This is a genomic window from Streptomyces sp. NPDC048269 (assembly GCF_040652395.1).
GTDB lineage: Bacteria > Actinomycetota > Actinomycetes > Streptomycetales > Streptomycetaceae > Streptomyces.
In genome coordinates this window covers 112,302-226,011 of sequence record NZ_JBEZLW010000001.1, presented here as the reverse complement: position 1 = coordinate 226,011, position 113,710 = coordinate 112,302, and the positions used below count along the sequence as shown (strand labels likewise).

The following is a 113,710-nucleotide window of genomic DNA, read 5'->3' as shown; positions in this document are numbered from 1 at the left end:
GAGCCCGGCCCGCTCTACGCGGCGCCGGCCGCGCCCTCGTACTCCCCCGACCCGCGCGTCTGGGCCCAGACCCCGCCGCCAGAGCCGGACGGGCCCTCCCGCCACCTGCCCTACGGCGACCGCGCCAGCACCACCCAGTTCGTCGGCGTGGACTCCCTCGTCACGCAGGCGGCGGACGAGCAGCCCGAGCCCGACGCCTTCGCGCACCTCTACCGGGACCAGGAGGCAGCACCCCGCACCCCCGCCGAGGACGCCCCCGTCGCCGTCCCGGCGCCGAGCAAGCCGGCCGGACGCGCCTCCAGCCTCCTGAAGTCCAGCGCGCTCATGGCCGCCGGCACGATCGTCTCCCGCATCACGGGCTTCCTGCGCACCCTGGTCATCGCCGGCGCCATCGGCGTCGGCACGTTCAACGACACGTACCAGATCGCCAACACCCTGCCCACGATGATCTACGTGCTGGTCGGCGGCGGCGCCCTCAACGCCGTCTTCATCCCGCAGCTGGTCCGGGCCATGAAGAACGACAGCGACGGGGGAGAGTCGTACGCCAACCGGCTGCTGACCCTCGTCGTGGTCCTGCTGGCCGCCATCACGACGATCTGCGTGCTGGCGGCACCGGTGTTCATCACGATGATGTCGCCGAAGATCGCCTCCGACCCGCAGCAGATGGACGTCGCGGTCGCCTTCGCCCGCTACTGCCTGCCCACCATGTTCTTCATGGGCGTCCACGTGGTCCTCGGCCAGATCCTCAACGCCCGCGGCCGCTTCGGCGCGATGATGTGGACCCCGGTCCTCAACAACATCGTCGTCATCGCCACCTTCGGCGCCTTCATCTGGGCGTTCGGCGGCTTCACCACCTCCGGCGTCAACGCCAGCACCGTCACCCCCGAGGGCGTGCGCCTGCTGGGCCTGGGCACCCTGCTGGGCCTCACCGTCCAGGCCCTGGCGATGCTGCCCTACCTGCGCGACGCCGGCTTCAGGCCGCGCCTGCGCTTCGACTGGAAGGGCCACGGACTCGGCAAGGCCGCCGGCCTGGCCAAGTGGACGTTCTTCTTCGTCCTCGCCAACCAGATCGGGCTCGTCGTCGTCACCCAGCTCGCCACCTGGGCCGGTTCCGTCGCCGAGAAGCAGGGCCACCCCGGCACGGGCATCACCGCCTACAACTACGCGCTGCTGCTGTGGCAGATGCCGCAGGCCATCATCACCGTCTCCGTCATGACGGCCGTCCTGCCCCGCATCTCCCGCTCCGCCCATGACGGAGACGCCGCCGCCGTCCGCGACGACATCTCCTACGGGCTGCGCACCTCGGCCGTCGCGATCGTGCCCTGCGCCTTCGCGTTCCTCGCCCTCGGCGTCCCGATGGCGACCCTGCTCTACGCCGGCTCCGGCGCCGGCGCCCAGAACATCGGCTACGTCCTGATGGCCTTCGGTCTCGGCCTGATCCCGTACTCGGTCCAGTACGTGGTCCTGCGCGGCTTCTACGCCTACGAGGACACCCGGACGCCCTTCTACAACACCGTCATCGTCGCCGCCGTCAACGCGGCGGTCTCCGCGGCCTCCTTCTTCGTCCTGCCCGCCCGGTGGGCCGTCGTCGGCATGGCCGCCGCCTACGGCCTCGGCTACACCGTCGGCGTCGGCGTCGCCTGGCGCCGCCTCAAGAGCCGCCTCGGCGGCGACCTCGACGGCGCCCACGTGATGCGCACCTACGCCCGCCTCACCGGCGCCTGCGTCCCGGCGGCCGCCGTGGCCGGCGCCGCCGCCTACGCGGTCACCCAGTGGCTGGGCAGCGGAGTCGCCGGCTCCGCCGCCGCCCTCGTGGCCGGCGGGATCGCCCTGGCAGCGGTGTTCCTCATCGCCGCCAAGCGGATGCGGATCGAAGAGCTCAACGCGATGGTCGGAATGGTCCGCGGACGTTTGGGGCGCTGATGCGCACAACCGTCGCCCCCCTTCGTGTGTCGTGCATAGCGTCGGACTGTGGGCACAATTGGCATGGCTTCGCAGACTGGCCTACAGCGTGCAACGGATGGGGAGGCGGGAACGACGGTGGCGGAACGTAGCACGGCCGCCGTCGACGTGGCCGACAACAGTGGCGACAAGCCGCTGGCCGCAGAGGCGGACAAGGCCACGGCCGACGGGGTGGACACCCAGAACGGACGAGCCGCGGACGGACCCATGACCGAAAAGGACGGCGAACGCACGACCGCGGCCCCCTCGGCCGCACCCGAACTCCACAGCGGCCACAAGCTCGCCAGACGCTACCGGCTCGAAGAGTGCGTCACCCGTGTGGACGGATTCAGCAGCTGGCGCGCGATGGACGAGAAGCTGCGCCGGGCCGTCGGCGTGCACCTGCTCCCCGCCGACCACCCGCGGGCCCGTTCCGTTCTGGCCGCCGCACGCTCCTCCGCCCTGCTCGGCGACCCCCGGTTCGTCCAGGTGCTGGACGCCGTCGAGGAGAACGACCTCGTCTACGTCGTCCACGAGTGGCTGCCCGACGCCACCGAACTCACCGCGCTCCTCGCCGCAGGCCCCCTGGAACCCCACGAGGCCTACCAGCTCGTCAGCCAGGTCTCCCAGGCCATGGCCGCGGCACACCGCGAAGGCCTGGCCCACCTGCGCCTGACGCCCAGCGCGATACTGCGCACCTCCACGGGCCAGTACCGCATCCGCGGCCTCGCCGTGAACGCCGCCCTGCGCGGAATCACCAGCGAGACCCCCCAGCGCGCCGACACCGAGGCCATCGGCGCACTCCTGTACGCCGCCCTCACCCAGCGCTGGCCCTACGAGGACGACGCCTACGGCCTCACCGGCCTCCCCAAGGGCGTCGGCCTGATCCCGCCCGACCAGGTCCGCGCCGGCGTCCACCGCGGTCTGGGCGAGCTCGCCATGCGCGCCCTCGCCAACGACGGGGCCACCGCCTCCCGTCAGGAGCCCGCCTGCACCACTCCTGAGGAGCTGGCCAAAGCCGTCGCCGCGATGCCCCGCATCCGGCCGCCGGAGCCCGCCTTCACCGCCCCGCCCGAGTACCAGCACACCACGTACCAGCAGGGCAGCTACGGCCGCCCCACGCCCCCCGGTACGCCCCCCGCCCAGTCCGTCACGGTCGTCGTCCCCCCGCCGCCCCCGCTGAACAGCCGCACGGGCCGGGCCCTGAAGTGGGGCGTCGCCACCCTGCTCATCGCCGCCCTCGGCCTCGGCAGCTGGCAGCTGGCCGACGCCCTCCTGGACCACGGCACCCAGGGCGACAACGGCAGCAGCAACAACCAGCCCAAGAACCAGGACGCCCCGAAGGAGCCGGAGCGCGTCCCGCTCACCATCAAGAAGGCCGAGGAGTACTACCCGGACGGCAAGCCCCAGAACATCGAGGACGTCGCGAACAGCTACGACAAGGACCCCGACTCCTACTGGCGGACCTACGCGTTCGACGACGGCCCCGACCTGGGGGCCTACAAGGAAGGCCTCGGCCTGGTCTTCGACCTGGGCTCGGAGCAGGACGTGAGCGGCGCCTCGATAGCGTTCAAGTTCGGCGGCGACCACACCACCGCGACGATCTACGCGGCACCCAGCATGTCCTCGTCGACTCCCGTCGGCAGCATGCAGAAGATCGCCACCGGGACCACCGCCGACAAGCAGCTCGACCTCGCCGCGCCCGCCCCGGTCAAGTCGCGCTACGTGGTCGTGTGGCTCACGGCCATGCCGAAGTCAGGTGCCTCCGACTACAGCAGAGCCGGCTACAAGCAGGGCATCTCGAACGTCTCGTTCTTCCGGAACTCATAGCAAAGGGGGCTGCGGGGGAAATCCCGCAGCCCCGCCGCAATCACACCGGTCAGTACGAGGCAGTCCGCGTGTGCAGGCTCGTGTTCGAGTACTGCGACCAGCCTTCGGCAAAGGAATTGAGCGGATCCTTGTCGTACACCATGGCCGTGTAGCAGGTGTAGCTGCCGAGAGAGTCGCTGTAGCTCAGGTTCGAGCAGTTGTAGGCCTTGCCATCGTTGTTGCGCGCGATCTGCGCCTTCCCCCAGGCGTTCTCCGAAAGCCGGATACGCGCCCATGCCGTGTGGCACTTGGTGCTGTATCGCAGCTCAACCTGCCCGGGCGTCCAGTTCGACGTACCGATGTACGCCGACTGCTTGGTCGTGGCATCCGCCGCACAACCCGCCGACGACGGGTCCTGCCCGTCCATGGAATACGAAGCGGCATACGCATTTCCCGGAATCGCTGCGGCCAGCAGCGGCGCCGCAATGAGAGCAGGAATGAACTTACCGAGCTTTCGCATCTTTCTCCCTACACCTGAATATCAATCGAAAAAGCAGCTCTGATCATAACAGAAGATGATCTTGGTCGTGAGTCCGCGGAGACCAGCCCGACGGGACCGAAATGCCCGGTTATTCTTATTTACTTTCGGAGAAAAACCCGCTTCAATACCTGCACGGCGCCAATCAGGAGGGGAATCATGAGGCCTGCGGCTGACGACCCCGCCTCGGCCCAGGACAGGGAACTTCTGGCGATGCACGCCGCCGGAGACCCCGACGCCTTCGGCGAACTCGTCCGCAGGCACAGGGACCGGTTGTGGGCCGTGGCCCTGCGCACCCTCGGCGACCGGGAGGAAGCCGCCGACGCGGTCCAGGACGCCCTCGTCTCCGCCTACCGCGCCGCCCACACCTTCCGCGGGGACTCCGCCGTCACCACCTGGCTGCACCGCATCACCGTCAACGCCTGCCTCGACCGGGCCCGCAAGGCCGCCTCCCGCAGGACCGCACTCCTCGACGACACGGACCGCCTGGAACGCCTCCTGGAGCCCCACGAGTCCGCCGAGGCCCCCGCGGAGCGCCAGGACCTCCACCGCCAGCTCCTGGCCGCCCTCAGCACCCTCCCGGCCGAACAACGGGCCGCGCTCGTCCTCGTCGACATGCAGGGGTACCCCGTCGCCGAGGCCGCCCGCATCCTCGACGTCCCCACCGGCACCGTGAAAAGCCGCTGCGCACGCGGCCGGGCGAAACTCCTCCCGATGCTCACTCATCTGCGCACGAATGCCGGGGATAACACCGCCGCCGAGCGGGGAAGGAACCGGACGCCGGGCAGGGCCGTCCCACCAGCGGCAGAACCCAGGCATCCAGACCCAGACGCAGTGAAGGGCGGAGGTGGACGACCGTGACCCCAGCAACTGGCGTGCCCGGCACGACCGGCACGGTCCGGCACCCGGACGTCTCGGAGATCTCCGACCTGACCGAAGGGATCCTCTCCCCGGCCCGCAGCGCCGAAGTCCGGCGCCACCTCGGCGACTGCGCCCTGTGCGCCGATGTCCGCGCCTCCCTCGAAGAGATCCGCGCCGTCCTGGGCACCCTTCCGGGACCGGCCCGGATGCCCGCCGACATCGCCGGCCGCATCGACGCGGCCCTCGCCGCCGAAGCCCTCCTCGACTCCACCACCCCCCACGCTTCCGAGCAGGACAGCCGGCCCGCGTCCGCTGTCAGCTCCCGCCCGACCGACCGCGATGTTTCACGTGAAACCCCCCTGGCTACCGCTCGCAGGCGCCCCCAGCCCGCCGGCCACCCGAACGGCCCAACCGGACCCGGGCGCCGCCGCGCCCGCCGCCGGATCGCCGTACTCACGGGCCTGGCCGGGGCCGCCGCCTGCGCACTCGGGCTCTTCCTGTTCACCGACCTCTCCGGCCCGTCCTCCCACGACGCCGCGGCCCGCCGGGAAACAGCGAGCACTGCCGCCCAACCCCCCGCCGACGGCGCCTACACCGCCCAGGGCCTGCGCAGCAGCGTCAAGCAGCTCCTCGACCCCGGGCAGAGCACCAAGGCAGTCCCCCAGGGGGAGCAGAACAACACCTACGGCCTGGAGAAGACCCCCGCCCCCGGCGTCGCCCCCAACGACCGCCAGACGGCCCCCGTCCCCGCCTGCGTCCAGAACGCCACGGGCCGCCCCGAGACCCCGATCGCCTCCGAACGCGGCAGCTACCAGGGCGCCCCCGTCCTCCTGCTCGTCCTTCCCCACCCGGGCGACCCCTCCCGCGTGGACGCCTACCTCGTCGACACCGGCTGCGAGAACTCCACACCGGCCACCCCCGGAAAGCTCCTGCTGACGAACACCTATCCCCGGTAGCCGACACGTAGGGCCCGCACCGGGACAGACGGGGAATGCATGCGCCGTAGGATCCGTTGGGTGGGGTGAGAGTCCACACCGGCCCCCGGTAGGCAGCACGCAGTCCGCAGAAACGAGGAAGAAACCCGTGAGCGACGTCCGAAACGTGATCATCATCGGCTCCGGGCCGGCCGGTTACACCGCCGCCCTGTACACCGCACGCGCTTCGCTCAAGCCCCTGGTATTCGAAGGTGCCGTCACCGCGGGCGGCGCCCTGATGAACACCACCGAGGTGGAGAACTTCCCGGGGTTCCAGGACGGCATCATGGGCCCCGACCTCATGGATAACATGCGTGGCCAGGCCGAGCGGTTCGGCGCCGAGCTGGTCCCGGACGACATCGTGTCCGTGGACCTCACCGGTGAGATCAAGACCGTCACCGACACCGCCGGCACCGTCCACCGCGCCAAGGCCGTCATCGTCACCACCGGCTCCCAGCACCGCAAGCTCGGCCTGCCCAACGAGGACGCCCTGTCCGGCCGCGGCGTCTCCTGGTGCGCCACCTGCGACGGGTTCTTCTTCAAGGACCACGACATCGCCGTCGTCGGCGGCGGTGACACCGCGATCGAGGAAGCCACCTTCCTCTCCCGGTTCGCCAAGTCCGTCACGATCGTCCACCGCCGCGACAGCCTGCGTGCGTCGAAGGCCATGCAGGACCGCGCCTTCGCCGACCCGAAGATCAAGTTCGCCTGGGACAGCGAGGTCGCCGAGATCCACGGCGAGCAGAAGCTCTCCGGTCTCACCCTGCGCAACACCAAGACCGGTGAGACCTCCGCGCTGCCCGTCACCGGCCTCTTCATCGCCGTCGGCCACGACCCGCGCACCGAGCTGTTCAAGGACCAGCTGGAGCTCGACGACGAGGGCTACCTCAAGGTCGACGCCCCCTCCACCCGGACCAACGTGACCGGCGTGTTCGGCGCCGGCGACGTCGTGGACCACACCTACCGTCAGGCCATCACCGCCGCGGGCACCGGCTGTTCCGCCGCCCTCGACGCCGAGCGCTTCCTCGCCGCCCTCGCGGACGCCGAGAAGGCCCACGCGACCGTCTGACCCTCGCACCATCCCCACCCCACACCCCGCAGGAAGAAGAAGGAGGCCGCTGTGGCCGGCACCCTCAAGAACGTGACCGACGCTGACTTCGACGCCGAGGTCCTCAGGAGCGACAAGCCCGTACTGGTGGACTTCTGGGCCGCCTGGTGCGGACCGTGCCGCCAGATCGCGCCGTCCCTCGAGGCCATCGCCGCCGAGTACGGCGACCAGATCGAGATCGTCAAGCTCAACATCGACGAGAACCCGGCCACGGCTGCCAAGTACGGCGTCATGTCCATCCCCACCCTGAACGTCTACCAGGGCGGCGAGGTCGCCAAGACCATCGTCGGTGCCAAGCCGAAGGCCGCCATCCTGCGCGACCTCTCGGACTTCGTCGAGGTCAAGACCGCCTGACGGCTACGGCCCCAGCGGTAGCTGGGGATGTTTCACGTGAAACGGGGCCGCCCTCGCATGGGGCGGCCCCGTTCCACGTACCGGGCTCACAGAGGACGCAGCGCCGGCTCCTTGCGCGCAGCCCCCAGCAGCCGGTCCAGCGCCAGCTCCACGTCTTCCTTCCACGACAGCGTCGACCGCAACTCCAGCCTCAACCGCGGATGCAGCGGGTGGGGACGCACCGTCTTGAAGCCCACCGACAGCAGATGGTCCGCCGGCAGAAGGCACGCGGGCCCCTCCCAACGCGCGTCCCCGAACGCCTCGATGGCCCGGAACCCCCGACGCAGCAGATCCTTCGCCACCGTCTGGACCATCACGCGCCCCAGACCCTGCCCCTGATAACCCGGCATGATCCATGCGGTGATCAGCTGCACGGCATCCGGCGAGACCGGACTGGTCGGAAACGCCGTGGCCCGCGGTACGTACGCCGGCGGCGCGTACAGAACGAACCCGACCGGGACCTCGTCCACGTAGACCACACGGCCGCACGATCCCCACTCCAGGAGGACGGCGGAGATCCAGGCCTCTTTCTCCAGCGCAGGCGTACCCGCCTTCACGGCGGCCTCACCGCTGACCGGATCCAGTTCCCAGAACACACAGGACCGGCAACGACGGGGCAGGTCCTGGAGGTTGTCCAGCGTGAGCGGTACCAGCCGACGACCCATGAACGCATCGTATCCACTGGCCCCCGCTCTTTCGACAGCGACAAACCACAGACCCGACGACACCTGGGTGACGACACCGGCCTCATCGGCATCCCCAGTTCGGCAAAGGGGCGGGCCGCGACGGTGAGAACCGCCACGACCCGCCCCTCGGCGGCCCCCGGGATCACTCCCCGGACAGCCCCTGCTCCAGAACCCGGCCCTCGCCCGGCGCCAGCGTCCCCAGAATCCGCTCCAGATCCTCCATCGACGCGAACTCGACGGTGATCTTGCCCTTCTTCTGGCCCAGATCCACCTTCACCCGCGTCTCGAACCGGTCCGACAGCCGCGTCGCCAGCTCACTGAGCGCCGGAGCCACCCGGGCACCCGCCCGTGGGCCCTTCGGCTTCACCGCACTCGCGGGATCCGACTCCATCAGCTTGACGATCTCCTCGACCGCCCGCACCGACAGCCCCTCGGCCACGATCCGGTGCGCCAGCCGGTCCTGCTGCTCGGTGTCCTCCACCGACAGCAGCGCCCGCGCATGCCCCGCCGACAGCACACCGGCCGCCACCCGACGCTGCACCGGAGCCGACAGGTTCAACAGCCGCAGCGTATTCGTCACCTGCGGACGCGAGCGGCCGATCCGGTCCGCCAGCTGGTCGTGCGTGCAGTTGAAGTCCTGCAGCAGCTGGTCGTACGCCGCAGCCTCCTCCAGCGGGTTCAGCTGAGCCCGGTGCAGGTTCTCCAGCAGCGCGTCCAGCAGCAGCTTGTCGTCGTCCGTCGCCCGGATGATCGCCGGAATGTTCTCCAGACCCGCCTCCCGGCAGGCCCGCCAGCGCCGTTCACCCATGATCAGCTCGTAGCGGCCGGGAGACGACTGCCGCACCACCACCGGCTGAAGCAGACCCACCTCCTGGATGGAGGTCACCAGCTCGGCCAGCGCGTCCTCATCGAACACCTCACGCGGCTGGCGCGGGTTCGGCGTGATCGCGTCCATCGGAAGCTCCGCGAACGTCGCTCCCGCCACCACATTGGCCTCAGGCAGCGCCGGCACCGGCTCTTCCACCGGCGCGACGAACGATGTTTCACGTGAAACATCGGCCTGCGCCAGCGAAGCCAGCTTCGCCGCCGCAATCCCACGCTCCGAGGTCAACACCGGCACCGCCGACGAAGACATCGCCCCGGCACCGAGCACCGGCGGCGTCTTCTCCTGCGGAGCAGCGGGAATCAGCGCACCGAGCCCCCGTCCCAGACCTCTACGTCGCTCACTCACTGGATCCCCTCCGCCACACTCTGCGTGCTGTTCATGCCCGCGCCCAGATGGGCCTGCTGGGCGTCGTACTGCATTCCGACCCCACGGAACGCGATCTCCCGCGCCGCCTCCAGATAGGAGAGGGAACCACTGGAACCCGGATCGTAGGTGAGCACAGTCTGCCCATAGCTCGGCGCCTCGGAAATACGCACCGACCGCGGAATGCTCGTCCGCAGCACCTCCTTGCCGAAGTGGCTGCGCACCTCCTCCGCCACCTGCGAGGCCAGCCGGGTCCTGCCGTCGTACATCGTCAGCAGGATCGTCGACACGTGCAGCGTCGGGTTCAGGTGCGCCCGCACCAGATCGACATTGCGCAGCAGCTGCCCCAGACCCTCCAGCGCGTAGTACTCGCACTGGATCGGGATCAGCACCTCCGCGCCCGCCACCAGGGCGTTCACCGTCAGCAGCCCCAGCGACGGCGGGCAGTCGATCAGAATGTAGTCGAGCGGCTGCTCGTACGCCTGGATCGCCCGCTGCAGCCTGCTCTCCCGAGCCACCAGCGACACCAGCTCGATCTCCGCCCCCGCCAGGTCGATCGTGGCCGGGGCACAGAAGAGCCCCTCCACGTCCACCACGGGCTGGACGACCTCCAGCAGGGGCCGGCTGTCCACCAGTACGTCATAGATCGACGGCACATCCGCATGGTGGTCGATGCCCAGCGCCGTCGAGGCATTGCCCTGGGGGTCGAGGTCGACCACCAGGACCCGCGCTCCGTGCAGCGCCAGCGACGCCGCCAGATTCACGGTCGTCGTGGTCTTGCCCACGCCGCCCTTCTGGTTGGCGACCACGATGACCCGGGTCTGCTCCGGCCGGGGCAAACCCTCACCGGCGCGCCCCAGCGCCTCCACGGCCAGCTGGGCGGCTCGGCCGATGGGGGTGTCGTTGTCTACAAGGGGCGCCGATGTTTCACGTGAAACATCCTCGCCCGCCGATTCAGAGCGGGGACCGGGGACCGGATCGGCCATCGGCCCCGCGAGGTTGGCGTCGGACCGCACGGTGTCACTCTCCTCGACATCAGGCTCGCGATGAACAGAGCCTGCCATGTCACCGGGGTCGCGAACCAGCGGGGCCCGTACTCCTGTGGATGAATCCACCGATGTGGACAACTCCGTCCCCCCTTCCTGCTTGCGGTGACGGGGAGACGTGGCCGCACGACCGCGGCTGATGATTCCGTGCAGCAGAGAGCGACGTTTCACGTGAAACACGATGCCCGGACGGAGTCAGCAGGCCGCTACGACACTCCGAAATCCATACCTATAGGGCCCAACGACCCTGAATCTCCACGGAAAAATCCCGACCGCCGACGTATCAGCGGCGCCTACGCGTACGGCTGGTCCGGGCCGCCTTAGCCCGCTTGGCCGCGAACCTCACCCCACCAGGGCTCTCTCCGACCTCGACCCGCACCACCGTCGACAGCGGGTCCACCACACCCTCGCCCACCTGCAGCACCGAGGTCTTCACCACACCGAGCTTCGTCAGCGCCGTCTTCGCCGACACCAGCTCCTCCTCGGCGGTATCGCCCTTGAGCGCCAGCATCTCCCCGTACGGACGCAGCAGGGGCACACCCCAGCCGGCCAGCCGGTCCAGCGGAGCCACCGCGCGAGCCGTCACCACATGCACCGGCGGAAGCTTGCCGAGAACCTCCTCGGCCCGCCCGCGCACCACCGTGACATGGTCCAGGCCCAGCAGCTCCACGACCTCCTGGAGGAAAGTCGTCCGCCGCAGCAACGGCTCCAGCAGCGTGATCTTCAGATCACGCCGCACCAGCGCCAGCGGGATACCGGGCAGACCAGCACCCGAACCCACGTCGCACACGGAGACGCCCTGGGGCACCACCTCCGACAGCACAGCGCAGTTCAGCAGGTGCCGCTCCCACAGCCGCGGCACCTCACGCGGCCCGATCAGGCCCCGCTTGACTCCCGCGTCGGCCAGCAGCTCCGCGTACCGCACAGCTTCCGGGAAAAACTCACCGAACACCGCGCGCGCCTCTTCAGGCGCCGGGGGAAGCTCAGCTGCCTCCGTCACGGGGACCGTCCCTTCCGTACCGCATGGTTCTGGAGAACCACGTCTTCAAGATGGCGCGTCGTTTCACATGCCAGGCTGACAAACTTCGGCCCCGCCTGCGACACAGACGGGGCCGAACACTCGCACGACCGGTCAGGCCGGGAGCACAACGACGAAGCGCTGCGGCTCCTCGCCCTCGGACTCGCTCTTCAGACCCGCGGCCGCCACGGCGTCGTGGACGACCTTCCGCTCGAACGGGGTCATCGGGGCCAGCTTCAGCGGCTCGCCGGACGCCTTCACGTCCGCCGCGGCCTGGGCGCCCAGCGCCGCCAGCTCCTCACGCTTCTTCGCGCGGAACCCGGCGATGTCCAGCATCAGCCGGCTGCGGTCCCCGGTCTCCCGGTGCACGGCGAGGCGGGTCAGCTCCTGCAGAGCCTCCAGAACCTCACCGTCGCGGCCCACGAGCTTCTGCAGGTCACGGCTGGCGGAGTCACTGACGATCGACACCGCGGCCCGGTCGGCCTCGACGTCCATGTCGATGTCGCCGTCCAGGTCGGCGATGTCCAGCAGCCCCTCAAGGTAGTCGGCCGCGATCTCACCCTCCTGCTCGAGGCGGGTCAGGGTGTCGCCACTCTCAGCGGCGGCGGTGGTGGTGCCTTCCGTCACGGGAGGGACTCCTTCTTACTTCTTGGAGGGCTTGCTGGGGGGCGTCTGACGCTTCGACTTCGACTGCCGCTTGGGCTGCTGCCGCTTCGTGGCGACACCGCCGCTCGCCGCATCCGCGTCAGCCGTGGCGTCAGCACTCTTGATCACGGAGCCGTCCGTCTGGGCGGCCATGCCCTGCTTGGTCAGCGCGGTGATGAACTTGCGCTCGTTGTCGTTGCGGTCCGGGCCCTTGGCCACGATCGCCGCGACGATCTTCTTCTTGCCCCGGCCCTTGACCTCACCGTGCGAGCTGACGTGCTTCAGCAGGCGGGACAGGTACTGGTCCTGGGCCTTGCTGCCCGGCGTCGGGTTCTGGTTGATCACGTACATCTGCTGACCCATGGTCCACAGGTTCGTGGTCAGCCAGTAGACGAGAACACCGACGGGGAAGTTGATGCCCATGACCGCGAAGATCACGGGGAAGATGTACATCAGCATCTTCTGCTGCTGCATGAACGGCGTCTTGACCGACAGGTCGACGTTCTTCTGCATCAGCTGACGCTGGGTGTAGAACTGCGACAGCGACATCAGGACGATCATGATGGCGGTGACAACACGCACATCAGTGATCGAGGCACCCAGAGAGGCGACCTTCTCGGCGCTGTCCGTAAACTTCGCCGCCAGCGGAGCCCCGAAGATGTGCGCCTGACGCGCGCTCTCCAGCAGCGACTGGTTGATGACGCCGATGGTCTTCCCGTTGGCGATGGCCGACAGCACGCTGTAGAGCGCGAAGAAGAACGGGGACTGCGCCAGAATCGGAAGGCACGAGGAGAGCGGGTTGGTACCCGTCTCCTTGTACAGCTTCATCATCTCTTCGGACTGGCGCTGCTTGTCGTTCTTGTAGCGCTCCTGGATCGCCTTCATCTTCGGCTGGAGCGCCTGCATGCCACGCGTCGCCTTGATCTGCTTCACGAAGAGCGGGATCAGGCAGATGCGGATCAAGACCACCAGGGACACGATCGACAGGCCCCAGGCCCATCCACTGTCCGGGCCGAAGATCGCGCCGTACAGCGAGTGGAACTGGACGATGACCCACGAGACGGGCGTGGTGATAAAGCTGAACAGATTGGCAATCGTGTCCACTAATCAGGCTCCTTGAGCATTGCGAGATCTACGCAACGCACTGCGCAGCTGCTCGTGCCAACGCGGGCGTTTACGGGGTGGGACATGGTCCACGCCACCGGGGGACCACGGATTGCACCGCAGGATCCGCCAGGCGGTCAGGACCGTCCCCTTGACCGCACCATGCCGGTCGATGGCCGTGTACCCGTAGTGCGAGCACGACGGGTAGTAGCGGCACACCGGCCCGAGCAGCGGACTGATCGTCCACTGGTACAGCTTGATCAAAGCGAGCAGCGGGTACTTCATCGAGCCACGCCTCCCAGAAGCCGCACCAGAGCGGCATCCAGGTCCCGGGCCAGCTCGTCGGGGCCGGCATCACCCGCTCCGGGCAACGCACGTACCACCACCAGGCTACCGGCGGGCAGCTGAGACAGCCGCTCCCGGACCAGATGGCGCAGACGGCGCTTTACCCGGTTACGTATGACGGCATTGCCGACAGCCTTGCTGACGACGAAACCCGCACGCGCCGAGGGATCGATCTCCCCCGACTCGTGCGGGTCCGTTGCACCGCTTGTACGTAGGTGGACGACGAGGAGCGGGCGACCAGCCCGACGCCCTCGACGTACCGCGCTCGCGAAGTCCTCGCGCCGCCTCAGCCGATTTTCGGGAGACAGCACGACGTCACGACCTGCGTGTTGTTACGCGGAAAGGGCGGCGCGGCCCTTGCCACGACGGTTCGCGAGGATCGCGCGACCGGCACGGGTACGCATCCGCAGGCGGAAGCCGTGGGTCTTGGCACGACGGCGGTTGTTCGGCTGGAAGGTGCGCTTGCTCACTCGGGGGCTCCAGAGAATGAATCGTTGTGGCGGGACATCGCCTGGCTGTCACCGTGCGCCCACGAGGAAACTCGCGTGTTCGCCCGAGTGGACACCGCTAAACGATCACTAACAGTGACCTTCGCCCATCGGTAGGCAGGCGGCAGCAGCCATCGACAACTCGACCTCGTTACGGTACGCGCGGCTACGCCATCCGGTCAAACCGAGGCGATGCTGCCCCACACTGTGCACAGGCTGTGGACAACGACTTGAACCGTACCCGCTGGCCTGACTACCGTTGCCTGACCCCGGATTTTTTGTCCCGACCGTCCCAAAGAACCACACATTCGTGGGACCCCCTGTGAGAGAGCGTGCTCTGTGGCTGACGTACCTGCCGATCTTGCCGCAGTGTGGCCAAGGGTGCTCGAAAAGCTCCTCGGGGAGGGACAGCCGGGGATCGAGCCCAAGGACAAGCAGTGGGTCGAGCGATGCCAGCCCCTGGCACTCGTCGCCGACACCGCACTGCTGGCCGTCCCCAACGAGTGGGGCAAGCGCGTCCTCGAAGGCCGCCTCGCCCCGCTGATCAGCGACGCCCTCAGCCGGGAATGCGGCCGCCCCATCCGGATCGCCATCACCGTGGACGACTCCGCCGGCGAGCCCGCGCCCCCCGCCCCGCCCGTCCAGCAGCGCGACGCGTACGAGCCGTACTCCGGCCAGCGCCCCGGCGGCGGCCCCGGCAACTCCTCCGACGACCAGCTCCCCACCGCCCGCCCCGCCTATCCGGACTACCAGCAGCAGCGCCCGGAGCCCGGCGCCTGGCCCCGGGGCGGCCAGCAGGACGACTACGGCTGGCAGCAGCCCCGCCTCGGCGGTTTCCCCGAGCGCGACCCGTACGCCTCCCCGCAGCCGGGCTACCTCCAGCAGTCCGAGCCCTCCGGCTACGACCAGGGCTCCTACGAGCAGCAGCAGTACGAGCAGTCCCCGTACGAGTCGCAGCAGCACCAGCAGCAGCACCAGCAGTCGCACCAGCCCCACCAGCCTCATCAGTACGAGCAGCAGAAGTACGAACAGCAGCAGTACGAGCAGCCCGCACCGCGACAGGCCCCGGGCCGGCCCTCCTCCGCCCCGGCCCCGTCCGGCGGTTCCACCTCGGGCCCGCTCGAACCGACCGCGAGGCTGAACCCCAAGTACCTCTTCGACACCTTCGTCATCGGCGCCTCCAACCGCTTCGCGCACGCCGCCGCGGTGGCCGTCGCCGAGGCACCCGCGAAGGCGTACAACCCCCTCTTCATCTATGGCGAGTCGGGTCTGGGCAAGACGCACCTGCTGCACGCCATCGGGCACTACGCGCGGAGTCTGTACCCCGGCACCCGCGTGCGGTACGTGAGCTCCGAGGAGTTCACCAACGAGTTCATCAACTCCATCCGCGACGGCAAGGGCGACGCGTTCCGCAAGCGCTACCGCGAGATGGACATCCTGCTCGTCGACGACATCCAGTTCCTCGCGAGCAAGGAGTCGACGCAGGAGGAGTTCTTCCACACCTTCAATACGCTCCACAACGCCAACAAACAGATCGTGCTCTCCTCCGACCGGCCGCCCAAGCAGCTCGTCACCCTGGAGGACCGGCTCCGCAACCGCTTCGAGTGGGGCCTGATCACCGACGTCCAGCCGCCCGAGCTGGAGACCCGCATCGCGATCCTGCGCAAGAAGGCGGTCCAGGAGCAGCTCAACGCCCCGCCGGAGGTACTGGAGTTCATCGCCTCCCGCATCTCGCGCAACATCCGCGAGCTGGAGGGGGCGCTGATCCGGGTCACGGCCTTCGCGAGCCTCAACCGGCAGCCGGTCGACCTGGGCCTCACCGAGGACGTCCTCAAGAACCTGATCCCGGGCGGCGAGGACAGCGCGCCGGAGATCACGGCCTCCGACATCATGGCGGCCACCGCCGACTACTTCGGGCTCACCGTGGACGACCTGTGCGGTTCCTCGCGCAGCCGGGTCCTGGTGACCGCACGGCAGATCGCCATGTACCTGTGCCGGGAGCTCACGGACCTCTCCCTGCCCAAGATCGGGGCGCAGTTCGGCGGCCGCGACCACACCACCGTCATGCACGCGGACCGCAAGATCCGCGCGCTGATGGCCGAACGCCGCTCCATCTACAACCAGGTCACGGAGCTCACCAACCGCATCAAGAACGCCTGAGCCGACTGCCCCGCACCGCCGGGGAGAGCCGCGCCAGGGCCCCCTTCAAACGCATCCAGAGGGCGCTCCCGGACCACACCGGGGGCGCCCTTCTTCGTTCGCGCGCCCCTGACCTGTTCGAATACGCCCCCGCTGGGCCAACTCATCCACAGATTCACGGAGTTTCTTCCGTCCACACCCTGGGGACGGGTTCCTTCGCCCACAATCTGTCCACAGGGGTGCCAGTTGAGGCTTCATCAGGCCAGGTCAGCCCCCTGTGGAATTGTGCGCAAGCTTCATCCACAGGCTGTGGACAGATCTTTCGTCCACAGCACTGTCCACCACGTTGTCCACCGCCCACCCACAGCTTCGCCGATCCTGTGCACAGGATCCGATGTCTTCTCCACACCGTTGTCCACTGTTCGGCAACGCGCCACCCCCTCTCACCGGCCCGAGTGAAAGCCGTCACACGGAGGTGGACGTTTGGGTTGTGGAGTACCGGGGGAAAGCTGGGGACACACCTGTGGAGTAGTCGGGCCCGCCTGGGGACGGCCTGTGCAGAAGTTTTCGTTCTCCACAGGGACACCGTGTTGTCCACCGGTGCCACCCACAGGGTGTGGGGATAAAAAACGCGGGCTGACCAGCGAGAACGGGGTTATCCACCGTTTCCACAGGCCCTACTACTACCCCCATAGAGAGTTAGCCCGGTTTCGGTTTTCAAGCAGGTCCTGTGCACAACTCGGTGGGCGGCCTTCCCTGACGCCTCGCTCCCGACTTGACCGCCGACCGCACCGACTGTCGGCGCCGTACGTCAGACTGGTCCCCGGCATCGGTCGAGGCATCGACGAGCCGACGACGAAGGCCGGCAAACGAGCGAGCAACAGCAGGAGGCGGTTCCGGTGAAGATCCGGGTGGAGCGCGACGTACTCGCGGAGGCGGTGGCCTGGGCTGCCCGTAGCCTCCCGGCCCGGCCGCCGGTGCCCGTTCTCGCGGGCCTGCTGCTGAAGGCCGAGGACGGCACGCTGAGCCTCTCCGGCTTCGACTACGAGGTCTCGGCCCGCGTCTCCGTCGAGGCGGACGTCGAGGAGGACGGCACCGTCCTGGTCTCCGGCCGGCTGCTCGCCGACATCTGCCGGGCCCTCCCCAACCGCCCGGTGGAGATTTCCACAGACGGTGTACGGGCGACCGTGGTTTGCGGCTCCTCGCGATTCACACTCCACACCCTGCCTGTGGAGGAATACCCGGCGCTCCCCCAGATGCCGACCGCGACCGGCACCGTGCCCGGCGAGGTCTTCGCCTCCGCCGCCGCCCAGGTCGCCATCGCCGCCGGCCGCGACGACACGCTGCCCGTGCTGACCGGCGTCCGCATCGAGATCGAGGGCGACCGCGTCACCCTGGCCTCCACCGACCGCTACCGCTTCGCGGTCCGCGAGTTCCTGTGGAAGCCGGAGAACCCCGACGCCTCTGCCGTGGCCCTGGTGCCCGCCAAGACCCTCCTCGACACCGCCAAGTCCCTGACCAGCGGTGACACCGTCACCCTGGCGCTGTCGGGCTCCGGTGCCGGTGAGGGCCTCATCGGCTTCGAGGGTGCCGGCCGCCGCACCACCACCCGCCTCCTCGAAGGCGACCTGCCGAAGTACCGCACGCTCTTCCCGACGGAGTTCAACTCCATCGCCGTGATCGAGACCGCCCCGTTCGTCGAGGCCGTCAAGCGCGTGGCCCTCGTCGCCGAACGGAACACCCCGGTCCGTCTGAGCTTCGAGCAGGGCGTGCTGATCCTGGAGGCCGGTTCCAGCGACGACGCACAGGCTGTGGAGCGCGTGGACGCCAAGCTGGAGGGCGACGACATCTCGATCGCCTTCAACCCGACCTTCCTGCTCGACGGACTGAGCGCGATCGACTCCCCCGCCGCGCAGCTCAGCTTCACCACGTCCACCAAGCCGGCGCTGCTCAGCGGCCGCCCGGCGGTCGACGCGGAGGCCGATGAGGCCTACAAGTACCTGATCATGCCGGTGCGCCTCTCGGGCTGATTCTTCGCAGGTCAGGCCCGGTCTCACGCACCGCGAGACCGGGCCTGTACACGTTTGGAGCGCCCGGGCGGGGGCTCCCCGCGCCCCGTGGAGCCGGGCAGCCGGGCGGCCCGGCCGGGCGTAGGCTCGGGGCCTGGGATGTCCTCCGGGAAGCAGGAGGCCCCCGGCAAAGACGGCCACAACGCTTAAGGAACCACCTGATGGAGCTTGGTCTCGTCGGTCTCGGCAAGATGGGCGGCAACATGCGCGAGCGCATCCGCCGCGCAGGCCACACCGTCATCGGATACGACCGCAACCCGGACCTCGCGGATGTCCACAGCCTGCGGGAACTTGTGGACAGCCTGCAGGCCCCCCGCGTGGTGTGGGTCATGGTCCCGGCCGGGGCGGCCACCCAGTCCACCGTCGACGAGCTCGCGGAGCTGCTCTCGATCGGCGACGTCGTCGTCGACGGCGGCAACTCCCGCTGGACGGACGACGAGAAGCACGCCGAGGAGCTTGCCGCCAAGGGCATCGGCTTCGTCGACTGCGGCGTCTCCGGCGGAGTCTGGGGCCTGGAGAACGGCTACGCGCTGATGTACGGCGGCGCGAAGGACCACGTGTCCCGGGTCCAGCCCATCTTCGACGCCCTCAAGCCCGAGGGCGAGTTCGGCGCCGTACACGCGGGCAAGGTCGGCGCCGGCCACTTTGCGAAGATGGTCCACAACGGCATCGAGTACGCCATGATGCAGGCCTACGCCGAGGGCTGGGAGCTGCTGGAGAAGGTGGACTCGGTCACCGACGTCCGCGAGGTCTTCCGCTCCTGGCAAGAGGGCACGGTCATCCGTTCCTGGCTGCTGGACCTGGCCGTGAACGCCCTCGACGAGGACGAGCACCTCGAGCGGCTGCGCGGCTTCGCGCAGGACTCGGGCGAGGGCCGCTGGACGGTGGAGGCGGCGATCGACAACGCCGTACCGCTGCCCGCGATCACCGCCTCGCTGTTCGCGCGGTTCGCGTCGCGCCAGGACGACTCCCCGCAGATGAAGATGATCGCCGCGCTGCGCAACCAGTTCGGCGGCCACGCGGTCGAGAAGGCGTAGTCGGCAGAAGAGCCGGCGTACACGACGTAGTCGAGAAGAGAACGGTGCGGTTGGCAGCAGCCGCACAGCACCACACAGAGCAGTGGAAAGCCGGGGGAGGTCGGCGCCGTATGCATGTTTCGCATCTCTCGCTGGCCGACTTCCGCTCGTACGCCCGGGCCGAGGTTCCCCTCGACCCGGGCGTCACGGCGTTCGTGGGCCCCAACGGCCAGGGGAAGACGAACCTCGTCGAGGCGATCGGCTACCTGTCGACGCTGGGCAGCCACAGGGTTTCCTCGGACGCCCCGCTCGTACGGATGGGCGCGGACCGGGCGATCATCCGCGCGGCCGTTACCCAGGGCGAGCGCCAGCAGCTGGTCGAGCTGGAGCTGAACCCGGGACGGGCGAACCGGGCCCGGATCAACCGGTCCTCGCAGGTCAGGCCGCGGGACGTGCTGGGGATAGTACGGACGGTGCTGTTCGCGCCGGAGGACCTGGCCCTGGTGAAGGGCGACCCGGGGGAGCGGCGACGGTTCCTGGACGAGCTCGTCACCGCGCGTTCCCCGCGGATGGCGGCGGTCCGCTCCGACTACGAGCGGGTGCTGAAGCAGCGCAACACCTTGCTGAAGTCGGCGGCGATGGCGCGCCGGCACGGCGGGCGTTCGATGGACCTTTCCACCCTCGACGTGTGGGACCAGCACCTCGCGCGCGCGGGCGCGGAGCTGCTGGCACAGCGGCTGGATCTGATCGCGACGCTGCTGCCGCTGGCGGACAAGGCGTACGAGCAGCTCGCGCCCGGCGGCGGCCCGCTGACGCTCTCGTACAAGTCGTCCGCGGGCGAGCCCGTGGACAGCGGGGCGGCGCGGAGCCGCGAGGCGATCTACGAGGTGCTGCTGGCGGCCCTGGCGGAGGTGCGCAAGGGGGAGATCGAGCGGGGTGTGACGCTGGTCGGTCCGCATCGCGACGATCTGCTGCTGCGGCTGGGGGAGCTGCCGGCGAAGGGGTACGCGAGCCACGGGGAGTCGTGGTCGTACGCGCTGGCCCTGCGGCTGGCCTCGTACGAGCTGCTGCGTTCGGAGGGTGCCGAGCCGGTGCTGATCCTGGACGACGTGTTCGCGGAGCTGGACGCGCGGCGCCGGGAGCGGCTGGCCGAGCTGGTGGCGCCGGGCGAGCAGGTGCTGGTGACGGCGGCGGTGGACGATGACGTTCCGGGTGTGCTGGTGGGGGCGCGGTTCGGGGTGTCCGGCGGTGAGGTGACCCGGCTGTGAGCGATCAGGGCAGCGACGCGGGCAGCGTCCAAGGCGGCGATCAGGGCGGCGGCCGCGGCCGGGGCGGCGGCCGTGGCAGCGATCAGGGCGGCAGCCGGGGCCAGGAGCCGCGCAAGGCGCCGGAGCCCTCTGGTGTGGATCTGGCGCGGCAGGCGCTGGCCGCCGCGCGGGAGCAGGCGCGGGCCCGGGGCAACGCGGCGGGCGGGAAGAAGCGTCACCAGGGACCGGGGCTGCGGTCGGGGGCCCGGGCGGACGGCCGGGACCCGATGCCGTTGATGGCGGCGCTGGACCGGTTGCGCACCGAGCGCGGTTGGGAGATGCCGATGGCGGTGGCGGGTGTGATGGAGCGCTGGCCGGAGATCGTCGGTCCGGAGATCGCGGCACACTGCGTACCGGAGCGGTACGAGGACCGTGAGCTGGTGGTGCGGTGCGATTCCTCGGCGTGGGCGGCGCAGCTGAAGCTGCTGGCCCCGCAGCTGGTGGCGCGGCTGAACGCGGACCTGGGGCAGGGCACGGTACGGCTGATCAAGGTGCAGGGGCCGGGCGGGCGGCCGAAGGGGTACGGGCCGTGGCGGGCGCCGGGGAGTACGGGTCCGGGGGACACCTACGGGTGAGGGCGGCGTCGGCGCGGGTGGTGTCCCTCACGGTAGTGGGAGGTTGACAGCCCGAAGCGCTGGATGCCCGTGTGAGCCTCTTTGAGCCCCTTCCCGGATATGGGGAGTCGGAAGGTGGAGGTTCAGGGCGGCACATGCGGACTCAGGTACCGGCAAACCCCCATTCATGTCGGCGGTACCGGTAGACTGAAGCCAATCCCGCCCGTTCGCGGGATTACGCAGACAACGCAGATCGACGCGGCCGCTCCTCCGGCGCACTCGCTGGTCCGGAGTACGGGCTGCGCTGTGCCAGAGAGGGCGCTTCGTGGCCGATTCCGGCGACTCCAACGAGAAGAATTACGACGCCAGTGCGATCCAGGTCCTCGAGGGCCTGGACGCGGTCCGCAAGCGGCCAGGCATGTACATCGGCTCGACCGGCGAGCGCGGCCTGCACCACCTGGTCCAGGAAGTCGTCGACAACTCCGTCGACGAGGCGATGGCCGGTCACGCGGACACGATCGACGTCACGATCCTCGCCGACGGCGGCGTCAGGGTCGTCGACAACGGTCGCGGTATCCCGGTCGACATCGTGCCGTCCGAGGGCAAGCCGGCCGTCGAGGTCGTGCTGACCGTCCTGCACGCGGGCGGCAAGTTCGGCGGTGGCGGCTACGCCGTCTCCGGCGGTCTGCACGGTGTGGGTGTCTCCGTCGTGAACGCCCTGTCGTCCAGGGTCGCGGTCGAGGTGCGGCGTGACGGCTACCGCTGGACCCAGGACTACAAGCTCGGTGTTCCGACGGCCGCGCTGGCCAAGAACGAGGAGACCGACGAGACCGGCACCACGGTCACGTTCTGGGCCGACGGCGACGTCTTCGAGACGACCGACTACTCCTTCGAGACGCTCTCGCGGCGCTTCCAGGAGATGGCCTTCCTCAACAAGGGCCTGACCCTGACGCTGACCGACGAGCGCGAGTCGGCGAAGGCCACGGTCGGCGCCGACGACCCGGACGCGGAGGCGGCCGAGCCCGCGGCGCGGACGGTCAAGTACCACTACGAGGGCGGCATCGTCGACTTCGTGAAGTACCTCAACTCGCGCAAGGGCGAGATGATCCACCCGACCGTCATCGACGTCGAGGCCGAGGACAAGGAGCGGATGCTCTCGGTCGAGATCGCGATGCAGTGGAACTCGCAGTACACGGAGGGTGTCTACTCCTTCGCGAACACGATCCACACGCACGAGGGCGGTACGCACGAGGAGGGCTTCCGTGCGGCTCTGACGGGTCTGGTCAACCGGTACGCGCGTGACAAGAAGCTGCTGCGCGAGAAGGACGACAACCTCGCGGGCGAGGACATCCGCGAGGGTCTGACGGCGATCATCTCGATCAAGCTGGGCGAGCCGCAGTTCGAGGGTCAGACGAAGACCAAGCTGGGCAACACGGAGGCGAAGACCTTCGTGCAGAAGGTCGTGCACGAGCACCTGAACGACTGGTTCGACCGGAATCCGGTCGAGGCCGCGGACATCGTCCGCAAGTCCATCCAGGCGGCCACGGCGCGTGTCGCGGCCCGCAAGGCCCGTGACCTGACGCGTCGCAAGGGCCTGCTGGAGAGCGCCTCGCTGCCGGGCAAGCTGTCCGACTGCCAGTCGAACGACCCGACGAAGTGCGAGATCTTCATCGTCGAGGGTGACTCCGCCGGCGGCAGCGCGAAGTCCGGGCGCAACCCGATGTACCAGGCCATCCTGCCGATCCGCGGCAAGATCCTGAACGTCGAGAAGGCCCGGATCGACAAGATCCTCCAGAACACCGAGGTCCAGGCGCTGATCAGCGCCTTCGGCACGGGTGTGCACGAGGACTTCGACATCGAGAAGCTCCGGTATCACAAGATCATCCTGATGGCGGACGCCGACGTCGACGGCCAGCACATCAACACCCTGCTGCTGACCTTCCTGTTCCGCTTCATGCGGCCGCTGGTCGAGGCCGGTCACGTGTACCTGTCCCGTCCGCCGCTGTACAAGATCAAGTGGGGCCGGGACGACTTCGAGTACGCGTACTCGGACCGTGAGCGCGACGCCCTGGTCGAGCTCGGCAAGCAGAACGGCAAGCGGATCAAGGAAGACTCGATCCAGCGCTTCAAGGGTCTGGGCGAGATGAACGCCGAGGAGCTGCGCGTCACCACCATGGACGTCGACCACCGCGTGCTCGGCCAGGTCACCCTGGACGACGCGGCGCAGGCCGACGACCTGTTCTCGGTGCTGATGGGTGAGGACGTCGAGGCCCGGCGCTCCTTCATCCAGCGCAACGCCAAGGACGTTCGGTTCCTCGACATCTGAGTCGGCTCAGCTGACTGCCTGAAAGGACTTCTGACCAGCAATGGCCGACGAAACCACCCCCACCGCCGAGAACCCCGCGGAGGAGCAGCCCGTGCTGCGGATCGAGCCCGTCGGGCTCGAGACGGAGATGCAGCGCTCCTACCTCGACTACGCGATGTCCGTCATCGTCTCGCGCGCGCTGCCCGACGTACGGGACGGCCTCAAGCCGGTCCACCGTCGTGTGCTGTACGCGATGTACGACGGCGGCTACCGGCCCGAGAAGGGCTTCTACAAGTGCGCCCGCGTCGTCGGTGACGTCATGGGTACGTACCACCCGCACGGCGACTCCTCGATCTACGACGCCCTGGTGCGCCTGGCGCAGCCGTGGTCGATGCGCATGCCGCTGGTGGACTCGAACGGCAACTTCGGCTCTCCGGGCAACGACCCGGCGGCCGCGATGCGCTACACCGAGTGCAAGCTGATGCCGCAGGCCATGGAGATGCTCCGGGACATCGACGAGGAGACCGTCGACTTCACGGACAACTACGACGGCCGCAACCAGGAGCCGACGGTCCTGCCGGCGCGTTTCCCGAACCTGCTGGTCAACGGCTCCGCGGGCATCGCGGTCGGCATGGCGACCAACATCCCGCCGCACAACCTCCGCGAGGTCGCGGCGGGCGCGCAGTGGGCGCTGGAGCACCCGGAGGCCTCGCACGAGGAGCTCCAGGAGGCGCTGATCGAGCGGATCAAGGGTCCTGACTTCCCGTCGGGCGCCCTGGTCGTGGGCCGCAAGGGCATCGAGGAGGCGTACCGGACCGGTCGCGGCTCCATCACGATGCGCGCGGTGGTCGCGGTCGAGGAGATCCAGAACCGCCAGTGCCTGGTGGTCACGGAGCTTCCGTACCAGACCAACCCCGACAACCTCGCGCAGAAGATCGCGGACCTGGTGAAGGACGGCAAGGTCGGCGGCATCGCCGACGTCCGTGACGAGACCTCGTCGCGGACCGGCCAGCGTCTGGTGATCGTCCTGAAGCGCGACGCCGTCGCCAAGGTCGTGCTGAACAACCTGTACAAGCACACCGACCTGCAGACGAACTTCGGCGCGAACATGCTGGCGCTGGTGGACGGCGTGCCGCGCACGCTGTCGATCGACGCGTTCATCCGGCACTGGGTGCAGCACCAGATCGAGGTCATCGTCCGGCGTACGCGCTTCCGCCTGCGCAAGGCGGAGGAGCGCGCGCACATCCTGCGCGGTCTGCTCAAGGCGCTGGACGCGATCGACGAGGTCATCGCGCTGATCCGGCGCAGCAACACGGTCGAGATCGCGCGCGAGGGCCTGATGGGCCTGCTGGAGATCGACGAGATCCAGGCGAACGCGATCCTGGAGATGCAGCTGCGGCGCCTGGCGGCACTGGAGCGGCAGAAGATCGTCGCCGAGCACGACGAGCTCCAGGCCAAGATCAACGAGTACAACGCGATCCTGGCCTCGGAGGAGCGTCAGCGGCAGATCGTCAGCGAGGAACTGGCGGCGATCGTCGAGAAGTTCGGCGACGACCGGCGGTCCAAGCTGGTGCCCTTCGACGGCGACATGTCCATGGAGGACCTGATCGCCGAAGAGGACATCGTCGTCACGATCACGCACGGCGGCTACGTCAAGCGCACCAAGACCGAGGACTACCGCTCGCAGAAGCGCGGCGGCAAGGGCGTACGCGGTACGAAGCTGAAGCAGGACGACCTGGTCGACCACTTCTTCGTCTCCACCACGCACCACTGGCTTCTGTTCTTCACGAACAAGGGCCGGGTCTACCGGTCCAAGGCGTACGAGCTCCCGGACGCCGGCCGGGACGCGCGCGGGCAGCACGTGGCGAACCTGCTGGCCTTCCAGCCGGACGAGAAGATCGCGCAGATCCTCGCCATCCGCGACTACGAGGCGGCGCCCTACCTGATCCTGGCCACCAAGGGCGGCCTGGTGAAGAAGACGGCGCTCAAGGACTACGACTCGCCCCGCTCGGGTGGCGTGATCGCCATCAACCTCCGGGAGACGGGCGCCGACGGCGCCGACGGCACTGCCGACGAGCTGATCGGCGCGGAGCTGGTGTCCGCCGAGGACGACCTGCTGCTGATCAGCAAGAAGGCGCAGTCGATCCGCTTCACGGCGACCGACGACGCGCTGCGCCCGATGGGCCGTGCGACCTCGGGTGTGAAGGGCATGAGTTTCCGCGAGGGTGACGAACTGCTCTCCATGAGCGTTGTCCGGCCGGGTACGTTCGTGTTCACCGCGACCGACGGCGGCTACGCCAAGCGGACTCCGGTCGACGAGTACCGCGTCCAGGGTCGTGGCGGTCTGGGTATCAAGGCCGCGAAGATCGTGGAGGACCGCGGGTCGCTCGTCGGGGCGCTCGTGGTGGACGAAACGGACGAGATTCTCGCCATCACGCTCAGCGGTGGTGTGATTCGTACGCGCGTCAACGAAGTCAGGGAGACCGGCCGTGACACCATGGGCGTCCAGCTGATCAACCTGGGCAAGCGCGATGCCGTGGTGGGCATCGCCCGTAACGCCGAGGCCGGTCAGGAAGCTGACGAGGTCGAGGCCGACGAGACCGAGACCGAGGCGGCCGACGGACCGGTCGCCGAGGCCGCCGAGGGCACGCAGCCTTCGGCTGGGGAGCACGAGGAGTAAGTCGTGAGTGGAGCCACGGGCGCCGGACCGGCCGAGACTGGAGCGAATGGTGCCCGTGGCCCCGCCACGGACTCCCAGGGGGGGACTGTGACGGACACCCGAGGACCGCAGCCGCAGACCGGTGCGGAAGCCGGTCAGGAGCGGCCCGCGCAGCCCTACCACCCGCCGCAGGCCTACTCGGCGCCCTCGGGCCCGGGGGCGCCCCGCGGTGGGGCGGGCGGCGCGCAGCGCAAGCCGCGTACGGGGGCCCGGATGACGCCCAGGACGCGCAAGGCGCGGCTGCGGGTGGCCAAGGCCGACCCGTGGTCGGTGATGAAGGTCAGCTTCCTGCTGTCGATCGCGCTGGGCATCTGCACGATCGTGGCGGCGGTGGTGCTGTGGATGGTCATGGACGCCATGGGTGTCTTCTCGACCGTCGGCGGCACGATCAGCGAGGCGACCGGCTCGAACGAGAGCAACGGTTTCGACCTCCAGTCGTTCCTGTCGCTGCCGCGCGTTCTGATCTTCACGTCGGTGATCGCGGTCATCGACGTGGTGCTGGCGACGGCTCTGGCGACGCTCGGCGCGTTCATCTACAACCTGTCGGCGGGCTTCGTCGGCGGTGTGGAGCTGACGCTCGCCGAGGACGAGTGACCTGCGCAGATGTTCGCAGGGATGTCCGCAGGGGCTTCGCCCCGGGCGATTTTGGCGCTCCCGGGTCTGTGCGCTAACCTTCAGGAGTCAGCGCGCAGCGCGGATGGGGCTATAGCTCAGTTGGTTAGAGCGCATCCCTGATAAGGATGAGGCCACAGGTTCAAATCCTGTTAGCCCCACAGTGTCGAAGACCCCCAGGCCCAAGGCCTGGGGGTCTTTGTCGTTGGGTCAGTTGGTGGACCGCCAGGTCACCGATCGGTATCGGTCGGTGTGTATTGTTGGGCGCCAGAAGTCCCCTACGTCAACGAAAGACGAGGTCGCGCGGTGAAGAAGCTGCTCCTGGTCGCACTGGCCGCCATCGGCGGGCTCCTCGTGTACCGCCAGATCCAGGCGGACCGCGCCGAGCAGGACCTGTGGACGGAGGCAACTGACTCCGTGCCCTCTGGTTCCGGTGTGTGAGACCGAAAGCTGATCTCATGAAGCCCCGGCTGCCGCTGCGGCCGGGGCTTTGTGCTGTTCTGTGACAAAAAGTTACGTTATGCAAAGATTTGGCTTGCGCTAGCAAAGTCGGGGTGGGCGTGATGGGTCGGGTACGGGCGGCGGTGCGGGCGGGAGCCACGGTGGGGGCGGCGGCCCTGGTCATGGCGGCGGGCGTGCCGGGTGCCGCCCGCGCGGCGGGGACGGCGCCGCCGCCGGCCCCCAGCTACCGCGCGGCGGACGGCGCGAAGGCGGTCGAGGGCAAACCCTCCACCGCGGACGCCCCGCTCCTGGAGGCCGGGAGCATCTACAAGGACACGCTCGCCCCCGGAGAACGCGTCTACCGGCTCGTCCTGGAGAAGGACGAGTCCAACGTGTACGTCTCCGCCGTGGTCCGGCCCGCACCGGGCGCCAAGGTCTCCTCCAGCGACGGCATCGAGGTCGAGATCATGACCACGGCCGGGCGCTCCTGCCCCGCCGGCACCGGACGTGCGAGCTTCGGCTACGACTCCGCCCCCATCGGCGCAGCCGGCGTCCGGTGGGGGGCCGAGGACGAGGACTGCGCGCCGGCCGGCGTCTACTACGCCAAGGTCACCCGTACCTCGGCCAAGGCCTCGGACCAGAGCCCCTGGCCGCTCGAACTCCGGGTCCAGCGGGAACCCGGCCGCGGCGCCGGCGTCCCCACCACCGCGCCCAGCACCTGGCCCTCGGGGGCCCCGTCCCTGCCCGGCAGCGAGGCGGTGGCCCGTACCGGTGGGACCGGCTTCAACGACGCCCGCGCGCTGGGCGCGGGGGTGTGGCGCGACGAGATGCGGCCCGGGCAGACCCGCTACTACCGGGTTCCGCTGGACTGGGGGCAGCAGCTGGGCCTCAGCGCCGAACTCGCCGCCGCCAAGATGACCAAGCCGTACGGATCCGCCTCGGGCGGGCTCACCGTCTCCCTCTACACCCCTTACCGGAGCCTCGTCTCCGACAAGGACACCTCGTACGACGGCAAGCAGGCCGGGATCACCCTGGAGAAGACCCCTCCCGTCGCCTACGAGAACCGCTTCTCCAGCGACCGGGCGGTTCAGCCCGTGAGCATCGCGGGCTGGTACTACGTCGCCGTGACCATGGGCGGGAAGGTCGCCGAGTTCACCGAGGACGCGACCCCCGTGCCGCTGACCCTGCGCACGGAGCTCAGCGGCACCCCCGCCAACGCACCCGCGTACAAGGAGGGTCTGGCCGCGGGCGGATTCGGGGTCGGGGCCGAGGACCGGGCCGCAGCCAGGGACGGGCTCACCGCCCCGGAGGCCGCCGACGCCGCGGAGAAGGGCTCCGTGATGCGGGTGGTGGCCGGCGCCGGATTCGGCACCGGGACGCTGCTGCTGCTCGTACTGGGCGGCTGGATCCTGCTGGCGCGCAGGGGCGGCGGCGCTACAGCTGGGTGAGGGCCCAGACGCCGACGGCGAAGCAGAGCAGCGCCGCGGCGAGGATGCCGGCCGTCACCTTCCCCGGCGGCGGGGCGATCCCGCCGGCGCGGGCGGGCGGCGCGGGCGAGGTGCGCGGCGCGGGCTGCGCGGGCGGCGGGAGGTGGAAACTCCCGGTCTGCGAGGGACCCCCGTACCCGGCGGACACGGCGACCGTCTGGACGGTGCCCCGGGGATCGGTGCGGGCGGCCTCGGCCACGGTGGCCTCCGCCACGGTGGCCGGGGTCGCGGTGGCCGGGGTCGCGGGGGCCGGGGTCGCGTACGGGGTCGCGTACGGGCCCGGGGTCGCGTACGGGTTCGGTGTAGGAGTCGGGCTGGGGCTCGGGGTCTGAGGCCCGTTCGGCGGCGGCACCATGGCGGCCGTGGGCCCGTCCGGGGTCACCGCCGCTGTCGTCTCCGGCCCCTGTGGGCCGAAACCGGCGGGGAGCGGGCCCAGTTGGTCGAACACCTCCACCGGATCCCCGCCCGGCGCGGCCGGCGGAAGGAGCTCCACGGCCTCGGCAAGGGCCTTGCGTGCCCCTGTGGCCGTCTTGAACCGGCTGTGGGGGTCCGGCTGCAGCAGACTGGCGATGACGTCCCAGAGGGGCGCGGGGACGCCTTCCGGGGCGCCGGGGGTGCCATGGGCGAGGAAGTGCTCCACCAGGCCCTGGGAGTCGGGCTTGCGCCCTTGGAGCAGGTACAGGGCCACCAGCCCGACGGCGAAGAGGTCGGCGGGGAAGTCGGGCTCGGCGCCCAGCAGTTGCTCGGGGGCGAAGTAACCCGGGGTGCCGACGACGTAGTTCGTCTCGGTCAGCCGGGGCTCGCCCTTGCGCATGGAGATGCCGAAGTCGGACAGGCGCAGGTGCGGCCGCCCGGTTCCGGTGGCCTCCATCAGGATGTTGGCCGGTTTGATGTCGCGGTGCACGACACCCTCCGCGTGCACCGCCGCCAGCCCCGACAGGAGCTGGTCGAGCAGGGTGCACACGAACCGGGGCGGGAGGGGACCGTAGTCCCCGATGACGTGGCCCAGGGAGCCGCCGCTGACCAGGTCCATCGTGAAGAGGACCTGGTCGTCGTCGGCCGCCCAGCTCGCGGGGGCCAGCACGTGCGGGTGATCGATCCGCAGAGCCTGCTCCCGTACGAACCTCAGGAGCGTGTGGGCGTCGCTCTGCAGGAGGACCTTCGCGGCCACGTAGCGGCGGCGCCGGTGGTCCCAGGCGCGCCACACGGCGCCCGCGCCACCGCGCCCGATCGGATCGATCAGTTCGTACCGACCGGCGAAAACCTCACCCATCGCTGTGCCCGTCCCCCGTCACCCGTAAGCCGTCGTCTCGCTCGTCAGTTCTGGTGGGCCTCGTAGTGGGCGACCGCGTCGGCGGTGCGGCCCGCGCCGTAGACCCGGAGGAACTCTGCCAGTTCCGGGTGGCTGGGGGCGAGGCTGTCCGCCGCGTCGATGATGTCGCCGGCCGCGGAGACCGAACGCAGCAGCGACTGGATCTCACGGACGACGCGCTTGACGGTGGGCGCGCCCGAACCGGTGGTGGTCTGACCGCTGTTGCTGAGGACGGAGCCCCCCTGGGTCTTCTTGATCTCGTCCATCCGGTCGGTGGCCTCCGCCGCACTGACGCTCCCGTCGGCCACCTGGCCGGCGAGATCCTGGAGCGCCTGGACACGCTGCACCACGGCAGGGTTCCCGATCTTGGCGCGCTGGCCGCTCATCAGCTGGGACAGCATGGGCGCCGACAGTCCGAGGACGGCAGCGAGGCGGGCCTGGTTCAAGCCGAGGTCATCTATGAGCCGGCGGAAGAGCGCTCCCAGCGGCTCCCCGTACCAACTGCGCTGAAGCTCTCTGGCTCTGGCCGTGGCCTCTTGCTGTACTGCGTCCACTCTTACTACTCCCCTTCGCTGGTGCGAACCTCGCGAGCATCTTACGGAGAGTGGTCGCAGGGCGGGAGTCCCTATCATTTTGCGAGATGAGGGGGTACACCCGGTACTCTGTTCTGCGGAACACCCGCTCCCCGCACAGGGAGAGGAGTGTGCCGACCCCTGGGGCCTTAGCTCAGTTGGTAGAGCGCTGCCTTTGCAAGGCAGATGTCAGGAGTTCGAATCTCCTAGGCTCCACAAGCGAGACCCTCCTTGAACTGCGGAAACGCGGTCAAGGAGGGTCTTTTTCGCGTCCGGGGAGCGCGGCGGGGGTGACCCCGGCCGGACGGGCCCAGGGGGCTTCTAGAGGTCGATCCAGTAGCGGCACTTGGGGCCGATCAGCGTCTCGCGGACGTCTTCCAGGACACCACCGCCGCGCTCGATCGTGCGCACCGATGCGCTGTTGTCCGGGTCGCAGGTCAGCAGGACCCGGTCCATGCCCATCACCCGCGCTTCGTGGAGCACCGATTCCAGCGCCCAGCCGGCCAGCCCGCGTCGCCGCTCCGAGGGGCGCACGCTGTAGCCGATGTGGCCGCCCGCGTCGAGGAGGAAGGCGTTCAGGTGGTGGCGCAGGTCGATGGCGCCGAGGTAGGTGTCGTCCTCGGCGATCCACCAGTACGTGGCGTGGACCCTGCCCTGCTCGACCGGCACCGTACGGTCCGCATACCCGTGCAGTCGCTCCACCCAGGCCGCGAAACCCCCGGGGCTCTCGACGTCGTCGTCGGAGCCGAGGCCCGCACCGTCCATGTGGGCGTCGAGGCCCCATTCCTCGCGGGCGGCCAGCCAGGAGGAGTGCAGGCGGGCGGTGGGCCGTATCAGCTCGGGCATGTTCCGGACGCTATCAGCCGGGCCGGAGCGGGCCGGGGTCAGCGGGCGCCCGGTGTTTCACGTGAAACATCACGGCGCAGCAGGGTCGCGGCCGCGGTGATCGCTGCCAGCAGGAGGGCGGCGCCGATGGCGAAGGCCAGGTGGTAGCCGCTGGTGAGGGCCTCGGCCGGGGTGCTGCCCGAGCTTGCCGAGGACTCCGTGCGTGAGGCGGCCAGAGTGGACAGCACGGCCACACCGAGGGCCATGCCGATCTGCTGGGTGGTGTTGAACAGCCCCGAGGCCAGTCCCGCGTCGCGGTCGTCGGCGCCGGACATGCCCAGAGTGGTGAGAGCCGGCAGGGCCAGGCCGAAGCCGGCGGCCAGCAGCATCACGGGCAGCAGGTCGGTGACGTAGTCGGCGTGCACGGGCAGCCGGGTCAGCAGCCCCAGGGCCAGGACGAGCAGGGCAAGACCGGCCAGCAGCACGTTCCGCTCCCCGAACCGGGCGTTCAGCCGGGCCGAGACGCCCAGGGAGACCGCGCCGATGACCAGGGCGGCGGGAAGCATCGCGAGGCCGGTCGCCGCGGCCCCGTAGCCCAGGACCTTCTGCAGGTAGAGGGCGACCAGGATCTGGAAGGAGAACAGCGCGGCCACCATCAGCATCTGCACCAGGTTGGCGCCGACGACGATGCGGGAGTGGAAGATCCGCAAGGGCACCAGCGGAGTACGGGCCTTCGCCTGGCGCAGGGTGAAGGCGGCGAGCAGGACCAGGGAGAGGGCCCCGAGGCCGAGGGTGTGCGCGGAGGTCCAGCCGTACCGCTCCACCTTGACCACGGCGTAAATGCCGGTCATCAGCCCGGCGGTGACCAGGACGGCGCCGAGTACGTCGGCACCCGCGCGCCGTCCCAGCCCCCGGTCGGAAGGGAGCGCGGGCAGGGCCAGCAGCAGGGCGGCGAGCCCGACGGGCAGGTTGATGAAGAAGATCCAGTGCCAGTCGAGGGCGTCGGTGAGGACCCCGCCGAGCACCTGGCCCAGGGAGGCGCCGGCCGCACCGGTGAAGGAGAACACGGCGATGGCTCTGGCGCGTTCACGGGGTTCGGTGAACAGGGTGATCAGGATGCCGAGGCCGACGGCGGAGGCCATCGCGCCGCCGACTCCCTGCAGGAAGCGCGCGGCTATCAGCACCGCGGGGGAGGCGGCGAAGCCGGCGAGCACCGAGGCGCCGGTGAAGACGGCGGTCCCGGCCAGGAACAGCCGTTTGCGGCCGATCAGGTCGCCGAGACGTCCGGCGAGGAGCAGCAGGCTGCCGAAGGCGATCAGGTACGCGTTGACGACCCAGCTGAGACCCGCGGGGGAGAAGCCCAGGTCGTGCTGGATGGCGGGCATCGCCACGGTGACGATGCTGCCGTCGAGGACCGTCATCAGCATCCCCGTGGAGAGCACCGTGAGCGCGGTCCACGGGGAGCGCAGTCCACGCGGGGCGCCATCGGTCTGAGCGGCAGGCGCGGTGGAAGCGGGAGGCGCCGTGGAAACAGCAGGCGCGGTGGAAGCGGTGGGCGCGGAGGAAGCGGTGGGCGCGGAGGCCCCGGACGGGGCGGAGGCGGACGTGGAAGCGGCAGGCATCGGTCTCTCCAGTCAGTGAGGGCGACTAGTGAGACCGTAACAGATAGTTTCGTTGCAGACTATTTTCTTCGGATCGAATTGTTACTGTGGATCCATGACTGCCATGGCCCCCACCCGGACCGCGCCCGACCTCTCCTTCCTCCTGGACCACACCAGCCACGTGCTGCGCACCCGCATGGCGGCCGCCCTCGGCGAGATCGGCCTCACCCCGCGCATGCACTGCGTCCTCGTCCACGCCCTGGAGGAGGAGCGCACCCAGATCCAGCTCGCCGAGATCGGCGACATGGACAAGACGACGATGGTCGTCACCGTGGACGCCCTGGAGCAGGCCGGACTGGCCGAGCGCCGCCCCTCCACCAAGGACCGCCGGGCCCGGATCATCGCCGTCACCGAGAAGGGGGCGGCCGTCGCCGTGGACAGCCAGCGGATCGTCGACCAGGTCCACGCGGACGCCGTGGCCTCCCTCACCGACACCGACCGCACCGCCCTGCTGCGCGCCCTCGGCGTCCTCGTCGAGGGCGACCTGGCGACCCCCTCCGACAGCCCCCGCCCGGCGCGCCGCGCCCGCCAGTGACCGGCGCACCCGCCGCGCCCGGGTACCCCGGACGGCCCCGTCACAGGGCCGTCGGGCGCCCGGTGGCCGACAGTGGGGAAGGCACCGCGCCCAAGGGGGACCACCACGCCGGAGGCGTACACACATGGGACTCTTCGACTTCCTGAAGTCCGACAAGAAGAAGGCACACGAGGCCGCCGAGAAGGCGAACGAGCAGGTCCAGCACCAGGCTTCCGCGTCGGCGGTACCTCCCACGAGCCAGGCGGCCGACGCGGCCTCGGCCACCCGCGCGGCCGCCGATCGCATGGCGGCCGCCGCGCCGCCCAAGCCCGCGGCCCCGACCCCGGCCTCGGCCGCGCACAAGGCCGTTCCCGTCGCCCCCAAGCCCGCCCCGATGCCGCCGCCCAAGCCCGCTTCGGCCGCCACCACGCCCGGCGCCCCGCACACCCCGACCCCCACGTCGGCCGCGCACAAGGCCGTTCCCGCGGCCCCCAAGCCGGCGCCCACGGCGGGGAAACAGCGCACCTACACCGTCAAGCCGGGCGACTCGCTCTCCGCGATCGCCCGCCGCGAGCTGGGCAACGAGGGACGCTGGCGCGAGCTCTACGCCATGAACAAGGGCGTCGTCGGCCCCAACCCCGACCTCATCCGCCCGGGCATGGTCCTGACCCTGCCCGGCTGACCTGCCGGACAGTCAGCCGAAGGGGCCCGGATCCACCAGGATCCGGGCCCCTTCGCCGTACCTCGCCAGCCGGGGTCAGAGCTGCGTGTCCCCCGCAGCCGGCCCCGAACCCGCCTCGCGCTCCTTCGCCGCCAGCTCGTCGTCGAAGCTCGCCGCCCCGGCGTCGGCCGCCGGCACCTCCGTGGCCGCCGGCGGCTCGACGAGCCAGTCCGGGTTCGACTGCTGGTCCCACCACTTCCACGCCGCGAACGCGGCGCCCGCCAGTACGGCGGTCAGCGCGACACCGCGCAGCACCCGCCCCCTGCGCGCCCGCCGCTCATGGCGCCGCACCAGGCGCTGCACTTCCTTGGACGACACCTGACCGCGCAGCGCGGCAAGTGCCGCCAGCGACGCCGCCGTCGACCGCGAGGCGGCCTCCTCGGCCACCGGAGTGGCGGCGGCGATCGCGCTCTCGATCCTCGGCTGGGTGTAGTCGGCCGCCTGCCGCGCCACCAAGCGCGTCTGCTTCACGGCCTTCGTTGCCGCCCGGTCGACGTTCGGCGGCACATGGGCGCGCGCCGACTTGATCCGGGGATGCACGTGGCAGTCGTACGTCGTACGCGCCTGTCGCGCGGCCTCGTTGGCCGCCTGCGACACCATCGGCGCCAGCCGCTCATTCGCCTCCTGTACGTAGTGCACGGCGGCATCCTTGGCGGTTCCTGCGTACGGCGCCACCACTTCCGCCGCGTGCCGCACACTCTCCCTGGCGTTCTCGGCTGCCAGGCGCACGCTGTCCTTGCGGGTCACGGGATCCTCCTCCTCGGTGGCGGACACAGTTCACCTTTCCACCCTTTGTCGGATCATGCCTGCCTTACCGTCGCCCGGCATGCGTGACAGGGCATACGGGTGGACGATTTCTGTGCCGCGCTGCGCTGCGTGCGACCATCTGGACCGACAGTGATGACTAAGGAAGGCAGACCACGTGGCCGAGAAGCTCTACGCCACCCTGAAGACCAACCGCGGCGACATCGTGATCGAGCTGCTGGAGAACTTCGCCCCGAAGACGGTCCGGAACTTCGTGGAGCTCGCCACGGGCGCCCGTGAGTGGACCCGCCCCACCGACGGCCAGAAGACCACGGACCCGCTCTACGACGGCACCGTCTTCCACCGTGTCATCAGCGGTTTCATGATCCAGGGCGGCGACCCGCTGGGCAACGGCACCGGGGGCCCGGGCTACCAGTTCGCCGACGAGTTCCACCCCGACCTGGCCTTCACCAAGCCCTACCTGCTGGCCATGGCCAACGCGGGCCCCGGCACCAACGGTTCGCAGTTCTTCATCACCGTCGCGCCCACCGCCTGGCTGACCCGCAAGCACACCATCTTCGGCGAGGTCACCGACCCGGCCAGCCAGAAGATCGTGGACGCCATCGCCTCCAGCACCACCAACCCGCGCACCGAGCGCCCGGTGGACGACGTGATCATCCAGTCGGTCGTCATCGAGAAGCGCTGACACCGGGAACCTTTGGGCCCCGCCCGTCCGTCCTGCATGCGTACGAAGTGTGGGGCCGTACCGGACCGGCGGGGCGTGCCCGCGCCTCGCCGCCGATCGAGGGAACCGATGGACACCGACCGTCTGCCCGGCTGCTACCGCCACCCGGACCGCGACACGGGGATCAGCTGCACCCGCTGCGAGCGCCCCATCTGCCCCGAGTGCATGATCAGCGCCTCGGTGGGCTTCCAGTGCCCCGAATGCGTCCGGGAGGGCTCCGGAACCGGCCACCGGACGACCGCGAACGCGCCGCGCAACATCGCCGGCGGGGTGGTCGCCGCCGATCCGCACCTGGTCACCAAGAGCCTGATCGGCATCAATGCCGCCGTGTTCCTCGCGGGTCTGGTGGCTCCGGCGGTCGTGGTCCAGCTGGAGCTGATCGGCCGGTACGTGGAATTCTTCGGATCCCCCGTCGAAGGGGTTTCCACCGGCCAGTACCACCGCCTGCTGACCTCGGTGTTCCTGCACGTCGAGTGGTGGCACATCATCGGCAACATGATCGGCCTGTGGGTGATCGGCGGCCCGCTGGAAGCGGCACTGGGCCGGTCCCGCTATCTCGCCGTCTACCTGCTGTCGGGCCTCGGCGGCAGCGCCCTCGTCTATCTGCTGACCGAGCCGAACACCCCGACCCTCGGCGCCTCGGGCGCGGTCTTCGGGCTGCTCGGCGCCACCGTGGTCCTCGCCCGCCGGCTGCGCTACGAGATGCGGCCGGTGATCATCATGGTCGTGCTGATGCTGGTGCTGACCTTCGTGCCGATCGGCGGCAGCCTCACCGTGTCCTGGCAGGCGCACGTGGGAGGGCTGGTCACCGGCGCCCTGGTGGGTCTGGGCCTGCTCCGGCCCGCTGCCGGCAGGAATCGCACACTCATCCAGTGGGGGACGTGCGTGGTCGTGTTCCTGCTGGTGGCAGCGGTGATCCTGATCCGGACCGCGGAACTCACCTGATCACACCGGCGTCAACTCTCCACAGAGTTATCCACAGATCTTCTGTCTTTTCCTCAGGTGTGGATGACGCTGTGGATAACTCATGGGGAGAGCTTCCCTCAGCGGGCGCTTGGTGCTACTTCCACTGCGTGGAGACGCCGAATCCCGCCGCGATGAATCCGAAACCGACCACAATGTTCCAATTGTGCAGCGCCTCGATCGGCAGCTGGGTCTCGGTCACGTAGAAGACCACGATCCACGCGAGTCCGATCAGGAAGAGTGCCAGCATCACCGGAGCGACCCAGCTGCGGTTCGTCAGCCTGATGGACTGCGGCGTCCGCGTGGGCGGAGGCGTGTAGTCGTCCTTCTTGCGGATACGTGACTTCGGCACGAGGGGCTCTCCTGTCGATGCGCTGGGGACCTTGCCTGCCCCGGGCGTCCGTTAGCGTAGTGGACCTGTGGCGTTGAAGGAGAAGGGTACGTTGAGCAATTCCGACGACTCCTCCGCGGGTCCCCGCCGCCGGGCCAGACCGGTCCGGCTGCTGACGGCCGCCGTCTTCGCCCTCGCCGGGCTGCTCTTCGTCACCAGTTTCAACACCTCCAAGGGTACGAACATCCGGACGGACGCCTCGCTCCTCAAGCTGTCGGACCTCATCGAGGAACGCAGTCAGAGCAATGGCGAGCTGGAGGAGAGCCTCGGGCCGGTACGCCGGCGGGTGGACGCCCTCGCCGAGCGCGACGACGGCAGCACCAAGGCCGAGGACGCCAAGCTGGCGGCTCTGCGCGCGGCGTCGGGCACCGAGGAGCTGTCCGGCAAGGGCCTGACGGTCACCCTCAACGACGCCCCGCCGAACGCCACCGCCCGCATCCCGAACGTTCCCGAGCCGCAGCCCAACGACCTGGTGATCCACCAGCAGGACCTCCAGGCGGTGGTGAACGCCCTCTGGCAGGGCGGAGCCCAGGGGATCCAGGTCATGGACCAGCGGCTGATCTCCACCAGCGCGGTCCGCTGCGTCGGCAACACCCTGATCCTCCAGGGCCGGGTGTACTCGCCGCCGTACAAGATCTCGGCGGTCGGCGACCCGGGCGCGCTGCGCAAGGCCCTCGCCGCCTCCCCGGCCCTGCAGAACTACCAGCTGTACGTGAACGCGTACGGACTCGGCTGGAAAGTGGACGAGCACAAGGCGCTGACACTTCCCGGCTACTCCGGCACAGTGGACCTCCACTATGCGAAGCCGCTGGCCCCTTCCTCGGAGACGAGTTCGCCCTGACGCCGTACTCCGCGTGGTGGTACGGACGTTCAGCGAGGTGTGCCTGACGGCGGGCACGGTCATCGTGCTGTTCGTGGCCTACGTCCTGCTGTGGACCGGGGTCAAGGCCGACCGGGCCATGGACGGCGAGATGGCCCGGCTGCGCGACCACTGGGCGGCGGCGCCGGCGGCCGCCCCCGCCCCCGCGCCCGCCCCGGCCACCGCTCCCGCGGACGCGCCGGCGCAGGAATCGTCCCGGCCCACGGCACCGGAGGGCTATCCGGCCGGCCGGGCCTTCGCCGAGATGTACGTCCCCCGCTTCGGCCCGGACTGGAACAAGCCCGTACTGGAGGGCACGGGCACCGAGCTGCTCAAGAAGGGCCTCGGCCACTACGCCGGCACAGCCCCGCTCGGCGCCACCGGCAACTTCTCGGTGGCGGGTCACAGGCGCACCTACGGAGACCCCTTCAAGGACTTCCCCGAACTGCGCCCGGGGGACGCCGTGATCCTCAAGGACGCCACGACCTGGTACACGTACACGGTGCGCGGCGGGCCGCTGCGCACGCTACCGACGGAGGTCGGGGTGGTCGACCCGGTGCCCCGGAAATCGCCGTTCACGACGCCCGGCCGGTATCTGACGCTGACGACCTGCGACCCCGAGTGGGGCCACAGCCACCGGCTGGTCGTGTGGGCGGAGCTGACCGGCACGCGCCTCGTGGGGCAGGGCAGGCCGGAGGGTTTGCGCAGCTGACCCACCCGGCCGGGCCGCTGCCTTTAGTCTGTTCGCGTACCGCCCCTGCGGTGCGTGGAGCGAGAGGGATGCGGACGGAATGTACGGCTGGATCTGGCGGCATCTGCCGGGCAACGCGTGGGTGCGCGCGCTGATCTCACTCGTACTGGTCCTCGCGGTGGTGTTCGTGCTGTTCCAGTACGTCTTCCCGTGGGCCGAGCCGCTCCTTCCGTTCAACGATGTAACGGTGGACGAGGGATCAGGAGCCACTCCGTGAGCGCGCGCATTCTGGTTGTAGACAACTACGACAGCTTTGTCTTCAACCTGGTCCAGTACCTCTACCAGCTCGGCGCCGAATGCGAGGTGCTGCGCAACGACGAGGTCGAACTCACGCACGCGCAGGACGGCTTCGACGGCGTGCTGCTCTCCCCCGGGCCGGGGACGCCCGAGGAGGCGGGGGTCTGCGTCGACATGGTCCGTCACTGTGCGCAGACGGGAGTCCCGGTCTTCGGTGTGTGTCTGGGCATGCAGTCGATGGCGGTGGCGTACGGAGGGGTCGTGGACCGGGCTCCGGAGCTGCTGCACGGCAAGACCTCGCCGGTGGTGCACGAGGGCTTGGGTGTCTTCGCCGGTCTGCCGTCGCCGTTCACCGCGACCCGCTACCACTCCCTCGCCGCCGAGCCGCAGACCCTGCCCGCGGAGCTGGAGGTCACGGCGCGCACCGAGGACGGGATCATCATGGGCCTGCGGCACCGGGAGCACGACGTGGAGGGTGTGCAGTTCCACCCCGAGTCGGTGCTGACGGAGTGGGGCCACCGGATGCTCGCGAACTGGCTGGTGCGGTGCGGTGACGCGGGTGCCGTGGAGCGCTCGGTGGGGCTGGCCCCGGTGGTGGGCAAGGCCGTCGCGTGACCTCGCTCGCGCCGTCCGCGCCCACAGGGGGCCGGGCTGCGCGGCGCAGGGCGGCTCAGGAGGCCGCCAAGCGGGCCGGCCGGCAGACCCGGAGGCGGGGCGGGCGGCGCCGTAGGCGGCCGGCTTCGGGTGGCCCGTTGGTGGTCGCGAGCCGGCTGGGCGGGGAACTGTTCATCACACTGGGCCTGGTGATGCTGCTGTTCGTCGCCTACCAGCTCTGGTACACGAACATCGTGGCGGAGCGGACGGCGAGCGGGGCCGCGGGCTCGCTCCAGCAGACGTGGCAGCGGGACCCGGACGCCGGCGCGGGCGGGGCCGGCGCGCCGGCGGTGTCGGCGTTCGAGCCGGGGCAGGGCTTCGCGATCCTGTACATCCCGAAGCTGGACGTGAAGGTGCCGGTGGCGGAGGGGATCAGCAAGCCGAAGGTGCTGGACCGGGGGATGGTCGGGCACTACGGCGAGGGTGCGCTGAAGACGGCGATGCCGGCGGACGCGCAGGGCAACTTTGCGGTGGCGGGCCACCGCAACACCCACGGGGAGCCGTTCCGCTACATCAACCGGCTGGTGCCGGGGGATCCCGTCGTGGTGGAGACGCGCGACGCTTACTACACCTACGAGATGACTTCGGCGCTGGCGCAGACGCCGCCGACGAACGTGTCGGTGCTGAAGCCGGTGCCGGAGGGGTCGGGATTCACCTCGGCGGGCCGGTACATCACGCTGACGACCTGCACCCCGGAGTTCACCAGCACGTACCGGATGATCGTATGGGGCAGGATGACCGGTGAACGCCCCCGCAGCCAGGGTCCTCCGCCCGCGCTGACCAGCCAGTAGCCGCCCTAAGGACGAATCAGCAGTGTCTCGTGCCCGACGCCGCCGCGCCGCGGCTCCGCCCGCCGGCAGCCGCAGTGTGCTCGCCGGGTTCCTGAGCCTGCTGGGTGAACTCCTGATCACGGCGGGCCTGGTGCTGGGCCTGTTCGTCGCGTACTCGCTGTGGTGGACGAACGTCCTCGCGGACCGGGAGGCGTCGGCGCGGGGCGACGAGATCCGCCAGCAGTGGCAGACGCAGGCCCCCCCATCGGCTGCCCCGGGCGCGCTGGACACCCAGGACGGCATCGGGTTCCTGCACGTACCGGCGATGAAGAACGGTGAGGTGCTGGTCAAGCCGGGCACGGACCCGGACGTCCTCGACGACGGGGTCGCGGGCTACTACACGCAGCCGGTGAAGTCGGCGCTGCCGTGGGACGACAAGGGGAACTTCTCGCTGGCCGCGCACCGGGACGGGCACGGCGCGAAGTTCCACAACATCGACAAGGTGAAGAACGGCGACTCGATCGTCTTCGAGACCAAGGACACCTGGTACGTGTACAAGGTTTTCGCCGAGCTGCGCCAGACGTCGAAGTACAACGTGGATGTGATCAACCCGCTCCCGAAGGAGTCGGGCAAAGCCACCCCGGGCCGCTACGTCACGCTGACCACGTGCACGCCGGTGTACACGTCGAAGTACCGGTACGTGGTGTGGGGCGAGCTGGTCCGCACGGAGAAGGTGGACGCGAAGCGGACGCTGCCGGCGGAGCTTCGCTAGGCCCCAGAAGGCCCCTGTGGACGGCTGTGACGCCCCCTGGGCGGCTATGGGCCAGGGCTTCGCGTGTGAAGGCGCACGTGGCCACGTAGAGGGCCACATCGGCCCGGTGGACGACCTTCGTCGCAGCGGGGGCTGTGGACAAAGTTATCCACAGGGCGTGCGCTGGACTTCGTACTCGGACATTGCTTGCGAGCTCGTCATCATGATCCGTCCCTCCCGGGCGGCGTCCGATGCCCCACCCCCGTCCGGGTCAACGAATTCGTACTGAAGACACGTACGTGAAAAGTCCGGCCCTTCTCCTGGGAGAAGGGCCGGACCTCGGTACCTCGGTGTCGCTTCTTCTAGCGGCGGCCGCCGCCGGTCAGGCCGCCGAAGATGCCGTTGCCGCCGTCCTGCTGGCCGCCCGGCGTCGTGTAGACGTTGACCACCTGGCCGGTGGTGGCCGGGGAGCCCGCGGCCGGGTCGGAGAGCATCACCACCGCGTTGTCGTCCGTCGGGCCGGAGATGACCCTGCCGAAGGTCAGGCCCCTGGAGGCCAGTTCCCCCTTTGCCTGGGCGACGGTCTTGCCGGCCAGGTTCGGGACCTGGGTCTGCTGCGCGGCCTTGGCGATCGTGATGTTGACCGTCTTGCCCACCTCGAGCTGCTCGCCCGGCTGGGACCCTTGATCGACGACCGTCCGCGGCGCGGCTCCGGGGAACTCGACCTCGGTGACGGAGCCGAGCTTGAGCTTGACGGCCTTGAGGGCCTTCTCCGCCTCGTCCTGCCTCTTGCCCTTGAGGTCCGGGACGATCGCCTTGGCCTGCTCCTTGGCGACGGTCAGCGTGACGACGCTGTTCTTCTCCGCCTCGCCGCCGGCCTTGGGGGTCTGGTCGAGGACGATCCCGGGGGTGCGCTCGGACTCCTGGACCTTGCGGTCGACCTGGAAGCCCTTGTCCTTCAGTGCCTTCTCGGCCTCTTCGTACTTGAGGTTGAGCACGTCGGGGACCGACACCTTGGGCGCGCCCGAGGAGACCGTCACGGTGACCGTGGAGTTCCTGTCGACCTTGGTGTCGGCCTCCGGGCTCTGCTTGCAGACGCTGCCCTTGGGCTGGTCGCAGGGTTCGTCGGCGCCCTTGACGACCTTGAGGCCGACGTTCTCGCCGCTCTTCTGCGCCTGCTCGAAGGTCGAACCGATGAGCTTGGGCACGGCGGGCCGGTTGTCGGCGCCGCCGCTGAAGAGGGAGCGGCCGATGAGGATCGCGCCGACCAGGACGAGGACGCCGGCCGCCACGAGCAGGATCGTGGAGACCCTGCTCTTCTTCTGGCGGCGGTGCGGTCCCTGGTCGTAGCCGCCGTGGCCCTGGTCGCCGTACCCGTAGCCGCCGTCGCCCGGGGGCATGGGCGGCATCATCGAGGTCTGGCCGGACTCGGCGGCGCGCAGTGCGGTGGTGGGCTGGTCGTAGCCCGGGTGTCCGTAGCCGTGGCCCTGGTCGGGGTAGCCGTAGCCGGCCGTGCCCATGGAGGCGGTGGCGGCGACGGGCTGGCCGTCGAGGCAGGCCTCGATGTCGGCGCGCATCTCGTCGGCGGACTGGTAGCGGTAGTCGGGGTCCTTGACCAGCGCCTTCAGGACGATCGCGTCCATTTCGGGCGTGATCTCGGGGTCGAAGTTCGACGGGGGCTGCGGTTCTTCCCGGACGTGCTGGTAGGCGACGGCGACGGGGGAGTCGCCGACGAACGGGGGCCGCACGCTGAGCAGCTCGTAGAGCAGGCAGCCGGCGGAGTAGAGGTCGGAGCGCGCGTCGACCTGTTCGCCCTTGGCCTGCTCCGGGGAGAGGTACTGGGCGGTGCCGATGACGGCGGCCGTCTGCGTCATGGTCATGCCGGAGTCGCCCATGGCGCGGGCGATGCCGAAGTCCATGACCTTGACCTGGCCGGTGCGGGTCAGCATCACGTTGGCGGGCTTGATGTCGCGGTGCACGATGCCGGCGCGGTGGGAGTACTCCAGGGCCTGGAGGATGCCGATGCACATCTCCAGGGTGCGTTCGGGCAGCAGCTTGCGCCCGGAGTGCAGCAGCTCGCGCAGGGTGGACCCGTCGACGTACTCCATCACGATGTACGGGATGGAGATGTTGTCGACGTAGTCCTCGCCGGTGTCGTAGACGGCGACGATCGCCGGGTGGTTCAGCGACGCGGCCGACTGGGCCTCGCGCCGGAACCGGGCCTGGAAGGACGGGTCGCGGGCGAGATCGGCGCGCAGGGTCTTGACGGCGACGGTACGGCCGAGCCGGGTGTCGTGGGCGAGGTAGACCTCGGCCATGCCACCGCGGCCGAGCACGTGGCTCAGCTCGTACCGGCCGCCGAGGCGACGCGGCTCTTCCATAACGTTGCAGCCCTCTCCGTCAGTCCCGACCGCACCTGTGTGTGGTCCGGCGGTGTGCTGTTCGCGCAAAGGCTACCGGCCGATCGTCTGTGATCGGTTCGTGGCCACAGGCTGATACTGGACCGGTACCGTACGCTCGGATCCGGCCGGGATCAGTGATGTGGATCACTCTGTTCCGGCGGTCCGTCATACCGGGGTCATCTCTGGATATCCCCGGATCATCCCTGGCTCTTCAGTACGGCTTCCATGACCGCCTTGGCGACCGGGGCGGCGAGGCCGCCACCGCTGATGTCCTCGCGGTCCGCGCTGCTGTCCTCGATGACGACGGCGACGGCGACGGGCGAGGTGCCGTCCGGGTTCTCGGCGTAGGAGATGAACCAGGCGTACGGGCGCTTCTTGTTGCCCTCACCGTGCTGGGCGGTGCCGGTCTTGCCGCCGACCTTCACGTCCTTGATCTTGGCCTTGTCGCCGGTGCCCTTCTCGACGACGTTGACCATCATCTCCTGGACCTTCTGCGCGTTGGCGGCGGAGAGGGGCCGGCTCATCTCCTGCGGCGAGTGCTTCTCGATGACGTCGAGGTTGGGCGCGGTGAGCTGGTCGACCATGTACGGCTTCATCAGCTTGCCGTCGTTGGCGATCGCGGCGGTGACCATGGCCATCTGGAGCGGCGTTGCGGCGGTGTTGAACTGGCCGATGGAGCTCAGGGCGTTGCCGTCCTTGCCCATCTTCTTGTCGTAGACGCTGGCGAAGGCGCGGACCGGGATGTCGATCTTGTCGTTGTTGAAGCCGAACTTCTCGGCGGTCTCCACCATCTTGTCGCGGGTGACCTTGTCGCCCATGTTCGCGAAGACGGAGTTGCAGGAAACGCGCAGGGCCTCGTTGAGGCTGGCCTTCTCGCAGCCCTTGGCGTGGTTCTCCATCACGGTCTTGGTGCCGGGCAGGAAGTACGGCTCCGGCGTGTCCGTCGGGTCGTTGATCTCCTTGACGACGCCGTTCTCGAGCGCGGCGGCGGCGGTGACGACCTTGAAGGTGGAGCCCGGCGGGTAGGTCTCGCGCAGGGCGCGGTTGACGAGGTTCTTGTCCTCGCTGTCCTTCAGTTCGACCCAGGCCTTCTCGTCGGTCTTGGAGTTGCCGGCGAAGCGGGAGGGGTCGTAGGAGGGGGTGGAGACCAGGGCGAGGATGGCACCGGTGCGCGGGTCGATGGCGGCGGCCGCGCCCTTGTTGTTGCCGAGGGCCTTGAAGGCGGCCTTCTGGGCGTCCGGGTTCAGGGTGGTGACGACGTTGCCGCCCTGCTTCTTCTCCCCGGTGAACATGCCGATGGTGCGGTCGAAGAAGAGCCGGTCGTCGTTGCCGGTGAGGATGCCGTCTTCGAGGGATTCGAGCTGGGTGGAGCCGAAGGCCTGGGAGGCGTACCCGGTGACGGGGGCCCAGAGGGCGCCGTCGGTGTAGGTCCGCTTGTACTTGTAGTCGCTGCCGTCGGTGACCGCCGAGCCGGTGATCGGCTCGCCCTTGACGATGATGTTGCCGCGTTCGGTGGCGTACTGGGCGATCTGGACCCGGCGGTTTTCCTTGCGGGTGCTGAGTTCCTCGGCCTGGACGTACTGCAGCCAGTTGGTCCGGATCAGCAGCGCGAGGACGAGCAGCCCGCAGAACAGCGAGATGCGGCGCAGGGGCTTGTTCATGACGGGCGGACCACCTGGGTCATCTCGGAGTCGGGGGACGGGGCGGGGGCCGGGGCAGGTCGGCGTGCGGTGTCGCTGATCCGGATGAGGATGGCGATGAGGATCCAGTTCGCGAGGACGGAGGAGCCGCCGGAGGCGAGGAAGGGCATCGTCATGCCGGTGAGGGGGATGAGGCCCATGACTCCGCCGGCGACGACGAAGATCTGGAGGGCGAAGGCGCCGGAGAGTCCGATGGCGAAGAGCTTGCCGAAGGGGTCGCGGGCGGCGAGGGCGGTGCGGACGCCGCGCTCGATGATGAGGCCGTAGAGCAGGAGGAAGGCCATGACGCCCGCGAGGCCGAGCTCTTCGCCGACGGTGGAGAAGATGAAGTCGGAGTTGGCGGCGAAGCCGATGAGGTCGGAGTTGCCCTGTCCCCAGCCGGTGCCGAGGACGCCGCCGGAGCCGAAGCTCATGATCGACTGGCCGACCTGTTCGCAGGCTCCGGACTTGGAGTAGCAGGCGAAGGGGTCGAGCCAGGCGTTGACGCGGGCCTTGACGTGGCTGGCGGTGGCGCCGACGACGGTGGCGCCGCCGACGGACATGAGCAGGCCGATGACGATCCAGCTGGTCCGCTCGGTGGCGACGTACAGCATGATCACGAACATGCCGAAGAAGAGCAGCGAGGTGCCGAGGTCGTTCTCGAAGACGAGGACGAGCAGGCTCATCGCCCAGATCATCAGGATCGGGCCGAGGTCGCGGCCGCGCGGCAGGTAGAGGCCCATGAAGCGGCGGCTGGCCAGTGCGAGGGCGTCGCGCTTCACCATGAGGTAGCCGGCGAAGAAGATCGCGATGACGATCTTCGCGAACTCGCCGGGCTGGATGGAGAAGCCGCCGACGCTGATCCAGATCTTGGCGCCGAAGACGTCGGCGCCGAGACCCGGGATGACGGGCAGGATCAGCAGGACCAGGGCGCCGGCCATGGAGATGTACGTGAAGCGCTGCAGGACGCGGTGGTCCTTGAGGATGAGCAGGACGGCGGCGAACAGGGCGATGGCGACCGCCGTGTACATCATCTGGCGGGGCGCGGAGGGGGTGAAGAGGCCGAAGGAGCGCTTGGCGAGGTTCTGCAGCCGCTCGGACTGGTCGAGGCGCCAGATCAGGACGAGGCCCAGCCCGTTGAGGAGCGTGGCCAGTGGCAGCAGCAGCGGGTCGGCGTACTTGGCGTACCGGCGTACGACGAGGTGGGCGATCCCGGCGAGGGCGCCGAGGCCGAGGCCGTAGAGCACCATGCCGGGGGGCAGCTCGCCGTGGATCGCCAGGCCTACGTTGGCGTAGGCGAAGATCGGGATGACCACGGCGAAGCCGAGCAGCAGGAGCTCGGTGTTCCGCCGGCTCGGCAGCTCGATGGCGCCGATGGTGGTCGTGTTGGTGACAACGCTCATGGTGTGGCAGGCCCCCTGTGCCCGCGGGTGTCTACTGCTTGCCGCAGAGGCTGACCACTTGCTGCTCCGCGGGAGTCAGAGTGGAGCCCGGTGTCTGGTTCTGCGCCTCGGCGTTGCGGCGTTCCTCGTCCTTCTTGCAGGCGGAGACCTGGACGCCGAGGTCGTCGAGCTTCTCGCGGGCGACGTCGAGCTTGCTTTCGCTGATGGTGGCGGCCTCGACGAGCTTCCGCTTGAAGGGCGGCAGGTACTTCAGTTCGATGTCGGAGCGGTCGGTCTCCACCTTGGAGAGCTCCAGCGGTCCGAGCTTCGGGCTGATGCCGCGGAAGAGGGCGACGTGGTCGCCCTTGACGCCGACGTAGAACTGGGTCTGGGTCCAGCGCCAGCCTGCGTAGAGGCCCCCGCCGACGACGCCGGCGGCGAGGAGCAGGATCAGGGTACGCGTGGTCCACTTGCGCCCTTTGCTGCGGCGCCGGCGGGGGTGGTCGTACGTGTCCTCGTAGCCGGGGTCCGCGTCGTAGGCGTCGGCTTCGCCGAAGCTGCCGTACGCGCCGCCCTGGCCCTGGTCGGCGTACCCGTAGCCGTTGGCCTCGCCGCTGCCGGGGGGGCCGAAGGCGCCGGCGGGCGGAGCGGCCTGGCGGCCGAGGTTCGAGGCACGGCCGGCCGGGGTCTGCATGGCGTTGCCGCCGTCGAAGAGCTGGTGCTGGTTCTCGGCGACCGCGCCGACGACGACCGGGGTGTCGCTGACCTGGGCGGCGAGGGTGTCGCCGCTGTCGGTGTCGAGGACGTCGGCGACGATGCAGGTGATGTTGTCGGGTCCGCCGCCGCGCAGGGCGAGCTGGATGAGGGACTGCACGGTCTCGCGGGGACCGTGGTAGTCGGCGAGGGTCTCTTCGAGGGTCTGGTGGGAGACCACGCCGGAGAGGCCGTCGGAGCAGATGAGGTAGCGGTCGCCGGCGCGGACCTCGCGGATGGAGAGGTCCGGTTCGACGATGTCGCCGCTGCCGAGCGCCCGCATGAGGAGGGAGCGCTGCGGGTGGGTGGTGGCTTCCTCTTCGGTGATGCGGCCCTCGTCGACGAGGCGCTGCACCCAGGTGTGGTCCTGTGTGATCTGGGTGAGGACGCCGTCGCGGAGCAGGTAGGCGCGGGAGTCGCCGACGTGGACGAGGCCGAGGCGCTGGCCGGTCCACAGCAGGGCGGTGAGCGTGGTGCCCATGCCTTCGAGCTGGGGGTCCTCCTCGACCATGACGCGCAGCTGGTCGTTGGCGCGCTGCACTGCCGTGGCGAGGGAGGTGAGGATGTCGGAGCCCGGGACGTCGTCGTCGAGCTGCACGAGGGTGGAGATCACCTCGGAGCTCGCGACCTCGCCGGCGGCCTGGCCTCCCATGCCGTCGGCGATCGCGAGGAGGCGCGGTCCGGCGTAGCCGGAGTCCTCGTTCCCCTCGCGGATCATGCCTTTGTGCGATCCGGCGGCGAATCGCAGGGACAGACTCATGCGCACCTCGCCGGTCGGCTCCGGGTACAACCGGTCTCGAGCCACACTGCCCACCCTCCGGTCGGGAGCGCGCACGTGTCCGTTTCCTCGGTGGGACGGATCTCCGCCGCGCGCTCGCTCCGCTCGCTCATTCTCGTACTACTTCCGCAGCTCGATGACGGTCTTGCCGATGCGGATCGGGGCGCCCGGCGGAATGGGCGTCGGGGTGGTCAGCCGGGTCCGGTCCAGATACGTGCCGTTGGTGGACCCGAGATCCTCGACGATCCACTGGCCGTCACGGTCTGGGTAGATCCTGGCATGGCGGCTGGACGCGTAGTCGTCGTCCAGCACGATCGTCGAGTCGTGGGCGCGGCCCAGCGTGATCGTCTGGCCTGCGAGGGCCACGGTGGTTCCCGTGAGGGTGCCCTCGGAGACGACGAGCTTGGTGGGCGCACCGCGGCGCTGGCGCTGCTGCGGTGGCGCGGTCTGGCGCCCCGGCTGCTGCGGGGTGTTGCCCGCGCCGCCGCGGCGGGAGCCGCGCTGCGTCACTCTCGTTCCGAAGAGGTCGCTGCGGATGACCTGGACGGCCACGATGACGAACAGCCACAGAACGGCTAGGAAACCCAGCCGCATGACCGTCAGGGTCAGCTCTGACATTGCCCCCGCTTCACCCTTCGGCTTGCCGGTAAATGATGGTGGTACTGCCCACGACGATCCGCGAGCCGTCGCGGAGCGTAGCGCGGGTTGTGTGCTGCCCGTCCACCACGATGCCGTTGGTGGACCCGAGATCCTGGATCGTCGAGGGCGTTCCGGTCCGGATCTCACAGTGCCGGCGCGAGACGCCGGGGTCGTCGATCCGCACGTCGGCTTCCGTGCTTCGGCCGAGTACGAGCGTGGGGCGCGAGATCTGGTGGCGGGTGCCGTTGATCTCGATCCAGTGGCGCCGTTGGGCACCGGAGGCCGGTACGGGTGCTGCCGCGCCTGATCCGCTCGGGGCGGGCCGCCGGGCGCCGGGTCCGCCGGGGGGCGGGGCGCTGGGCATGGGCGGGGCGGCGACCGGGGGGTAGCCGTATCCGCCCTGGCCGGCCGGACCGCCCTGCGGCAGGCCCTGGGAGGCCTGCGGCTGGGAGGTGCTGGAGGCGAGGGTGCGGCTGCGGACCCGGTAGAGCCCGGTGTCGAGGTCGTCGGCCTTCTCCAGGTGGACCTTGATGGGGCCCATGAAGCTGTAGCGCTGCTGCTTGGCGTAGTCGCGGACGAGGCCCGCGAGCTCGTCGCCGAGCTGCCCGGAGTAGGGGCTCAGGCGGTCGTAGTCACCGGCGCTGAGTTCGACGATGAAGTCGTTGGGGACGACGGTCCGCTCGCGGTTCCAGATGGTGGCGTTGTTGTCGCACTCCCTCTGGAGGGCTCCGGCGATCTCCACCGGCTGGACCTCGGACTTGAACACCTTGGCGAAGGTGCCGTTCACCAGACCTTCGAGTCGCTGCTCGAACCGCTTCAGAACTCCCATGGGGCACCTCCTCCGTCGTTGTCGCCCTGTACTGCTTACTGATCGTATCCACGCGTGGCGGATTCGGGTGGTTCCCCATCGGTCCTGTGGGGACGAGTGTTGGTCCTCACAAGGATCGTAGGGGCGCCCCAGGGACAGTGTCCCGCACCGGGAGCGGAGTGCGGGAGGGGCCGTCCAGGGCGGGGTGCGGGGGTGCGGGGAAAGCGATGTGATTCCACCCCGTCCGCCGTGCTAATGTTTCGACGTCGCCAGGGGAACGGCCCGAAAGGGAAGATCCACTGGGGTGCTGCTCGGGCGAGTGGCGGAACGGCAGACGCGCTGGCTTCAGGTGCCAGTGTCCTTCGGGACGTGGGGGTTCAAATCCCCCCTCGCCCACATCGACGAAACGGTCGTCATCGCGAAAGCGGTGGCGGCCGTTTCGTGTTGTGCGTCCGCGGGCGGTCCGGCCGGTCCGGCCCGGCCGGTGCGGGCGGATGGTGGGGGTGACGTAGGCCACGGTCAACTGCCGCCGCTGACGGGTGATCAGGACGGGGTGAGCGGGTCGTGGTCCCGGTCGTCCGACTTTCGTCGCGAAGCGCGCGACGAAAGAGGGCGGCCGGCGGTGCGCGGGGGTGTCTAGGGTCGGCCGGGTGGATGCGAAGGCGATGACGCGTGCGGGCTGGGACTGGCTGAGGGGGCCGGAGCCCTGGAACCGGCGGATGCTGGCGGGGGACCTGGCGCTCGCGGGGATCCTGGCCGTGCTCGGTCTGGGCGTCGAGGAGCTCGACAACGGCTCCGGGCGGCGGATGCTGGCGAGCGTCGTGGTCGTGGTGGTGCTGACCCTGCTGCGTCGGCGGATGCCGGCGACGACGCTCGTCGTGGGTTCGGCGCTGAGCGCGTTCCTGCCCGGCACGGTCTTGATCACGGGGCTGCTCGGCTGGTCTGCGGGGCGCCGGATCGTCGGGGTGGGGCGGGCGGGGGCGGCCTTCACGTTGGCCTTCCTCGCGTCGGTCGGCCTGAGCGTGCTGCACGAGTGGTCGCAGATGCGGCCGCTGCTGGTGGTCGTGTTCTCCACCCTGATGTTCCTGGCGACGACGGTGATGCCGGGTCTGGCCAGCCGGTACTGGTCGCAGCGCCGGACGCTGCTGCGCGCGCTCCAGGAGCACAACGGGCAGCTGCTGCGCGAGCGGGCCATGGTCGCCGGGCAGGCGAGGCTGCGCGAGCGGCAGCGGATCGCCCAGGACATGCACGACAGCCTCGGCCACCAGCTGGCGCTGATCTCGGTGCACACCGGTGCGCTGGAGGTGGATCAGAAACTCACCGACCGCCAGCGCGAGGCGGTGGGAGTGCTGCGGCAGGCGTCGGTGGCGGCGATGCACGAGCTGCGCGAGGTGGTGGGCATCCTGCGGGACGGGGTCGAGGCGCCGGTGCCGGTGGAGGAGGCGGCGCAGCCCGCGGCGCGCGGGGTGGCCGGGATCGCGGGGGTCGTGGAGGCGGCGCGGGGCGCGGGGACCGATGTGCGGATGTCCGTCTCGGGTCAGCCGCGTCCCCTGGTGGCGGCCTGCGACCACGCGGCGTACAGGATCGTGCAGGAGGCGCTGACGAACGCGTACAAGCACGCGCCGGGGGCCGTGATCACGGTGGAGCTGCGGTACGAGGACGACTCGTTGGTGGTGGAGATCGCCAACGGTCCGGCGGCCGGTCCGGGGGCCGGTGAGGTGGTGTCGGGCGGGCAGGGGCTGACGGGGCTGCGCGAGCGGGCCCGCCTGGTCGGCGGGATGGTGCACGCGGGAGCCGCCGAGGGCGGCGGGTTCCGGGTGGCGGGGGTGCTGCCGTACGGGGCGGAGCCGGCCGGGGTGGAGGACGTCGCCGACGACTTCGGACAGCAGGCGCAGGCGCAGGCGCGGGGGCTGCGGGGTGCGCCGCCGATGGACTGGGAGGCGGTGGACCGGGAGCTGGCCGTACGGCAGCGCAGCCGCAGCGGCGGCTTCGCGCTGGGCTGCGGCATCGCCTTCGCAGCGGTGGTGCTCATGGTGATCGTGGTCGGCGCGGCGGTGGCCCTGCTGGTGGGCTCGATGAGCGATGCCATGCTCGACCGGGACGAGTTCGACGCGGTGAAGGTGGGCGAGTCGGAGCAGGCCGTGCGCGACCGGCTGCCGAGCGGCGACAGCTTCCTGACCGCCGGGGCGGACCGCAAGGGGCCGCCCCGGCCGGAGGGCTCGCAGTGTCTGGCGCTGCCGGCGGGGGACGACTCGGCCGCCCTGGGAACCGACGTGGTTTTCCGGTTCTGCTTCAAGGACGGCAAGCTCGTGGACAAGCAGGCTTACGAGGTCGAGCAGTAGGAGCGCGGGTGCAAGCCGAAGTGATCAGAGTGGTGATCGCCGACGACGAGCCGCTGATCCGGGCCGGGATCAGGATGATCCTGACCTCGGCGCCGGACATCGAGGTCGTCGCGGAGGCGGCGAACGGGCGGGAGGCGGTGGACCTGGCCCGCGCGCACGTCCCGGACGTGATGCTGCTGGACATCCAGATGCCGGTGATGGACGGGCTGACGGCGCTGGGCGAGCTGGGGAGGGCCGTGCCGCAGGTGCGGGCGCCGATCCTGACGACCTTCGGGGAGAAGGAGAACGTGCTGCGGGCGCTGGGCCGGGGCGGTGCGGGGTTCCTGCTGAAGGACTCGGCGCCGGGCGAGCTGATCGGCGCCGTCCGGGCGGCCGCGGCCGGGGAGGCGTACCTCTCGCCGTCGGCGACGCGCCATGTGGTGGACCAGCTGGCGTCGGGGAAGGCCGTGGCGCGCGGCGAGGAGGCGCGGCGTCAGGTCGCGGCGCTGAGCGAACGCGAGCGCGGGGTCCTGGCGCTGCTGGGGGAGGGCCTGTCGAACGCGGACGCGGGGCGGCGGCTGCACATGAGCGAGGCGACCGTGAAGACGTACGTGAGCCGGATCCTGGCGAAGCTGGACTGCGAGAACCGGGTGCAGGCCGCACTGCTGGCCAGGGACGCCGGGCTGTAGGTACGGTCAGCCCGTTCCGGAAGCGATCAACGTACGGGTGGGGGCGGCGCGCATGGTGACGGCAGCGGGGCAGCGGATACCGGAGGTGGCGGGGTTCGGGCCGCGGGTGGCGGCGGGCTCGCCGAAGCAGGAGGGCAAGGCGCTGCGCGGACGCGTGCCGCGGGCGGCGCACGCCGCCTTCGAGGCGCCGGCCGACCGCCCGGACGCCGTGCGGGCGGTCGAGGAGTCCAATGCCGGCCGGGTTCCCGAGCTGACGCCGATACGGGTGGGCCGGATGGCGGCGAACCCCTTCGCGTTCCTGCGCGGGGCGGCCGGCCTGATGGCCCACGACCTGTCCGGTGGTCCGGTGACCGGGGTCGGCGCGCAGATATGCGGTGACGCGCACGCGGCGAACTTCGGCCTGTACGGGGATGCGCGCGGCCGGCTGGTCATCGACCTGAACGACTTCGACGAGACCGTGTTCGGTCCGTGGGAGTGGGACGTGAAGCGGCTGGCGGCCTCGCTGGTGCTGGCCGGCCGGGTGGCGGGCGCGGACGAGGACACCTGCCGCGCGGCCGCGCTGGACTCGGTGGGCGCCTACCGGCGGACCATGCGGCTGCTGGCCAGGCTGCCCGCGCTCGACGCGTGGAACGCGATCGCGGACGAGGAGCTGGTCTCGCACACCGATGCCCGCGATCTGCTGGGCACCCTGGAGCGGGTCTCGGAGAAGGCCCGCAACAACACCTCGGCGCGGTTCGCGGCCAAGTCGACGGTGGCCGGGGCGGACGGCAGCCGGCGCTTCGTGGACGCGCTGCCGGTTCTGCGCCGGGTCGGGGACGGGGAGGCGGCCGCCGTGGCGGCCGCTCTGGGCCCGTACCTGCACACGCTCCAGGGGGACCGGCTGCCGCTGCTGGCCCGGTACGCGATCCACGACGTGGCCTTCCGTGTGGTGGGGACCGGGAGCGTCGGCACCCGGTCGTACGTGGTGCTGCTGCTGGACCACCGGGGCGAGCCGTTGGTGCTCCAGGTGAAGGAGGCGCGGCCCTCGGTGCTGCTGCCGCACCTGCCCGCGCTGGGCTTCGTCTCGCCGCCGGAGGAGCACGAGGGTCGCCGGGTGGTGGCCGGGCAGAAGCGGATGCAGGTGGTCTCGGACATCATGCTGGGCTGGACCACGGTGGAGGGCCGGCCCTTCCAGGTGCGGCAGTTCCGCAACCGCAAGGGCAGTGTGGATCCGGCGGCGCTGGCCGTCGACCAGATCGACGACTACGGGCGGATGACCGGGGCCCTGCTGGCCCGGGCGCACGCGCACAGCGTCGATCCGCGGCTGCTGGCCGGGTACTGCGGGAAGAACGAGGAGCTGGACGAGGCGATGGCGGCTTTCGCGGTGGCTTACGCGGACCGGACCGAGGCCGACCACGCCGACCTGGTGGCGGCGGTGCGCACCGGGCGGATCGCGGCGGAGACCGGGGTCTAGGCCGGTCTTGGCGCGGGGTCTCGCTGCGGGCGATGTTTCACGTGAAACGTCGCCCGCTGCGGTGGGCCGTAGGCTGGCCGGGTGAGCGAGCAGACGGAGCAGACAGGCCCTGGCGAATCCGGCGAAGCGGGCGAGGAGCGTCCCGAGGCGCGCCTGGAGCGGGCCGTGAAGGCCGCCGAGCAGGCGCTGATCGAGTTCGAGATCGCGGTGGAGACCTTCCGGGTCGAGGTGGAGAACTTCTCCCGCCTGCACCACCAGAAACTCGGCCCGATGTACTCGCGGCTCGACGAACTGGACGCGCTGATCGCGGAGGCCAAGGCGGCCCGTACCGGGGATCCCGAGGACCTTCGGCGTGCGCGGGACGCGCGCTCGCTGGTCATGCCGATGCCGGGGGTGGACGAGCTGTTCCACGACTGGCTGGGCTCGGACGGGATGTCCGACGACGCGGCCGCGATGCTCACCGACCGGCCCGTGCGGCCGCCGGAGCGGGTGCGGCCCTCGGAGGAGGTACGCCGCCTCTACCGCGAGCTCGTCCGCAAGGCCCACCCGGACCTCGCCCAGGACGAGGCGGAGCGGGAGCGTCGCGACGCCTTCATCGCGCGGGTCAATGCCGCGTACGGGCGGGGCGAGGAGCAGCTGCTGCGCGAGCTGGCGGAGGAGTGGGCGGCCGGTCCGGCGCCCGAGGAGGCGGTGCCGGGCGGGAGCGGGGAGCTGTATGCCCGCCTGGAGTGGCTGGCGCGCCGCAAGGAGCTGCTGTCGCTGGTGGCCAAGGAGCTGGAGGACAGCGCGATCGGGTCGATGCTGAGGATGGCGCCCGAGGATCCGGACCGGCTGCTGGACGAGATCGCGGAGCAGCTGCTGGCGCAGGTTTCCGAGCGGGAGGCGGAGTTGGCCGCGGCACGTTCCGCTGGGTGAGGCCGGGCCGGTTCCCCGGGTGCGGCGCCGTTGGGCGAGCGGCGCCCGGGTTCGGACTGTGCCCGGGCTTTCCGGGGCACCGCCCGGGGGCCCGCGCCTTGCACTCCGGCGGGCCCGGCGCCTCGAACGCCGGCGGGGACCGCGCCGGTGTCGGATAGGTTGGAACCACCATCTGCGAGGAGAGAAGGCGACGTATGAACTTCGGACCGCTTCCCTCGGTGGACGCCGCCGCGGTGCCCTCCGAAGGGTTCGTCCTCGACGTCCGTGAGGACGACGAGTGGGCTGCCGGCCATGTCGAGGGCGCTCTGCACATCCCGATGAGCGACTTCGTGGCCCGCTTCGGTGAGCTGACGGAAGCCGTCGAGGACGGCCGCCGGGTGTACGTGATGTGCCGGGTCGGCGGCCGCTCCGCGCAGGTGACCCAGTACCTGGTGCGCCAGGAGATCGACGCGGTGAACGTCGACGGCGGCATGCAGGCCTGGGACGGTGCAGGGCGCCCGATGGTGACGGACAGCGGGAACCCGGCCTTCGTGCTGTAGCCGTCGTCAGGCGAGGGGGTGGGCGGCCAGCAGGTCGCCCAGGGCCTCCTCGTGCGCGGCGGCCGGGCCGAGCTGGAGTTCCAGCTGCTTGGCCCACGCGTGGTAGCGGTGCAGTGGGTAGTCGGTGTCGGCGCCGAAGCCGCCGTGCAGGTGCTGGGCGGTCTGTACGACCCGGCGGACGCCCTCCGAAGCCCAGATCTTGGCTACCGCGACGTCACCGGAGGCGGGCAGCGGGCCGCCGGCGCCGCCCGTATCCGCGTCGAGCCGCCAGGCGGCCTGCCAGAGGGTGACCTCCATGGCGCGCAGGTCGATGTAGCGGTCGGCGGCCTGGACGGCGACGGCCTGGAAGGTGGCCACCGGGAAGCCGAACTGCTCGCGCTTGCTCGTGTACTGGCTGGTCATGGTGAGGACGCCCTCGCCGAGGCCGAGCGCGAGGGCGCAGGTCCCGGTGGCGAGGAGCTGGCGGAGCCTGTCCCAGGCGCCGGGGGCGTCGATGAGGTGCGTGGGGGCCACCCGTACGCCGTCCAGGGCGAGTTCGGCAAGCCGCTCCCCGCTGGTGGAGACCTGCTCGGCGAGGGCGAGTCCCCCGGCGGTGCGCGGGACGAGCGCGAGGACGGCCCCGCCTTCGCCGGCATGGGCGGGTACGGCGATCCAGTCGGCGCTGTGTGCCCAGGGGACGGCGGTCTGGGTGCCGTCCAGGATCCAGTCACCGCGGTCGCTCTCGCGGCGGGCGGTGACGGCGAGTTCGGCCGGGTCGTGGCCGGAGCGGCCGTGCGCGGCGGCCGTGAGTACGAGGCTTCCGCTCCCGGCGCCGGGCAGCAGGGCGGCGGCCAGTTCGGGGCTGCCGTGGGTCTGTACGGCCATGGCGGTGGCGCAGTGCTCCAGCAGCGGTACCCGGGCCAGCACCCTGGCGGCCTCGCGCAGCACCAGGCACAGGGCGATGGCGTCCAGGCCTGCGCCGCCGTGCTCCTCGGCGAGGACCAGGCTCAGCAGGTCGGATCCGGCGAGCCTGGCCCACAACGGACGGTCGAAGTCGTCGGCGACGGCCCCCGGGGTGAGCGCGGGGCTGGGCACGCCGTCGGGTGCGACGTCCGCGAACACGGCCCGTGCCGCCTCGACGGCCGCCTGCTGCTCCTCGGTGAAGGTGAAGTCCACTGCCTGTCCTCCCGCGCACCCGGTCGGTCCTGTCCTGACGGTGCGTCAAGATAGAACACGTTCCTGAAATTGGACAGGGGGCGGGGAGAACAGCCCGTCAGCGGTCGAAGTCGATCTCCACTTCCTCGGTCACCGGGTGCGACTGGCAGGCCAGCACGAACCCGGCCTCCGTCTCCTCCGACTCCAGCGCGAAGTTCCGCTCCATCCGGACCTCGCCCGTCACGAGGAACGCCCGGCAGGTGCCGCACACCCCGCCCTTGCAGGCGTACGGGGCGTCCGCGCGGTTGCGCAGCACCGCGTCCAGCAGGGATTCCCCGTCCCGGACCGGCCAGGTACCGGAACGGCCGTCGAGCCGTGCGGTGACCCGCCCGTGGGAGGGGGCGGTCGCCGCCGTGGCGCGGGCCGGCGCCGTGATGTCCTCGACGTGGAAGATCTCCTCGTGCACCCGGGTCCGTACGACCCCGAGCGCGCCCAGCGTCCGCTCCGCGCCCTGGACCAGGCCGTACGGCCCGCACAGGAACCAGCCCGTCACGTCGGCGACCGGCAGCAGCGCGGGCAGCAGGGCGGCCAGTCGCTCCTCGTCCAGCCGGCCGGAGGGCAGTCCGGCCTCCTGCTCCTCCCGGGAGAGGACGGTGACCAGCTGGAACCGGTCCGGATACCGGTCCTTGAGGTCGGCGACCTCCTCCAGGAACATCGTCGACGCAGCCGTACGGTCGCTGCGCACGAGGCAGAAGCGGGTGTCGGGGCGGGCGGCCAGCAGGCTCGCGGCGATGGACAGCACGGGGGTGATCCCGCTGCCGCCGACGATCGCCGCGTAGTGCGCGGCGGCGGGGGCGGCGGCCGGGTCCAGTACGAACCGTCCGGCCGGGACCATCACGTCCAGCACGTCGCCGGCGGCGATCTCCTTGTGCGCGAAGGTGGAGAACTCGCCGCCCTCCACCAGCCGCACCCCGACCCGCAGCTCCGCCGGGCCGGGGCCGTCCGGTCCCGGGGCGGGGGAGCAGATCGAGTAGGTGCGCCGGATCTCCTCGCCCTCGGCGGCGGTGCGGCGCAGGGTGAGGTGCTGGCCGGGGGCGTGGCGGTAGTCCTCGCGCAGTTCCTGCGGAACCCGGAGGGTCAGAGCCACCGAGTCGTCGGTGAGCCGGTCGACTGCCGCCACCGTCAGCGGGTGGAACGCGCCGTGGCGGGGTGCGGCCATCTACAGCTCCTTGAAGTGGTCGAACGGTTCGCGGCAAGCGGTGCAGCGGCGCAGCGCCTTGCATGCGGTGGAGGAGAACCGGCTGAGCAGCTCGGTGTCGGTCGATCCGCAGTGCGGGCAGCGGACCGACAGGGTGAGCGGGACCGGCCCGCCGGCCGCGTGCGGGCGCGGCGGGGCGATGCCGAACTCGGCGAGCTTGCGCCGGCCCTCGGCGCTGATGTCGTCGGTCGACCAGGCGGGGGCCAGCACGGTGGTCACCCGCACCTGGGGTATGCCGTGGCCGGTCAGGACCCGCTCGATGTCGGCGGACATGGCCTCGATGGCGGGGCAGCCGGTGTAGGTGGGGGTGAGGGTGACCTCGGCGTGGCCGTCGTCGTGCATCCGCACCCCGCGCACCACGCCGAGCTCGCCGAGGGTGAGCACGGGCAGCTCGGGGTCCGGGACGGAGCCGGCCAGCTCGGCCAGCTCCGCCTCCAGACGGGTCGTCCCGGCGTCGGCGGTCACCATGACGCCCCCGGATGGCTCCGGTGCAGGTGCTGCATCTCGGCGAGCAGCCGGCCGAAGGGTTCGGTGTGCAGGCCCTGCCGTCCGGCGCCGGCTGCCCAGGCGCCGGTGCGCGTCCCCACGGGCAGGGCGAGCCCGGCCCGCTCCAGTACATCGGTCAGCGCGGCCAGCCAGCGCGTTTCCAGGGCGGCCCAGTCCAGTCCGTCGAGCCCCTCCACCGGCTGGAACATCTCGCCGGTGTACTTCCACAGGGCGGCCAGGGCGGCCCGTATGCGGGCCTGGCTCTCCTCCGTGCCGTCGCCGAGCCGCAGGGTCCACTGCTCGGCGTGGTCGCGGTGGTACGCGGTCTCCTTGACGGCCTTGGCCGCCAGCGGGGCGATCGGGCCGTCACCGCGCGCCAGTTCCCCGTAGAGCTCGTGCTGGTAGAGGGAGAAGTAGAGCTGCCGGGCGATGGTGTGGGCGAAGTCGCCGTTGGGCTGCTCGACCAGCTGGAGGTTGCGGAAGGAGCGCTCCTCGCGCAGGAACGCCAGCTCGTCCTCGTCACCCGCCATGGACAGCAGGACGCGGGCCTGGCCGAGCAGGTCGAGGGCGATGTTGGCGAGCGCGACCTCCTCCTCCAGGACGGGGGCGTGCCCGGCCCACTCGCCGAGGCGGTGGGAAAGGATCAGGGCGTCGTCGCCGAGGGCGAGGACCGCCGCGGTGGCGGCAGTGGTGTCCGCAGTGGTGTCCGCGGTGGTGTCGGTGCCGGTCACAGGTGGCTCACCCCCTCCGGGATGTCGTAGAACGTCGGGTGCCGGTAGGGCTTGTCGGCGGACGGGGCGAAGAACGGGTCCCGCTCGTCCGGCGAGGAGGCGGTGATCTCGGTGGAGGGCACCACCCAGATCGAGATGCCCTCACCGCGCCGGGTGTAGAGGTCGCGGGCATTGCGCAGGGCCATCTCCGCGTCGGGGGCGTGCAGGCTTCCCGCGTGCGTGTGCGAGAGGCCGCGCCGCGAACGGACGAACACCTCCCACAGGGGCCAGTTCTGCGTCATACCCGTGCCTCCTCGTTCTGTGCGGCGTGCTGTGCCGCCTGCTTCTCCGCATACGCCGCGGCCGCGTCGCGCACCCAGGCGCCTTCCTCATGGGCCGTGCGCCGCTGGCTGAGGCGCTGCTCGTTGCACGGTCCGTTGCCCTTGAGCACGTTCCAGAACTCCGCCCAGTCGATGGCGCCGAAGTCGTGGTGCCCGCGCTCCTCGTTCCACTTCAGGTCCGGGTCGGGCAGGGTCAGGCCGAGGGCCTCGGCCTGCGGCACCGCTATGTCGACGAACCGCTGGCGCAGCTCGTCGTTCGAGTGCCGCTTGATCCGCCAGGCCATCGACTGCGCGGAGTGCGCCGACTCGTCGTCCGGCGGGCCGAACATCATGAGCGAGGGCCACCACCAGCGGTCGACGGCGTCCTGGGCCATCGCGTGCTGTGCCTCGGTGCCCTGCGAGAGGGCGAGGAGCAGCTCGTACCCCTGCCGCTGGTGGAAGGACTCCTCCTTGCAGATCCGGACCATGGCGCGCGCGTAGGGCCCGTAGGAGCAGCGGCACAGCGGAACCTGGTTGGTGATCGCCGCGCCGTCCACCAGCCAGCCGATGGCGCCGACGTCCGCCCAGGTCAGGGTGGGGTAGTTGAAGATCGAAGAGTACTTCTGCTTGCCCGCGTGGAGCTTGTCGAGCAGCTCGTCGCGGCTGGTGCCGAGGGTTTCGGCGGCGCTGTAGAGGTACAGCCCGTGGCCGGCCTCGTCCTGCACCTTGGCCATCAGGATCGCCTTGCGGCGCAGCGAGGGCGCGCGGGTGATCCAGTTGGCCTCGGGCTGCATTCCGATGATCTCGGAGTGGGCGTGCTGGGCCATCTGGCGGACGAGGGAGGCGCGGTACTCCTCGGGCATCCAGTCGCGCGGTTCCACGCGCTCCTCCGCCGCGACGGCCGCGTCGAAGGCCGCCGCGAGCTGTGCGCCCAGGTCAGCAGCCATGTCTGTCCCATCCGTCCCGTCTGTCCCGAGGGCCGTCTCCGGCCCCGTCTCCGGGGTCACTGCCACCATCCCGGCCCCTTGTCAGAGTTTGGTTTCCGCCCGACCGACCGATCGTTCGGTTCATCCTCTTCAATGGTGAGACGGCGGCCCGTAGGGTGTCAACCTCTGTGGTCAACCCTGTGGACGCCGGAGGATCGGGGCGGGATGGATTCGAACGAGCACGAGCCCGCCGAAGGGCCCGCTCCCCCGCCCCCGCGGGTGCCCGGAATGGCCGGTCTGTCCACCCCGTACCGGGTGGTCGCCGCGCTCGCCCTCGGGGCCGTGGCGGTGGCCGCCTGCGCGCATCTCGCACTGGTGTTCCTGCACGTCGCCCCGACGAACACGGTGAGCCGGCAGCACGCGCGGACGATCGACGGCTGGATCTATCCCGAGTTCGAGCAGAACTGGAAGCTCTTCGCCCCCAACCCGCTCCAGCAGAACATCGCGGTGGAGGCGCGCGCGCAGGTACGGACCGCCGGCGGCGAGCTCACCACCACCGACTGGCGGAACCTGAGCGCCGAGGACGGCGCGGCCATCCGGCACAGCCTGCTGCCGAGCCACACGGAACAGAACGAGCTCCGCAGGGCGTGGGACTTCTTCACCGGCTCCCACGACGAGGACAACAAGCCGAACGGAGAGCGCGGAGCGCTGTCCGAGGAGTACCTGCGGCGCATCGCCGTGGACCGGCTCGCCCCGGCGCACCCGGGCGGGCACGTCCTGCGGGTCCAGCTGCGCTCGGCGACGAGGGCGGTGGCCGCGCCCGAGTGGAGCGACGAGACGACCGACACGCAGACCTACTACCGGGAGCTGCCGTGGTGGACGGTGTGAGGCTCCGGGCCTCCGCGGGGCGGGCGCTGGCGCAGGTCACCGGGCAGGCCATGGGCCCGTACCAGAGCGCCGTGATCCGCATCGGCTTCGCCGGGACCTGGCTCTTCTTCCTGCTGCGCGAGTTCCCGCACCGCGGGGAGCTGTACGGGCCGGACGGCCCGTGGAGCTGGGAGCTGGCGGAGCGGCTGACCGCCTCCAACGGGGCCTTCACGGTGCTGATGTGGTCCGGTTCGGCGGTGTGGTTCGAGATCGTCTACGCGGTGGCCGTGCTGGCGAGCGTGGGGCTGCTCCTGGGCTGGCGGACGCGGGCCACGTCCGTGGTGTTCATGGTCGGCGTGCTCTCGCTGCAGAACCGCAGCGTGTTCATGGGCGACGGCGGGGACAACGTCATCCACCTGATGGCGGTCTACCTGGTGCTGACCCGGTGCGCGCGGGTGTGGTCCCTGGACGCGCGGCGGTCGCGGCTGCGGGGGTCGGCCTCCGCGGGGGCCGCCGGGCCGGTGCTGTGGGCGGTGCTGGGCGCGGTGTTCGCGTACGGGGCGGCCACCGGGCGGTTCAGCGACGGCTGGCTGGCGGCCTTCGCGGCGGTCTGGGTGGTCTGCGGGCTGTGGTGGGTGGTCGAGCGGTACGAGCCGGAGGGGGAGGGGCGCGCGGCGCTGGACGTGCTGGCCAATCTGCTGCACAACGCCGGGATGGCGGTGATCATGGCGGAGGTCTGCCTGATCTACGCGACGGCGGGCTGGTACAAGATCCAGGGGTCGCGGTGGCAGGACGGCACGGCGCTGTACTACCCCCTGGGGCTGGACTACTTCACGCCGTGGCCGGGGCTGTCGGCGCTGCTGGCGAGCAGTGGGACGGTGGTGATGCTGCTGTCGTACGGGACGGTGGCGGTGCAGGTGGCGTTCCCGTTCACGCTGTTCAACCGGCGGATCAAGAACGTGCTGCTGGGCGTGATGATGCTGGAGCACGCGGGGATCGCGGTGCTGCTGGGGTTGCCGTTCTTCTCTTTGGCGATGATCGCCGCCGACGCGGTCTTTCTGCCGACGGCGTTCCTGGTGTGGCTGGGCGCCAGGGCCGCCGTCCTCGTGCCGGGCCCGTCGGCTCCGCCGGAGCCCGAGCCGGCCCCGGTGGCGGCGGGCTCCGCCCTGACCTGACCTGCGGTCCCTTCCGGGGCTCCGCCCTCCGGGGCTCCGCCCCCGTGCCCCGCGCCTCAAGCGCCGGCGGGGCTGTGTGGGGTGCGCCTCCAGCACCGGCTGGGCTGGGTGGGTGCGCCTCAAGCACCGGCGGGGCTGAAGACCGGGGCTCCGCCCCAGACCCCGCGCCTCAAGCGCCGACGGGGCTGGGTGGGTGCCTCAAGTGCCGGCAGGGCAGGGGGCCAGTGGGCGGGATCGTAGGGTCGGGGTATGAGTGAGGATCAGAGCCCCGAAGAGGTCGTGCAGCAGTGGCGGGAGGCCGTCGGGCGGGGGGACCTCGTGCTGCTGGACGGGTTCCACGCGCTGAAGCACGCCCTGCGGTTCGGGGCCGACGTGCGCATGGCCGTCGCCGACGACCCCGACGGCGTACGGGCGCTCGCCGGCGAGCTGGCTCCGGACGTCGAGGCGGACGTGGCCCGGCTGGTGCGGGCGGCGTCGCTCAAGGGGCTGCTGCCCCGCGTGCACCCCACCGGGGTCGCGGCGCTGGCCGTACGGCCCGACCGGGGCGCGGGGCTGGCCGCACTGGCGAAGACGCCGCGCCCCGCGCCCGTCGTCGTCCTCGACAACCCCCGCAACCTCGGAAACGTCGGAGCCGTCGTCCGGCTCGCCGCGGGCTTCGGCGCCACCGGAGTGGTGACCCGCGGCGACCTCGACCCCTGGCACCCGAACGTGGTCCGGGCCGGGGCCGGGCTGCACTTCGCCACCACCGTCGAACGGCTGGACCTGGACGAGCTACCGCCCGGGCCGCTCTACGCGCTCGACCCGGAGGGCGAGGACATCCGTACCCTCACCCTCCCGGACGACGCCCTGCTCGCCTTCGGCTCGGAGAGACACGGCATCTCCCCCGAGCTGCGTGAACGAGCCGACCATCTGGTGTCACTGCCGATGCGCCCGCAGGTCTCCAGCTACAACCTCGCCACCAGTGTCGCGATGGCGCTGTTCCACTGGGGCGGGCCCAGGGACACGGACTAGGCCTGGCGGCGGACCTCCACCACACGGAAACGGTTCGACACGAAGGCGCCGTCGCACAGGGCCGCGTTGGCCGCCCGGTTGCCGCCCGAGCCGTGGAAGTCCGAGAACGCCGCGGTCTGGTTGACGTACACCCCGCCGGTGAGGTTCAGGGAGAGCTGCGCGGACTCCTCCAGGCAGACCTCCTCGATCGCCCGCTCGGTGTCCGCGGACGTCGTGTACGCGCCCACCGTCATCGCGCCCTTCTCTCGGACCGTACGGCGCAGCAGGTCGAGGGCGTCGGCGGTCGAGTCGACCGCCACCGCGAAGGACACCGGGCCGAAGCACTCCGAGAGGTACGCCGCGTCCGGGTCCGGCTTGGACGCGTCCAGCTTGACGATCACCGGCGTGCGGACCACCGCGTCCGGGAACTCCGGGTTGACGACCTCGCGGGAGGCCAGCGCGACCTCGCCCAGGCCGGCCGCCGCCTCCAGCCGGGCCTTGACGTCCGGGTTGACCAGCGCGCCCAGCAGCGCGTTGGCCCGGGCGTCGTCGCCCAGCAGACCGCCGACCGAGGCCGCGAGATCGGCGACGACCTCGTCGTACGTCTTGTGCCCCGCGTCCGTGGCGACGCCGTCGCGGGGGATCAGCAGGTTCTGCGGGGTGGTGCACATCTGGCCGCTGTACAGGGACAGCGAGAACGCCAGGTTGGAGAGCATCCCCTTGTAGTCGTCCGTGGAGTCCACGACGACCGTGTTGACGCCGGCCTTCTCGGTGTAGACCTGCGCCTGGCGGGCGTGGGTCTCCAGCCAGTCGCCGAACTCCGTGGACCCGGTGTAGTCGATCAGCTTGATCTCGGGGCGGAGCGCGAGGGTCTTGGCGATGCCCTCACCCGGGCGCTCGACGGCCAGCGCGACCAGGTTCGGGTCGAAGCCCGCCTCGGTGAGGACCTCACGGGCCACCTGGACCGTGAGTGCCAGCGGGAGGACGGCGCGCGGGTGCGGCTTCACCAGCACCGCGTTGCCGGTGGCCAGGGAGGCGAACAGGCCCGGGTAGCCGTTCCAGGTGGGGAAGGTGTTGCAGCCGATCATCAGGGAGATGCCGCGCGGCACCGCGGTGAAGGTCTTGCCGAGGTCCAGCGGGTCGCGCTTGCCCTGCGGCTTCGACCAGTCGGCCTGCCCGGGGACACGCGTCTGCTCCTCGTACGCGTAGGCCACCGCCTCCAGGCCGCGGTCCTGTGCGTGCGGGCCGCCGGCCTGGAACGCCATCATGAAGGCCTGGCCGCTGGTGTGCATGACCGCGTGCGCGAACTCGTGCGTGCGGGCGGAGATGCGCGAGAGGATCTCGATGCAGACCAGGGCGCGCGCCTCGGGGCCCGCGTCCCGCCAGGTGGCCATGCCGGCCTTCATCGCGGGCAGCAGCACGTCCGGGTCGACATGCGGGTACTCGACGCCCAGCGCCGGGCCGTACGGGGACACCTCGGCGCCGGTCCAGCCGTCCGTGCCGGGCTGGCCCAGGTCGAGCCGGGTGCCGCGGAGGGCTTCGAAGGCGGCGAGGCCGTCGGCCGGGGCGGTCTCCCCGTACGCCTTGGGGTGCTCGGGATGCGGGGACCAGTAGGCGCGGCTGCGGATCGCCGACAAGGCCTGGTCCAGGGTGGGCCGGTGCTTGGCGGACAGCTGGGGGACGGTGAGCTCGGCGGCCATCAGGGACCAACTCCTCGTTGAGCCGGGCGAAGGAGAGCAGACTGGAGTTAGAGTAACCGAACGATCGGTCGGGACAAGAGGGCCCGGCAGACCTGTGGATAAGTCGGTGCGGGAGGATCAGGACATGACAGCAATCGAGCGGTCCCGCACTGTGGCGGTCATCGGCGCGGGCACCATGGGCCAGGGCATCGCCCAGGTCGCCCTTCTCGCAGGTCACACCGTGCTGATCTACGACATCGACGCGTCCCTCGCCGCCGACGGAGTCGGATTCGTGCAGGACCGCGTCGAGCGGATGGCCGCCAAGGGCCGTCTGGACCGCGCCGAGGCCGAGGACGCGATCGGCCGGATCGGTTCGGCGGGCGCCCTCGCGGACCTCGCCGGGGCCGCCCTCGTCATCGAGGCGGTGGTCGAGAACGTCACCGTCAAGCAGACGCTCTTCGCCGCACTCGAAGAGGTGGTTTCGCCGGACGCGCTGCTGGCTACCAACACCTCCTCCCTCTCCGTCACCGAGCTCGCCGCCGGTCTCGCGCACCCTGGCCGCTTCCTCGGCCTGCACTTCTTCAACCCGGCCCCGCTGCTCCCCCTCGTCGAGGTGGTCAGCGGGTTCGCGACCGACCCGGCCGCCGCCGAGCGCGCGTACCGCACGGTCCTCGGCTGGGGCAAGACGCCGGTCCGCTGCGCCGACACCCCCGGCTTCATCGTCAACCGGATCGCCCGCCCCTTCTACGCCGAGGCCTTCTCGGTGTACGAGGAGCAGGGCGCCGACCCGGCCACCATCGACGCCGTGCTCCGCGAGAGCGGCGGCTTCAAGATGGGCCCGTTCCAGCTGACCGACCTGATCGGCCAGGACGTCAACGAGGCCGTGACCCGATCGGTGTGGGAGTCCTTCTTCCGCAGCCCCAAGTTCACCCCGTCCCTCGCGCAGCGCCGGCTGGTCCAGTCGGGGCGCCTCGGCCGCAAGTCGGGGCACGGCTGGTTCCCGTACGGCCAGGACGCCACCCTGCCCGAGCCGCACACCGCCGCGCCCGAGGACGCCCCGGACAAGGTCACGGTGGTCGGCGACCTCGGGCCCGCGGCGGAGCTGGCCGACCTCCTGGAGGAGGCCGGCATCGCGGTCGACGCCACCGAGCACGGGGGCCCGTACATCCAGCTGCCCGGCGAGGGCCAGCTGGTCCTCGCGGACGGCAAGACCTCCGTCGAGTTCGCGGACGTCGTCTACTTCGACCTCGCGCTCGACTACCGGGGCGCCACCCGGATCGCGCTCTCCGCCAGCGAGGACACGAGCGAGCGGACCCTCGCCGAGGCCGTCGGTCTCTTCCAGAAGCTGGGCAAGAAGGTCTCCGTCATCGGCGACGTCCCCGGCATGATCGTCGCCCGGACCGTGGCGATGCTGATCGACCTCACGGCCGACGCGGTCGCGCGCGGCGTCGCCACCGCCGAGGACATCGACACGGCGATGAAGCTCGGCGTCAACTACCCGCTCGGACCGGCCGAATGGCACGACCGGCTCGGCCGGGACTGGGCCTACGACCTGCTGCACCACCTCGACGGGCGCTGTCCCGGCGGGCGGTACGCGCCTTCGCTTGCGCTGTTCAAGCTGGGCTACGCGGCAGGGGACGAAGACGAGGCGGAGGAGACCGAATGACGACGGCGAAGCGGGACACCTACACCCCCGAGACGCTCCTGTCGGTCGCCGTCCAGGTCTTCAACGAGCGCGGCTACGACGGCACCTCGATGGAGCACCTCTCCAAGGCCGCCGGCATCTCGAAGTCCTCGATCTACCACCACGTCACGGGCAAGGAGGAGCTGCTCCGGCGCGCCGTGAGCCGCGCCCTCGACGGGCTCTTCGCGATCCTGGAGGAGCCCGGTGCGGTACGCGGCCGGGCGGTCGAGCGCGTCGAGTACGTGACGCGCCGCACGGTGGAGGTGCTCGTCGGTGAACTGCCGTACGTGACCCTGCTGCTGCGGGTACGCGGCAACACGCGCACCGAGCGCTGGGCGCTGGAACGCCGCCGCGAGTTCGACCACCAGGTCGCCGACCTGCTCAAGGCCGCCGCGGCGGACGGCGACCTGCGGGCGGACGTGGACATCCGGCTGGCCACCCGCCTGCTCTTCGGCATGGTGAACTCCCTCGTCGAGTGGTACCGCCCGCATCCGGGAACCGGCCAGGACCAACTCGCGGACGCGGTGGTCAGCATGGCCCTGGACGGCCTGCGCACCGCCCGCTGACCAGCGGGTGCCACCCCCTCCGGCGACTGCCGGGCGCTTCTGTACCCTGAGCGGGCTTACAGTTTTGAGCGCGTTCAAAACTTCGCGTTGACGACAATTGCACCGAACGAAAACGGGGGGACCGGTGCGCAGTCGCCGTCTCGTAGTTTCGGCTGCGGCGGTCGTCGCGGCCGTCGTTGGTTTTCTGCCGGGCACGGCCCAGGCCGCGGATCCGTCCGCGCCGGCCGTTCAGCAGGTCACCAAGCCCTCAACTACGAGAACCCGGTGAACCACCCCGTAGGTGCTACCCACAGCGCCCCGGGAACGGCCCTCCAGGCCCTTCCCGGGGCGCTGTCGCACGTACGGCCTACTCCTCGGTGAGCGCCGGGGCGCCGCCGCCCGGGGCCGGGCCCGGGGCCAGGAGATCCGTTTCCTCGAAGACCAGCAAGGTACGCGTGGAGAGCACCTCCGGGATGGCCTGGAGGCGGGTCAGGACCAGTTCGCGCAGGGTGCGGTTGTCCGGGGTGTGGACCAGCAGCAGCACGTCGAAGTCTCCGCTGACCAGGGCGATGTGCGCGGCGCCCGGGAGTCCGCGGAGCTGTTCGCGGACCGTGCGCCAGGAATTCTGGACGATCTTCAGGGTGATGTACGCGGAGGCGCCCTGGCCCGCGCGTTCGTGGTCGACGCGGGCGGTGAACCCGCGGATCACGCCGTCGTCGATGAGCCGGTTGATGCGGGCGTAGGCGTTCGCGCGCGAGACGTGCACCTGCTCCGCCACCGAGCGTATGGACGCGCGGCCGTCCGCCTGGAGCAGCCGCATGATCGACCGGTCGATCGGGTCCAGGGGGCGGGGTGGAACCGGTGGGACTCCAGAGGTGCCCCCCGGCGGGACCGGTGCGGAAGCCGCTCCGGCCATTTGTTCATCCGGCATTGCCCGATGCCTCCCTCTCCTGGACGTCCTGCATCCATCCCAGGGCCCCGGCGCCAGTTTGTCCACAGCCTGGAGCCGCCTGTAGCCAAATTGCGCGGACAACCGAACAATCGGTAGGTGAGGCGCCTCACACCCGAGCCCTCCATGCCCGCTTCCCACGAGGAGGTGTACGCCGCCATGACGGTCCAAGAGCTGCCCGGTGCCGGTGCGTCCCACCGTCCCACCCCGCCGCCCGCCTGGAGGCCCCGTACGGACGCCGCGCCGCTGCTGCCGGACCCGGAGCCCTACCGGGTGCTGGGCACACCGGCGGCCGACCGGCTCGACCCCGCGCTGATGCGCCGCTGCTACGCGGAGCTGGTGCGCGGCCGCCGGTACAACGCGCAGGCCACCGCGCTGACCAAGCAGGGGCGGCTCGCCGTCTACCCGTCCACCGTGGGCCAGGAGGCCTGCGAGATCGCGGCGGCACTGGTCCTGGAGGACCGGGACTGGCTCTTCCCGAGCTACCGGGACACCCTGGCGGCCGTCGCGCGCGGGCTGGACCCCGTACAGGCGCTGACACTGCTGCGGGGCGACTGGCACACCGGCTACGACCCGCGCGAGCACCGGATAGCCCCGCTGTCCACCCCGCTCGCCACCCAGCTGCCGCACGCGGTGGGGCTGGCGCACGCCGCCCGGCTGCGCGGCGACGACGTCGTCGCCCTCGCCATGGTCGGCGACGGCGGCACCAGCGAGGGCGACTTCCACGAGGCACTGAACTTCGCCGCCGTCTGGCAGGCGCCGGTGGTCTTCCTCGTGCAGAACAACGGATTCGCGATTTCCGTCCCGCTGGCCAAGCAGACCGCCGCCCCGACGCTGGCCCACAAGGCCGTGGGGTACGGGATGCCCGGCCGGCTGGTCGACGGCAACGACATCGCGGCGATGCACGAGGTGCTGACCGAGGCGGTCCGGCGGGCCAGGGCGGGCGGCGGTCCGACCCTGATCGAGGCCGTCACGTACCGGATGGAGGCGCACACGAACGCCGACGACGCCACCCGCTACCGGGGCGACGCCGAGGTCGAGGCCTGGAAGGCGCACGACCCGGTCGAGCTGCTTGAGCGCGAGCTGACCGCACGCGGGATCCTCGACGAGGCGGGCGTCCAGGAGGCGCGCGACGCGGCCGAGACGATGGCCGCGGCGCTCCGCGAGGGAATGAACGCGGACCCGGTGCTGGACCCGATGGACCTCTTCGCGCACGTCTACGCGGAGCAGACCGGCAGGCTGCGAGAGCAGGCGGCCATGCTGCGCGCCGAGCTCGACGCGGAACTCGACGCCGAAGCCGGCACGGAGGGAGACGCATGACCACGGTGGCGGCGAAGGCGGCGAAGTCCGGGGTCAAGCCCGCGACGATGGCCCAGGCCCTGACCCGGGCGATGCGCGACGCGATGGCCGAGGACCCGACGGTCCACGTCATGGGCGAGGACGTCGGCACGCTCGGCGGGGTCTTCCGGATCACGGACGGCCTCGCGAAGGAGTTCGGCGAGGACCGCTGTACGGACACCCCGCTCGCGGAGGCGGGCATCCTGGGCGCGGCGGTCGGCATGGCCATGTACGGGCTGAGGCCGGTCGTGGAGATGCAGTTCGACGCGTTCGCGTACCCGGCCTTCGAGCAGCTGATCTCGCACGTCGCGAAGATGCGCAACCGTACGCGGGGCGCGATGCCGCTGCCGATCACGATCCGGGTGCCGTACGGCGGCGGGATCGGCGGCGTGGAGCACCACTGCGACTCCTCCGAGGCGTACTACCTGGCCACGCCCGGCCTGCACGTGGTCACCCCGGCGACGGTCGAGGACGCGTACGGCCTGTTGCGCGCGTCGATCGCGAGCGACGACCCGGTGGTCTTCCTGGAGCCGAAGCGGCTCTACTGGTCGAAGGCCGACTGGTCGCCGCAGGCACCGGCCGCGGTGCCGGGCATCGGCAAGGCGCTGGTCCGGCGCACGGGCACGAGCGCGACGCTGATCACGTACGGGCCCTCGCTCCCGGTGTGCCTGGAGGCCGCCGAGGCGGCGCGCGAGGAGGGCTGGGACCTGGAGGTCGTGGACCTGCGCTCGCTGGTCCCCTTCGACGAGGACACGGTCGTGGAGTCCGTACGCCGGACCGGGCGCGCGGTGGTCGTCCACGAGGCGAACGGCTTCGGCGGACCGGGTGCGGAGATCGCCGCCCGGGTCACGGAGCGCTGCTTCCACCACCTGGAGGCGCCGGTGCTGCGGGTGACGGGCTTCGACATCCCGTACCCGCCGCCGATGCTGGAGAAGCACCACCTGCCGGGTGTGGACCGGATCCTGGACACCGTCGCCCGCCTGCAGTGGGAGAACTGATGCCGCAGGTCATGGAATTCAAGCTGCCCGATCTCGGTGAGGGCCTGACCGAGGCCGAGATCGTGCGCTGGCTGGTGGCGGTGGGCGATGTCGTCGCCATCGACCAGCCGGTCGTCGAGGTCGAGACGGCCAAGGCGATGGTGGAAGTGCCCTGCCCGTACGGCGGCGTGGTCACCGCCCGCTTCGGCGAGGAGGGGCAGGAGCTTCCGGTCGGAGCCCCGCTGATCACCGTCGCGGTGGGGGCGGGCGAGGCGGGGCCGCCGGAGGCAAAGGCGGAGTCCGCGGGCTCGGGCAACGTCCTGGTGGGCTACGGCACGGACCACTCGCGCCAGGCGCGTCGACGGCGGGTGCGACCCGTCGTCGCCGCGGTCTCGGCTCCGGCCGTACCCGCTGTGCCCGCCGGGGCCGCTGCTCCGGCTCGGGTCTCGGCTCCTGCTCCGGCTCGGGTCTCGGCTCCTGCTCCGGCTCCGGCCGGGCCGGTGCCGGTGATCTCACCGCTGGTGCGGAAACTGGCCAAGGACAACGGGGTCGATCTGCGTGCCCTGCGCGGGTCGGGGCCGGAGGGCCTGATCCTGCGGGCGGACGTCGAGGCGGCGCTGCGCGCACCGGAGCCGGTGGCCGCCCCGGCGGCTGCCGTGGCTCCGGCCGTCGCGGCGACCGCGGGTGAACGGATTCCGCTCAAGGGGGTGCGTGGGGCCGTCGCCGAGAAGCTCTCGCGCAGCCGGCGTGAGATTCCGGACGCCACGTGCTGGGTCGACGCGGACGCCACCGAACTGATGGCGGCCCGGGCCGCCATGAACGCGGTGGGCGGGCCGAAGATATCGGTGCTCGCGCTGCTGGCCCGGATCTGCACGGCCGCGCTGGCCCGGTACCCGGAGCTCAACTCCACCGTGGACCTGGAGGCGAAGGAGATCGTCCGGCTGCCGGCCGTGCACCTGGGCTTCGCGGCCCAGACGGAACGGGGGCTGATGGTGCCGGTGGTGCGCGATGCGCATACGCGCAATCCGGAGTCCCTGTCGGCGGAGTTCGCCCGGCTGACGGAGCTGGCGCGGGCCGGGAAGCTGGCGCCGGCCGATCTGACGGGCGGGACGTTCACCCTGAACAACTACGGGGTGTTCGGGGTCGACGGCTCCACTCCGATCATCAACCACCCGGAGGCCGCGATGCTGGGGGTCGGGCGGATCATGCCGAAGCCGTGGGTGCACGGTGGAGAGCTTGCGGTCCGTCAGGTCGTGCAGCTGTCCCTGACGTTCGACCACCGGGTCTGCGACGGGGGTACGGCGGGCGGCTTCCTCCGCTACGTCGCGGACTGCGTGGAGTCCCCGGCGGTCCTGCTGCGCAGCCTGTAGCTCCACTGGGTGGGGGCCGGGGCGGGGCGGGGCGCTGCGCGGAGCCTGCCGCGCCCCGCCCCGCCCCTCCCCGGCAGTACCGAATATGCGGCTCCGCCGCGTGGGGTCCCCCGGACGGAGCCCGGGGGAGGGCCTGGGGCGGAGCCCCAGGAGGCCCGGTCGCAGGCTAGGACGGCGGCAGTACCGGCGGGTGCCAGGCCGCGTGGCGGAGGATCGCGCGGACGGTGGCGCCCGACGGGGCCAGGCGCAGGGCCGTGTCGCGCGCGGCCACCGCCAGCGGGTGGTTGAGGCGGTGGCCCAGGCGGCCCGCCCGGCGGGCCGCGCGGGCCACGGCTTCGGCGCGGGGCCGGCGCACGGCGTCGTAGCGGGCCAGCGCGGCCTCGGCGGACGGCCCGGCGGCCAGTTCGGCGGCCAGCACCACCGCGTCCTCCAGCGCCTGGCAGGCGCCCTGCCCGAGGTTCGGCGTCATGGCGTGCGCCGCGTCCCCGAGCAGTGCGGTCCGGCCCACTGCGTACGAGGGCAGCGGCGCGACCAATTCGTGGATGTCGTGGTGCAGGACGTCCTCGGGCCGGGTCGCCGCCAGGAGCGCGGGCACGGTCCGGTGCCAGTCGCCGAAGCGGTGCGTCAGGAAGGTGAGCGGTTCCCGGTGGCGGATCCCCGGCGGGGCCGCCAGTACCGCGTGCCATTCCGCCCGGCCGTCGGGCAGGCCGATGTGCCCGAACTCCGCCCCCGGCCCCCACGTCAGCTCGAAGTCGTCCTCCAGGGCCACCGAGCGGGAGGCCCTGCCGGAGCCGGGCTGGTCGCCTCCGCGATCAGGCCGTAGCCGAAGCCGCGGGCGCGACGAGCAGCAGCTTGCCCACGTGGCTGCTCGATTCCATGACCCGGTGCGCCTCGGAAGCCTCCTGCATGGGGAACGTCGCGTGCACCACCGGCCGCACCCGCCCCGCAGACACCAGAGGCCACACGTGCTCCCGTACGGCCGCGACGATGGCCGCCTTCTCCTCCAGCGGACGGGCCCGCAGCGAGGTGGCGGTGATCGCGGCCCGCTTGGCCAGCAGCGCGGCGAGGTTCAGTTCCGCCTTCACCCCGCCCTGGAGCCCGATCACGGCCAGCCGGCCGTTCACGGCGAGGGCGTCCACGTTCCGGGAGAGGTACTTCGCCCCCATGATGTCCAGGATCACGTCCGCCCCGGCTCCGCCAGTCGCCGCCCGCACCTCGGCCACGAAGTCCTGCTCGCGGTAGTCGATCAGGATGTCGGCGCCCAGTTCCCTGCAGCGCGCCAGCTTCTGCGGGCCGCCGGCCGTCACCGCGACCGTCGCGCCGACCGCCTTCGCCAGCTGGACCGCCATCGTCCCGATGCCGCTGGACCCGCCGTGCACCAGCAGGGTCTCGCCGGGGCGCAGCCCGGCCACCATGAATACGTTGGACCACACGGTCGTCACGACCTCGGGCAGCGCGGCCGCGGTCACCAGGTCCACGCCCTTCGGTACGGGCAGCAGCTGGCCGACCGGTACGGCCACCCGCTCCGCGTACCCGCCGCCGGCCAGCAGGGCGCACACCTCGTCGCCCACCGACCAGCCCGACACTCCCGGTCCGACCGCCGAGATGCGCCCGGAGCATTCCAGGCCCGGGTAGCGGGAGGCGCCGGGCGGGGGATCGTAGAACCCCTGGCGCTGGAGGACATCGGCGCGGTTCACGGCGCTCGCCGCGACCTCGACGAGGACCTCGCCCTCGCCGGCCACCGGATCGGGTACGTCGGTCCAGACGAGGGCCTCGGGGCCGCCGGGCTGCTCGATGGTGATCGCATGCATGGCCCGGAGGCTACGCCACCTCGCGCCTACTCGGCAGAACCCAGTTTCACCGGCGGCGAAGTCGGCGGTGCCGCCCGCACGATGGTGATGAGACGGTCCGTCAGCTGGAGCGGGCTCGCGTGCGGGTCGTCGTACGCGAGCAGGCGGTGCCCGCGCAGTACGCTCACCACCAGGTCGTCCGTCTCCCGTACCGACTTGCCCACCTCGGCCCGGTTGACGGGCCGTTCGATGAGGTCGAGGCCGCTGCCCTGCTGGATCAGGTCTTCCATCACGGTGCCCGCGCTGGGGCTGAGGACGGAGAGGCCCAGCAGGCGGCCCGCCGCGCTCGCGCTCGTGATGACGGCGTCCGCGCCGGACTGGCGCAGCAGCGGCGCGTTCTCCTCCTCGCGCACCGCTGCGACGATCTTCGCGCCCCGGTTGAGCTGCCGCGCCGTCAGCGTGACCAGTACCGCGGTGTCGTCCCGCTGGGTGGCGATGATGATCTGGCGGGCCTTCTGCAACTCGGCGCGGAGCAGGACGTCGGAGCGGGTGGCGTCGCCGACCACGCCCGTGAAGCCCTCCGCGTTGGCCGTGTCGATCACCTTGGCGCTGGGGTCGACGACGACGACCTGCTCCCTGGAGAGGCCGGTGGCCAGCAGCGTCTGCAGGGCCGAGCGGCCCTTGGTGCCGAAGCCCACGACCACCGTGTGCTCACGCAAGTTCTTCCTCCAGCGGTTCAGCCGCCACTCTTCGCGGGTCCGTTCCGTCAGGACCTCCAGGGTGGTTCCGACCAGGATGATCAGGAACAGCACGCGCAGCGGCGTGATCAGCAGGATGTTCGTCAGCCGGGCGCCGTCGCTGTACGGGACGATGTCGCCGTAGCCGGTCGTCGAGAGCGTCACCGTCGCGTAGTAGACGCAGTCGAGCAGGTCGACCTGGCCGTTGGCGTTGTCGTGGTAGCCCTCGCGGTCGAGCCACACGATCAGGACGGTGAGGAACAGGACGAACAGAGCCATCAGCAGGCGCCGGGTGACCTGTCGGAGCGGCTTTTCGACGATGCGCTTGGGCAGTTTGATGCGCCGGGAGACGAGTTTCTCGTCGGCGTCACGGGCCATGGCGTCGGAGCCGGGAAGTTTCACGTGAAACATCCTCCCGAGGCCCACGGCAGATCCAGGATCTCCAGCTCCTGCCCGGACCGGGCACCGTGCGGGGGTACGACGGCCAGCGCGTCGGCGGCCGCAACGCCGCGCAGCATCGCGGGACCGTTGTAGCGCAGCGGCACCGCGTGCTCGCCGCTCAGCAGGACCGGGACCAGCCGGGTGTCGTACGGGTGGCCCGGTACGTCGCCCTCGACCGTGGCCGTGTAGCGGGGGCGCCGGCGGCGGCCGGCCAGGGCGCGCAGCAGCGGATCGGCGAGGGTCAGCAGCCCGGAGACTGCGGCGAGGGGGTTCCCGGGCAGCCCGACCAGGTACCGGACCGCGTTCCGGTCGTCGGTCCGGTCGCCGATGCGGTCGCCGACGCTGTCGTCGGTCCGGTCACCGATGCGGGCCAGCAGCATCGGGTGGCCGGGGCGTACCGCCACCCCGTCGACCAGGAGTGCGGCGCCGGCCCGGCGCAGGACGGGGTGGACGTGGTCGACGGGCCCGGAGGCGGTGCCGCCGGTGGTGACGACGACGTCGGCGCAGGAGGTGGTGACGGCCTCGAGCAGGGCTTCGGCCCCGGCTGGGTCGTCGCCGAGCCGCCGTGTGCCGATGACCTCGGCGCCGAGGCGGGTGAGCCAGGGGCCGAGCATGGGGCTCAGCGCGTCGCGGATCAGGCCGTCGTGCGGGCGCCCCTCGGTGAGGAGCTCGTCGCCGAGCACCAGGATCTCCACGCGGGGGCGGGGCCGGGTGGTCAGCTCGTCGTACCCGGCGGCCGCGGCGAGGCCCAGTACGGCGGGGGTGACCAGGGAGCCGGCGGGCAGCAGCAGGTCGCCCGAACGGCACTCCTGGCCGCGGGGGCGGATGTCCTGGCCGGTGTGGACGGGCCGGCCGGCGAAGAGCTGCGTGCCGCTCTCGCGGCAGTGCTCGCTGCGGACGACGGCGGTGGTGTCGCCGGGGATCCGGGCCCCGGTGGCGATGCGTACGGCCTCGCCGTCCACGAGGGGCTCGGGCCGCTCGGAGCCGGCCAGCACCCCGTCGCCGGCGCGGACGGTCCACGGGCCGGGACCGGCGACGGCCCAGCCGTCCATGGCGGAGGTGTCGAAGGAGGGCAGGTCGGTCAGGGCGTCCAGGGGCTCGGCCAGGACCTCGCCGAGGGCGTCCGCGAGGGCGACCTGGTGGGTACGGGACCGCACCCCGCTGCCGGCGTGGACGGCGATGTCCCGGGCCCGCGGCCAGGCGGTGGCGCGGTGGCCGCCGCCTCCGCCGCCGGGCTCGGGGGTGCGGCTGACCAGGGCCAGGGCCTGGTCCAGGGCGTGTTCGGCGTCGGTGGGGGTCATCCGGAGCCGTTCTCTTGAGACGTGGCGTCGGTCTCCGCCTCGGCGGCCCAGCGCAGCGCCAGGTCGGCCGCCTTGCGGGAGGCTTCGGCGACGGCCTGGGCGGGGTCGGCCCCGGTGGCCTCGGCCCGCGCCGCCGCGTAGCCGACCAGGAAGGTGGTCAGCGGTGCGGCGGGCCGGGCGACGCCGTGCGCGGCGTCACGGGCGAGGTCGAGCAGGGTCTTGGTGTCGACGGGGAGGTCGAGGCCCAGCTCGTTCTTGACGGCGGTGATCCATTGGTCCAGCACGGTTCCATGCTCTCTGATCCGGGCGCGGGCGACGGCGAGATCCTCCCAGGTGTCGCAGTCGAAGGAGGCGAGTGGCTGGGCCGAGACGCGGGCCAGGTCCAGTTCGGCGGTGACCGCGCGCAGCGGGAGCCCCGTGAGGTTGCCGTGCTCGGTGGCGAGGAGGGCCAGCTCGCGGCGGAGCGGTTCGGTCCGGTAGACGGCGATCAGCGGCTGGTCGCGGCCGGCCGGATCGCGCAGCAGCGCGCCCTCGCGCCCGCCGGGAGCGGTCAGCAGGGACCGTACGGTCTCGCGGTCCAGGAACGGCAGGTCCGCCGAGAGCACGAGGACCAGCTCGGCGGTGGTCTGCCGCAGTCCGGCGTCCAGCGCGGCCACCGGGCCGCCGCCGGGCGGCTCCTCGCGGGTCCAGCGCACCGGGCGGGCGGTGGCCCGGCGGCCGCCGACCACGACGGTGGTCCGGGCGTCCGGGCAGGCGTCCAGGACGCGGTCGAGGAGGGGGCGGCCGCCTACGCTCAGCGCGGGCTTGTCCGCCCCGCCGAGGCGCTGCGCGCCACCGCCGGCCAGGACGATCGCGTCGTAGCTCATGCCCCAGAGTATGCGGGGCGTCGTGGCCCCCGGCGGGTCCCGAAGATCCGGGGCTCCGCCCTGCTCTCCGAGCCTCGAACGCCGGGCGGGGCTTGATGTGCTCGGCCGGTCTGAAAGACCGGGGCCCCGCACCCCGCGCCTCTGACGGCAGCGGAGCTTGATGTGCCCGGCGGGGCTGGATGTGCGCGGCCAGGCTGGGTTCGGTGGGGCCGGGTTGTGTTCGGCGGTGCCGGGTGTCCGGCAGGGCCGGGAAGGCGGAGGCGGGTCCGGATCGCGCTGTGTGCGGTTCGGACCCGCCGTTGTCGTGCTGCTGACCCGCCGGGGCCTAGAGGTACGGGCCCGAGCGGATCGCTCCGTGGCCGCCGTCCTCGTCGTCGTGCGGGGCGCCGGGCGGGAGGGCGCGGCGCATCTGTTCGAGCTGGGCCCGCGCCGCCATCTGCTGCGCGAACAGGGCCGTCTGGATGCCGTGGAAGAGGCCTTCGAGCCAGCCCACCAACTGCGCCTGGGCGATGCGCAGTTCCGCCTCGGAGGGAATGGCCTCCTCGGTGAACGGGAGGGACAGTCGCTCCAGTTCCTCCACGAGCTCCGGGGCCAGACCGTCCTCCAGCTCCTTCACCGAGGCGGCATGGATGTCCTTGAGCCGGACCCGGCTCGCCTCGTCGAGAGGCGCGGCACGTACCTCTTCCAGGAGTTGCTTGATCATGCTGCCGATCCGCATGACCTTGGCGGGCTGTTCGACCATCTCCGTCACCGGGACCTCGCGCGACTCGTCATCGGCGTCGCCGACCGTCATCCCGTCCTGTCCGACGATCAGGACGTGCGGGGGACTGTCCTGCGACCGTTCACTCCTCGGCATCTCCATGCCGTCATTCTCTCGCACACCTTCGTTAGCAGACGGTGTGCCCCCGTACGAGCGTGATCCACCCTGCACGGGGGCACGAGATCAGCCCGCCGCCCGCCGGGCCAGGGCGTCGTTCGACCGCGTCACCAGGGCCGCCAGCAGCGCGGCGCCCAGCGGCACCGCGATCAGCAGCCAGCCGAGGGTGTCCCAGGGCACCGCGATCGGCACGTAGGGCACGGAGTCCACGGGCATGTAGCCCATGTCGACGCCCGACCGGTACAGGTGCTCCAGCTCCCGCTGCTGGACGAGGCGCAGCCCGGCCGCCGGCAGCACTCCGGCCGCCGAGCCCAGGACGACACCCATCAGAGCGACCACCCCGCACTGGAAGCCGCTCAGGGTCCGCCGCACCCGCGGGGCCGCGCCCACGGCCGCCAGGGTCTTCAGATCGGCCTCGGCGTCGGCCTGGGCGAGGCCGGTGGCGATACCGGCCGCGCCGATGGTGACCAGGCCCGCGAAGACGGTCAGGGCGAGCAGGACCAGGTCGCTGCCGGCCTCGTAGCCCGCCTCGATCCGCAGGCTCGCCTCCACGCCCATGCGGTCGATCTCCCCCTCCATCTTCTGCCGCTGTTCCGTACGGGCCGTCCCGTCGAGGGTGAAGTACGAGCCGAACGGCGCCGTGCTCAGCCCGGCGGCCTTCGCGGCCCCGGGCGGCAGGACCAGTTCCAGGCCCCAGCCCTCGGCGCCGTCGGGTGCCTGGTGGACGGGCAGGACCTTGTCCTCGCCCGGCGGGTCCTCCCCGGGCCTGACGGCGTCGGCCGCCTCCGGGTCGGTGACGAGCCGCAGGGTGACCTTGCCGTCCTTGACGTTGCGCTTGTCGAAGGAGACGGCCTGGCCCGCCTTGAGCGCGGAGACGGAGCCCGGGTCGGTGACCGCCAGCACGGCGAGCAGCTTCTCGTCGGCGACGACGGTGGTGTGCGAGGCGCTGTGCCGCGACTCCTTGCACCGCCAGTCCTGACGCAGCGCCTTGGCCTGCTCCGGGGTGAAGGAGGCGGGGCCGTTCTCTGCCTCGCGCAGCGGGCAGCGCTGATCCTTGGGCACGAGGATCTCGGCGCGGCCGCACCCCGGCTCCGAGGTGTAGGGCTCGCAGCCCGGCTTTCCGACGACCACCCGTTCCACGTCCGCCCGCTGCGCCAGCGGGAGTTCCTTCGCCAGGGCCTCGCGCAGCGCGGGCACCTCCTTGTGACCGCTGCTCTCGGTGACCTGGAAGATGCCGGCGCCGTGCGGGAGGTCGGCGACGTACTCGTGCCGGTTCTGCAGGTCCCTGCTGTGCTCGTACGTGGCCACCGCGACGGTGCCGGCCACGGCGGCCAGGACGGCGGCCACGGCGGGTGCCGTACGCCCGCGGTTGCGCACGGCGTCGCGCAGGGCGAGCCGCGGCGACAGCGGCAGCCACCGGCCGAGCCGCCCGAACAGGCCGACCAGGACCGGGGTGAGGGCGACGATGCCGAGCTCGGCGATGGCGCTGCCGCCCGCCACGACTGTGGAGCCCATGTCGGAGGTGGTGCCGTACAGGGCGATCGCGGCACCGCCCGCGACGGCCAGGAGACCGAGGACGGGCAGCACCCGGTTGGCGTGCCGGATTCCGCGGCGGCCGGTCAGCGAGGCCAGGACGGTCTGGCGCGAGGCGGTGACCGCCGGGACGATCGCGGCCAGCAGGCCGGTCAGCACGGCGAGCAGGGCGATGCCGGCCAGTTCCAGCGGGCGGACGTCGAAGCCGCCGAAGCGGTTGCCGAGCTGGTCCTCCAGCACCGGCCGCAGCAGCACGGTGAGCGCCACGCCGATGGCCGTGCCCACGACGGCGGACACGGCGCCGATGACCAGGCCGCCCGAGAGCACGATGGCGCGGATGTGGCGCCGGTCGCCGCCGTTCGCGCCGACCAGGCCGAGCTGCCGGCGCGAGCGCCGGGCGCCGACGGCGAAGGCCGGGCCCGCGAGCAGGCATATCTCCAGCATGGCGAGGCCCACGACGGTGGCCAGGGCGGCCATTTCGGTGACCCGGCTACTGCTGGACTCGAACTGCTCCCTGGGTTCCTGCTGGTAGAGCGGTACCTCGGAGTCGGCGGGCGGGTTCAGGACGACGGCGCGGGACAGGACCGTCACGCCCTCGGCGTTGGCCTCCTTGACCATGTTCCACGTGAAACCATCCCCGCCGACCGTGACCAGGTAGGTGTCCTGCAGCCGCATCCCGGATCCACCGGAGGCCCGCAGGGCCTGGTCGAGCGGGGCGAGCAGGGTCCCGGGCGGGGCGATGAGCTCGTCCTTCTTGAGCGCGGAGGGAAGTTCGTACGCCCCGACGATCTCGTACGCGGAGGTCGCGCCCCGCGGGGTGACCGCGGAACCGACGTGGAAGCCGGAGTGCTTCAGGAAGGCGTTGGTGGCGATGACCTCGCCCGGCCGCTCGGGCAGCCGGCCGCGGTCGAGCGTGAGCAGACCCGCCACCACCGGGCTGGAGGTGTCGAGTTCGCGGAGCTCGGTGTCGAGCAGCCCGTGCGTGGTGCGGACCTTGCTGTAGGCGCTGCTGTCCTTGACGGACGGGGCGCCGGCCGGGAGCGCGGCGGGCACCGCGTCCGCGTTCTCCTTGGGCGTCTTCGACGGGGTGTTCGCGTCGTAGCCGCCGACGGGTGCGTAACTGGTGCCGTCGGGCTTCTGGTAGATGGGCCCGCCCATGTCCGAGACGCTCAGCGCGGCGTCGGCGCTGCCGATCCGGCGCGCCAGCGACTGCTGGGGGGAGAGCTCGGCGCTGCGCAGCGTGAGGTCGGCGGCGCTCACCCCGACGATCGGCAGGGCGATCATCGCGAGGACCAGGGCGCTGCGGCCCTTGGCGCGCCAGGCGTCGCGGCGGGCTATTCGCAAGGCCGCGACCCAGGAGTGGTACCAGCCTTGGAGCGAGGAGGTCACTGGCCGGCCGCCTGCCCCGAGAGGAGGGAGTCGGCGTGGCTGCGCAGGGTCTCGTCGACCACGCTGCCGTCGCGCAGGAAGACCACGCGGTCCGCCCAGGCGGCGAACCGCGGTTCGTGGGTGACCAGGATCCCGGCCGCGCCCGCGTCGCAGCGGGAGCGCAGCAGGGCGAGGACGGATTCGCCGGTCTCGGAGTCCAGGGCGCCGGTGGGTTCGTCGGCGAGGACCAGGCGGCGGTCGCCCACGAGGGCGCGGGCGATGGCGACGCGCTGCTGCTGCCCGCCGGACATCTCGTCGGGGAAGCGGTCGGCGAGCTCGCCCAGGCCCATCTCCTCCAGTGCGGCGAGCGCGGCGACGCGGGCCTTGCGGGCGGAGGTGCCGTCGAGTTCGCGGGGCAGGGCCACGTTTTCGGCGGCGGTGAGGGCCGGGATCAGGTTGTAGTCCTGGAAGACGTACCCGATGCTGCGGCGGCGCAGCGCGGCCAGCTCCTTGCGGCTCGCCGCGGTGATGTCGGTGCCCTCGACGATCACTCGGCCGCCGGTCGGGGTGTCGAGGCCGCCGGCGAGGGTGAGCAGCGTGGACTTGCCGGAGCCGGAGGGGCCCATGACGGCGACGAGTTCGCCGGGGAAGACGGAGAGGTTGATGCCGCGCAGGGCGTGGACTTCGGTGGCTCCGCTGCCGTGGGTGCGGACGAGCTGCTCCAACTGCAGTACGGGGCTCTGGTGCTGATCGGGCATGAAGGGTTCCCCCCTGGGACGAACGTTCAGCCCCGCCGCGTGCGGGCGGTACGGGGCCGGCCGGCGGCGGCTGTGGCGGTCGTGGTCGTGGTCGTGTCGGCCGGGTTCGGGGCCGGGGTGTCGGCGGCCTGGGGCGGTTCGGGTGCGGCGGCTCTCCCGTCGGCCGGCGAGGAGAGCCGGACGAGCCGGGATTCGCAGTGGTCGAGCCAGCGGGCCTCGGCCTCGGTCTGGAAGATGAGCTGTTCCAGGACCAGCAGCCAGGCCACGTCGTCGCGTTCGCGGGACTGCCCGCTCTCGACCGCGGCGAGCGCAGTGGCCTTGAGCCGGGTGTAGTCCTGCATCGCCCTGATCGTGGCGTGCCGCTGGGACTGGATGACGGCGCGGATGTCCACGCCGGGGGCGCCCACGGCCATGGCGAGCTTGATGGACAGCTCGTCACGGGGCGGATTGGCGCGGTCGACCGGGCGCTCGTACCACTCGCGCAGTTCGGTGCGGCCGCTGTCGGTGATGGCGTAGAGGGTGTGCCCGGCGGCGTCCTCGCCGCCGGGGGCGACCAGGCCGTCGCGTTCCAGACGGGCGAGGGTGGTGTACACCTGCCCGACGTTGAGCGGCCAGGTGGAGCCGGTGCGCGATTCGAACTCGGTGCGCAGCTGGGACCCGTACCGAGGTCCCCGTTCGAGCAGGGCGAGAAGCCCGTGACGGATCGACATACTCGGTATGTATACCGAGTATGTTCACCCCCTGCAACCATCTCCGGTCGTACGTCCCAGGGGGGACGCCGAGGCCTGCCGGGTGGTCACGACCCTCTGCGCAGCCGCACGCCGAGGTAGCCCAGCCCCAGTCCCATCAGGGCGAATCCGGTGCCCAGCGGCAGGATGTGGGCGGCCAGGTCGGCGGCCCGTTCGTTCGGCTCGGTGCCGAGGGCCCTGACCACCACCTCGGGCGGAGTCGGCACGACGCGCGGCGGGTCGCGGAGTTCGGGGGGTACGGGGGCTACGGGGGGCACGGCGGGCACGGCGGGTACGGCGGGTGCGGCGGGTACGGCGGGCACGGGGCGCGCCGGCCGCACCGGCAGTGGGCGGGAGGCGACCAGCATCTCCGGGTTCGCGGGCTCGGCGGCGGGCCTGCCCGGCCGCTCCCGCCCGGACCCGGCGGCGCTGCCCGCCAGCCCCTCGCGCACGTCCTCGGGTACGTCGTCCAGCACGGGCGCCGTGACGTGCGACCGGCCGTACGGGGGAACGGCCCGTACGCGAATGCCGAGCGCGGAAACGGCGGGTACGCGAATGCCGAGCGCGGGAACGGCGCCTACGGGAACGGCGCCTACGGGAACGGCGCGTACGGGAACGGCTCGTACGGGAACGGCGTACGCGGGGCCGGCGGCCGCGAGCGCGGCGGCGGTCAGTACGACCCAGGCCAGCCGGCGCGGCGGGCGGAAACCTTGGATCACGGGTGCCCCTCCCGTCCGAGAGACGAGCTGTCCCGCCCAGGCTTACATAGTGGGGCAAAAGCGGCATCCCGGGCCCCTCATCGGGGTACCCGGGATGTCGGTGTGTCGCGCCCTGACCGGGCCGACGTGAGGTCGGAGGTGCCGGAGCCGCTACTCCGGATTGCCGGTGGACACGGTCAGCGTGTACTCCGTGCCCTCCTTGTTGATCGGGTCGTCGGGCCGCGGGCTCTGCTCGAGCACCATGTCCTTGCCGTACACGGCCTCGTCCTTCTCGACGATCGTGTACTTGCCGCCCGAGGCCTGGATGCACTCCTTCACGGAGAGCAGGTTCTTGTAGCGCAGGTCCGGCGCCTGGTACTTCCCCGCGTCCTTGTAGTGCTTCGTCGGCTCCTTGCACTTCTTCGGGTCGATCGTGCGCGAGGGGTCCGGCCCCTTGAACCCGGCCTTGGCGGAGCCGCTCGCCGAGGTTCCCGGGGACGCCGTGGTGTTGCCCTTGTCGTCGTCGCCGTTCATCGCGATCGCGGCGATCAGACCGCCGACGGCCAGCAGGGCCACCGCGATGGCGCCCACGATCACCGGCATGTTCCGCTTCTCGCCCCCGGCCCGTCCGGCGGTACCGCCGGCCGTGGTCGCCGGCGAGATCGTGTACGGCGGCGGGGTGTGCGGCGCGTACTGCTGCTGCGGCGGCGGAGTGTGCGGGTAGGCGTAGCCGCCCTGCGGCTGCGGGGCCGGCGTCGGGGCGTAGGGGGACGGCGCCTGGGTGTGCTGCGGCTGGTACGGCTGCTGCACGGACGGCGGCGCCTGGTACCCGGAGTCCACCGGCGGGAACACGGCCGAGGCCACGCCCGCGCCGTTGCCGCCGGTGGTGGCGCCCTGGACGATGACCGGGGCCCCGGTCCGCCCGGAGCCCAGCACCCGCGCGACCTCGTCGCCCATGGCCGCCGCCGTGGGGAAGCGCTCGTTCGGGTTCTTCTTCAAGGCCCGCGCCACCAGCGCGTCCATCGCCGGGGTCACCGAACGGTTGATGGAGGACGGAGCGACCGGCTCCTCCTGCACGTGCGCGTACGCGATGGCCAGGGGCGAGTCGGCATCGAACGGAATCCGCCCGGTCAACAGCTGGAACAGCATGATGCCGACGGAGTACAGGTCGGAGCGGGCGTCGACGCCGCGCCCCAGCGCCTGCTCGGGCGACAGGTACTGCGGGGTGCCGACGACCATGCCCGTCTGCGTCATCGAGGTGACGCCCGACTGCATGGCGCGGGCGATGCCGAAGTCCATCACCTTGACGACGCCGCGCTTGTTCACCATGACGTTGCCGGGCTTGATGTCGCGGTGGACCAGGCCCATCTCGTGGCTGGTCTCCAGCGCGGCCAGCACGTCGGCCGTCACCTTCAGCGCCTTCTCCGCCGGCATCGCCCCGTACTGCCGGATGTCCGCGTCGAGCACCGAGCCGAGCGGCTGGCCCTCCACGTACTCCATGACGATGTACGGCATCACCGCGCCGTCGTTCGAGCCCGAGGCGAACGTCACTTCACCTTCACCGGTATCGAATACCGAGACGATGTTCGTGTGCGACAGTTTGGCTACAGCCTGGGCCTCGCGGCGGAAACGCTCCCGGAAGGACTGCTCGCGGCCGAGGTCGCTGTGCAGGGTCTTGATGGCGACCTGCCGGTCGAGCGCCGAGTCGTACGCCAGGTACACGGAGGCCATGCCACCCGCACCCAGCAAGTCCCTTAGCTGGTAACGGCCACCGGCCAGAGAGCCGCCCGCGTACTGGCCCTGAGTGCCGTCCTGGCTCATGACTGTTGCTTCCCCTCGGGATGTGTCCCTACGGCTCTGGCTGAGCGCATGTCGCGCCCAGTCTGCCGGAGGGCAAGCACACGTCAAGCCAGGTGCCCGTTCCGTGACCACACGGGCACAGGGCGCCTTGTCCGAACGGTGACCGGTTCCGAGGCTGTAGCGTTCGTCGGAGCATCAAAGAAGAGGACACCGCTGAGCGGCGGCCGAGAGAGACGACGGCGAGGACTGATGGCACCCGAACCCGAGGGAAACGGCGCCGGGATGGCCGATGGTCCTGAGCACTGGGGCGCCGGCGGCCTGGTGGGAGACGGCCGTTACCGGCTGACCCACAGGCTGGGCCGTGGCGGCATGGCCGAGGTGTTCGCCGCCGAGGACGTACGTCTCGGCCGCACCGTCGCCGTGAAGCTGCTGCGCGCGGACCTGGCCGAGGACCCGGTGTCCAAGGCCCGCTTCACCCGCGAAGCGCAATCCGTCGCCGGGCTCAACCACCATGCCGTCGTCGCCGTGTACGACTCGGGCGAGGACCGGGTCGGCCCGAACACCGTCCCGTACATCGTGATGGAGCTGGTCGAGGGCCGCACCATCCGCGACCTGCTGATCAGCGCCGAGGCCCCGGGCCCCGAGCAGGCGCTCATCATCACCTCGGGCGTGCTCGAAGCGCTCGCCTACTCCCACCAGCACGGCATCGTGCACCGTGACATCAAGCCGGCGAACGTCATCATCACCGAGACCGGCGCGGTCAAGGTGATGGACTTCGGCATCGCCCGCGCCCTGCACGGCGCCCAGTCGACGATGACCCAGACCGGCATGGTCATGGGCACCCCGCAGTACCTGTCGCCCGAGCAGGCCCTCGGCAAGGCCGTGGACCACCGCTCCGACCTGTACGCGACCGGCTGTCTGCTGTACGAACTGCTCGCGCTCCGGCCCCCGTTCACCGGGGAGACCCCGCTGTCGGTGGTCTACCAGCACGTCCAGGACGCACCCGTGCCGCCCTCGCAGCTGCCGGAGGGCCAGCACCTTCCGCAGGAACTCGACGGCCTGGTCATGCGATCGCTTGCCAAGGACCCGGACGACCGGTTCCAGAGCGCCGAGGAGATGCGCGCACTGGTCCAGTACGCGCTCCAGATGTTGCACGACCAGGGGCCGAACACCGGCACCTGGAACACCGGCCCGGTCACCATGGCCCTGCCGCACGGGCGGGGCGGGGCGGCGGCCACCACGGCGATGCCCGTGGGCGGCGGGACCGGCGGACAGCAGTACGCCTCGAACACCTCGACCTCGCAGTTCCACCAGCCGATCGTGCCGCCGCTCAACCCGGACGACGGCTCGGCCTTCCCCGGCGGAGGTGGCAACAGCCAGAGCGGCCACGGCGGCGGCTACGACGGCTACGAGGACCGTGGCGCCGGCCGCTGGAAGATGTGGCTGTTCGCGGTGCTCGCGATCGTCGCGGTCGCCGCGGGTGTGGCCTACGCGGTCAAAACCGTGGGCGGCACGGGCGGCGGGGAGAACAAGCAGCCGAGCAACGTCCAGACCTCCTCCAGCGGGCAGCCGAGCGTCTCCGACACCCCGCCGACGCCGTCGTCCCACGCGAGCACGGAGGACACCCCGACGTTCACCCCGCCCACGTCGAGCCGCAGCAGGTCCCAGAGCTTCAGCACGTCGCCCTCGGCCTCGGCCTCGGCCTCACCGTCGACGTCGGCCTCCCCGACGAAGACGGCCACGAACTCGCCGTCGCCGTCGGTGTCGAAGTCGGTCACGCACTCGCCGTCGAAGCCCGTGGAGACGGGCGGGGTCAACTCCGAGGAATGACGCGCCCGGCCCTGAAAAGAGCTGGTCAGAGCGCGTGCTGGTATTTCCGGTGGGGATTGCCGGCAAGAGAGCGCACGGTGACGAACTGAGGTTCGATGCGCATGTGGACGGGGTCGAAGACCGCTCCGTCCACGAAATGCGGACCGGGGCCGAACAGTTCCCGTTCGGCGGGGGTCGGTTCGGCTGTCCGTCGTGCGGTTCCGGTGAACTGGACCGACCACAGGTGCGAGTCCCGGGAAATTGAAGTTGTCGGCCCCGTGGGCGACCCGCGCTGCCGTTGCAGGCCCGGTGGCAGCGGCCCGTCGGCCGCTGCCTAGCGGCTCTTCTCCGCCTGCAGGCGGGCCACGTACGCGGCGGCCTGCGAGCGGCGCTCCATGCCCAGCTTGGAGAGCAGGCTGGAAACGTAGTTCTTGATCGTCTTCTCGGCCAGGTGCAGCCGCTCGCCGATGACGCGGTTGGTCAGGCCCTCGCCGATCAGGTCGAGGATCTTCCGCTCCTGCTCGGTGAGGTGGGACAGGCGGTCGTCGCCCTTGCCGTTCTTGCCGTCGCGCAGCCGCTCCAGCACCCGCGCGGTGGCCACCGGGTCCAGCAGCGACTTTCCGGCGGCGACGTCACGCACGGCGCTGAGCAGCTCGTTCCCGCGGATCGCCTTGAGCACGTAGCCCGAGGCGCCGGCCATGATCGCGTCGAACAGCGCCTCGTCGTCGGCGAACGAGGTCAGCATCAGGCACTTGACGTCCTCGTCCAGGGAGCGGACCTCGCGGCAGACCTCCACACCGCTGCCGTCCGGGAGGCGCACGTCGAGGACGGCCACGTCAGGACGGGTGGCGGGGATGCGGACCAAGGCGTCGGCAGCGGTGCCGGCCTCGCCGACGATCTCGATGTCCTCTTCGACCGACAACAGCTCCTGGACACCCCGACGCACCACTTCGTGGTCGTCCAGGAGGAATACCTTGATTTTTCCGTCTTGGCGCACGACGTCAGTTTCACACACTCACCCCTTCCCTGCCGGAGTTACCCGGGATAACGTGCCGTTGTTCCCGGCCCCTGCAAGGCTGTGACCAGTGGTTGTTCCCGCTTCCGCGCATTTACTTGGAAATCCAAGCAAAAATGCAGGTCAAACGGGGTTTCGCAGTTATGCGGCGCACTGGGTAACGTGCATTGCGCAGGGCACTCGCCGGGGCACCTGTCACGCCTGAATCCCGTACACGACGCGCACACACCCCGTGCGCTGGTACGGATCCAGGTGAGCCGCACTGGACCCCGGAGAACCCGGGTGCCGGACCGACGGAGGAGCACACGTGACCGTGGAGAGCACTGCCGCGCGCAAGCCGCGACGCAGCAGTGGCACCAAGCGGGAGGCCGGCGCGGCGAGCGCCCGCAAGACCGCCGCTGCCACCGCGCAGTCGCAGGACGCCGAACCTCAGCTCGTACAGCTGCTGACGCCCGAAGGGGACCGGGTCGAGAACGCCGAAAACGCGGAATTCGCCCCCTTCGTCGCGGACATCACCACCGAGGACCTGCGCGGGCTGTACCGCGACATGGTCATGACCCGCCGCTTCGACGGCGAGGCGACCGCCCTGCAGCGCCAGGGAGAGCTGGGCCTGTGGGCCTCGCTCCTCGGCCAGGAGGCGGCGCAGATCGGCTCCGGCCGGGCGCTGAACGACGAGGACTACGTCTTCCCGACCTACCGCGAGCACGGTGTGGCCTGGTGCCGCGGGGTCGACCCGACGAACCTGCTCGGGATGTTCCGCGGTGTGAACCACGGTGGCTGGGACCCCAACACCAACAACTTCCACCTCTACACGATCGTCATCGGCTCGCAGACGCTCCACGCGACCGGTTACGCGATGGGTGTGGCCAAGGACGGCGCCGACTCCGCGGTCATCGCCTACTTCGGTGACGGCGCGTCCAGCCAGGGCGACGTCGCCGAGGCGTTCACCTTCTCGGCCGTCTACAACTCCCCCGTGGTGTTCTTCTGCCAGAACAACCAGTGGGCGATCTCCGAGCCGACCGAGCGCCAGATGCGCGTGCCGCTCTACCAGCGCGCGCAGGGCTTCGGCTTCCCCGGCGTCCGCGTCGACGGCAACGACGTGCTGGCCTGCCTGGCCGTGACCCGCTGGGCCCTGGACCGGGCGCGCCGCGGCGAGGGCCCGACCCTGGTCGAGGCGTTCACGTACCGGATGGGCGCGCACACCACCTCCGACGACCCGACGAAGTACCGGCGGGACGAGGAGACGGCGGCGTGGGAGGCGAAGGACCCGATCCTGCGCCTGAAGGCCCACCTGCTGGCCACCGGCGGTGCCGACGAGGCCTTCTTCGCCGAGCTGGAGGCGGAGAGCGAGGCGATGGGCAAGCGGGTCCGCGAGGCCGTACGCGCCATGCCCGACCCGGACACCATGGCGATCTTCGAGAACGTCTACGCGGACGGGCACGCGCTCGTCGACGAGGAGCGCGCGCAGTTCGCCGCCTACCTCGCGTCCTTCGAGGGTGGGGAGTGACCACCATGGCCATCGAGAAGATGTCTATCGCGAAGGCGCTCAACGAGTCGCTGCGCAAGGCCCTGGAGCAGGACCCGAAGGTCCTGATCATGGGCGAGGACGTCGGCAAGCTGGGCGGTGTCTTCCGGATCACCGACGGCCTGCAGAAGGACTTCGGCGAGGAGCGGGTCATCGACACCCCGCTCGCCGAGTCGGGCATCGTCGGCACGGCCATCGGGCTCGCGCTGCGCGGCTACCGGCCGGTCGTGGAGATCCAGTTCGACGGCTTCGTCTTCCCCGCGTACGACCAGATCGTCACGCAGCTCGCGAAGATGCACGCGCGCGCCCTCGGCAAGATCAAGATGCCGGTCGTCATCCGCATCCCGTACGCGGGCGGCATCGGCGCCGTGGAGCACCACAGCGAGTCCCCCGAGGCGCTCTTCGCGCACGTCCCGGGCCTCAAGGTGGTCTCCCCGTCGAACGCGAGCGACGCGTACTGGATGCTCCAGCAGGCGATCCTCAGCGACGACCCGGTGATCTTCTTCGAGCCGAAGCGCCGCTACTGGGACAAGGGCGAGGTCGACGTCGACGCGATCCCCTACCAGCTGCACAAGGCGCGGGTGGCCCGCGAGGGCGCGGACATCACGCTGGCCGCCTACGGTCCGATGGTGAAGGTCTGCCTGGAGGCGGCGGCCGCGGCGGCCGAGGAGGGCAAGTCGGTGGAGGTCGTCGACCTGCGCTCGATGTCCCCGGTCGACTTCGACGGACTGCAGGCGTCGGTGGAGAAGACCCGCCGGCTCGTGGTCGTCCACGAGGCGCCGGTCTTCCTGGGCGTGGGCTCGGAGATCGCCGCTCGCATCACGGAGCGGTGCTTCTACCACCTGGAGGCGCCGGTGCTGCGCGTGGGCGGTTTCCACGCCCCGTACCCGCCGGCCCGCCTGGAGGACGAGTACCTGCCGGGCCTGGACAGGGTGCTCGACGCCGTCGACCGCTCGCTGGCGTACTGAGGAGCCACGTTCATGACCATCCGCGAATTCAAGATGCCCGACGTGGGCGAGGGCCTCACCGAGGCCGAGATCCTCAAGTGGTACGTCCAGCCGGGTGACACCGTCACCGACGGCCAGGTCGTCTGCGAGGTCGAGACGGCCAAGGCCGCCGTGGAGCTGCCGATCCCGTTCGACGGCGTCGTGCACGCGCTCCTCTTCGAGGAGGGCACCACGGTCGACGTCGGCCAGGTGATCATCTCGGTCCAGACCGAGGGCGGTGCCGCCGAGGCCCCGGTCCAGGAGGCGGCCCCGGCCGTCGCCGCCGAGGAGCCGGCCGCCCCCGAGGCGCGCCAGCCCGTCCTGGTGGGCTACGGCGTCTCCACCGCCTCCACCAAGCGCCGCCCGCGCAAGGCTCCGGCGGGCGCGGCCACGGCCGCGCAGAACGGTACGGCCCCGGCTCCCGCTGCGGCCCCGGCTCCTGCCCCGGCAGCCGTCCCGGCGCAGCCGGCCGGCGAGCGGCCGCTGGCCAAGCCGCCGGTGCGCAAGCTCGCCAAGGACCTGGGCATCGACCTGGCGTCCGTGGTGCCCACCGGCGACGGCGGGGTCGTGACCCGGGAGGACGTCCACGCGGCGGCCGCCGCGGCGATCACCCCGCAGGCCGCGCCCGCGGCCGCCCCCGTGGCGGCTCAGGCCCCGGCCGCGGCCGAGGTGCCCGCGCGGGAGACCCGTGAGACCCGCATCCCGGTCAAGGGCGTCCGCAAGGTCACGGCCCAGGCCATGGTCGGCTCCGCCTTCACCGCGCCGCACGTCACCGAGTTCATCACCTTCGACGTGACCCGCACGATGAAGCTGGTCCAGGAGCTCAAGGCCGATCCGGACCTCGCGGGGCTGCGCGTCAACCCGCTGCTCCTGATCGCCAAGGCCGTCCTGGTGGCCATCCGCCGCAACCCGGACGTCAACGCGTCCTGGGACGAGGCGGCCCAGGAGATCGTGCTCAAGCACTACGTCAACCTGGGCATCGCGGCGGCCACCCCCCGAGGGCTGATCGTCCCGAACATCAAGGACGCCGACACCAAGACGCTCGGCGAGCTGTCGACGGCCCTGTCCGAGCTGGTCGCCACGGCCCGCGACGGCAAGACCTCCCCGGCGGACATGCAGAACGGCACCCTCACCATCACCAACGTGGGCGTCTTCGGCGTCGACACCGGTACGCCGATCCTGAACCCCGGCGAGTCCGCGATCCTCGCGGTCGGCGCGATCAAGCTCCAGCCGTGGGTCCACAAGGGCAAGGTGAAGCCGCGTCACGTCACCACGCTGGCCCTGTCGTTCGACCACCGTCTCATCGACGGCGAACTCGGGTCCCGCTTCCTGGCCGACATCGCGGCGGTCCTGGAGCACCCCCGCCGCCTGATCACCTGGGCGTAGCCACCCCGCGGCACCCACCGATGGCCGGCCTTCCCTCGCGGAGGCCGGCCATCGGCCGTGGGACGTGCGCCGGCGGGGAGGAAAACCCCTGGGCAGAGTGATCACGTCGTGTGATCATCGCCCGATGTTCTTCCGCGCTGCCACCGCAGACCCCACAGACCTGGACCGCGCCGTCGCCTACCCGGCCGACGGCCCCGTCCCCGCCCTGACCGCCGAGAAGATCCGTGAGGAGCTCGCCGCCGGACAGTTCCGCCCCGAGTGGACCTGGTTCGCCGAGGACGAGGACGGGGAGGTGCTGGCCCGCGCCCTGTGGTGGGGTCGCGCCGACAGCGAGCGGCCCATCGCCCTCGACTGCCTCCAGGTGCGGGCCTCGGTGGCCGACCCGGCCGCCGTCGCCGCCGGGCTGCTGGCAGCCGGCCATGCCGCCTTCGGCGCGCTGCCGCTCTACAACCTCTCGCTGCCGCGCGGCTGGCGGACCGACCCTGCCCTGACAGAGGCGGTCTCCTGGCGCCAGGAGGCCGCGTACAAGACCGGTCTGACCAACGAGATCGAGCGCCTGCGCTACGAATGGACCCCGGCCGCCGGGACGGCCGGGCCCACCGGGCGGCTCGTCTTCCGCGAGGGCACGGACGAGGAGTTCCTGGAGGCCTTCGTCCGGCTGTCCCACGGCAGCCTCGACGCGCACACCCGGGCCGAACTGCGCTCCATGGACGCCGAACAGCTGGCCCGCGAGGACATCGCCTTCTACCGCGACTGCCCCGGCGAGCGCTCCTGGTGGCGCCTCGCCCACCTGCCCGACGGCACGCCGGCCGGCATGGCGATCCCCTCCGCGACCCCGTACCACCGCAACGTCGGCTACCTGGGCGTCGTACCGGAACAGCGCGGCCAGGGACTGATCGACGAGGTCCTGGCCGAGATCACCCGCTTCCACGCGGCCGCGGGCGCCGACCGCATCACCGCGACCACGGACACCGTCAACGTCCCGATGGCCGCGGCCTTCGACCGGGCCGGGTACGAGGTGACGGAGATCCGCCTGGTCCTGGAGGCGCCCTCGGCGTGACCTCGTAGCCGTTGGTCGCGGGCCGGCGTCAGCCGGTGTAGTAGCCCTGGACGTCGACGACCAGGTCGGTCCGGCCGTGCGGGTTGTACAGCTCGATGTAACCGTCCGCGCTGACCGCCACGATCGTCATGGAGGCGACGTCCTTGTCGGCGCGGTAGTTCAGGCTGGACGTGGCGGGGACGGCGGTGCCGGCGGCGTGCGCCGTGATGTGGCCGTCCTCGCTCGCGTTGGTGGAGGTCGCGTTGATCACCACGGCCGCGACGCCCTGCGGCACGCCGTTCAGCCCGGTCACCTTCACCCGGGTGCTGGAACCCGGCCCGGCCTGCCCGGCCCGGCCACCGAGACCGGTACGGGTGTCCAGGACGCGGGTCGGGGTGGCGGGGACGAAGAGGCCGCTGGTGCCGACGTCTCCGGTGTGATTGCGGAACCTGCCGACGTAGTCGACGATCAGGTCGACCTCGCCGGCGTTGTTGTAGAGGCCGAGGCCGCCGCTGCCCAGGTTCATGTAGGAGATGTTGGTGACCGTCTGGCCCGGACCGAAGTTGAGGTCGGAGGTCTTCCAGACGTTCTGGGAGGCGGGGTAGACGGTGACGTGGCTCGCCTCGGTCGGCTGGGTGGCCGTGACCTGGAGGGCGAGGGTGGTGTTGCTCTGGCTGGGGTCGAGGACCGAGGAGACGTCCGCGGCGAGCGCGTTCCGCTCGCCGGCGCCCACCCGGCCCTGGCGGTCGCCGATCGTGGTGCGGGTGTCCAGCAGGCGGGTCGGCGTACCGATGGTGAAGGTGTTGCCCGGGTAGCCGTTGGCGCCCTTGGCGGTGTAGAAGCCCTGGAGGTCGACGACCAGGTGGGCGTTCCCGGTGTTGTTGTAGAGGTCGACCACGCCATTGGCGCCGACCTGCACCGTCACGCGATTGGTGGTCACACCGCGCCCGGCCGTGAAGTTGATGCTGGACACCGTCGGAACGCCGTTGCCGTCCGGGTACGCCGTCACGAAGCTGTCGATGGTCGGGTCGACGACCGTCACGTTCATCACGACGGCGGTCGGGACGGCACCGCTCATGAGGCCGAGCTTCTTGCTGATGTCGATCTTGGTTACGCTGCCCGGGCCGACCTTGCCCGACGGGGCTCCGTCACCGAACCGGGTGTCCACCAGGCGGTAGTTCGCACGGAGAAGTAGGTGCTGGCCGGGCCCACCTGCGGACCGTCTGCGGCGGTCGCGCTGTCGGCAGGCAGGACGGCGCCGACGGCGAGGACGAGGGCGGCCGTGGCCGCGGCACGGGATTACGAGCGCATGGAAATTTCCCCCCGGAAAGTCAGGCGGTCGGTCTGACCGCCGGCTCATGCTAGGTGGCGCCCCCTCACACCCCGACAACGGGGTTCCTGTGCGTACGGGACAGAGGCGGTAGCCTCCCGCCCGGGAGAGGGGGGCCGCGGTGTCCATCGCCGAATTGCAGGTGTACTCCGTCGAGGAGGCCGACGTCACGGGCGGTGTGTGCGTGGTGCGTTGCGTCGGCGGGGTGGCGCGGGCGGGCCAGGTCTATGCGGTGGGGGAGCTGCGGCTCGGGCTGCGCCGCATAGAGCGGTACGGGCGCACCGTCGGCTTCTTCGACGCCGGGCACGTCGCGAAGGTCCATCTCACCGGCGCGGTGGTCGCGTTGCTCAGTCGGGGGCAGGTGCTGACCGCCGTGCCGCCGGAGGGGCACTCGCTGGAGGAGCTGGAGGAGTGGCTGGCCACCGGCCCGCAGCTGGGCGACGAACCCCCTCCGCGGACGCTGCGCGCCCTGGCGGTGGGGTGGATGCAGGACGACCAGGTGCCGGACGGGATCCGGCTCCGATGGGGCAGGGTGGCGCTGGCCGCGACCTACCGCTGCGCGGAGGCCGAGGGCACGGGCGAGCTGGCCCGGGGGGCCGAGCTGGCCGCCGTACGGGGCTACCTGATCCGGGAGTTCGGCCCGGAACGCGGCGGCGATCCGGCGGCCCTGTGCCGGGAGCTGCTCGCGCTGATCGACCTGAACCCGCAGGAGGCGGCGGCGCGGGGCCGGATCTGGCGGGACCTCCCGCACGGCGACATACTGCACCTGCGCCGGATCAAGCTCCTGATCCCGTGGCTGGCCCTCGTCCGTCCGCACCTCGGGGACGGTGTCCCCTTGGCGGCCTCGGTGGACGCGTGGGCGGCGGTGCGTCCGTATCTGCCGTAGGCCCCCACGTCAACGGGGGTGACATCGGCTTTCGGACAATGTGATGATGGGCGCAGTGCGCGGGGGGTCGCGTGCGCCCGACTGTCGCTGGGGGAACGTCACGCCTGCCAGTCGTGCGGCGCCGCTGCATCCTTCGTGACTCCACGCAGTCCTCTTCACGAAGGAAACCCTCCTGGTGCGTCCCACTCGCACGACGGTCCTGCTCACCGCGGGTCTCGTCACCCTCTTCGGCGCCCCGGCCGCCGCGGCCGCCGAGACCCCGGCCAGCCTCTACGTCAACAATCAGGCCGACTCCAACTGCTCGGACTCCGGTTCGGGTACACAGGCCGTCCCGTACTGCACCATCTCGGCGGCGGCCAAGGTCGTGCGACCGGGCCAGACCGTGCAGATCAAGCCGGGCAAGAGGTACGACGAGGCCCTCACCGTCGACCGCTCCGGTGAGCCCGGCAAGCCGATCACCCTCGTCGCCGAAGGCCGCGATGACATCGGACTCCCAGCCAGGGTGTCACTGGGTGAGAGCTCCGTGACCGTCAGCGGCGCTTCCCACGTGGTGCTCCGCGGGCTGGTCACGACCGGTCCCGTCCGGGTCGGCGGTTCCACGGATGTCGAACTCGACTGGATGGACGTGGAGGGCGACGACGACGTCGTGGTCGGCGACGCGAGCACCGACGTGCGCCTCACCCGAAGCGAGGTGCACGGCGTCCGGATCGAAGGCGGTGCCCGGGGCACCCTCCTCGGCCGCAACTTCATCCGCAGCGGCACCGCGACGCTGGTCACGGCGGTGGATGCACCTGGCACGGTGGTCACCAACAACACCTTCCTCCTCGACTGCGTGGCAGCCCTTTCGCTCAGTGGTGCCTCCACCGGGTCCGCGGTGTTCAACAACGTGATCTACCCGGCCGACTTCACCCCCTGTCCGTCCGGCAGTGCGCACACCGGCATCGTGGTCTCGGAGAGCGCCGCCGCGGGTACGCGCGCCGACTCCAACCTGCTGGTCGACGGAGCCACGAGCCAGCTGAACGCCTACAACTGGGCCGGCACCGCCTACGAGACCGCCGCGGCGTTCCAGGCCGCGACCGGGCAGGGCGCGCACGACATCGTGACCCCGTCTGCCCCCGGCGCCATCCACGGGGACCAAGGCTCCATGGCCGTCGACTCCGGTGACTCGACGGCGCCGGGCGTGCTGCCCTCGGACAACCGGTTCTTCCCGACCGCGGACGACCCGCGCGTGCCCAACACGGGCAAGGACGGCGGCTTCATCGACCGCGGTGCCCGCGAGACCCAGGACGACCTGCGCAGCGTCTCGATGCAGCTCGACCCGCTCTGGGCTCCGGCCGGCACCACGGTGACGGCCAAGGCCTTCCCGACCAGCACGTGGTCCGCCGCCCTGACCTACCACTACGACTTCGGTGACGGGACGGCTCCGGTCGTCACCAAGGAGCGCAGCGCCGCGCACGCCTACGGCAAGCCGGGCGACTACCTGGTCAATGTGACGGCGGTCAACGGAGTGGGGAAGAAGGTCTCCGCCGAGCAGCAGACGACCAAGGTGACCGCACCCGGCCCGCTGACGGCGGGCTTCACCGCCACGCCGGTCCTGCCGACCTCGGACGGCCCGATCGGGAACGGCGCCCCGCTGACCATGTCGTTCGACCCCCGGCCCGCCACCGCGGCGCCGTGGCCGGTGACGGACGTGTACGTGGACTTCGGTGACGGTTCCTCCGAACACAGCGACCACATGGACCGCGCCTACCGGCACACCTACAGTCAGCCCGGCGACTACAAGGTGACGTTCACCCTCTATGACTCGAAGAACGGCACGTCCAAGGTCAGCCGGGACGTCCGGGTCGACTACGCGGCGTCCGGGTATGTGGCGACGGCGCCGTTCCGGGTGCTGGACACCCGTGCCACCAACGCGCCCGTGCAGGGAGGCGTGGCCACTCCCGTGGTGCTGCCCGTCGGCCTCGCCGTACCGGGTCATGAGCTCTCCGGAAGCATGGCGGCGGCGGTCCTCAACGTGACCGTTACCGGTGCCACCGAGGACACCCACCTCAGCGTCTGGCCGTCGGGTCAGCCCCGCCCGGTGACCTCGAACGTCAACGTGAAGGCGGGCGGTACCTCGTCCAACACGGTCACCGTCCCGGTGGGCGCCGACGGCAAGGTCTCCGCGCAGCTCAACTCCGGCAGGGCCTCGCTGATCGTGGACTTCGTGGGCTACTACCAGCCGAACATCGGGCAGCGGTTCAGCCCGGTGACCCCGACCCGTGTCGTCGACACCCGCGCCACCGGTGGTGCGCTGGGCGGTGGCCAGACCCGCACGGTGAAGGTCGCCGGTGTGAACGGCATCCCGGCGGATGCCACGGCGGTCGCCCTGAACCTGACCGGTACCGGTGCGACCGAGCAGGCGCACGTCATCGCCTACCCGGATCCGGCGAAGCGTCCGACGACCTCGAACCTGAACGTGGAGCCGGGCAAGGACAAGTCGAACCAGGCGATCGTCCCGGTCGGGCCGAACGGCACCATCACGCTGTTCACCAACTCCGGCTCCACCCACCTGGTCGTCGACGCGGTCGGCTACTACGGCAAGGATGCCAAGGCCCTCTTCACCCCGGTCGTGCCCAAGCGGCTCGCCGACACCCGTACGACCGGCAAGCTCGCCCCGGGCGCCACGACGACGGTGGCCGGCCTGCCGGCCAACGCCGTCGGTGCGGTCCTGAACGTGACCGCGACGGAGACCACGGGCCCCGGCTTCCTGACCGTGCACGGGTTCGGGACTCCGCGTACGGATGCGAGCAGCCTGAACACGCTCCCGGGACTGACCGTTCCGAACCACGTCACGACCCCGGTCGGGGACGGCAAGGTCAGCGTCTTCAACAGCTGGGGCGGCAGCAACCACGTGATCACCGACCTGCTGGGCTACTTCACCCAGGGCTAGCCGCAGCGGCAGCACACACCGGAGCCCCGGCCCCCGCGCGCTGCGAGGGCCGGGGCTCCCGGCTGTCCGGGATGGCTCAGCCCGCGGTCTTGGCGGCGTTGCCGAGGATCCTGGTCGGCGTGATGCGGACGACCACGCGGACGTTCTCGGCCGGGGCGTCCACGTACTCCTTGCCGGCGCCCGGGCCGAGGTACTCCTCGGCGATGCGGGCGGCGACGGCCCGGCCGGCGTCCTCGGTGACCGTGGCCGTGCCGCGGATCTCGGCGTAGAGGAAGGGGTTGGCCAGGTCGAAGACGGTCAGGCCGACCCGCCCGTCCCGGACGATGTTCCGCTCCTTGCGGCGGCCCTGCTCGGTGGAGATCAGCAGATCGCCGCCCTCGCGGGACACCCAGACCACGGAACTCTGCGGGCTTCCGTCGGGGTTGATGGTGGAGAGGACCGCCGGGTGCGGGGCGTCCAGCAGTGTGCGCACCGTGTCGTTCAGCTCAACAGTCATGGAAGAAAGGCTAGTTGCCGTGACCGGGCGAACGCCGGGCGTGCGCCGAGGCGGATGCGTCTTCGTCACGTCCAGGGGATGTTGAGCCAGGGGCTGCCGGGATCGGTCGTCAGCGCACGGTGCGCGGCGACCATCTCCTCGTACCATTCCCCGAACTCCTCCTCGTCGAAGTGCAGGCAGCGGCCGAGGACGAAGCCGACGGACAGGTCCTCCCACGAGCGGTACGCGAGCTTGCAGGCGCGGCCGGCTCGTACGACGGCGTCCTCCGTCTCCGCGAGGCTGCCGAAGCGGGCGCCGAGGCCCCAGCGGGCCATCTGGGAGGCCCGGCCGTAGTCCCAGGCCTCGACGGACCGTACGTACTTCCCTTCGGCGAGCAGCCCGTCGGCCCGGAAGCGCTGCTCGTAGCGGGCGATCCGGCCGATGACCCGCTGGATGCCCGCGATCTCGCCCTCGACCTCGGCGGCCGGGCGCGGCTCGGCCAGGGTGACGCCGTCGGGGGTGATCCGCGGCTCGGCGGCCCGTTCGGCGTTCGCCCGGAGCACGGACGCCGTGGCGTGCCGCCAGTGCTCGATGTCCACCGGTCCGGCGAACTCCTTCGCGAGGGCACGGCGGACGCGGAGGGCGAACTCCCATACGGAGCTGACCATGTCGGCGGTCAGGAGCCGTTCGGTGCTCTCCAGCCACTCCTCGCGGGTGGTGATGCCCCACCATTCCTTGAGCTTCTGGCGCTCCTTCGTGTAGCCCTGCCCGTGGTAGGCGATGGCGTTCCAGAACAGTCCGTTGCGGACGGACAGGTGGGCTCCGCAGGCCAGCCCGAAGGCCACGGGTCCGTGCAGCGGGCCGCCGATGTGGAGGGAGTGGACCTTGTTCTGCTCCAACCCGACGGGGCGCTGATTGCGGTTGCAGTGGAAGTCCCAGGTAGCCCGGTGGGCGGGTGTGGCCGGAAGGAAGACCTCGAAGGGGGTGCCGGGGTTGATGGCCAGGTACGGGGGCCCGCCGGCCGGGTAGTTGTCGACGAACCAGCCGAGGTTCTGGCACTTGAAGACCAGCTCGGGGGTCGGAACAGGGAGCATGCCCTCCGTGAAGACGGCGTAGGCGTTGGCGCGGACCTGGGGGAAGTACGCAGGGTCCAGGTGTACACGGGTGGGATTGGCGTCCTGGTAGGTGCGGGACTGCGGTACGAATAGTTCTGTGAGCGAGAGACGGTCGAAGAAGGCGGCCCAGTCGCCGCGTGCCCTGGTCTCGTGCAGCTCTCGCTCTATCGCGCTCGGAGCGGTCCAGTTCCCCATGCGGGAACCCTAGCCGGAAGCATCGAGCGCCAGTTCGGCCCATACCGTCTTGCCGACGACCCGGTCCGAGGCCCCCCACCGCTGCGAGAGCAGGCTCACGATGTGCAGCCCCCGCCCGTACTGCTCGTCGTCCCGCGCCGCTCGCGGTTCGGGCCGCCGCTCGCCTTTCGGATCGGTGACCGCGATGCGGAGCACTGCTCCGCCGAGCTCCACCTCGACCCGGAGGTACCGGTCCCGCACGGAGCCGTGCAGCAGCGCGTTGGTGGTCAACTCGCTGGTCAGCAGCGCCACGTCCGGAGCCAGCCCGGGCTGCCCCCACGCCACGGCCAGCCACGCGGCTCGCCGCCGCGCGGCCGGGACGGAGTCCTGCCGGGGCGGGTAGTTCCGTACGTCGTACCGGATGGGTTCGAGCATCTGTGCGGCACCTCCTGTGCGGGCGGTGGCATGCCGGTGCCGTGCGGGGGCAGGCCGGTGTTCTTCCGCCAACTTTCGCTGTGCGGTGAGCAGTTCGTCACCGACGGTAGGAGCCCGTCCGCTTCCGGGGCAAGTGATTCGGGGAAGATGTTCCCCAGACGGATTACGGGTGTCGACGGTGGGCGGCGTCGGCGAGAGACTGAGCCGGTGAACCGTGGAACAAGTGAAAGCCAGGGAAACCGGACGTCGACGGTGCTGGGGCGTCGACTGGGCCGCGAGCTGTACAAGTTGCGCACTGCGGCGGGCAAGACCCAGCTGCAGGCGGCGAAGGAAATCAGCGCTACGTCCACGAAGATCGTGAAGATGGAGAGCGGCTGGGTGCCCATGCGGGACCCGGACATCCGCGTGCTGTGCGAGTTCTACGGCGTGACGGACGCGCAGTTCGTGACCGGACTGCTTGACCTGGCCCGGCTGGACCGGGAGCGCCGCAAGGCCAAGGGCTGGTGGCAACACGTCCCCACGATGGGCGGCTTGGCCGAATACGTAGCCATGGAGGATGTGGCCACGCACATCCGAACCTGGCAGCTCGCCCTCATTCCTGGGCTGCTCCAGACCGCCGACTATGTCCGGGCGCTCGGCGTCAGCTCCGACTCGTGGACCCATCCCGACGAGATCGAGGTGATGGTGGCCTCCCGGATCAAACGGCAGGCGCGGCTGTGGGGCGACGAGCCACTGGAGTTCCATGCCGTCGTCTGGGAGGGCGCCCTGCGACAAGTGACGGGCGGCCCTGATGTGATGCGGTCGCAGCTCGACCACTTGCTGGAGGTGTCCCAGCTTTCCAACGTCAACGTGCAGGTGCTGCCGTTCCGAGTGGGTGCGCACCCCGGTTTCTCGGGTTCGTTCAACCTGATCTCGTTCGCGGAACCAGGTGCGTTGGACGTTGGCTATGCGGAGGGCGTCGCGTCTACTGTGTGGATGGAGGGGGCGGACGGGAACGAGACGTACAGCCGGTTGTTCGACCGCCTGTCACGGCTGAGCCTTGCGCCTCGAGACTCCGTGAATCTGATTGATGCCATCAGTAAAGGTATGTAGGCACATGACCCAGTTCGTCTTCGTGAAGTCCAGCTACAGCGGTAACACGACCGACTCGGACTGCGTCGAGGTGGCCACCAACGTGACGGGGACGGTGGCCGTCCGGGACAGCAAGCGGGGCGACGGGCCCGTCATCCGGGTCACCGATACCGCGTGGGCGGCCTTCACGGGGGCCCAGTGACGGCCGGGATCACCGTCTACTGGCGGCCCGGGTGCACGTACTGCATCAAGCTGCGCACACAGCTGCGGCTGACCAGGACCCCGTACCGGAAGGTCAACATCTGGCGGGACCCGGACGCGGCGGCCTTCGTGCGCAGCGTCGCCGGCGGGAACGAGACCGTCCCCACGGTGCGCGTGACGTCCGCCGCCGGCCGCGAGTCGGTGATGGTCAACCCCTCGCTCGCCCGGATCAGGCAGGCGCTGACGCTTCGATGACGGGGGTCAGGCCGTCGAGCAGGGCCTTGAGGCCGAATTCGAAGAGCGAGTCCAGCCGCAGGTCGTAGCCGTCCTCGAAGGCTCCGACCACCTTGGTGAAGGTCGGGAAGCGGCCGGATTCCATCAGGTCCCGGAGGGCTGGGGCACGGCTGTCCATCCACTGGTCGTCCGACTGGCCCGTGGCGGCCTCGGCCTGCGCTTCCATCTCCAGGTGCACCGCCAGGCCCTGGACGTGGCTGTAGAGCAGGACGTGGACGTCGAACAGCGTGGTGGGGTCGAGGTCGTGGCCGTCGAGGGCACCCAGCATCCACTCGCCGTGGACCATCAGATGGGGCACGAGCAACGGGCGGGTGAGCGAGCCGAGTTGGGCCAGCCAGGGGTGCTTCCGGTACAGGCTCCACAGGGTCCGGGCGCCCAGCTCGATGCGGGTACGCCACTCCTCGGGGGCATCCGCGGGGTAGGACTCCTCGCCGAACGCGGTGTCGGCCATGAGCAGGACGAGGTCCTCCTTGCTCGGCACGTACCGGTAGGTCGACATCGCGGCGACGCCGAGGCGGGCCGCGACGCCGCGCATGGACAGCGCCGAGAGCCCCTCGGCGTCGGCGATCCCGATGGCGGTACGGACGATCCGGTCGAGGGTCAGTTCCTGCTCGGGGTCCGGGGCGTGTGACGGGCGCCTACGCGGTGGCGTGACGGGGGCGGCGGGGGCGGCGGTACCGGCGACGACCGTGCCGACGCGGGGCCGGGCCTCGACGAGTCCCTCCAGGCGCAGGGTGGTCAGGGCCTTGGTGGCGGTGGCGAGCGCGACGCCCCATTCCCCGGCGATCTGCCGGGTCGAGGGGACCCGGTCCCCGGGGGCGAGTTCACCGTCTGCGATGCGCCGCCGGATCGCGGCGACGATGCGCAGGTAGGGCGGATCACCGGCTGCGCCTGTGGGCTTCGTCACGTCCTGCCGCCTTCCTGTCCTGTACTAGTGCAGAGGGTAGCAGCGGCAACGTCGTTCGGAGCGTGCCTGTCCTAGTGCAGGGCCGCAATTTGGCCAGTTGAGGGCAGTGCGCGTACGTCGTACGTTCAGAGTGCGTACACCGTACAAAGGGCTGAAGGAGCTTCTCATGCAGACCGTACTCATCTCCGGCGGGGGAATCGCCGGGCCCGTCCTCGCCTACTGGCTGCGCCGCCACGGCTTCGCGCCCACCGTCGTCGAACGCGCCCCGAGCCCGCGCCCCGGCGGCCAGGCCGTGGACATCCGCGGCGTCGCGCTCGACGTCGTGGAGCGGATGGGCCTGCTCGAACGGGCGAGGGAGGTCCGGACCAGGATGCGCGGCATGTCCGTCCTCGACCCCGACGGTCGTGAGGTCGACCGCTCCACCGAGGCGACCTTCAGCAGTGGCCGGCTCGACAGCGCGGACATCGAGGTGCTGCGCGACGACCTGGTGCGACTGGTGCACGAGCACGCGCGCGCAGACGTCGAGTACCTCTTCGGCGACAGCATCACCGCGCTCGACGAGGACGAGACCGGCGTGCGCGCCGACTTCGCGCACGGGGCGCCGCGCACCTTCGACCTCGTGGTCGGGGCCGACGGCCTCCACTCCACCGTACGGCGCCTGGCCTTCGGTCCGGAGGAGGGCTTCGTCCACCACCTGGGCAGCTACCTCTCGGTGTTCGGCGCGGACAACTTCCTCGGCCTGGACGACTGGCAGATGTGGCTGCGGGACGGCGACGCGGGCTTCGGCATCATGCCGGTGCGCGACAACACCGAGCTCAGGATCGCCTTCGGCTTCGAGTCGGCCCCCCTCGCCCACGACCTCCGCGGCGGCGGCGCCCTCCGGCAGCTCGTAGTGGACAAGCTCGCGTCGCTGCGGTGGGAAGGGACCCGCCTGGCCGAGGCCGCCCGGAGGGCGCCCGACTTCTACTGCGACGCCATGGCCCAGATCCGCATGGACCAGTGGTCGCGGGGCCGGGTGACCCTGCTCGGGGACGCCGGCTACTGCCCTTCCCCCCTCTCGGGGCAGGGCACCAGCCTGGCCCTCGTGGGCGCCTACGTGCTGGCCGACTGCCTCGCCCGGGCATCCGGTGACCACCGCACCGCATTCGCCCGCTATGAGGAGCGAATGCGCCCCTTCGTCGCCCTCAACCAGGCCCTGGCCACCGAGAATCCCGGCGCACCCGCCTCGGAGGATTCCATGGCGCACGCCAAGAACGCGCTCTCGCTGGACAGCTGATCCGGGCGACGGCCTCCCCACCGGCCTCGGTCTGCCGTGCCTCTCCGGTCCCGGCTCCCGCATCCCGGGGCCCGGCGAGCCCCCCTCGTGCCCCCGCGCGACCGCGCGGACACCCTTGACGACCCCCCGCGCCGGAGCGACGCTCCCGGGTCCGGGATCCGAACGGTTGCAGCTGGGGGGCCGCCATGCCGGAGGAATCTGTCCAGACGGTGGGGGAGCTGCGGGCACGGCTCGCGGCGAGCGGGGCGCGGTGGTCGGTCCTCGAGCACCTGGCCGACGAGGAGCCGGTGCCGCGCTCCTCGCTCGGCCTGGAGCCCGGCGCGAACCTCACGCCCGCCGAGGCGGTACGGGCCGTCGACCTGCGGGCGCTCATCGGCCGGGAGAGCGCCAATCCGCACCTGACCCGGCGCCGGGCCGCCCACGGGCTGCTCCCGGGCACGCCGGTGGCCGCCGGGGCCGCCCGGCCCGCGGCCGTGGACTGGCGCAGCCGCTGGGGCCGGCCCTGGATCACCAAGGTGAAGGACCAGAACCCGTGCGGTTCCTGCTGGGCCTTCGGCGCGGCCGGCCTGGTGGAGTCGATGGCCCGCATAGAGCACGGGGTGTGGGCCACGCGCTCCGAGGGCGACGTGCACGACGGCCTGAAGTTCAGCTGCGGGCAGGGGAGCAACCCGGAGACCGCCCTGGACTGGATCAAGATCAACGGGGGACTCGCCGACCCGGACTGCTGGCCGTACAGCACTCCGCCCGCCGGACTGCCCGCGGCCCGGCGCGACGCCTGGCGCGCCGAGTACACGCCCAGCTGGGACCGTTCGGGCCGGACCGTCCGGATCACCGACTACGTCCGCCTCGGCGACGTCGAGCAGCAGAAGGTCTGGCTGGACACGGTCGGCCCGCTGACCGCCTGCTTCGACGTGTACGACGACTTCTTCGCCCTGGGCGCCGGCGTCTACCACCGCACCAGCGACCACCTCGCGGGCGGCCACTGCGTGTTGATCGTCGGCTACGACGACGCGGCCGGCTGCTGGCTGTTCAAGAACTCCTGGGGGACGGGCTACCACGTGGGCGGCTACGGCCGGATCGCCTACGGCGAGGTCAACATCGACTACTGGGCCAAGTGCGGCCTGCGCGGCACCAACGTCGACCCGTGGACCAAGCGCCGCCTCCACACCGGCAACGTCTACGAGAGCGGCAACGGCCGCGCCCACCGCAACTTCGAGATGCTCGCGCGGGCCGGCGGCGGCCGCCTCCAGCACTGGTGGCGCGAGGGCGACGCCCCCTTCGCCTGGGGCCGCGCGGGCACTTTCGCGAACGACGCCTCGGGCCAGCCCGCCTTCACCGGGACCACCTACAACCGGAACATGGAGTCCCTGCACGTGACCACCGGCGGCCGGCTGCGCCACTGGTACTACGAGCAGTCCGCCGGTGTCTGGCGCGACGGCGGCGCCTTCGGCCCGGGCGACGCGGCCATCGGCTCGACCCCGGCGTTCATCCAGAGCGACTACGGCAAGCCGGGCAACTTCGAGGTGGTCGTACGGACCGCGGACGGCCGCCTCAACCACTGGTGGCGGATCAACGGCGCCCCCTGGGCCTGGAACGACGGCGGCCGCTTCGCCTCCGGCATCGCCCACTACGGGCCCGCCCTCGTCCAGACCCGCGGCCGGCACCTCGACCTCGTCGCCACCCGCTCCGACGGCCGGATGCAGCTGTGGTGGCGGGACGACGCGAACGCCTTCGTGTGGCGCGCCGGGGAGGTGTTCGGGGAAGGGGCCACCTCCGCGCCCTGCCTGATCGAGGGGCAGCACGGGGCCACGGACGAGGACACGGCCGGGAACTACGAGCTGTGCGTGGCCGTCGCCGGCGGTCGGGTCGAGCACTGGTGGCGCGCGAACGCGGCCGGCTCGGCCTGGAGCCGCGGCGCGGTCTTCGGGCACGACGTCCTCGCCGTCACCGGGATGCTCCAGGGCAGTTTCGGGTTCAACCTGGAAGTCGTGGTCCTGCGCACCGACCGTCTGCTCCAGCACTACTGGCGCGACGGCGGGGAATGGCACGAGGGGCCGGTGATCGGCCCCGCCTGAGAGGAGCGGGGAAGGTGGAGGTACGGAGCATCGTGCTGAGCCCCGGTGAGCCGTACGAGCTGCGGCTCACCGGACGCGGGGCGCGCGGGTACGTGTGGACCTGGCAGATCAGCGGGGACACCGACGTGGTGGCGGTGTCGGCGGGGCCCCCGGTGTCCGACGAGAGCCTGCCCGGGGCGGCGGTGGAGCGCACGTACGTCGTCCGGGGCCGCCCGCCGGGCGGCGGCCGGGCCCGGATCCGCTTCGCGCAGGTCAGGCCGCCCTACCCGGACGAGGCCCCGTACGACGAGTTCGTGCTGGACGTGGAGGTCACGGACGCGCAGGTCGCGGGTGCGGAGGTCACCTCCGCGGGCTGAGAGCCGCGTGCTGTACGGACTCCAGCGGGCCCCGGTCGAAGCGGCGCAGCCACAGCCACGACCCGGCCGCCAGGGCCAGTGCCACGGCCGCCCACAGGCCCATCACCCACCAGGGGCCGGTCCCGGCGAGCCGGTCGGCGAGGCCCAGCCCGATGCCGTAGCAGAGCAGCACGCACAGCAGGTTCTGGGCGACGTAGCAGGACAGGGCGGTGCGGCCGACGGAGCCGAGGGCGGTCGTGACGGGCTTCGGGATCCACAGCCGGTCGAGGGCGACGCCGATCAGGCCGATGTAGCCGACGGCGACGAGCGGCGCGACCCCGTAGCGGCCCAGGACGAAGAAGTCGTCGCCGCCGAGGGCGGTCGCCGCGTTCAGCGGCAGTCCGAGGCCGAGGCCCCAGGCGGCCATCCGGGTCCGGATGCGGCGGCCGTCGGCAGTGGCGGTGAAGGCGCCGGCGCGGTGGAGGCGGACGCCGAGGAGGAAGAGGAAGACCAGCAGGCCGAAGGAGAAGACGGGCTCGACGCGCAGGGCGGCGAAGTGCTCCAGGCGGAAGGCGATCTGGCTGCCGTAGCCGCCGTGCGCGTACAGCTCGACGGCGTCGGCGGACGGCGCCTTCGGCGTGCCCCCCGACGCTTCCTCCGGCTTCGTCACCGCCGCCAGGGTCACCAGGGCCACCAGGGTCAGGTGCACGGCTGCGGCCGCCCCCATCGCGCCCCTGCGGACCTTCTCCGAGCGGGCGAGCAGCCATGCGACGAGGAGGGCGGTGACGGCGTACCCCATCAGCACGTCCCAGGCGAAGACGAGGACGAAGTGGACGGTGCCCTCGACGAAGAGGAAGGCGGCGCGGCGCGGGTAGCGGCCGGGCCAGGGCTCGCCGCGGCGTGCGGCGGAGTCGTACTGGATCGCGAGGCCCACCCCGAACAGGACCGTGAGCAGGGACAGGAACTTGCCGTCGGCGAGGAAGCGGAAGACGGACTCCGCGACGGTCGCGGCGGAGGGGTCGGCGAGGGGATCGGGGGAGGCCAGCCCGCCGGCGAGGACGCTCCACTCCGAGCCGGGCGAGGCGAAGATCCAGACGTTGGTCATGAGCGTGCCGAGGATGGCGGCGCCGCGCAGCACGTCGAGCAGGGGGAGACGGTCGGTCTTCCGGTCCAGTGGGGCAATGAGGGTGTCGGCCATGACTTCAGCGTCCCGGCAGGCGGGCCGCCCTACGTCGTGCGCGTGGACGAAGAGGCGGTACATCGTTCGACGGAGTCCGCGGCGGCGACTCGGTCCTGGATGCTGAGACGCGATACGGATGTACCCCTCATGTATCTATGCTGTGCCCATGCCAGCACCCGCACCCGCCGCCGACCGCGTCTACCGGCACATCAAGCAGGGCGTTCTCGACCGCCGGTACGAGGGCGGCACGCTCCTCACCGAGGGCGAGGTCGCCGAGGCCGTGGGCGTCTCCCGCACGCCGGTGCGCGAGGCGCTGCTGCGCCTGGAGACGGAGGGGCTGATCCGGCTCTACCCGAAGAAGGGCGCGCTGGTCCTGCCCGTATCGGCGCAGGAGATCGCGGATGTCGTCGAAACCCGGCTGCTGGTCGAGGAGTTCACCGTCCGGCGGGCCGTCCCGGCCCCGCCCGCACTGCTCGGGCGGCTGGAGGAGCTGCTGCGCGCGCAGGAGCGGCACGCGGACAGCGGCGAGCTGGCGGCGTTCGCGGCCCTGGACCGCTGCTTCCACGCCGAGATCGTCCGGCACGCAGGCAATCAGATCCTGTCCCGCCTCTACGACCAACTGCGCGACCGGCAGCTGCGGATGGGCGTCGCGGTGATGCACGCCCACCCGGACCGGGTCGCGCAGAACCTCGTCGAGCACCGCGAGATCCTGACGGCGCTGCGCGCGGGGGACGCGGACCTGGCGGCGGCGTGCGTACGGGCGCACGTGGGCCGGGTCGGAAGCCTGATGCGAGGCGACGCCCGGTGAACGCCCTCGATCCTCCCGGCGGCCGCAAGGCCGTCGCCGTCTGGGGCATAGGCGTCGCCGTCTACTTCGTCGCGGTGATCTTCCGGACCAGCCTGGGCGTCGCGGGACTCGACGCCGCCGACCGCTTCCACGTCAACGCCTCGGCGCTGGCGACCTTCTCGCTGCTCCAGCTCCTGGTGTACGCGGGGATGCAGATACCGGTGGGGCTGATGGTCGACCGGCTCGGCACCAAGAAGGTGCTGACCCTGGGCGCCGTCCTCTTCACCGTGGGACAGCTCGGCTTCGCGCTGTCCCCCACGTACGACATGGCACTGGCCGCCCGTGCCCTGCTGGGCTGCGGCGACGCCATGACCTTCATCTCCGTGCTGCGGCTCGGCACCCGGTGGTTCCCGGCCCGGCGCGGGCCGCTGATGGCTCAGCTGGCCGGGCTGGTGGGCATGGCGGGCAACCTCGTCTCCACGCTGGTGCTGGCGCCCGTACTGCACGGGGCCGGCTGGGTGGCCGCCTTCGCGGGGAGCGCGGTGGCGGGGCTGGTCGTCCTGGTCCCGCTGGCGCTGTTCCTGCGGGACCACCCGGAGGGCCACGGGCAGCCCCCCTCGACGCGCGCTACCGGGGCCGGGGCTTCCGGGGCCGGCCGGGCTTCCGGGGCTTCCCGGGGGTTCGTACGCCGTCAGATACGCGCATCGTGGAGCGAGCCGGGCACCCGGCTCGGCCTGTGGGTGCACTTCACCACGCAGTTCCCGGCGATGGTGTTCCTGCTGCTGTGGGGGATGCCGTTCCTGGTCGAGGCGCAGGGGCTGTCGCGGACCACCGCGGGCGGGCTGCTGACGCTGGTGGTCGCCTCGAACATGGCGCTAGGCCTGGTCTACGGCCAGACCGTCGGCCGCCGCCAGTCCGCCCGGATACCGCTGGCCCTGGGCACGGTGGGCCTGACGGCCCTGCTCTGGGCGTCGGTGCTGGCCTACCCGGGCGACCGGGCACCGATGTGGCTGCTGGTGACGCTGTGCCTGGTGCTGGGCTCCTGCGGCCCGGCGTCGATGATCGGTTTCGACTTCGCCCGCCCGGCCAACCCGGCGGAGCGCCAGGGCACCGCCTCCGGGATCACCAACATGGGCGGCTTCATCGCCTCGATGACCACCCTGCTGGCGGTGGGTGTCCTGCTGGACGCGACCGGGGACGACTACCGCATCGCCTTCTCGACGGTGTTCGTCCTGGAGGCGCTCGGCACCGCACAGATCCTCCGCCTGCGGGGCCCCGCCCTGGGGCGTGAACGTGAACGCCGCCCTTCCGCCCCGGCACCCGCCGCACCGGAAGCGGCACCGGAACCGGAACCCTTCCCGCACGCGTGTCCCCTGCCGGAATCCGCCGGGCGCGAGGCACAGTAGGCCGCCGTCCCGCGGGGGAGCGGGCGTCGTGAGGGAGATCCGAAGGAATGTGGACCAGATCGACCACCGCCACCTTGCCGAAGGCGGAGAGATTCGAGTGGTTCAACGAGATCGTCGCCTCCGCGCTGATTCCGACGGCCATCAGGAGCGAGCTGTCCGCCGACTTCCAGGCGGAGGTGTCGATGCTGGACCTCGGTGTCACGCAGCTGTCGTCCTTCGCGCACTCGCCCCTGCACTCGCGCCGCACGCCCGCCCTGATCCGGCGCGGGGACCCGGAGCAGTACCAGCTGGCGTTGATCACCGGGGGCCGGTGGTGGATGTCCCAGTGCGGTGGTGACGAGGAGTTCGGCGTCGGCGACCTGATCCTCTGGGACACCTCGCGCCGCCAGGAGACCGTCGCCCACCCCGGGAACGGCCCGAACGCCTCGCTCATCGTCCATCTGCCGAAGGACGCCCTGCCCCTGCGGTCCGGCAGGGTCGACCGGCTGCTCGGCCGACGCATCGCCACGGACAGCGGCATGGGGGCCATCCTGGCGCAGTTCATCTCCTCGCTCGGCTCGCACGGCGCCGCATGCGAGCCCCAGGAGCTGCACCGGCTGGGATCGACGGCGGTCGATCTGGCGGCCGCCGTCCTCGCCCAGCGCCTCGACGCCTATGGGGAACTCCCCGCCGAGGCCCGCGCCCGCGCCCTGCGCGAGCGCATCGACGCCTTCATCGAGCACAGCCTCGGCGATCCGGCGCTCAACCCGGGCCTGATCGCCGCCGCGCACGGCATCTCCGTACGCGCCCTGCACCTGCTGTTCCGCGACCAGCCGGAGAGCGTCGCGGCGACCGTCCGCCGTAGGCGGCTGGAGCGCTGCCGCAGCGACCTGGCCCGCCCCGAGCTGGCCGCCCGGTCCGTCCACGACATCGCCGCCCGCTGGTGCTTCACCGGCGCCGCGGCCTTCAGCCGCTCCTTCCGCGAGGCGTACGGGATCAGCCCCAGCGAGTACCGCCGGAAGGCCGCCCGGCCCGCCGCGCACCCGGGGAACGAACCCGCGTCGCGCACGGTCAACCCGCGCGCAGGGGCGGTGGCGTCCTGACCGCGGACGTCCGCGGTAAGTTGCACGGCCCGCATGCGGGCCGCGGGAGCTGCTGCTGCCACTTCCGCCCGCTGCGCCGAAGGCGCGCCCGGCGGGGCGGACCCCCGTCCCACCCCGCCCGCAGCTCGCTCAACGAATGTCGAGCCTACGGACGAGCGAGCGCGCGGGGTGTGCACTGCGTGCAGGAATCGTTGGCCTTGCGCGCAAGGCCGGCCGGCTACGGGGTGACCGCGAAGTTGGCCAGGATGGCGTCCGCCAGCCCCGCGTCGCCCTCGGCCTTCACCCGGTCGGCGACGGCGTGCGCCCGGACCCGGCCCGCGGCGAGACGGACGTACGTCTCCCAGTCCAGGGTCAGCGTCACCGCCGGGCCCAGCGACGGGGCCTTGTCCACCGACCCCCGCCCCTCCGCGTCGACCCGTACCGTCCGCATGAACTCGACCGGCCCGTGCACGTCGACCACCACCGCCGAGTTCGCCGGCGCCCCCGCCAGCTTCGCGACCACCTTCGGCAGCCCGGCGAGCAGGATGTCCCGCGCCACGTAAGCCCCCGGCGAGTCCCAGTTCCCCGGCACGCCCAGCGCGGTCCGCAGGTCCTGCTCGTGGATCCACACGTCGAACGCCCGCAGCCGCAGCGCGAATTCCAGCGTCACCTGGTCACCCAGCGGCCCCCGCACCATCGTGGCCGGATCCCGCTTCTCGTTCCGCAGCTGCCGGGACCTGCGGATGATCGTGTACTCCAGCTCGGAGGTCATCTCGGGCGCGGTGTGGTGACGGCGTACGTCGACCTGCACCTCCATGTACCGGCTGAACTCGTCCACCACGTGCCGCAGGTCCCTGGCCACGGTGTGGATCGGCCGCGGGTCACCGAGCTGCTCGCATTCGATGCCGATGATGTGTGACACGACGTCACGGACCGACCAGCCCGGACACGGCGTCGCCCGGTTCCACTCGCCCTCCGTCAGCGGAAGGACCAGCTCGGATATCGCCTCGATGGAGTGCGTCCACGCGTCGGCATAGGGCTGAAGGCTGGGATGGACGGTCAACGGGACCCCTCGCGGTGCTGTTCAGTGGCGCGTTCTGGAAGCTCTGGACATCAGACTCGGTTTCCAAAACTACGCTGCCGGTGAGCACCCCGGCAGTGCTTTCGTGTGACGATCGTAGGCCCGAGTTGACGGCTTGAACGCCAGGACGGTGGTAATGTGCGCGCCTCGCTGATCCAAATCGCAGTCAATGAGGGCGAGTCGGTAACTTCCCGGCGCGCCCGGGCGGCCGATCTCGTACGGGAACAGGCCGCCGCCGACCTCGTCGTCCTGCCCGAACTGTGGACGGTCGGGGCCTTCGCCTACGAGCAGTTCGAGACCGAGGCGGAGCCCCTGGACGGTCCGACCTTCGAGGCCATGTCGAAGGCGGCGGCCGACGCCGGGGTCTGGCTGCACGCGGGCTCGGTCGTGGAGCGCGCGGGCGACGGCTCGCTCTACAACACCACCCTCGTCCTCTCCCCGGAGGGCGAGCTGGCCGCCACCTACCGGAAGATCCACCGGTTCGGCTTCGACCAGGGCGAGGCCGTCCTCATGTCGGCCGGCGAGTCCCTGACCACGGTGGAGCTGCCGGAGCAGACCCTCGGCATCGCCACCTGCTACGACCTGCGCTTCCCCGAGCTGTTCCGCGGCCTGGTCGACGCCGGGGCCACCACGATGGTCGTCGCGGCCGGCTGGCCCGCGCGCCGCCGCTCGCACTGGACCCTGCTGAGCCGGGCGCGCGCGGTGGAGGACCAGTCGTACGTGCTCGCGTGCGGGCTGGCCGGTACCCACGCGGGCGTCGAACAGGCCGGGCACAGCCTGGTGGTCGACCCGTGGGGCGAGGTCCTGGCGGAGGCGGGCCCGGGCGAGGACGTCCTCACGGTCGACCTCGACCCGGCGAAGGTCGCGGAGACCCGCGAGCAGTTCCCGGCCCTCAAGGACCGCCGCTTCGGCCGTTAGGCCCGCTCCGGGTGCGCTGCGAGGCCCTGACCGGGTCGGCGTCGAGCCCGCTCCGGTGCGCGCCGCCACCCGGTGGGGGCCTCGGTGCGGGCCGGCGTCGCGGGCGTGATCGGCCTGTGCAGCGCCTGGGGGATCGTCTCCGGCATCGTCTGCGGCATCGTCGCGGTGGCCGCCGGGTCCTGAGGCGCCGCGGCCGACCCGATCCGGCAGTCGTCCCGCGCCGATGGCCGGCACTTTGTCCCGTACGAGGTGTTTCGTGCACTGATCAGTGCACGCGATAGGTTTCCGTCATGCCACTCCTCTACGTGACCGACCTCGCCTACCCGGCGCGCGGCCGCCGCTACTGCGACGAGGACATATTCCTCACCTCACGGCTGCGGGCCCACTTCGACCTGGCCCTGTGCCACCCCGCGGACGCGGAGGCGCTCCTCCCCATGGGCTTCGACGCGGTGATCGTCCGCAACAGCGGCCCGGTCCTGCACTACCAGGAGGCCTACGACTCCTTCCGCGCCGCCGCGCTCGCCGCGGGCACCCGGGTCTACAACCCGCTCACCGGCCGTGGCGACATGGCGGGCAAGCAGTACCTCCTCGACCTGACGGCCGCCGGCTACCCGGTGATCCCGACGATCGACGACCCGGCCCGGCTGCCGGAGCTGCCGCGGGTTCCGCAGTACGCGGTCAAGCCCAAGCAGGGGGCGGACTCCATCGGCCTCACCTTCACCGCCGACCCGACGGGCCCGGCGGGGGAGGTCCTCATCCAGCCGCGCATCGACTTCGCGTACGAGGTGTCCTTCTACTTCGTCGACGACGCCTTCCAGTACGCCCTCTACGCCCCCGACCCGGCCCGCCGCTGGGAGCTGCGGCCCTACGTCCCGACCGAGGCGGACCTGGCCTTCGCGCGCGCCTTCGTCACCTGGAACACCCTCTCCCACGGCATCCAGCGGGTGGACGCCTGCCGGGCCCCTTCGGGCGAACTCCTGCTGGTCGAGCTGGAGGACCTCAACCCGTACCTGTCCCTGGACCT

General features: G+C 71.2%; 103 protein-coding genes, 3 tRNA genes and 3 pseudogenes (2 of these 109 only partly in view). 60 read left to right on the top strand and 49 right to left on the bottom strand.

Translation table 11 applies throughout. The features are described 5' to 3' along the window. Together murJ and AB0D48_RS01135 are read left to right on the top strand one after the other, a co-directional pair. Nucleotides 1–1,923, top strand: the 3' portion of a protein-coding gene (gene murJ, locus AB0D48_RS01140) for a murein biosynthesis integral membrane protein MurJ (protein ID WP_362389480.1). Its footprint begins 252 nt before the window's first position; the window shows 1,923 of its 2,175 coding nt (coding positions 253–2,175); the start codon falls outside the window, past its left edge; its stop codon occupies nt 1,921–1,923. 117 nt (nt 1,924–2,040) lie between these two features. Next, nucleotides 2,041–3,771, top strand: a complete 1,731-nt coding sequence (locus AB0D48_RS01135) for a protein kinase family protein (RefSeq protein WP_362389479.1) — start codon at nt 2,041–2,043, stop codon at nt 3,769–3,771. A 49-nt stretch (nt 3,772–3,820) separates the two neighbouring features. Here AB0D48_RS01135 and AB0D48_RS01130 read toward each other — a convergent pair whose 3' ends face one another. Then, complete coding sequence (locus tag AB0D48_RS01130; RefSeq protein ID WP_362389478.1) at nt 3,821–4,270, bottom strand: DUF2690 domain-containing protein; 450 nt, start codon at nt 4,268–4,270, stop codon at nt 3,821–3,823. A 177-nt stretch (nt 4,271–4,447) separates the two neighbouring features. Between AB0D48_RS01130 and sigM the strand changes: the two genes are divergently transcribed. From sigM to trxA, 4 genes are all read left to right on the top strand, one after another. Further along, entirely contained in the window at nt 4,448–5,149 is a 702-nt protein-coding gene (gene sigM / locus AB0D48_RS01125) for an RNA polymerase sigma factor SigM (protein ID WP_362389477.1), read from the top strand. Continuing rightward, nucleotides 5,146–6,105 carry a hypothetical protein gene (locus AB0D48_RS01120; protein WP_362389476.1) on the top strand — a complete coding sequence of 320 codons (960 nt, stop codon included), beginning with the start codon at nt 5,146–5,148 and terminating at the stop codon, nt 6,103–6,105. The genes sigM and AB0D48_RS01120 overlap by 4 nt, the downstream gene beginning before the upstream one ends. 127 nt (nt 6,106–6,232) lie before the next feature. Next, on the top strand, nt 6,233–7,192 hold the full coding sequence (gene trxB / locus AB0D48_RS01115; protein WP_215139804.1) for a thioredoxin-disulfide reductase: 960 nt from the start codon (nt 6,233–6,235) through the stop codon (nt 7,190–7,192). A gap of 51 nt (nt 7,193–7,243) precedes the next feature. After that, a complete protein-coding gene (gene trxA / locus AB0D48_RS01110; protein ID WP_030025741.1) occupies nt 7,244–7,585 on the top strand; it encodes a thioredoxin in 342 nt (113 codons plus the stop codon). 86 nt (nt 7,586–7,671) lie between these two features. On the opposite strand, the gene AB0D48_RS01105 is transcribed toward trxA, so the two are convergent. The 9 genes and pseudogenes from AB0D48_RS01105 to rpmH form a co-directional block, all read right to left on the bottom strand. Further along, nucleotides 7,672–8,289 (bottom strand): GNAT family N-acetyltransferase, encoded by a 618-nt coding sequence (locus tag AB0D48_RS01105; RefSeq protein ID WP_328926598.1) that lies wholly within the window; start codon nt 8,287–8,289, stop codon nt 7,672–7,674. A 163-nt stretch (nt 8,290–8,452) separates the two neighbouring features. Next, a complete protein-coding gene (locus AB0D48_RS01100) occupies nt 8,453–9,541 on the bottom strand; it encodes a ParB/RepB/Spo0J family partition protein (protein ID WP_362389475.1) in 1,089 nt (362 codons plus the stop codon). Further along, on the bottom strand, nt 9,538–10,623 hold the full coding sequence (locus tag AB0D48_RS01095; RefSeq protein ID WP_362389474.1) for a ParA family protein: 1,086 nt from the start codon (nt 10,621–10,623) through the stop codon (nt 9,538–9,540). Before AB0D48_RS01095 ends, AB0D48_RS01100 begins: the two co-directional genes overlap by 4 nt. A 265-nt stretch (nt 10,624–10,888) precedes the next feature. Then, nucleotides 10,889–11,605, bottom strand: a complete 717-nt coding sequence (gene rsmG / locus AB0D48_RS01090) for a 16S rRNA (guanine(527)-N(7))-methyltransferase RsmG (protein ID WP_362389473.1) — start codon at nt 11,603–11,605, stop codon at nt 10,889–10,891. A gap of 132 nt (nt 11,606–11,737) precedes the next feature. Then, entirely contained in the window at nt 11,738–12,250 is a 513-nt protein-coding gene (locus tag AB0D48_RS01085; RefSeq protein WP_030153171.1) for a R3H domain-containing nucleic acid-binding protein, read from the bottom strand. A 15-nt stretch (nt 12,251–12,265) separates the two neighbouring features. Further along, entirely contained in the window at nt 12,266–13,372 is a 1,107-nt protein-coding gene (gene yidC / locus AB0D48_RS01080; RefSeq protein ID WP_362389472.1) for a membrane protein insertase YidC, read from the bottom strand. A gap of 30 nt (nt 13,373–13,402) precedes the next feature. Then, nucleotides 13,403–13,657, bottom strand: a pseudogene (gene yidD / locus AB0D48_RS01075) (membrane protein insertion efficiency factor YidD); the annotation flags it as partial. After that, complete coding sequence (gene rnpA / locus AB0D48_RS01070; RefSeq protein ID WP_362389471.1) at nt 13,654–14,028, bottom strand: ribonuclease P protein component; 375 nt, start codon at nt 14,026–14,028, stop codon at nt 13,654–13,656. The pseudogene yidD and the gene rnpA, both read right to left, overlap by 4 nt. Before the next feature lie 21 nt (nt 14,029–14,049). Beyond that, entirely contained in the window at nt 14,050–14,187 is a 138-nt protein-coding gene (gene rpmH, locus AB0D48_RS01065; RefSeq protein WP_008741645.1) for a 50S ribosomal protein L34, read from the bottom strand. Nucleotides 14,188–14,544: 357 nt separating this feature from the next. Between rpmH and dnaA the strand changes: the two genes are divergently transcribed. From dnaA to AB0D48_RS01010, 11 genes are all read left to right on the top strand, one after another. Beyond that, the gene (gene dnaA / locus AB0D48_RS01060; protein ID WP_362389470.1) at nt 14,545–16,365 is read left to right on the top strand and encodes a chromosomal replication initiator protein DnaA; all 1,821 of its coding nucleotides are present in this window, start codon (nt 14,545–14,547) and stop codon (nt 16,363–16,365) included. Nucleotides 16,366–17,243: 878 nt separating this feature from the next. Beyond that, nucleotides 17,244–18,374 (top strand): DNA polymerase III subunit beta, encoded by a 1,131-nt coding sequence (gene dnaN / locus AB0D48_RS01055; protein WP_136210318.1) that lies wholly within the window; start codon nt 17,244–17,246, stop codon nt 18,372–18,374. Between the two features lie 200 nt (nt 18,375–18,574). Beyond that, nucleotides 18,575–19,450 carry a phosphogluconate dehydrogenase (NAD(+)-dependent, decarboxylating) gene (gene gnd / locus AB0D48_RS01050; RefSeq protein ID WP_362389469.1) on the top strand — a complete coding sequence of 292 codons (876 nt, stop codon included), beginning with the start codon at nt 18,575–18,577 and terminating at the stop codon, nt 19,448–19,450. Nucleotides 19,451–19,560: 110 nt separating this feature from the next. Further along, a complete protein-coding gene (gene recF, locus AB0D48_RS01045) occupies nt 19,561–20,697 on the top strand; it encodes a DNA replication/repair protein RecF (protein WP_362389468.1) in 1,137 nt (378 codons plus the stop codon). 134 nt (nt 20,698–20,831) lie between these two features. Next, a complete protein-coding gene (locus AB0D48_RS01040) occupies nt 20,832–21,311 on the top strand; it encodes a DUF721 domain-containing protein (protein ID WP_362389770.1) in 480 nt (159 codons plus the stop codon). Between the two features lie 283 nt (nt 21,312–21,594). Further along, entirely contained in the window at nt 21,595–23,616 is a 2,022-nt protein-coding gene (gene gyrB, locus AB0D48_RS01035; RefSeq protein WP_362389768.1) for a DNA topoisomerase (ATP-hydrolyzing) subunit B, read from the top strand. Between the two features lie 40 nt (nt 23,617–23,656). After that, complete coding sequence (gene gyrA / locus AB0D48_RS01030; protein WP_362389467.1) at nt 23,657–26,275, top strand: DNA gyrase subunit A; 2,619 nt, start codon at nt 23,657–23,659, stop codon at nt 26,273–26,275. An 87-nt stretch (nt 26,276–26,362) separates the two neighbouring features. Further along, complete coding sequence (locus AB0D48_RS01025) at nt 26,363–26,908, top strand: DUF3566 domain-containing protein (protein ID WP_362389466.1); 546 nt, start codon at nt 26,363–26,365, stop codon at nt 26,906–26,908. Between the two features lie 105 nt (nt 26,909–27,013). Next, a tRNA-Ile gene (locus AB0D48_RS01020) sits at nt 27,014–27,087 on the top strand. 145 nt (nt 27,088–27,232) lie between these two features. Beyond that, nucleotides 27,233–27,367: a DLW-39 family protein gene (locus AB0D48_RS01015; RefSeq protein ID WP_208809277.1), complete on the top strand. Its 135-nt coding sequence runs from the start codon at nt 27,233–27,235 to the stop codon at nt 27,365–27,367. A gap of 122 nt (nt 27,368–27,489) precedes the next feature. Further along, nucleotides 27,490–28,815 (top strand): hypothetical protein, encoded by a 1,326-nt coding sequence (locus AB0D48_RS01010; RefSeq protein ID WP_362389766.1) that lies wholly within the window; start codon nt 27,490–27,492, stop codon nt 28,813–28,815. On the opposite strand, the gene AB0D48_RS01005 is transcribed toward AB0D48_RS01010, so the two are convergent. Continuing rightward, nucleotides 28,802–30,127 carry a serine/threonine-protein kinase gene (locus tag AB0D48_RS01005; protein ID WP_362389465.1) on the bottom strand — a complete coding sequence of 442 codons (1,326 nt, stop codon included), beginning with the start codon at nt 30,125–30,127 and terminating at the stop codon, nt 28,802–28,804. The genes AB0D48_RS01010 and AB0D48_RS01005 overlap by 14 nt on opposite strands. Before the next feature lie 44 nt (nt 30,128–30,171). Beyond that, nucleotides 30,172–30,720 (bottom strand): transcriptional regulator, encoded by a 549-nt coding sequence (locus tag AB0D48_RS01000; protein ID WP_030153152.1) that lies wholly within the window; start codon nt 30,718–30,720, stop codon nt 30,172–30,174. A 161-nt stretch (nt 30,721–30,881) separates the two neighbouring features. Here AB0D48_RS01000 and AB0D48_RS00995 point away from each other — a divergent pair. Beyond that, a tRNA-Ala gene (locus AB0D48_RS00995) sits at nt 30,882–30,954 on the top strand. A 105-nt stretch (nt 30,955–31,059) separates the two neighbouring features. On the opposite strand, the gene AB0D48_RS00990 is transcribed toward AB0D48_RS00995, so the two are convergent. Next, a complete protein-coding gene (locus AB0D48_RS00990; protein ID WP_362389464.1) occupies nt 31,060–31,584 on the bottom strand; it encodes a GNAT family N-acetyltransferase in 525 nt (174 codons plus the stop codon). A 38-nt stretch (nt 31,585–31,622) separates the two neighbouring features. After that, a complete protein-coding gene (locus AB0D48_RS00985) occupies nt 31,623–33,032 on the bottom strand; it encodes an MFS transporter (protein ID WP_362389764.1) in 1,410 nt (469 codons plus the stop codon). Nucleotides 33,033–33,279: 247 nt separating this feature from the next. On the opposite strand from AB0D48_RS00985, the gene AB0D48_RS00980 reads away from it, so the two are divergent. Further along, nucleotides 33,280–33,759, top strand: coding sequence for a MarR family winged helix-turn-helix transcriptional regulator (locus AB0D48_RS00980; RefSeq protein WP_362389463.1), 480 nt, complete (start codon nt 33,280–33,282; stop codon nt 33,757–33,759). A 124-nt stretch (nt 33,760–33,883) separates the two neighbouring features. Continuing rightward, the gene (locus tag AB0D48_RS00975) at nt 33,884–34,420 is read left to right on the top strand and encodes a LysM domain-containing protein (RefSeq protein WP_362389462.1); all 537 of its coding nucleotides are present in this window, start codon (nt 33,884–33,886) and stop codon (nt 34,418–34,420) included. 75 nt (nt 34,421–34,495) lie between these two features. Here AB0D48_RS00975 and AB0D48_RS00970 read toward each other — a convergent pair whose 3' ends face one another. Further along, the gene (locus AB0D48_RS00970) at nt 34,496–35,206 is read right to left on the bottom strand and encodes a DUF5324 family protein (protein ID WP_362389762.1); all 711 of its coding nucleotides are present in this window, start codon (nt 35,204–35,206) and stop codon (nt 34,496–34,498) included. A 175-nt stretch (nt 35,207–35,381) separates the two neighbouring features. On the opposite strand from AB0D48_RS00970, the gene AB0D48_RS00965 reads away from it, so the two are divergent. Then, entirely contained in the window at nt 35,382–35,909 is a 528-nt protein-coding gene (locus AB0D48_RS00965) for a peptidylprolyl isomerase (RefSeq protein WP_362389461.1), read from the top strand. A gap of 108 nt (nt 35,910–36,017) precedes the next feature. Continuing rightward, nucleotides 36,018–36,893, top strand: coding sequence for a rhomboid family intramembrane serine protease (locus AB0D48_RS00960; RefSeq protein ID WP_362389460.1), 876 nt, complete (start codon nt 36,018–36,020; stop codon nt 36,891–36,893). 115 nt (nt 36,894–37,008) lie between these two features. Here the strand turns inward: AB0D48_RS00960 and crgA are convergent, their stop codons facing one another. Continuing rightward, nucleotides 37,009–37,263, bottom strand: a complete 255-nt coding sequence (crgA, locus tag AB0D48_RS00955; protein WP_362389459.1) for a cell division protein CrgA — start codon at nt 37,261–37,263, stop codon at nt 37,009–37,011. A gap of 91 nt (nt 37,264–37,354) precedes the next feature. On the opposite strand from crgA, the gene AB0D48_RS00950 reads away from it, so the two are divergent. The 6 genes and pseudogenes from AB0D48_RS00950 to AB0D48_RS00925 all read left to right on the top strand — a co-directional run bounded on the left by AB0D48_RS00950 (nt 37,355) and on the right by AB0D48_RS00925 (nt 41,345). Then, nucleotides 37,355–38,143 carry a DUF881 domain-containing protein gene (locus tag AB0D48_RS00950; protein ID WP_362389458.1) on the top strand — a complete coding sequence of 263 codons (789 nt, stop codon included), beginning with the start codon at nt 37,355–37,357 and terminating at the stop codon, nt 38,141–38,143. After that, nucleotides 38,100–38,873, top strand: coding sequence for a class E sortase (locus AB0D48_RS00945; RefSeq protein ID WP_362389457.1), 774 nt, complete (start codon nt 38,100–38,102; stop codon nt 38,871–38,873). The genes AB0D48_RS00950 and AB0D48_RS00945 overlap by 44 nt, the downstream gene beginning before the upstream one ends. A gap of 79 nt (nt 38,874–38,952) precedes the next feature. Beyond that, nucleotides 38,953–39,129, top strand: coding sequence for a hypothetical protein (locus AB0D48_RS00940; RefSeq protein ID WP_030011120.1), 177 nt, complete (start codon nt 38,953–38,955; stop codon nt 39,127–39,129). Beyond that, the gene (locus AB0D48_RS00935; protein WP_362389456.1) at nt 39,126–39,764 is read left to right on the top strand and encodes an aminodeoxychorismate/anthranilate synthase component II; all 639 of its coding nucleotides are present in this window, start codon (nt 39,126–39,128) and stop codon (nt 39,762–39,764) included. The genes AB0D48_RS00940 and AB0D48_RS00935 overlap by 4 nt, the downstream gene beginning before the upstream one ends. A 20-nt stretch (nt 39,765–39,784) precedes the next feature. Beyond that, nucleotides 39,785–40,594 (top strand): annotated as a pseudogene (locus tag AB0D48_RS00930) (class E sortase); the annotation flags it as partial. A 22-nt stretch (nt 40,595–40,616) separates the two neighbouring features. Then, on the top strand, nt 40,617–41,345 hold the full coding sequence (locus AB0D48_RS00925) for a class E sortase (protein ID WP_362389455.1): 729 nt from the start codon (nt 40,617–40,619) through the stop codon (nt 41,343–41,345). Between the two features lie 341 nt (nt 41,346–41,686). Here AB0D48_RS00925 and pknB read toward each other — a convergent pair whose 3' ends face one another. The 6 genes from pknB to AB0D48_RS00895 form a co-directional block, all read right to left on the bottom strand. Further along, nucleotides 41,687–43,705 carry a Stk1 family PASTA domain-containing Ser/Thr kinase gene (pknB, locus tag AB0D48_RS00920; RefSeq protein ID WP_362389454.1) on the bottom strand — a complete coding sequence of 673 codons (2,019 nt, stop codon included), beginning with the start codon at nt 43,703–43,705 and terminating at the stop codon, nt 41,687–41,689. A 218-nt stretch (nt 43,706–43,923) separates the two neighbouring features. Further along, the gene (locus AB0D48_RS00915) at nt 43,924–45,387 is read right to left on the bottom strand and encodes a penicillin-binding transpeptidase domain-containing protein (protein WP_362389453.1); all 1,464 of its coding nucleotides are present in this window, start codon (nt 45,385–45,387) and stop codon (nt 43,924–43,926) included. Further along, nucleotides 45,384–46,808 carry an FtsW/RodA/SpoVE family cell cycle protein gene (locus tag AB0D48_RS00910; protein WP_362389452.1) on the bottom strand — a complete coding sequence of 475 codons (1,425 nt, stop codon included), beginning with the start codon at nt 46,806–46,808 and terminating at the stop codon, nt 45,384–45,386. The genes AB0D48_RS00915 and AB0D48_RS00910 overlap by 4 nt, the downstream gene beginning before the upstream one ends. Nucleotides 46,809–46,839: 31 nt before the next feature. Continuing rightward, complete coding sequence (locus tag AB0D48_RS00905) at nt 46,840–48,345, bottom strand: PP2C family serine/threonine-protein phosphatase (RefSeq protein ID WP_362389451.1); 1,506 nt, start codon at nt 48,343–48,345, stop codon at nt 46,840–46,842. A 93-nt stretch (nt 48,346–48,438) separates the two neighbouring features. Then, nucleotides 48,439–48,936, bottom strand: coding sequence for an FHA domain-containing protein (locus tag AB0D48_RS00900; RefSeq protein ID WP_362389450.1), 498 nt, complete (start codon nt 48,934–48,936; stop codon nt 48,439–48,441). A 10-nt stretch (nt 48,937–48,946) separates the two neighbouring features. Then, complete coding sequence (locus AB0D48_RS00895; protein WP_362389449.1) at nt 48,947–49,786, bottom strand: DUF3662 and FHA domain-containing protein; 840 nt, start codon at nt 49,784–49,786, stop codon at nt 48,947–48,949. A 292-nt stretch (nt 49,787–50,078) separates the two neighbouring features. Here AB0D48_RS00895 and AB0D48_RS00890 point away from each other — a divergent pair. The 6 genes from AB0D48_RS00890 to AB0D48_RS00865 all read left to right on the top strand — a co-directional run bounded on the left by AB0D48_RS00890 (nt 50,079) and on the right by AB0D48_RS00865 (nt 55,682). Next, a tRNA-Leu gene (locus AB0D48_RS00890) sits at nt 50,079–50,161 on the top strand. Between the two features lie 269 nt (nt 50,162–50,430). Then, the gene (locus AB0D48_RS00885) at nt 50,431–52,107 is read left to right on the top strand and encodes a histidine kinase (RefSeq protein WP_362389760.1); all 1,677 of its coding nucleotides are present in this window, start codon (nt 50,431–50,433) and stop codon (nt 52,105–52,107) included. A gap of 20 nt (nt 52,108–52,127) precedes the next feature. Then, nucleotides 52,128–52,775, top strand: a complete 648-nt coding sequence (locus AB0D48_RS00880; RefSeq protein WP_362389758.1) for a response regulator transcription factor — start codon at nt 52,128–52,130, stop codon at nt 52,773–52,775. 52 nt (nt 52,776–52,827) lie between these two features. Further along, complete coding sequence (locus AB0D48_RS00875) at nt 52,828–54,228, top strand: DUF2252 domain-containing protein (RefSeq protein ID WP_362389448.1); 1,401 nt, start codon at nt 52,828–52,830, stop codon at nt 54,226–54,228. Nucleotides 54,229–54,309: 81 nt separating this feature from the next. Beyond that, complete coding sequence (locus tag AB0D48_RS00870; protein ID WP_362389447.1) at nt 54,310–55,143, top strand: J domain-containing protein; 834 nt, start codon at nt 54,310–54,312, stop codon at nt 55,141–55,143. Nucleotides 55,144–55,337: 194 nt separating this feature from the next. Further along, nucleotides 55,338–55,682: a rhodanese-like domain-containing protein gene (locus tag AB0D48_RS00865; protein ID WP_362389446.1), complete on the top strand. Its 345-nt coding sequence runs from the start codon at nt 55,338–55,340 to the stop codon at nt 55,680–55,682. Nucleotides 55,683–55,688: 6 nt separating this feature from the next. On the opposite strand, the gene AB0D48_RS00860 is transcribed toward AB0D48_RS00865, so the two are convergent. The 6 genes from AB0D48_RS00860 to paaA form a co-directional block, all read right to left on the bottom strand. Continuing rightward, nucleotides 55,689–56,837 carry an acyl-CoA dehydrogenase family protein gene (locus tag AB0D48_RS00860; protein ID WP_362389445.1) on the bottom strand — a complete coding sequence of 383 codons (1,149 nt, stop codon included), beginning with the start codon at nt 56,835–56,837 and terminating at the stop codon, nt 55,689–55,691. A 97-nt stretch (nt 56,838–56,934) separates the two neighbouring features. Further along, on the bottom strand, nt 56,935–58,035 hold the full coding sequence (locus tag AB0D48_RS00855) for a 2Fe-2S iron-sulfur cluster-binding protein (protein WP_362389444.1): 1,101 nt from the start codon (nt 58,033–58,035) through the stop codon (nt 56,935–56,937). Further along, nucleotides 58,036–58,542, bottom strand: a complete 507-nt coding sequence (paaD, locus tag AB0D48_RS00850; protein ID WP_362389443.1) for a 1,2-phenylacetyl-CoA epoxidase subunit PaaD — start codon at nt 58,540–58,542, stop codon at nt 58,036–58,038. Then, nucleotides 58,536–59,291 carry a 1,2-phenylacetyl-CoA epoxidase subunit PaaC gene (paaC, locus tag AB0D48_RS00845; protein ID WP_362389442.1) on the bottom strand — a complete coding sequence of 252 codons (756 nt, stop codon included), beginning with the start codon at nt 59,289–59,291 and terminating at the stop codon, nt 58,536–58,538. Before paaC ends, paaD begins: the two co-directional genes overlap by 7 nt. Then, nucleotides 59,288–59,572 carry a 1,2-phenylacetyl-CoA epoxidase subunit PaaB gene (paaB, locus tag AB0D48_RS00840; RefSeq protein WP_030009045.1) on the bottom strand — a complete coding sequence of 95 codons (285 nt, stop codon included), beginning with the start codon at nt 59,570–59,572 and terminating at the stop codon, nt 59,288–59,290. Before paaB ends, paaC begins: the two co-directional genes overlap by 4 nt. Continuing rightward, nucleotides 59,569–60,537 carry a 1,2-phenylacetyl-CoA epoxidase subunit PaaA gene (paaA, locus tag AB0D48_RS00835; protein ID WP_362389441.1) on the bottom strand — a complete coding sequence of 323 codons (969 nt, stop codon included), beginning with the start codon at nt 60,535–60,537 and terminating at the stop codon, nt 59,569–59,571. Before paaA ends, paaB begins: the two co-directional genes overlap by 4 nt. A 204-nt stretch (nt 60,538–60,741) precedes the next feature. Here paaA and AB0D48_RS00830 point away from each other — a divergent pair, with 204 nt between their 5' ends. The 3 genes from AB0D48_RS00830 (at nt 60,742) to AB0D48_RS00820 (ending at nt 63,569) form a co-directional block, all read left to right on the top strand. Next, nucleotides 60,742–61,404: a DUF5819 family protein gene (locus AB0D48_RS00830; protein WP_362389440.1), complete on the top strand. Its 663-nt coding sequence runs from the start codon at nt 60,742–60,744 to the stop codon at nt 61,402–61,404. A gap of 50 nt (nt 61,405–61,454) precedes the next feature. Next, entirely contained in the window at nt 61,455–62,558 is a 1,104-nt protein-coding gene (locus AB0D48_RS00825; protein WP_362389756.1) for an HTTM domain-containing protein, read from the top strand. Between the two features lie 249 nt (nt 62,559–62,807). After that, on the top strand, nt 62,808–63,569 hold the full coding sequence (locus AB0D48_RS00820; RefSeq protein WP_362389439.1) for a TrmH family RNA methyltransferase: 762 nt from the start codon (nt 62,808–62,810) through the stop codon (nt 63,567–63,569). On the opposite strand, the gene paaN is transcribed toward AB0D48_RS00820, so the two are convergent. Beyond that, complete coding sequence (gene paaN / locus AB0D48_RS00815) at nt 63,566–65,248, bottom strand: phenylacetic acid degradation protein PaaN (protein ID WP_362389438.1); 1,683 nt, start codon at nt 65,246–65,248, stop codon at nt 63,566–63,568. The genes AB0D48_RS00820 and paaN overlap by 4 nt on opposite strands. Before the next feature lie 124 nt (nt 65,249–65,372). Between paaN and AB0D48_RS00810 the strand changes: the two genes are divergently transcribed. Both AB0D48_RS00810 and AB0D48_RS00805 read left to right on the top strand, forming a co-directional pair. Next, the gene (locus AB0D48_RS00810) at nt 65,373–66,893 is read left to right on the top strand and encodes a 3-hydroxyacyl-CoA dehydrogenase (RefSeq protein WP_362389437.1); all 1,521 of its coding nucleotides are present in this window, start codon (nt 65,373–65,375) and stop codon (nt 66,891–66,893) included. Continuing rightward, nucleotides 66,890–67,477 carry a TetR/AcrR family transcriptional regulator gene (locus AB0D48_RS00805; RefSeq protein ID WP_362389436.1) on the top strand — a complete coding sequence of 196 codons (588 nt, stop codon included), beginning with the start codon at nt 66,890–66,892 and terminating at the stop codon, nt 67,475–67,477. The genes AB0D48_RS00810 and AB0D48_RS00805 overlap by 4 nt, the downstream gene beginning before the upstream one ends. A gap of 346 nt (nt 67,478–67,823) precedes the next feature. On the opposite strand, the gene AB0D48_RS00800 is transcribed toward AB0D48_RS00805, so the two are convergent. Continuing rightward, nucleotides 67,824–68,372: an Lrp/AsnC family transcriptional regulator gene (locus AB0D48_RS00800; RefSeq protein WP_362389754.1), complete on the bottom strand. Its 549-nt coding sequence runs from the start codon at nt 68,370–68,372 to the stop codon at nt 67,824–67,826. Between the two features lie 192 nt (nt 68,373–68,564). Here AB0D48_RS00800 and pdhA (AB0D48_RS00795) point away from each other — a divergent pair, with 192 nt between their 5' ends. Genes pdhA (AB0D48_RS00795) through AB0D48_RS00785 form a run of 3 tightly spaced genes read left to right on the top strand, consistent with a single transcriptional unit; the run spans nt 68,565 to nt 72,090 of the window. Continuing rightward, nucleotides 68,565–69,725, top strand: coding sequence for a pyruvate dehydrogenase (acetyl-transferring) E1 component subunit alpha (gene pdhA / locus AB0D48_RS00795; RefSeq protein WP_362389752.1), 1,161 nt, complete (start codon nt 68,565–68,567; stop codon nt 69,723–69,725). Then, nucleotides 69,722–70,741 carry an alpha-ketoacid dehydrogenase subunit beta gene (locus AB0D48_RS00790; RefSeq protein ID WP_362389435.1) on the top strand — a complete coding sequence of 340 codons (1,020 nt, stop codon included), beginning with the start codon at nt 69,722–69,724 and terminating at the stop codon, nt 70,739–70,741. The genes pdhA (AB0D48_RS00795) and AB0D48_RS00790 overlap by 4 nt, the downstream gene beginning before the upstream one ends. Next, nucleotides 70,741–72,090 (top strand): dihydrolipoamide acetyltransferase family protein, encoded by a 1,350-nt coding sequence (locus tag AB0D48_RS00785; RefSeq protein ID WP_362389434.1) that lies wholly within the window; start codon nt 70,741–70,743, stop codon nt 72,088–72,090. The genes AB0D48_RS00790 and AB0D48_RS00785 overlap by 1 nt, the downstream gene beginning before the upstream one ends. Before the next feature lie 166 nt (nt 72,091–72,256). Here the strand turns inward: AB0D48_RS00785 and AB0D48_RS00780 are convergent. From AB0D48_RS00780 to AB0D48_RS00730, 11 genes and pseudogenes are all read right to left on the bottom strand, one after another. Beyond that, nucleotides 72,257–72,844: pseudogene (locus tag AB0D48_RS00780) on the bottom strand (FAD-dependent monooxygenase); the annotation flags it as partial. Between the two features lie 58 nt (nt 72,845–72,902). Then, a complete protein-coding gene (locus AB0D48_RS00775; RefSeq protein ID WP_362389433.1) occupies nt 72,903–73,901 on the bottom strand; it encodes an NAD(P)H-quinone oxidoreductase in 999 nt (332 codons plus the stop codon). 26 nt (nt 73,902–73,927) lie between these two features. Further along, the gene (locus AB0D48_RS00770; protein ID WP_362389432.1) at nt 73,928–75,028 is read right to left on the bottom strand and encodes a potassium channel family protein; all 1,101 of its coding nucleotides are present in this window, start codon (nt 75,026–75,028) and stop codon (nt 73,928–73,930) included. Further along, nucleotides 75,016–76,359, bottom strand: coding sequence for a molybdopterin molybdotransferase MoeA (locus AB0D48_RS00765; RefSeq protein ID WP_362389431.1), 1,344 nt, complete (start codon nt 76,357–76,359; stop codon nt 75,016–75,018). The genes AB0D48_RS00770 and AB0D48_RS00765 overlap by 13 nt, the downstream gene beginning before the upstream one ends. After that, complete coding sequence (locus AB0D48_RS00760) at nt 76,356–77,225, bottom strand: NTP transferase domain-containing protein (protein ID WP_362389430.1); 870 nt, start codon at nt 77,223–77,225, stop codon at nt 76,356–76,358. Before AB0D48_RS00760 ends, AB0D48_RS00765 begins: the two co-directional genes overlap by 4 nt. A gap of 325 nt (nt 77,226–77,550) precedes the next feature. Then, nucleotides 77,551–78,087: a bacterial proteasome activator family protein gene (locus tag AB0D48_RS00755; protein WP_360897242.1), complete on the bottom strand. Its 537-nt coding sequence runs from the start codon at nt 78,085–78,087 to the stop codon at nt 77,551–77,553. Between the two features lie 81 nt (nt 78,088–78,168). Further along, nucleotides 78,169–80,919 (bottom strand): ABC transporter permease, encoded by a 2,751-nt coding sequence (locus AB0D48_RS00750; protein WP_362389750.1) that lies wholly within the window; start codon nt 80,917–80,919, stop codon nt 78,169–78,171. A 101-nt stretch (nt 80,920–81,020) separates the two neighbouring features. Continuing rightward, complete coding sequence (locus AB0D48_RS00745) at nt 81,021–81,761, bottom strand: ABC transporter ATP-binding protein (protein ID WP_362389429.1); 741 nt, start codon at nt 81,759–81,761, stop codon at nt 81,021–81,023. A gap of 26 nt (nt 81,762–81,787) precedes the next feature. Continuing rightward, a complete protein-coding gene (locus AB0D48_RS00740) occupies nt 81,788–82,471 on the bottom strand; it encodes a PadR family transcriptional regulator (RefSeq protein WP_362389428.1) in 684 nt (227 codons plus the stop codon). 86 nt (nt 82,472–82,557) lie between these two features. Continuing rightward, complete coding sequence (locus tag AB0D48_RS00735; RefSeq protein ID WP_362389427.1) at nt 82,558–83,208, bottom strand: hypothetical protein; 651 nt, start codon at nt 83,206–83,208, stop codon at nt 82,558–82,560. A 150-nt stretch (nt 83,209–83,358) separates the two neighbouring features. Then, the gene (locus tag AB0D48_RS00730; RefSeq protein WP_362389426.1) at nt 83,359–85,008 is read right to left on the bottom strand and encodes a protein kinase; all 1,650 of its coding nucleotides are present in this window, start codon (nt 85,006–85,008) and stop codon (nt 83,359–83,361) included. Between the two features lie 228 nt (nt 85,009–85,236). Here AB0D48_RS00730 and AB0D48_RS00725 point away from each other — a divergent pair, with 228 nt between their 5' ends. Further along, nucleotides 85,237–86,817, top strand: coding sequence for a protein kinase (locus AB0D48_RS00725; protein WP_362389425.1), 1,581 nt, complete (start codon nt 85,237–85,239; stop codon nt 86,815–86,817). Between the two features lie 313 nt (nt 86,818–87,130). Here AB0D48_RS00725 and AB0D48_RS00720 read toward each other — a convergent pair whose 3' ends face one another. After that, complete coding sequence (locus AB0D48_RS00720) at nt 87,131–87,793, bottom strand: response regulator transcription factor (RefSeq protein ID WP_362389424.1); 663 nt, start codon at nt 87,791–87,793, stop codon at nt 87,131–87,133. Between the two features lie 325 nt (nt 87,794–88,118). Between AB0D48_RS00720 and pdhA (AB0D48_RS00715) the strand changes: the two genes are divergently transcribed. The 4 genes from pdhA (AB0D48_RS00715) to AB0D48_RS00700 all read left to right on the top strand — a co-directional run bounded on the left by pdhA (AB0D48_RS00715) (nt 88,119) and on the right by AB0D48_RS00700 (nt 92,768). Further along, nucleotides 88,119–89,318 carry a pyruvate dehydrogenase (acetyl-transferring) E1 component subunit alpha gene (pdhA, locus tag AB0D48_RS00715; RefSeq protein WP_362389423.1) on the top strand — a complete coding sequence of 400 codons (1,200 nt, stop codon included), beginning with the start codon at nt 88,119–88,121 and terminating at the stop codon, nt 89,316–89,318. Nucleotides 89,319–89,323: 5 nt separating this feature from the next. Then, nucleotides 89,324–90,304: an alpha-ketoacid dehydrogenase subunit beta gene (locus AB0D48_RS00710; protein ID WP_362389422.1), complete on the top strand. Its 981-nt coding sequence runs from the start codon at nt 89,324–89,326 to the stop codon at nt 90,302–90,304. 12 nt (nt 90,305–90,316) lie between these two features. Next, nucleotides 90,317–91,708, top strand: coding sequence for a dihydrolipoamide acetyltransferase family protein (locus AB0D48_RS00705; protein ID WP_362389421.1), 1,392 nt, complete (start codon nt 90,317–90,319; stop codon nt 91,706–91,708). 124 nt (nt 91,709–91,832) lie between these two features. Further along, nucleotides 91,833–92,768, top strand: a complete 936-nt coding sequence (locus AB0D48_RS00700; protein ID WP_362389420.1) for a GNAT family N-acetyltransferase — start codon at nt 91,833–91,835, stop codon at nt 92,766–92,768. A gap of 28 nt (nt 92,769–92,796) precedes the next feature. Here the strand turns inward: AB0D48_RS00700 and AB0D48_RS00695 are convergent, their stop codons facing one another. Next, nucleotides 92,797–93,915, bottom strand: a complete 1,119-nt coding sequence (locus AB0D48_RS00695) for a hypothetical protein (protein ID WP_362389419.1) — start codon at nt 93,913–93,915, stop codon at nt 92,797–92,799. 283 nt (nt 93,916–94,198) lie between these two features. On the opposite strand from AB0D48_RS00695, the gene AB0D48_RS00690 reads away from it, so the two are divergent. Both AB0D48_RS00690 and AB0D48_RS00685 read left to right on the top strand, forming a co-directional pair. Continuing rightward, on the top strand, nt 94,199–94,963 hold the full coding sequence (locus AB0D48_RS00690) for a hypothetical protein (RefSeq protein WP_362389418.1): 765 nt from the start codon (nt 94,199–94,201) through the stop codon (nt 94,961–94,963). Nucleotides 94,964–95,138: 175 nt separating this feature from the next. Beyond that, a complete protein-coding gene (locus AB0D48_RS00685; protein WP_362389417.1) occupies nt 95,139–97,895 on the top strand; it encodes a PKD domain-containing protein in 2,757 nt (918 codons plus the stop codon). Between the two features lie 76 nt (nt 97,896–97,971). Here the strand turns inward: AB0D48_RS00685 and AB0D48_RS00680 are convergent, their stop codons facing one another. From AB0D48_RS00680 to AB0D48_RS00670, 3 genes are all read right to left on the bottom strand, one after another. Beyond that, nucleotides 97,972–98,391, bottom strand: coding sequence for a PPOX class F420-dependent oxidoreductase (locus tag AB0D48_RS00680; RefSeq protein ID WP_362389416.1), 420 nt, complete (start codon nt 98,389–98,391; stop codon nt 97,972–97,974). Nucleotides 98,392–98,456: 65 nt separating this feature from the next. Continuing rightward, complete coding sequence (locus AB0D48_RS00675) at nt 98,457–99,680, bottom strand: DUF1266 domain-containing protein (RefSeq protein WP_362389415.1); 1,224 nt, start codon at nt 99,678–99,680, stop codon at nt 98,457–98,459. Nucleotides 99,681–99,689: 9 nt separating this feature from the next. Then, on the bottom strand, nt 99,690–100,094 hold the full coding sequence (locus AB0D48_RS00670; protein ID WP_362389414.1) for an ATP-binding protein: 405 nt from the start codon (nt 100,092–100,094) through the stop codon (nt 99,690–99,692). A 207-nt stretch (nt 100,095–100,301) separates the two neighbouring features. On the opposite strand from AB0D48_RS00670, the gene AB0D48_RS00665 reads away from it, so the two are divergent. The 3 genes from AB0D48_RS00665 to AB0D48_RS00655 are packed head-to-tail and all read left to right on the top strand — an operon-like array spanning nt 100,302 to nt 101,621. Next, nucleotides 100,302–101,186, top strand: a complete 885-nt coding sequence (locus tag AB0D48_RS00665) for a helix-turn-helix transcriptional regulator (RefSeq protein ID WP_362389413.1) — start codon at nt 100,302–100,304, stop codon at nt 101,184–101,186. A 4-nt stretch (nt 101,187–101,190) separates the two neighbouring features. Then, complete coding sequence (locus AB0D48_RS00660; RefSeq protein ID WP_362389412.1) at nt 101,191–101,367, top strand: DUF397 domain-containing protein; 177 nt, start codon at nt 101,191–101,193, stop codon at nt 101,365–101,367. After that, on the top strand, nt 101,364–101,621 hold the full coding sequence (locus tag AB0D48_RS00655) for a glutaredoxin domain-containing protein (RefSeq protein ID WP_362389411.1): 258 nt from the start codon (nt 101,364–101,366) through the stop codon (nt 101,619–101,621). The genes AB0D48_RS00660 and AB0D48_RS00655 overlap by 4 nt, the downstream gene beginning before the upstream one ends. Here AB0D48_RS00655 and AB0D48_RS00650 read toward each other — a convergent pair. Beyond that, on the bottom strand, nt 101,596–102,567 hold the full coding sequence (locus AB0D48_RS00650) for a GntR family transcriptional regulator (RefSeq protein WP_362389410.1): 972 nt from the start codon (nt 102,565–102,567) through the stop codon (nt 101,596–101,598). The two genes, AB0D48_RS00655 and AB0D48_RS00650, sit on opposite strands and share 26 nt — an antisense overlap. 166 nt (nt 102,568–102,733) lie before the next feature. Between AB0D48_RS00650 and AB0D48_RS00645 the strand changes: the two genes are divergently transcribed. The 3 genes from AB0D48_RS00645 to AB0D48_RS00635 all read left to right on the top strand — a co-directional run bounded on the left by AB0D48_RS00645 (nt 102,734) and on the right by AB0D48_RS00635 (nt 106,274). After that, complete coding sequence (locus AB0D48_RS00645) at nt 102,734–103,843, top strand: FAD-dependent monooxygenase (RefSeq protein WP_362389409.1); 1,110 nt, start codon at nt 102,734–102,736, stop codon at nt 103,841–103,843. 185 nt (nt 103,844–104,028) lie between these two features. Next, nucleotides 104,029–105,918, top strand: a complete 1,890-nt coding sequence (locus tag AB0D48_RS00640) for a C1 family peptidase (protein WP_362389408.1) — start codon at nt 104,029–104,031, stop codon at nt 105,916–105,918. Between the two features lie 14 nt (nt 105,919–105,932). Then, on the top strand, nt 105,933–106,274 hold the full coding sequence (locus AB0D48_RS00635; protein WP_362389407.1) for a protease inhibitor I42 family protein: 342 nt from the start codon (nt 105,933–105,935) through the stop codon (nt 106,272–106,274). Here the strand turns inward: AB0D48_RS00635 and AB0D48_RS00630 are convergent. After that, nucleotides 106,258–107,451 (bottom strand): DUF418 domain-containing protein, encoded by a 1,194-nt coding sequence (locus tag AB0D48_RS00630; RefSeq protein WP_362389406.1) that lies wholly within the window; start codon nt 107,449–107,451, stop codon nt 106,258–106,260. The genes AB0D48_RS00635 and AB0D48_RS00630 overlap by 17 nt on opposite strands. Nucleotides 107,452–107,599: 148 nt before the next feature. On the opposite strand from AB0D48_RS00630, the gene AB0D48_RS00625 reads away from it, so the two are divergent. From AB0D48_RS00625 to AB0D48_RS00615, 3 genes are read left to right on the top strand one after another with little or no spacing between them, the layout of a single operon-like run. Further along, complete coding sequence (locus tag AB0D48_RS00625) at nt 107,600–108,241, top strand: GntR family transcriptional regulator (RefSeq protein ID WP_362389405.1); 642 nt, start codon at nt 107,600–107,602, stop codon at nt 108,239–108,241. Beyond that, entirely contained in the window at nt 108,238–109,626 is a 1,389-nt protein-coding gene (locus AB0D48_RS00620) for an MFS transporter (protein ID WP_362389404.1), read from the top strand. The genes AB0D48_RS00625 and AB0D48_RS00620 overlap by 4 nt, the downstream gene beginning before the upstream one ends. A gap of 47 nt (nt 109,627–109,673) precedes the next feature. Continuing rightward, nucleotides 109,674–110,708: a helix-turn-helix domain-containing protein gene (locus AB0D48_RS00615; protein WP_362389403.1), complete on the top strand. Its 1,035-nt coding sequence runs from the start codon at nt 109,674–109,676 to the stop codon at nt 110,706–110,708. Nucleotides 110,709–110,925: 217 nt separating this feature from the next. On the opposite strand, the gene AB0D48_RS00610 is transcribed toward AB0D48_RS00615, so the two are convergent. Next, nucleotides 110,926–111,750: a maleylpyruvate isomerase family mycothiol-dependent enzyme gene (locus AB0D48_RS00610; RefSeq protein WP_362389402.1), complete on the bottom strand. Its 825-nt coding sequence runs from the start codon at nt 111,748–111,750 to the stop codon at nt 110,926–110,928. A gap of 156 nt (nt 111,751–111,906) precedes the next feature. On the opposite strand from AB0D48_RS00610, the gene AB0D48_RS00605 reads away from it, so the two are divergent. Beyond that, nucleotides 111,907–112,686, top strand: a complete 780-nt coding sequence (locus AB0D48_RS00605) for a carbon-nitrogen family hydrolase (protein ID WP_362389401.1) — start codon at nt 111,907–111,909, stop codon at nt 112,684–112,686. Nucleotides 112,687–112,976: 290 nt separating this feature from the next. Continuing rightward, nucleotides 112,977–113,710, top strand: the 5' portion of a protein-coding gene (locus AB0D48_RS00600) for a hypothetical protein (protein WP_362389400.1). It continues 70 nt past the right edge of the window; only the first 734 of its 804 coding nucleotides appear in the window; the start codon lies at nt 112,977–112,979; its stop codon lies beyond the right edge, outside the window.

Excerpts from the sequence above, each read along its gene's own strand:
- AB0D48_RS01130 (WP_362389478.1), bottom strand. The coding sequence starts at position 4,270 with ATGCGAAAGCTCGGTAAGTTCATTCCTGCTCTCATTGCGGCGCCGCTG.
- sigM (WP_362389477.1), top strand. The coding sequence starts at position 4,448 with ATGAGGCCTGCGGCTGACGACCCCGCCTCGGCCCAGGACAGGGAACTT.
- AB0D48_RS01105 (WP_328926598.1), bottom strand. The coding sequence starts at position 8,289 with ATGGGTCGTCGGCTGGTACCGCTCACGCTGGACAACCTCCAGGACCTG.
- AB0D48_RS01095 (WP_362389474.1), bottom strand. The coding sequence starts at position 10,623 with ATGGCAGGCTCTGTTCATCGCGAGCCTGATGTCGAGGAGAGTGACACC.
- gnd (WP_362389469.1), top strand. The coding sequence starts at position 18,575 with ATGGAGCTTGGTCTCGTCGGTCTCGGCAAGATGGGCGGCAACATGCGC.
- recF (WP_362389468.1), top strand. The coding sequence starts at position 19,561 with ATGCATGTTTCGCATCTCTCGCTGGCCGACTTCCGCTCGTACGCCCGG.
- gyrA (WP_362389467.1), top strand. The coding sequence starts at position 23,657 with ATGGCCGACGAAACCACCCCCACCGCCGAGAACCCCGCGGAGGAGCAG.
- AB0D48_RS01010 (WP_362389766.1), top strand. The coding sequence starts at position 27,490 with ATGGGTCGGGTACGGGCGGCGGTGCGGGCGGGAGCCACGGTGGGGGCG.
- AB0D48_RS01005 (WP_362389465.1), bottom strand. The coding sequence starts at position 30,127 with ATGGGTGAGGTTTTCGCCGGTCGGTACGAACTGATCGATCCGATCGGG.
- AB0D48_RS00990 (WP_362389464.1), bottom strand. The coding sequence starts at position 31,584 with ATGCCCGAGCTGATACGGCCCACCGCCCGCCTGCACTCCTCCTGGCTG.
- AB0D48_RS00980 (WP_362389463.1), top strand. The coding sequence starts at position 33,280 with ATGACTGCCATGGCCCCCACCCGGACCGCGCCCGACCTCTCCTTCCTC.
- AB0D48_RS00975 (WP_362389462.1), top strand. The coding sequence starts at position 33,884 with ATGGGACTCTTCGACTTCCTGAAGTCCGACAAGAAGAAGGCACACGAG.
- AB0D48_RS00960 (WP_362389460.1), top strand. The coding sequence starts at position 36,018 with ATGGACACCGACCGTCTGCCCGGCTGCTACCGCCACCCGGACCGCGAC.
- AB0D48_RS00945 (WP_362389457.1), top strand. The coding sequence starts at position 38,100 with ATGCGAAGCCGCTGGCCCCTTCCTCGGAGACGAGTTCGCCCTGACGCC.
- AB0D48_RS00940 (WP_030011120.1), top strand. The coding sequence starts at position 38,953 with ATGTACGGCTGGATCTGGCGGCATCTGCCGGGCAACGCGTGGGTGCGC.
- pknB (WP_362389454.1), bottom strand. The coding sequence starts at position 43,705 with ATGGAAGAGCCGCGTCGCCTCGGCGGCCGGTACGAGCTGAGCCACGTG.
- AB0D48_RS00915 (WP_362389453.1), bottom strand. The coding sequence starts at position 45,387 with ATGAACAAGCCCCTGCGCCGCATCTCGCTGTTCTGCGGGCTGCTCGTC.
- AB0D48_RS00910 (WP_362389452.1), bottom strand. The coding sequence starts at position 46,808 with ATGAGCGTTGTCACCAACACGACCACCATCGGCGCCATCGAGCTGCCG.
- AB0D48_RS00900 (WP_362389450.1), bottom strand. The coding sequence starts at position 48,936 with ATGTCAGAGCTGACCCTGACGGTCATGCGGCTGGGTTTCCTAGCCGTT.
- AB0D48_RS00895 (WP_362389449.1), bottom strand. The coding sequence starts at position 49,786 with ATGGGAGTTCTGAAGCGGTTCGAGCAGCGACTCGAAGGTCTGGTGAAC.
- AB0D48_RS00885 (WP_362389760.1), top strand. The coding sequence starts at position 50,431 with ATGACGCGTGCGGGCTGGGACTGGCTGAGGGGGCCGGAGCCCTGGAAC.
- AB0D48_RS00875 (WP_362389448.1), top strand. The coding sequence starts at position 52,828 with ATGGTGACGGCAGCGGGGCAGCGGATACCGGAGGTGGCGGGGTTCGGG.
- AB0D48_RS00865 (WP_362389446.1), top strand. The coding sequence starts at position 55,338 with ATGAACTTCGGACCGCTTCCCTCGGTGGACGCCGCCGCGGTGCCCTCC.
- AB0D48_RS00855 (WP_362389444.1), bottom strand. The coding sequence starts at position 58,035 with ATGGCCGCACCCCGCCACGGCGCGTTCCACCCGCTGACGGTGGCGGCA.
- paaD (WP_362389443.1), bottom strand. The coding sequence starts at position 58,542 with ATGGTGACCGCCGACGCCGGGACGACCCGTCTGGAGGCGGAGCTGGCC.
- paaB (WP_030009045.1), bottom strand. The coding sequence starts at position 59,572 with ATGACGCAGAACTGGCCCCTGTGGGAGGTGTTCGTCCGTTCGCGGCGC.
- paaA (WP_362389441.1), bottom strand. The coding sequence starts at position 60,537 with ATGGCTGCTGACCTGGGCGCACAGCTCGCGGCGGCCTTCGACGCGGCC.
- AB0D48_RS00830 (WP_362389440.1), top strand. The coding sequence starts at position 60,742 with ATGGATTCGAACGAGCACGAGCCCGCCGAAGGGCCCGCTCCCCCGCCC.
- AB0D48_RS00825 (WP_362389756.1), top strand. The coding sequence starts at position 61,455 with ATGGGCCCGTACCAGAGCGCCGTGATCCGCATCGGCTTCGCCGGGACC.
- AB0D48_RS00820 (WP_362389439.1), top strand. The coding sequence starts at position 62,808 with ATGAGTGAGGATCAGAGCCCCGAAGAGGTCGTGCAGCAGTGGCGGGAG.
- paaN (WP_362389438.1), bottom strand. The coding sequence starts at position 65,248 with ATGGCCGCCGAGCTCACCGTCCCCCAGCTGTCCGCCAAGCACCGGCCC.
- AB0D48_RS00810 (WP_362389437.1), top strand. The coding sequence starts at position 65,373 with ATGACAGCAATCGAGCGGTCCCGCACTGTGGCGGTCATCGGCGCGGGC.
- AB0D48_RS00805 (WP_362389436.1), top strand. The coding sequence starts at position 66,890 with ATGACGACGGCGAAGCGGGACACCTACACCCCCGAGACGCTCCTGTCG.
- AB0D48_RS00800 (WP_362389754.1), bottom strand. The coding sequence starts at position 68,372 with ATGGCCGGAGCGGCTTCCGCACCGGTCCCGCCGGGGGGCACCTCTGGA.
- pdhA (WP_362389752.1), top strand. The coding sequence starts at position 68,565 with ATGACGGTCCAAGAGCTGCCCGGTGCCGGTGCGTCCCACCGTCCCACC.
- AB0D48_RS00790 (WP_362389435.1), top strand. The coding sequence starts at position 69,722 with ATGACCACGGTGGCGGCGAAGGCGGCGAAGTCCGGGGTCAAGCCCGCG.
- AB0D48_RS00785 (WP_362389434.1), top strand. The coding sequence starts at position 70,741 with ATGCCGCAGGTCATGGAATTCAAGCTGCCCGATCTCGGTGAGGGCCTG.
- AB0D48_RS00775 (WP_362389433.1), bottom strand. The coding sequence starts at position 73,901 with ATGCATGCGATCACCATCGAGCAGCCCGGCGGCCCCGAGGCCCTCGTC.
- AB0D48_RS00770 (WP_362389432.1), bottom strand. The coding sequence starts at position 75,028 with ATGTTTCACGTGAAACTTCCCGGCTCCGACGCCATGGCCCGTGACGCC.
- AB0D48_RS00765 (WP_362389431.1), bottom strand. The coding sequence starts at position 76,359 with ATGACCCCCACCGACGCCGAACACGCCCTGGACCAGGCCCTGGCCCTG.
- AB0D48_RS00760 (WP_362389430.1), bottom strand. The coding sequence starts at position 77,225 with ATGAGCTACGACGCGATCGTCCTGGCCGGCGGTGGCGCGCAGCGCCTC.
- AB0D48_RS00755 (WP_360897242.1), bottom strand. The coding sequence starts at position 78,087 with ATGGAGATGCCGAGGAGTGAACGGTCGCAGGACAGTCCCCCGCACGTC.
- AB0D48_RS00750 (WP_362389750.1), bottom strand. The coding sequence starts at position 80,919 with ATGATCGCCCTGCCGATCGTCGGGGTGAGCGCCGCCGACCTCACGCTG.
- AB0D48_RS00745 (WP_362389429.1), bottom strand. The coding sequence starts at position 81,761 with ATGCCCGATCAGCACCAGAGCCCCGTACTGCAGTTGGAGCAGCTCGTC.
- AB0D48_RS00740 (WP_362389428.1), bottom strand. The coding sequence starts at position 82,471 with ATGTCGATCCGTCACGGGCTTCTCGCCCTGCTCGAACGGGGACCTCGG.
- AB0D48_RS00730 (WP_362389426.1), bottom strand. The coding sequence starts at position 85,008 with ATGAGCCAGGACGGCACTCAGGGCCAGTACGCGGGCGGCTCTCTGGCC.
- AB0D48_RS00725 (WP_362389425.1), top strand. The coding sequence starts at position 85,237 with ATGGCACCCGAACCCGAGGGAAACGGCGCCGGGATGGCCGATGGTCCT.
- AB0D48_RS00710 (WP_362389422.1), top strand. The coding sequence starts at position 89,324 with ATGGCCATCGAGAAGATGTCTATCGCGAAGGCGCTCAACGAGTCGCTG.
- AB0D48_RS00705 (WP_362389421.1), top strand. The coding sequence starts at position 90,317 with ATGACCATCCGCGAATTCAAGATGCCCGACGTGGGCGAGGGCCTCACC.
- AB0D48_RS00700 (WP_362389420.1), top strand. The coding sequence starts at position 91,833 with ATGTTCTTCCGCGCTGCCACCGCAGACCCCACAGACCTGGACCGCGCC.
- AB0D48_RS00680 (WP_362389416.1), bottom strand. The coding sequence starts at position 98,391 with ATGACTGTTGAGCTGAACGACACGGTGCGCACACTGCTGGACGCCCCG.
- AB0D48_RS00675 (WP_362389415.1), bottom strand. The coding sequence starts at position 99,680 with ATGGGGAACTGGACCGCTCCGAGCGCGATAGAGCGAGAGCTGCACGAG.
- AB0D48_RS00670 (WP_362389414.1), bottom strand. The coding sequence starts at position 100,094 with ATGCTCGAACCCATCCGGTACGACGTACGGAACTACCCGCCCCGGCAG.
- AB0D48_RS00660 (WP_362389412.1), top strand. The coding sequence starts at position 101,191 with ATGACCCAGTTCGTCTTCGTGAAGTCCAGCTACAGCGGTAACACGACC.
- AB0D48_RS00645 (WP_362389409.1), top strand. The coding sequence starts at position 102,734 with ATGCAGACCGTACTCATCTCCGGCGGGGGAATCGCCGGGCCCGTCCTC.
- AB0D48_RS00640 (WP_362389408.1), top strand. The coding sequence starts at position 104,029 with ATGCCGGAGGAATCTGTCCAGACGGTGGGGGAGCTGCGGGCACGGCTC.
- AB0D48_RS00630 (WP_362389406.1), bottom strand. The coding sequence starts at position 107,451 with ATGGCCGACACCCTCATTGCCCCACTGGACCGGAAGACCGACCGTCTC.
- AB0D48_RS00625 (WP_362389405.1), top strand. The coding sequence starts at position 107,600 with ATGCCAGCACCCGCACCCGCCGCCGACCGCGTCTACCGGCACATCAAG.
- AB0D48_RS00615 (WP_362389403.1), top strand. The coding sequence starts at position 109,674 with ATGTGGACCAGATCGACCACCGCCACCTTGCCGAAGGCGGAGAGATTC.